The organism is Rhodovulum sulfidophilum DSM 1374, from assembly GCF_001633165.1.
Taxonomy (GTDB): domain Bacteria; phylum Pseudomonadota; class Alphaproteobacteria; order Rhodobacterales; family Rhodobacteraceae; genus Rhodovulum; species Rhodovulum sulfidophilum.
In genome coordinates this window covers 2,844,300-2,957,709 of record NZ_CP015418.1, presented here as the reverse complement: position 1 = coordinate 2,957,709, position 113,410 = coordinate 2,844,300, and the positions used below count along the sequence as shown (strand labels likewise).

Annotated in this window: 102 protein-coding genes (2 of these 102 only partly in view); 45 read left to right on the top strand and 57 right to left on the bottom strand. The window is 67.2% G+C overall.

Annotated features, from left to right (window positions below):
• From A6W98_RS13900 to A6W98_RS13850, 12 genes are all read right to left on the bottom strand, one after another.
• A protein-coding gene (locus A6W98_RS13900; protein WP_042462396.1) for a type II secretion system F family protein crosses the window boundary here: on the bottom strand, positions 1-646 show its 5' portion. Its footprint begins 344 nt before the window's first position; only the first 646 of its 990 coding nucleotides appear in the window; its start codon is at positions 644-646; its stop codon lies off the left edge, out of view.
• 11 nt (positions 647-657) lie between these two features.
• Positions 658-1,626: a type II secretion system F family protein gene (locus A6W98_RS13895; RefSeq protein ID WP_042462394.1), complete on the bottom strand. Its 969-nt coding sequence runs from the start codon at positions 1,624-1,626 to the stop codon at positions 658-660.
• Positions 1,627-1,629: 3 nt separating this feature from the next.
• Positions 1,630-3,060, bottom strand: coding sequence for a TadA family conjugal transfer-associated ATPase (locus A6W98_RS13890; protein WP_042465130.1), 1,431 nt, complete (start codon positions 3,058-3,060; stop codon positions 1,630-1,632).
• 10 nt (positions 3,061-3,070) lie between these two features.
• Entirely contained in the window at positions 3,071-4,312 is a 1,242-nt protein-coding gene (locus A6W98_RS13885; RefSeq protein WP_042462392.1) for a CpaE/TadZ family protein, read from the bottom strand.
• Positions 4,313-4,563: 251 nt separating this feature from the next.
• Positions 4,564-5,214 carry an OmpA family protein gene (locus A6W98_RS13880; RefSeq protein ID WP_042462390.1) on the bottom strand — a complete coding sequence of 217 codons (651 nt, stop codon included), beginning with the start codon at positions 5,212-5,214 and terminating at the stop codon, positions 4,564-4,566.
• A 4-nt stretch (positions 5,215-5,218) separates the two neighbouring features.
• Positions 5,219-6,649 (bottom strand): type II and III secretion system protein family protein, encoded by a 1,431-nt coding sequence (locus tag A6W98_RS13875; RefSeq protein ID WP_042465127.1) that lies wholly within the window; start codon positions 6,647-6,649, stop codon positions 5,219-5,221.
• A 207-nt stretch (positions 6,650-6,856) separates the two neighbouring features.
• The gene (gene cpaB / locus A6W98_RS13870; protein WP_042462388.1) at positions 6,857-7,684 is read right to left on the bottom strand and encodes a Flp pilus assembly protein CpaB; all 828 of its coding nucleotides are present in this window, start codon (positions 7,682-7,684) and stop codon (positions 6,857-6,859) included.
• Between the two features lie 222 nt (positions 7,685-7,906).
• A complete protein-coding gene (locus tag A6W98_RS13865) occupies positions 7,907-8,119 on the bottom strand; it encodes a hypothetical protein (protein WP_042462386.1) in 213 nt (70 codons plus the stop codon).
• A 364-nt stretch (positions 8,120-8,483) separates the two neighbouring features.
• The gene (locus A6W98_RS22145; RefSeq protein ID WP_264580103.1) at positions 8,484-8,609 is read right to left on the bottom strand and encodes a hypothetical protein; all 126 of its coding nucleotides are present in this window, start codon (positions 8,607-8,609) and stop codon (positions 8,484-8,486) included.
• Positions 8,610-8,663: 54 nt separating this feature from the next.
• Entirely contained in the window at positions 8,664-9,401 is a 738-nt protein-coding gene (locus A6W98_RS13860) for an SDR family NAD(P)-dependent oxidoreductase (RefSeq protein WP_042462384.1), read from the bottom strand.
• Entirely contained in the window at positions 9,401-10,711 is a 1,311-nt protein-coding gene (locus A6W98_RS13855; RefSeq protein ID WP_042462382.1) for an FAD-binding protein, read from the bottom strand. Before A6W98_RS13855 ends, A6W98_RS13860 begins: the two co-directional genes overlap by 1 nt.
• On the bottom strand, positions 10,692-11,693 hold the full coding sequence (locus tag A6W98_RS13850) for a lysylphosphatidylglycerol synthase transmembrane domain-containing protein (protein WP_042462380.1): 1,002 nt from the start codon (positions 11,691-11,693) through the stop codon (positions 10,692-10,694). The genes A6W98_RS13855 and A6W98_RS13850 overlap by 20 nt, the downstream gene beginning before the upstream one ends.
• A gap of 256 nt (positions 11,694-11,949) precedes the next feature.
• Between A6W98_RS13850 and A6W98_RS13845 the strand changes: the two genes are divergently transcribed.
• Complete coding sequence (locus A6W98_RS13845; RefSeq protein ID WP_042462378.1) at positions 11,950-12,324, top strand: hypothetical protein; 375 nt, start codon at positions 11,950-11,952, stop codon at positions 12,322-12,324.
• 112 nt (positions 12,325-12,436) lie between these two features.
• Here the strand turns inward: A6W98_RS13845 and A6W98_RS13840 are convergent, their stop codons facing one another.
• From A6W98_RS13840 to tldD, 6 genes are all read right to left on the bottom strand, one after another.
• Entirely contained in the window at positions 12,437-13,066 is a 630-nt protein-coding gene (locus A6W98_RS13840; RefSeq protein ID WP_042462376.1) for a 3-oxoacid CoA-transferase subunit B, read from the bottom strand.
• Between the two features lie 14 nt (positions 13,067-13,080).
• Positions 13,081-13,776: a CoA transferase subunit A gene (locus A6W98_RS13835; protein WP_042462374.1), complete on the bottom strand. Its 696-nt coding sequence runs from the start codon at positions 13,774-13,776 to the stop codon at positions 13,081-13,083.
• Between the two features lie 1,148 nt (positions 13,777-14,924).
• On the bottom strand, positions 14,925-15,494 hold the full coding sequence (locus A6W98_RS13815) for a L,D-transpeptidase (RefSeq protein WP_042462365.1): 570 nt from the start codon (positions 15,492-15,494) through the stop codon (positions 14,925-14,927).
• Positions 15,495-15,635: 141 nt separating this feature from the next.
• Positions 15,636-18,383, bottom strand: a complete 2,748-nt coding sequence (gene topA, locus A6W98_RS13810) for a type I DNA topoisomerase (protein WP_042462364.1) — start codon at positions 18,381-18,383, stop codon at positions 15,636-15,638.
• 158 nt (positions 18,384-18,541) lie between these two features.
• Positions 18,542-19,696 (bottom strand): DNA-processing protein DprA, encoded by a 1,155-nt coding sequence (gene dprA / locus A6W98_RS13805; RefSeq protein WP_042465124.1) that lies wholly within the window; start codon positions 19,694-19,696, stop codon positions 18,542-18,544.
• A 150-nt stretch (positions 19,697-19,846) separates the two neighbouring features.
• Positions 19,847-21,268, bottom strand: a complete 1,422-nt coding sequence (gene tldD / locus A6W98_RS13800) for a metalloprotease TldD (protein ID WP_042462362.1) — start codon at positions 21,266-21,268, stop codon at positions 19,847-19,849.
• Between the two features lie 446 nt (positions 21,269-21,714).
• Between tldD and thrC the strand changes: the two genes are divergently transcribed.
• From thrC to A6W98_RS13775, 5 genes are all read left to right on the top strand, one after another.
• The gene (thrC, locus tag A6W98_RS13795) at positions 21,715-23,106 is read left to right on the top strand and encodes a threonine synthase (protein WP_042462360.1); all 1,392 of its coding nucleotides are present in this window, start codon (positions 21,715-21,717) and stop codon (positions 23,104-23,106) included.
• Positions 23,103-24,365, top strand: a complete 1,263-nt coding sequence (locus tag A6W98_RS13790; RefSeq protein ID WP_042462359.1) for a M16 family metallopeptidase — start codon at positions 23,103-23,105, stop codon at positions 24,363-24,365. The genes thrC and A6W98_RS13790 overlap by 4 nt, the downstream gene beginning before the upstream one ends.
• A complete protein-coding gene (locus tag A6W98_RS13785) occupies positions 24,365-24,955 on the top strand; it encodes a GNAT family N-acetyltransferase (RefSeq protein ID WP_042462357.1) in 591 nt (196 codons plus the stop codon). The genes A6W98_RS13790 and A6W98_RS13785 overlap by 1 nt, the downstream gene beginning before the upstream one ends.
• A gap of 714 nt (positions 24,956-25,669) precedes the next feature.
• Positions 25,670-26,485, top strand: a complete 816-nt coding sequence (locus tag A6W98_RS13780; protein WP_042462355.1) for an MBL fold metallo-hydrolase — start codon at positions 25,670-25,672, stop codon at positions 26,483-26,485.
• A 63-nt stretch (positions 26,486-26,548) separates the two neighbouring features.
• Positions 26,549-27,964, top strand: a complete 1,416-nt coding sequence (locus A6W98_RS13775) for an FAD-binding oxidoreductase (RefSeq protein WP_042462353.1) — start codon at positions 26,549-26,551, stop codon at positions 27,962-27,964.
• 101 nt (positions 27,965-28,065) lie between these two features.
• Here A6W98_RS13775 and A6W98_RS13770 read toward each other — a convergent pair whose 3' ends face one another.
• The gene (locus tag A6W98_RS13770; protein WP_042462351.1) at positions 28,066-28,605 is read right to left on the bottom strand and encodes an adenine phosphoribosyltransferase; all 540 of its coding nucleotides are present in this window, start codon (positions 28,603-28,605) and stop codon (positions 28,066-28,068) included.
• Between the two features lie 316 nt (positions 28,606-28,921).
• Between A6W98_RS13770 and A6W98_RS13765 the strand changes: the two genes are divergently transcribed.
• On the top strand, positions 28,922-29,104 hold the full coding sequence (locus tag A6W98_RS13765; RefSeq protein WP_042462349.1) for a hypothetical protein: 183 nt from the start codon (positions 28,922-28,924) through the stop codon (positions 29,102-29,104).
• A 205-nt stretch (positions 29,105-29,309) separates the two neighbouring features.
• Here A6W98_RS13765 and A6W98_RS13760 read toward each other — a convergent pair whose 3' ends face one another.
• Positions 29,310-30,182: an S-methyl-5'-thioadenosine phosphorylase gene (locus A6W98_RS13760; RefSeq protein WP_042462347.1), complete on the bottom strand. Its 873-nt coding sequence runs from the start codon at positions 30,180-30,182 to the stop codon at positions 29,310-29,312.
• Between the two features lie 118 nt (positions 30,183-30,300).
• Complete coding sequence (locus A6W98_RS13755; RefSeq protein ID WP_042462345.1) at positions 30,301-30,900, bottom strand: flavin reductase family protein; 600 nt, start codon at positions 30,898-30,900, stop codon at positions 30,301-30,303.
• 72 nt (positions 30,901-30,972) lie between these two features.
• On the opposite strand from A6W98_RS13755, the gene A6W98_RS13750 reads away from it, so the two are divergent.
• Positions 30,973-31,479 carry a GNAT family N-acetyltransferase gene (locus A6W98_RS13750; protein WP_042462343.1) on the top strand — a complete coding sequence of 169 codons (507 nt, stop codon included), beginning with the start codon at positions 30,973-30,975 and terminating at the stop codon, positions 31,477-31,479.
• Between the two features lie 433 nt (positions 31,480-31,912).
• Here A6W98_RS13750 and A6W98_RS13745 read toward each other — a convergent pair whose 3' ends face one another.
• Together A6W98_RS13745 and A6W98_RS13740 are read right to left on the bottom strand one after the other, a co-directional pair.
• The gene (locus A6W98_RS13745) at positions 31,913-32,734 is read right to left on the bottom strand and encodes an IS3 family transposase (RefSeq protein WP_063490930.1); all 822 of its coding nucleotides are present in this window, start codon (positions 32,732-32,734) and stop codon (positions 31,913-31,915) included.
• Positions 32,731-33,048 (bottom strand): DUF1153 domain-containing protein, encoded by a 318-nt coding sequence (locus A6W98_RS13740; protein WP_063490929.1) that lies wholly within the window; start codon positions 33,046-33,048, stop codon positions 32,731-32,733. Before A6W98_RS13740 ends, A6W98_RS13745 begins: the two co-directional genes overlap by 4 nt.
• A gap of 21 nt (positions 33,049-33,069) precedes the next feature.
• Between A6W98_RS13740 and A6W98_RS13735 the strand changes: the two genes are divergently transcribed.
• Entirely contained in the window at positions 33,070-33,369 is a 300-nt protein-coding gene (locus A6W98_RS13735) for a CVNH domain-containing protein (protein ID WP_081251934.1), read from the top strand.
• Positions 33,370-33,538: 169 nt separating this feature from the next.
• On the opposite strand, the gene ptsP is transcribed toward A6W98_RS13735, so the two are convergent.
• The 3 genes from ptsP to A6W98_RS13720 form a co-directional block, all read right to left on the bottom strand.
• Positions 33,539-35,782 (bottom strand): phosphoenolpyruvate--protein phosphotransferase, encoded by a 2,244-nt coding sequence (gene ptsP / locus A6W98_RS13730; protein WP_042462339.1) that lies wholly within the window; start codon positions 35,780-35,782, stop codon positions 33,539-33,541.
• Positions 35,783-35,793: 11 nt separating this feature from the next.
• Entirely contained in the window at positions 35,794-37,032 is a 1,239-nt protein-coding gene (locus A6W98_RS13725) for an aspartate kinase (protein WP_042462338.1), read from the bottom strand.
• Positions 37,033-37,367: 335 nt separating this feature from the next.
• Positions 37,368-37,841 carry a DUF1178 family protein gene (locus A6W98_RS13720; protein ID WP_042462335.1) on the bottom strand — a complete coding sequence of 158 codons (474 nt, stop codon included), beginning with the start codon at positions 37,839-37,841 and terminating at the stop codon, positions 37,368-37,370.
• A gap of 129 nt (positions 37,842-37,970) precedes the next feature.
• Here A6W98_RS13720 and A6W98_RS13715 point away from each other — a divergent pair, with 129 nt between their 5' ends.
• The 3 genes from A6W98_RS13715 to A6W98_RS13705 all read left to right on the top strand — a co-directional run bounded on the left by A6W98_RS13715 (position 37,971) and on the right by A6W98_RS13705 (position 39,862).
• Positions 37,971-38,498, top strand: a complete 528-nt coding sequence (locus tag A6W98_RS13715; protein WP_042462333.1) for a glutathione peroxidase — start codon at positions 37,971-37,973, stop codon at positions 38,496-38,498.
• 239 nt (positions 38,499-38,737) lie between these two features.
• Positions 38,738-39,355 carry an RNA 2',3'-cyclic phosphodiesterase gene (thpR, locus tag A6W98_RS13710; protein WP_231098278.1) on the top strand — a complete coding sequence of 206 codons (618 nt, stop codon included), beginning with the start codon at positions 38,738-38,740 and terminating at the stop codon, positions 39,353-39,355.
• 21 nt (positions 39,356-39,376) lie between these two features.
• A complete protein-coding gene (locus A6W98_RS13705) occupies positions 39,377-39,862 on the top strand; it encodes a hypothetical protein (protein ID WP_042462329.1) in 486 nt (161 codons plus the stop codon).
• 27 nt (positions 39,863-39,889) lie between these two features.
• Here A6W98_RS13705 and A6W98_RS13700 read toward each other — a convergent pair whose 3' ends face one another.
• Together A6W98_RS13700 and A6W98_RS13695 are read right to left on the bottom strand one after the other, a co-directional pair.
• Complete coding sequence (locus A6W98_RS13700; protein ID WP_042462327.1) at positions 39,890-40,870, bottom strand: threonine dehydratase; 981 nt, start codon at positions 40,868-40,870, stop codon at positions 39,890-39,892.
• Positions 40,863-42,152 (bottom strand): 3-deoxy-D-manno-octulosonic acid transferase, encoded by a 1,290-nt coding sequence (locus A6W98_RS13695; RefSeq protein WP_042465123.1) that lies wholly within the window; start codon positions 42,150-42,152, stop codon positions 40,863-40,865. Before A6W98_RS13695 ends, A6W98_RS13700 begins: the two co-directional genes overlap by 8 nt.
• A gap of 223 nt (positions 42,153-42,375) precedes the next feature.
• Here A6W98_RS13695 and A6W98_RS13690 point away from each other — a divergent pair, with 223 nt between their 5' ends.
• The 3 genes from A6W98_RS13690 (at position 42,376) to A6W98_RS13680 (ending at position 45,170) form a co-directional block, all read left to right on the top strand.
• Positions 42,376-43,029 (top strand): protein-L-isoaspartate O-methyltransferase family protein, encoded by a 654-nt coding sequence (locus tag A6W98_RS13690; RefSeq protein ID WP_042462326.1) that lies wholly within the window; start codon positions 42,376-42,378, stop codon positions 43,027-43,029.
• A gap of 74 nt (positions 43,030-43,103) precedes the next feature.
• Positions 43,104-44,480: a TolC family outer membrane protein gene (locus A6W98_RS13685; RefSeq protein ID WP_042462324.1), complete on the top strand. Its 1,377-nt coding sequence runs from the start codon at positions 43,104-43,106 to the stop codon at positions 44,478-44,480.
• 84 nt (positions 44,481-44,564) lie between these two features.
• On the top strand, positions 44,565-45,170 hold the full coding sequence (locus A6W98_RS13680; protein WP_042462322.1) for a hypothetical protein: 606 nt from the start codon (positions 44,565-44,567) through the stop codon (positions 45,168-45,170).
• A 189-nt stretch (positions 45,171-45,359) separates the two neighbouring features.
• On the opposite strand, the gene A6W98_RS13675 is transcribed toward A6W98_RS13680, so the two are convergent.
• Positions 45,360-45,680: a DUF6280 family protein gene (locus tag A6W98_RS13675; RefSeq protein WP_042462321.1), complete on the bottom strand. Its 321-nt coding sequence runs from the start codon at positions 45,678-45,680 to the stop codon at positions 45,360-45,362.
• A gap of 214 nt (positions 45,681-45,894) precedes the next feature.
• Between A6W98_RS13675 and efp the strand changes: the two genes are divergently transcribed.
• Entirely contained in the window at positions 45,895-46,458 is a 564-nt protein-coding gene (gene efp, locus A6W98_RS13670; protein ID WP_042462320.1) for an elongation factor P, read from the top strand.
• A gap of 25 nt (positions 46,459-46,483) precedes the next feature.
• Here the strand turns inward: efp and A6W98_RS13665 are convergent, their stop codons facing one another.
• The 6 genes from A6W98_RS13665 to A6W98_RS13640 form a co-directional block, all read right to left on the bottom strand.
• Positions 46,484-47,284 carry a fructosamine kinase family protein gene (locus tag A6W98_RS13665; protein WP_042462319.1) on the bottom strand — a complete coding sequence of 267 codons (801 nt, stop codon included), beginning with the start codon at positions 47,282-47,284 and terminating at the stop codon, positions 46,484-46,486.
• Positions 47,277-48,035, bottom strand: coding sequence for a CAF17-like 4Fe-4S cluster assembly/insertion protein YgfZ (gene ygfZ / locus A6W98_RS13660; protein ID WP_042462318.1), 759 nt, complete (start codon positions 48,033-48,035; stop codon positions 47,277-47,279). Before ygfZ ends, A6W98_RS13665 begins: the two co-directional genes overlap by 8 nt.
• Before the next feature lie 38 nt (positions 48,036-48,073).
• Entirely contained in the window at positions 48,074-49,816 is a 1,743-nt protein-coding gene (locus A6W98_RS13655) for an ABC transporter ATP-binding protein (RefSeq protein ID WP_042462317.1), read from the bottom strand.
• Positions 49,817-49,821: 5 nt separating this feature from the next.
• Positions 49,822-50,505: a phosphatase domain-containing protein gene (locus A6W98_RS13650; RefSeq protein WP_042462316.1), complete on the bottom strand. Its 684-nt coding sequence runs from the start codon at positions 50,503-50,505 to the stop codon at positions 49,822-49,824.
• 369 nt (positions 50,506-50,874) lie between these two features.
• A complete protein-coding gene (locus tag A6W98_RS13645; RefSeq protein ID WP_052678049.1) occupies positions 50,875-51,783 on the bottom strand; it encodes an endonuclease/exonuclease/phosphatase family protein in 909 nt (302 codons plus the stop codon).
• A 108-nt stretch (positions 51,784-51,891) separates the two neighbouring features.
• The gene (locus A6W98_RS13640; protein ID WP_042462314.1) at positions 51,892-53,688 is read right to left on the bottom strand and encodes an SLC13 family permease; all 1,797 of its coding nucleotides are present in this window, start codon (positions 53,686-53,688) and stop codon (positions 51,892-51,894) included.
• Between the two features lie 136 nt (positions 53,689-53,824).
• Here A6W98_RS13640 and A6W98_RS13635 point away from each other — a divergent pair, with 136 nt between their 5' ends.
• The 5 genes from A6W98_RS13635 (at position 53,825) to A6W98_RS13615 (ending at position 58,239) form a co-directional block, all read left to right on the top strand.
• The gene (locus A6W98_RS13635; RefSeq protein WP_042462311.1) at positions 53,825-54,565 is read left to right on the top strand and encodes a YebC/PmpR family DNA-binding transcriptional regulator; all 741 of its coding nucleotides are present in this window, start codon (positions 53,825-53,827) and stop codon (positions 54,563-54,565) included.
• A gap of 483 nt (positions 54,566-55,048) precedes the next feature.
• Positions 55,049-56,290 (top strand): methyl-accepting chemotaxis protein, encoded by a 1,242-nt coding sequence (locus tag A6W98_RS13630; RefSeq protein ID WP_042462308.1) that lies wholly within the window; start codon positions 55,049-55,051, stop codon positions 56,288-56,290.
• Positions 56,291-56,365: 75 nt separating this feature from the next.
• Positions 56,366-57,283: a DMT family transporter gene (locus A6W98_RS13625; protein WP_042462306.1), complete on the top strand. Its 918-nt coding sequence runs from the start codon at positions 56,366-56,368 to the stop codon at positions 57,281-57,283.
• A gap of 48 nt (positions 57,284-57,331) precedes the next feature.
• Positions 57,332-57,910: a hemerythrin domain-containing protein gene (locus A6W98_RS13620; RefSeq protein ID WP_042462304.1), complete on the top strand. Its 579-nt coding sequence runs from the start codon at positions 57,332-57,334 to the stop codon at positions 57,908-57,910.
• An 83-nt stretch (positions 57,911-57,993) separates the two neighbouring features.
• Entirely contained in the window at positions 57,994-58,239 is a 246-nt protein-coding gene (locus A6W98_RS13615; protein ID WP_042462302.1) for an HP1242/YdcH family protein, read from the top strand.
• 58 nt (positions 58,240-58,297) lie between these two features.
• Here A6W98_RS13615 and A6W98_RS13610 read toward each other — a convergent pair whose 3' ends face one another.
• From A6W98_RS13610 to A6W98_RS13600, 3 genes are all read right to left on the bottom strand, one after another.
• Positions 58,298-59,701, bottom strand: coding sequence for a helix-turn-helix domain-containing protein (locus tag A6W98_RS13610; RefSeq protein WP_042462300.1), 1,404 nt, complete (start codon positions 59,699-59,701; stop codon positions 58,298-58,300).
• Between the two features lie 70 nt (positions 59,702-59,771).
• Positions 59,772-61,016: a multidrug effflux MFS transporter gene (locus A6W98_RS13605; RefSeq protein WP_042462298.1), complete on the bottom strand. Its 1,245-nt coding sequence runs from the start codon at positions 61,014-61,016 to the stop codon at positions 59,772-59,774.
• Between the two features lie 48 nt (positions 61,017-61,064).
• On the bottom strand, positions 61,065-61,415 hold the full coding sequence (locus A6W98_RS13600) for a DMT family protein (RefSeq protein WP_042462296.1): 351 nt from the start codon (positions 61,413-61,415) through the stop codon (positions 61,065-61,067).
• Positions 61,416-61,604: 189 nt separating this feature from the next.
• Between A6W98_RS13600 and A6W98_RS13595 the strand changes: the two genes are divergently transcribed.
• The 8 genes from A6W98_RS13595 (at position 61,605) to A6W98_RS13565 (ending at position 68,347) form a co-directional block, all read left to right on the top strand.
• A complete protein-coding gene (locus A6W98_RS13595; protein WP_042462294.1) occupies positions 61,605-63,137 on the top strand; it encodes an acyl-CoA carboxylase subunit beta in 1,533 nt (510 codons plus the stop codon).
• A gap of 40 nt (positions 63,138-63,177) precedes the next feature.
• Positions 63,178-63,528 carry a hypothetical protein gene (locus A6W98_RS13590; RefSeq protein WP_042462292.1) on the top strand — a complete coding sequence of 117 codons (351 nt, stop codon included), beginning with the start codon at positions 63,178-63,180 and terminating at the stop codon, positions 63,526-63,528.
• A complete protein-coding gene (locus A6W98_RS13585; RefSeq protein WP_042462289.1) occupies positions 63,525-63,920 on the top strand; it encodes a DUF6497 family protein in 396 nt (131 codons plus the stop codon). The genes A6W98_RS13590 and A6W98_RS13585 overlap by 4 nt, the downstream gene beginning before the upstream one ends.
• Positions 63,921-64,118: 198 nt before the next feature.
• Complete coding sequence (locus A6W98_RS22140) at positions 64,119-64,244, top strand: hypothetical protein (RefSeq protein WP_256714519.1); 126 nt, start codon at positions 64,119-64,121, stop codon at positions 64,242-64,244.
• Between the two features lie 66 nt (positions 64,245-64,310).
• Positions 64,311-64,670 (top strand): hypothetical protein, encoded by a 360-nt coding sequence (locus A6W98_RS13580; RefSeq protein ID WP_042462288.1) that lies wholly within the window; start codon positions 64,311-64,313, stop codon positions 64,668-64,670.
• 343 nt (positions 64,671-65,013) lie between these two features.
• Positions 65,014-65,217 carry a hypothetical protein gene (locus A6W98_RS13575; RefSeq protein ID WP_042462286.1) on the top strand — a complete coding sequence of 68 codons (204 nt, stop codon included), beginning with the start codon at positions 65,014-65,016 and terminating at the stop codon, positions 65,215-65,217.
• 132 nt (positions 65,218-65,349) lie between these two features.
• The gene (locus A6W98_RS13570) at positions 65,350-67,350 is read left to right on the top strand and encodes an acetyl-CoA carboxylase biotin carboxylase subunit (protein ID WP_042462284.1); all 2,001 of its coding nucleotides are present in this window, start codon (positions 65,350-65,352) and stop codon (positions 67,348-67,350) included.
• A gap of 4 nt (positions 67,351-67,354) precedes the next feature.
• Positions 67,355-68,347: a DUF6492 family protein gene (locus A6W98_RS13565; RefSeq protein WP_042462282.1), complete on the top strand. Its 993-nt coding sequence runs from the start codon at positions 67,355-67,357 to the stop codon at positions 68,345-68,347.
• A 45-nt stretch (positions 68,348-68,392) separates the two neighbouring features.
• Here A6W98_RS13565 and A6W98_RS13560 read toward each other — a convergent pair whose 3' ends face one another.
• The gene (locus A6W98_RS13560; protein ID WP_042462280.1) at positions 68,393-68,854 is read right to left on the bottom strand and encodes a DUF4174 domain-containing protein; all 462 of its coding nucleotides are present in this window, start codon (positions 68,852-68,854) and stop codon (positions 68,393-68,395) included.
• Positions 68,855-68,950: 96 nt separating this feature from the next.
• Here A6W98_RS13560 and scpA point away from each other — a divergent pair, with 96 nt between their 5' ends.
• On the top strand, positions 68,951-71,083 hold the full coding sequence (gene scpA, locus A6W98_RS13555; protein ID WP_042462278.1) for a methylmalonyl-CoA mutase: 2,133 nt from the start codon (positions 68,951-68,953) through the stop codon (positions 71,081-71,083).
• 96 nt (positions 71,084-71,179) lie between these two features.
• On the opposite strand, the gene nhaA is transcribed toward scpA, so the two are convergent.
• The gene (nhaA, locus tag A6W98_RS13550) at positions 71,180-72,367 is read right to left on the bottom strand and encodes a Na+/H+ antiporter NhaA (protein ID WP_042462276.1); all 1,188 of its coding nucleotides are present in this window, start codon (positions 72,365-72,367) and stop codon (positions 71,180-71,182) included.
• A 462-nt stretch (positions 72,368-72,829) separates the two neighbouring features.
• On the opposite strand from nhaA, the gene A6W98_RS13545 reads away from it, so the two are divergent.
• The 3 genes from A6W98_RS13545 to A6W98_RS13535 are packed head-to-tail and all read left to right on the top strand — an operon-like array spanning position 72,830 to position 74,945.
• Complete coding sequence (locus A6W98_RS13545) at positions 72,830-73,513, top strand: molecular chaperone DjiA (RefSeq protein ID WP_042462274.1); 684 nt, start codon at positions 72,830-72,832, stop codon at positions 73,511-73,513.
• On the top strand, positions 73,510-74,541 hold the full coding sequence (locus tag A6W98_RS13540) for an endonuclease/exonuclease/phosphatase family protein (protein ID WP_042462272.1): 1,032 nt from the start codon (positions 73,510-73,512) through the stop codon (positions 74,539-74,541). The genes A6W98_RS13545 and A6W98_RS13540 overlap by 4 nt, the downstream gene beginning before the upstream one ends.
• Before the next feature lie 44 nt (positions 74,542-74,585).
• Positions 74,586-74,945 (top strand): hypothetical protein, encoded by a 360-nt coding sequence (locus A6W98_RS13535; RefSeq protein WP_042462270.1) that lies wholly within the window; start codon positions 74,586-74,588, stop codon positions 74,943-74,945.
• A 100-nt stretch (positions 74,946-75,045) separates the two neighbouring features.
• Here A6W98_RS13535 and A6W98_RS13530 read toward each other — a convergent pair whose 3' ends face one another.
• Genes A6W98_RS13530 through A6W98_RS13515 form a run of 4 tightly spaced genes read right to left on the bottom strand, consistent with a single transcriptional unit; the run spans position 75,046 to position 80,656 of the window.
• Positions 75,046-76,593, bottom strand: coding sequence for a Ppx/GppA family phosphatase (locus tag A6W98_RS13530; RefSeq protein ID WP_042462268.1), 1,548 nt, complete (start codon positions 76,591-76,593; stop codon positions 75,046-75,048).
• A gap of 55 nt (positions 76,594-76,648) precedes the next feature.
• Entirely contained in the window at positions 76,649-78,817 is a 2,169-nt protein-coding gene (locus tag A6W98_RS13525; protein ID WP_042462266.1) for an RNA degradosome polyphosphate kinase, read from the bottom strand.
• Between the two features lie 41 nt (positions 78,818-78,858).
• Positions 78,859-79,545 (bottom strand): P-loop NTPase family protein, encoded by a 687-nt coding sequence (locus tag A6W98_RS13520; RefSeq protein ID WP_042462264.1) that lies wholly within the window; start codon positions 79,543-79,545, stop codon positions 78,859-78,861.
• A 1-nt stretch (position 79,546) separates the two neighbouring features.
• Complete coding sequence (locus A6W98_RS13515) at positions 79,547-80,656, bottom strand: AI-2E family transporter (RefSeq protein ID WP_042462262.1); 1,110 nt, start codon at positions 80,654-80,656, stop codon at positions 79,547-79,549.
• Between the two features lie 130 nt (positions 80,657-80,786).
• Between A6W98_RS13515 and proS the strand changes: the two genes are divergently transcribed.
• From proS to A6W98_RS13500, 3 genes are all read left to right on the top strand, one after another.
• Entirely contained in the window at positions 80,787-82,178 is a 1,392-nt protein-coding gene (gene proS / locus A6W98_RS13510) for a proline--tRNA ligase (RefSeq protein ID WP_042462261.1), read from the top strand.
• A 455-nt stretch (positions 82,179-82,633) separates the two neighbouring features.
• The gene (locus tag A6W98_RS13505; protein ID WP_042462259.1) at positions 82,634-83,914 is read left to right on the top strand and encodes a lipoprotein-releasing ABC transporter permease subunit; all 1,281 of its coding nucleotides are present in this window, start codon (positions 82,634-82,636) and stop codon (positions 83,912-83,914) included.
• Positions 83,907-84,584 carry an ABC transporter ATP-binding protein gene (locus tag A6W98_RS13500; RefSeq protein WP_042462257.1) on the top strand — a complete coding sequence of 226 codons (678 nt, stop codon included), beginning with the start codon at positions 83,907-83,909 and terminating at the stop codon, positions 84,582-84,584. Before A6W98_RS13505 ends, A6W98_RS13500 begins: the two co-directional genes overlap by 8 nt.
• A 191-nt stretch (positions 84,585-84,775) precedes the next feature.
• Here A6W98_RS13500 and A6W98_RS13495 read toward each other — a convergent pair whose 3' ends face one another.
• Positions 84,776-86,128, bottom strand: a complete 1,353-nt coding sequence (locus tag A6W98_RS13495) for a methyl-accepting chemotaxis protein (RefSeq protein ID WP_042462255.1) — start codon at positions 86,126-86,128, stop codon at positions 84,776-84,778.
• Positions 86,129-86,396: 268 nt separating this feature from the next.
• On the opposite strand from A6W98_RS13495, the gene dinB reads away from it, so the two are divergent.
• The gene (dinB, locus tag A6W98_RS13490) at positions 86,397-87,557 is read left to right on the top strand and encodes a DNA polymerase IV (RefSeq protein ID WP_081251932.1); all 1,161 of its coding nucleotides are present in this window, start codon (positions 86,397-86,399) and stop codon (positions 87,555-87,557) included.
• 288 nt (positions 87,558-87,845) lie between these two features.
• On the opposite strand, the gene A6W98_RS21155 is transcribed toward dinB, so the two are convergent.
• The 5 genes from A6W98_RS21155 to A6W98_RS13470 all read right to left on the bottom strand — a co-directional run bounded on the left by A6W98_RS21155 (position 87,846) and on the right by A6W98_RS13470 (position 93,067).
• Positions 87,846-88,004 carry a hypothetical protein gene (locus tag A6W98_RS21155; RefSeq protein ID WP_155734811.1) on the bottom strand — a complete coding sequence of 53 codons (159 nt, stop codon included), beginning with the start codon at positions 88,002-88,004 and terminating at the stop codon, positions 87,846-87,848.
• A gap of 101 nt (positions 88,005-88,105) precedes the next feature.
• Complete coding sequence (locus tag A6W98_RS13485; RefSeq protein WP_042456999.1) at positions 88,106-88,927, bottom strand: IS3 family transposase; 822 nt, start codon at positions 88,925-88,927, stop codon at positions 88,106-88,108.
• Positions 88,924-89,241: a DUF1153 domain-containing protein gene (locus A6W98_RS13480; protein ID WP_063490929.1), complete on the bottom strand. Its 318-nt coding sequence runs from the start codon at positions 89,239-89,241 to the stop codon at positions 88,924-88,926. Before A6W98_RS13480 ends, A6W98_RS13485 begins: the two co-directional genes overlap by 4 nt.
• Positions 89,242-89,508: 267 nt before the next feature.
• The gene (locus A6W98_RS13475) at positions 89,509-91,776 is read right to left on the bottom strand and encodes a hybrid sensor histidine kinase/response regulator (RefSeq protein ID WP_052678048.1); all 2,268 of its coding nucleotides are present in this window, start codon (positions 91,774-91,776) and stop codon (positions 89,509-89,511) included.
• Positions 91,777-92,044: 268 nt separating this feature from the next.
• Complete coding sequence (locus A6W98_RS13470) at positions 92,045-93,067, bottom strand: UDP-glucuronic acid decarboxylase family protein (RefSeq protein ID WP_063490928.1); 1,023 nt, start codon at positions 93,065-93,067, stop codon at positions 92,045-92,047.
• A 613-nt stretch (positions 93,068-93,680) separates the two neighbouring features.
• Here A6W98_RS13470 and A6W98_RS13465 point away from each other — a divergent pair.
• Genes A6W98_RS13465 through malQ form a run of 6 tightly spaced genes read left to right on the top strand, consistent with a single transcriptional unit; the run spans position 93,681 to position 105,004 of the window.
• Positions 93,681-96,074, top strand: coding sequence for a glycogen/starch/alpha-glucan phosphorylase (locus tag A6W98_RS13465; protein WP_042462253.1), 2,394 nt, complete (start codon positions 93,681-93,683; stop codon positions 96,072-96,074).
• Positions 96,075-96,117: 43 nt separating this feature from the next.
• A complete protein-coding gene (gene glgB, locus A6W98_RS13460; protein ID WP_072071696.1) occupies positions 96,118-98,340 on the top strand; it encodes a 1,4-alpha-glucan branching protein GlgB in 2,223 nt (740 codons plus the stop codon).
• 13 nt (positions 98,341-98,353) lie between these two features.
• Positions 98,354-99,616, top strand: coding sequence for a glucose-1-phosphate adenylyltransferase (gene glgC / locus A6W98_RS13455; protein WP_042462251.1), 1,263 nt, complete (start codon positions 98,354-98,356; stop codon positions 99,614-99,616).
• A complete protein-coding gene (glgA, locus tag A6W98_RS13450; RefSeq protein WP_042462249.1) occupies positions 99,613-101,043 on the top strand; it encodes a glycogen synthase GlgA in 1,431 nt (476 codons plus the stop codon). The genes glgC and glgA overlap by 4 nt, the downstream gene beginning before the upstream one ends.
• Positions 101,040-103,145, top strand: coding sequence for a glycogen debranching protein GlgX (gene glgX, locus A6W98_RS13445; protein WP_247904407.1), 2,106 nt, complete (start codon positions 101,040-101,042; stop codon positions 103,143-103,145). Before glgA ends, glgX begins: the two co-directional genes overlap by 4 nt.
• Positions 103,142-105,004 (top strand): 4-alpha-glucanotransferase, encoded by a 1,863-nt coding sequence (gene malQ, locus A6W98_RS13440; RefSeq protein ID WP_042462245.1) that lies wholly within the window; start codon positions 103,142-103,144, stop codon positions 105,002-105,004. The genes glgX and malQ overlap by 4 nt, the downstream gene beginning before the upstream one ends.
• Positions 105,005-105,117: 113 nt before the next feature.
• Here malQ and A6W98_RS13435 read toward each other — a convergent pair whose 3' ends face one another.
• The 5 genes from A6W98_RS13435 to A6W98_RS13415 form a co-directional block, all read right to left on the bottom strand.
• A complete protein-coding gene (locus A6W98_RS13435; RefSeq protein ID WP_042462243.1) occupies positions 105,118-105,756 on the bottom strand; it encodes an aspartate/glutamate racemase family protein in 639 nt (212 codons plus the stop codon).
• Positions 105,757-105,759: 3 nt separating this feature from the next.
• Positions 105,760-106,599, bottom strand: a complete 840-nt coding sequence (locus A6W98_RS13430; protein WP_042462241.1) for an ABC transporter permease — start codon at positions 106,597-106,599, stop codon at positions 105,760-105,762.
• A 1-nt stretch (position 106,600) separates the two neighbouring features.
• Positions 106,601-107,509: an ABC transporter permease gene (locus tag A6W98_RS13425; RefSeq protein WP_042462239.1), complete on the bottom strand. Its 909-nt coding sequence runs from the start codon at positions 107,507-107,509 to the stop codon at positions 106,601-106,603.
• A gap of 133 nt (positions 107,510-107,642) precedes the next feature.
• Positions 107,643-108,917 carry an ABC transporter substrate-binding protein gene (locus A6W98_RS13420; RefSeq protein WP_042462237.1) on the bottom strand — a complete coding sequence of 425 codons (1,275 nt, stop codon included), beginning with the start codon at positions 108,915-108,917 and terminating at the stop codon, positions 107,643-107,645.
• 28 nt (positions 108,918-108,945) lie between these two features.
• Positions 108,946-109,929 carry an ABC transporter ATP-binding protein gene (locus A6W98_RS13415; protein WP_042462235.1) on the bottom strand — a complete coding sequence of 328 codons (984 nt, stop codon included), beginning with the start codon at positions 109,927-109,929 and terminating at the stop codon, positions 108,946-108,948.
• Between the two features lie 299 nt (positions 109,930-110,228).
• Here A6W98_RS13415 and A6W98_RS13410 point away from each other — a divergent pair, with 299 nt between their 5' ends.
• On the top strand, positions 110,229-110,879 hold the full coding sequence (locus A6W98_RS13410; protein WP_231098448.1) for a GntR family transcriptional regulator: 651 nt from the start codon (positions 110,229-110,231) through the stop codon (positions 110,877-110,879).
• Positions 110,880-110,890: 11 nt separating this feature from the next.
• Positions 110,891-111,703 (top strand): GNAT family N-acetyltransferase, encoded by an 813-nt coding sequence (locus A6W98_RS13405; protein WP_247904406.1) that lies wholly within the window; start codon positions 110,891-110,893, stop codon positions 111,701-111,703.
• A 16-nt stretch (positions 111,704-111,719) separates the two neighbouring features.
• Here the strand turns inward: A6W98_RS13405 and A6W98_RS13400 are convergent, their stop codons facing one another.
• Both A6W98_RS13400 and A6W98_RS13395 read right to left on the bottom strand, forming a co-directional pair.
• Positions 111,720-112,808: a DUF1513 domain-containing protein gene (locus A6W98_RS13400; protein ID WP_042462229.1), complete on the bottom strand. Its 1,089-nt coding sequence runs from the start codon at positions 112,806-112,808 to the stop codon at positions 111,720-111,722.
• A 1-nt stretch (position 112,809) separates the two neighbouring features.
• On the bottom strand, positions 112,810-113,410 hold the 3' portion of the coding sequence (locus A6W98_RS13395; protein WP_081251931.1) for an imelysin family protein. The gene runs 422 nt beyond the window's last position; the window shows 601 of its 1,023 coding nt (coding positions 423-1,023); its start codon lies off the right edge, out of view; its stop codon occupies positions 112,810-112,812.

The window sequence follows — 113,410 nt, the reverse complement described above, 5'->3', positions numbered from 1 at the left end:
AGGCGGGGAATCCCGGCCGCAATTCGCGGGCGACGCGGAGGATCGACTGGTCGAGCGACTGCCCGGCCTCGACGCAGACCAGCATCATGTCGAGACTGTCGGGAAAGCCGTTGGTGAGGTCCTCCTGCCGGCTCTGCAGCCGCCGTTCGACCCAGTATTTGGGCAGGTAATATCCGACCGCGCCGGGCAGCAGCACCGAGAGGATGACCCCGGATGTGCCGATATTGCCGCCCGCATTCAGCACGAAGGCATGGACCAGCCCGGCGGCCAGAAACAGCAGCCCAAGCGCGAATTGCGCGAAATGGAACAGCCGCACCGATGATTTCGAGCGGTATCCGGCCCGTATCAGCCTGAGCCGCGCGGCCGAGAGCGCCTTTTCGTCCCGGGGTTCGAGAAGGGTCGAGAAGCGGTCGAGCCGGTCGGGTCCCGAGGCATGGCGCAGCGCTGCCTGCGGGTCGCGGGCGCCGGCGGTCTCGGCCGCGCGGACCTGGCGCCTGAGCTTGTCGAGCGGATCGCTCCGGCGCCGCAGGAAGACCGGCAGCGACAGCGCGACCAGCCCGAGCCCGAGCAGCCCCATCGCGATCAGCGGACCGAGCGGGCCGAGGCGGTCGGTGAGCCAGCCATTGACGAGATCGACGAAGGCCATGGGGTCTCTCCTCAGACCTTGATGTTGATCATGACGCGCATGAAGATCACGTTCACGACCAGAAAGACGGCAACGGCGATGGCGGCCGGAAGGAAGAAGGCGGTTTCCTTCACCGCGTCGTAATAATCGGGCTTCAGGATCGAGATCATCAGGATCGCGGCGACCGGGAAGCCCGACAGGAACATGCCCGACCATTTCGCCTCGGCGGTGATCGCCTTGACCCGCCGGAACAGCTTGAAGCGCGACCGGATCACCTTGGCGAGGCCCGCAAGCACCTCGGCGAGATTGCCGCCCGATTGCTGCTGGATCGTCACCGCCACCGCGAGAAAGCGCAGATCCTGCATCCCGACCCGCTCGGCCAGATCCTTCAGCGCCTCGCCGATATCCCGGCCATAGGCGACCTCGTCGGCGATCACCCCGAATTCCGAGCCCAGCGGGTCGGGCACCTCCTTGGCGACGATGTTGATGGCCGCGACGAAGGGATGGCCCACGCGCAGCGCGCGCACCATCAGTTCGACCGCGTCGGGCAACTGTTCCTCGATCAGCCCGAGCCGCTTGCTGGCCTTGCCGTTGACCCAGGTGCAGACGCCCCCGACGCCGATCGCGACCGAGGCCAGCGCGCGCACCGGCAGGGCCGCTTCGGTTCCGATCGTCAATCCCAGGAAGGCCAGGACCGACAGCGCGACCATCACCGCGATCAGCTGCAGCGGGGTGAAGGCGATATTGGCCTTCTGCGCCCGCTCGGCCAGAAGCGCGTAAAGCGGGATGCCGCGGGCGCGCATGTGCTGGGTCATCTCCTTGCGGAGCTGTTCCAGCACCTGGTCGCGGTCGAGGCCCCTTTCCAGCATCTCGAGCCGCCGGTTGACCCGGGCGTTCAGGCTGATCGACTTGCCGAAAAGCGTCAGGTACAGCCCCTCGACCAGCGCCAGCACCGAGAGGAAGATCAGGCCGTAGATCAGGAGTTCGGTGCCGATCTGCATGGGTTAGCCTCCCCGTCCGGGCTCGAAGATGGCGGTGGGAAGGTCGTAGCCCCATTGCCGGAACCGCTCCGAGAAATGGCTGCGCATGCCGGTCGCGGTGAACCGGCCGGCGATCCTGCCGCCGGGGTCGAGCCCGAGGCGTTCGTAGCGGAACACTTCCTGCATCGAGATCACCTCACCCTCCATCCCCGTCACCTCGGTGATCGAGACCAGACGGCGCGATCCGTCCTGCAGGCGGCTGGCCTGCACGATCAGGTTGACGGCCGAGGCGATCTGCGCCCGCACCGCCCTCAGCGGCATCTCGATCCCGGCCATGGCAATCATGTTTTCCAGCCGGCTGACCGCGTCGCGCGCGTTATTGGCATGGATCGTGGTCATCGAGCCGTCATGGCCGGTATTCATCGCCTGCAGCATGTCGATCACCTCGTTGCCGCGGGTCTCGCCGACGATGATGCGGTCGGGCCGCATCCGGAGCGCGTTCTTGAGACAGTCGCGCTGGCTGACCGCGCCTTTGCCCTCGACATTGGGGGGGCGGCTTTCCATCCGGCCGACATGGGTCTGCTGCAGCTGCAGCTCGGCGGTGTCCTCGATGGTGAGGATCCGTTCGGAATTGTCGATGAAGGAGGAGAGCGCGTTCAGCGTCGTGGTCTTGCCCGAGCCGGTGCCGCCCGAGACGATGATGTTGAGGCGCGTCGCCACCGCGGCCTGCAGATAGGCGGCCATCTCCTCGGTGAAGGCGCCGAATCTCACCAGGTCGTCGATGCCGAGCTTGTCCTTCCTGAATTTCCGGATCGAGACCAGGCTGCCATCGACGGCGACCGGCGGCACCATCGCGTTGAAGCGCGAGCCGTCGGCCAGCCGGGCATCGACATAGGGGGTCGATTCGTCGACCCGCCGCCCCACCGCCGAGACGATCCTGTCGATGATCCTAAGCAGGTGCTTTTCGTCCCGGAAGGCGATGTCGGTCAGCTGAAGCTTGCCGCCGCGCTCGACGAAGATCTGACGGGGGCCGTTGACCAGGATGTCGTTGACGCTGTCGTCCTTCAGCAGCGGTTCGAGCGGGCCGAGCCCGGTCACCTCGTCGAACAGCTCCTGGTAAAGCTGGTTGCGGTCGTCCTTGTTCAGAACGACGCCCATCTCCTCGAGCGTTTCCGAGGCGATGGCCTGGATCTCGGTGCGAAGCTCCTTCTCTTCGGCATGTTCAAGCGCGGCGAGGTTGAGGTTTTCCAGAAGCGTCTTGTGCAGCTCGGCTTTCAGCTCGCCCAGACGCTCCTTGCGCTTGCGGTCCTTCTCGTTGGGCGCTGCCTGGAGCGGCAGGGCGGGGAGGGCGGGCGCCGATGCCTCGGCCGGGGCCTCGGGCGGTGTCTTGGCCTGCGGTTGCGGCGGGGCGGGCGGCACCTTGCCGGGCGCGGGTTTCCTGTAGCGCGAAAACATGCAGGGCTTCCTATTGCGCGGCGGCGGCCGCAGCCGTTCCGACATCATGCAGCGACAGCGCCAGCTTGCGGATCTCCTTTCGCAGCGGCGACCGGGCGGCGGTTTCGGCCAGAAGCAGACCGTGATCGCCGGCTTCGGTCACCGATCTGCCGCCATCGGGCAACATAAGCCCGATCTCGATATCGAGACTGTCGGCCAGCCGTCGCACCCGGCCGCGGCCCGACAGATCCGTGAATTTGGGCGCCCGGTTCAGGGCAAAGCGCAGCCTTTCGCGCGGCAGACCTTCTGATTTCAGGGCCCGGATCACCCGGAGCGCATTCTGCGCCGAGCGCATGTCAAGCGCGAGCAGCGCGAAATAGAGATGCGACCGGTTGATCACCGCCTCGGTCCAGTTGACGATTGTCTTGGGCATGTCGATCACGACGAAATCGAATTGCGACCGGGCCATGTCGATCAGCGCATTGATCTCGTCGGGACCGACGATGTCGAGCGGCAGGATGTCGGTGGGCGCGGTCAGCACATGCAATTCGTTCCGGTAGACCTGCAGCGCCTGCAGAAACCCCTCGCCATCCATCGCGGCGATGTCGGAAAGCAGCTCGAACACGGCCTCCTTGCGCGGCAGGTCGAGATAGGTCGCGGCCGAGCCGAATTGCAGGTCGAGATCGAGAAGACAGACCCGGCCGCCGACCTCGCCCGCGATCAGGGAAAGCTCCCATGCGAGGTTCACCGCGAAGGTCGAGGCGCCGACGCCGCCCGCCAGTCCCTGCACCGGCAGCACCACCCCGTCGCGGTTCGGTCGCGAGAGCCTGGGGCAGGTCGGGTCGGGCGCCGGTGCGGGCGACCCGGCCCGGCGAAGGCGCTCGACCGCGTCATGCAGGGCACCTTCGGGCAGCGGATAGGGCACGAAATCGTCGGCCCCCTTCCGCATCAGCTGATGCAGCGCGATCGGGCTCAGCTCTTCGGCGATGACCAGAACCCGGAGGCCACGCCGTTTCGCGGCCTCCACGATCTCGCCGATCGCGGCGATATTGGCCGCGTCGGCATCGCCGACCGCGACCGCGATGAATTCGAGATGCCGTGCCTCGGGCTGTTCCAGGAAATCCTGCGCCTCCGCGAAGGCGATATCGCCCCATCCGCCGCCCAGCTCGGCCTCCATGTCCTCGATCAGAAGATCGAAATTCTGGATGTCCCGCGACACCGTGCAGGCGCGGATCGGAGCCTGATCCGGTATCGGCGCTGGCATGCTCGTCATCGTTTCCACGTCCTTCCACGCAGACCGGGCAGGGCGGCCGGGCAGCCGTTCTTCCGCACCGTTGGCGCGCGACTCGTCCGGCGCGCATATGTCCGTTATCGGGTGAGGATGAAGAACAACTTGGGCAACATTACGGCCCGAGCGGCGGAATTGTTCGGAAATACCCTCGGAATGGGCCGCCGCCGGAGGGATTGGTGCGCAAGAGGCTGCCGGGCCTCACCGGGCCTCGCCGGGGCGGCGTCGGCCAAATGCTATTCTTCGGCCTGCAGCGGTTCGGGGATGAGACCGGGCTTCGGCTGGGCGCTGTCCAGATAGGCCTTGTAGCTGCGCTCCATGTATTTGCCGTCGATCGCCATCGGACGGGGCCTGATGACCCCGGATACCTCCGTCACCGTGCGCCGGTTCTGCCGTTCGGGCCCCGCGCTCGGCACCAGCGGTCGGGTCTCGCCATGCGAGACGACCGCCTGCAGCCGCGCCCGCGACACGCCGCGCCCGGCCAGATAGCCGATCACGGCCTCTGCGCGCCTCAGACCCAGCGCCTTGTTATAGGCATCGCTGCCGACCTTGTCGGCATGGCCGTAGACCCGGAACACCACGAAGGGATGGCGCAGGATCCAGCCCGCCTGCCGGTCGAGCGCGCTTTGCGCGGTCCGGTCGAGCACCGCGCTGTCGAAGGCGAAGGCGACGGTGTTCGGTACCTCGGCGGCAAAGCGGCGGGTCATGTCGATGGCCATCGCGCGGTCGGCGGTCATCATCATCCGGTTGGTCGTCGTGGCCTTGCCGAAGCTGCCATCGTCAAGCGTCTCGCCCGCGGGCCGGTCGAACTCCTCGCGCTGTTGCGGGCTGCAGCCGGTCAGGGCCAGCGCGGTGCCGAGGGTCAGAAGGGCAAGGCGGGCGCGCATGGGCTCACTCCATCACATAGCCGTAGGAACCGCCGAAATCCTGCCGCGCGACCTCGCCCGCAGCCCCCGACCGCGGCGTGCGCGGCGATGACAGCCGACCGTACAGAAAGAGGTCGCGCTCGCTGGGCGGGGCGACGCGGTCGGTGGGCAGCGCCAGTGCCTCGCCCCGGATCGGCGAGACCAGATGCGCGGTGACGATGATCACCAGCTCGCTCTGGTCGCGCTGGTATTCCGAACTGCGGAAGAGCGCGCCGAGGACCGGCACATCGCCCAGCCAGGGGACCTGTCCCTTGAGACTGGCGAAATCGTCCTGCAGCAGCCCCGCGACCGCGAAGCTTTCGCCGTCATGCAGCTCGACCGTGGTGGCGGTCGAGCGGGTCGAGAAGCCGCTGATGATGATGCCGTTGTTGTTATACGTGACCGACGGGTCGATATTGCTGACTTGGGCGGTCATCTCGAGATTGATGTTGGTGCCCACGACATTGGGGATGAAGCCCAGCGAGATGCCGAAGGGCTTGAACTCGACCGTGACCTCGCCATCGCTGCCGACCACCGGGATCGGGTATTCGCCGCCGGCCAGGAAACTGGCCGACTGGCCCGAGAGCGCGGTCAGGTTGGGCTCGGCCAGGGTCCGCACGAAGCCCTTGGTTTCCAGCGCCTCCAGCAGGACCGCGAATTCGACATCGCCCGCGCCGATCCCGATCGAGAACACCCCGTTGCTGCCGCGCGAACGGGTCAGGCCGGTGGCCGGGTTGCCGTCGAAGAGATTGCCCAGATTGTTGCCTTCGGCGATGGTGTTGGTGCCGCCCGAAAAGCTGAGATCGCCGCCACTGGTCAGGCCCGAGACGCCGAGGCTGGTGCCGAGGCTTTTCGAGACCGAGCGGTTCATCTCGGCGAAACGGACCTTCAGCATTACCTGCTGGGTGCCGCCGACGGTCAGGAGGTTCGAGATCCGCTCGGGGGCGTAACGCGAGGCAAGGTCGAGCGCGCGGTCGATCACCAGCTTCGAGCTGACCGTGCCCGACAGCACCAGGCCGTCATTGGCTGCCCGGACCTCGATCGGCTCGCCCGGCAGGACGTCGCGCAGCCGCTCCTTGAGTTCGCTCATGTCGGGCGTGACCTGCACCTCGACATTGGCGATCAGGTCGCCATCGGGGCCGAGCAGGGTCAGCGTCGTGCGCCCGGGCGACTTGCCCAGCACGTAGATGGTCCGGTCGGACAGGGTCGAGATATCGGCGATCTGCGGGTTCGAGATCGACAATTCGGCGAAGACCTGCTCGCTTTCGACGACGACGGCGCGGTTCATCGGCACGGTGAGCTTTCCGGTCGCCAGACCTCCAAGCGTGCGAAGGGTCTGCGCCCCGGCGTCGCGGAGGGCGCCCGGAGTGGTGGCAAGACCCAGCAGCGCGACCGCGAGGATGATCCGAAAATTCATGCGATCCTGCCTTTCCGACCAAGCCGCGGAAGGGATCTTGCGCCCCTTGCGGCAATCAGGATGCGGCATGGCCCCGCTCTTTTCAATCTGGGGGCGGTGTTGCGGATCGTGGCCTGTGGATATCTCGCAACAATCAAAGGTGCCGGACGCGCGTTCAGATGCAATCAGAGGTCGCGCGGTCTGTCGGCTGTCGGCAGGCTGGGGGGATCAGTTGGTACAGGGAATGGCGATTTCCATCACCTCCGAGCCGCGGCGGGTCCGGATCGTGCAGATCCGTTTTTCCTCGGGCGGCGCGGCGGGCGCGTCCTCGATGCCCAGAAGCGTTTTGTGGTCGACTTCGACAGCCTCGGCCAGCACATCGTCATTGGCCCCGACCAGCGCCAGCGACAGCCGACCGATCGACTGCGCCTGTGCCAGAGCGGCGACCTGCTGCGGCGAGACCTCGACCGTCACCGTACGGGCGATCACCGGACGCGTGGTGTCGTCGTGGGCGATCTGGTCGACGGCGATCAGCCGGATGCCGGGTTCGATCAGCTTGGTGAACTGTTTCGAATGGCTCTCGCCGCTCCAGTAGATATCGACGCGGTCGCCGGGGCGCAGAAAGCCCGACACGCCCGAACTGACATCGACCCGGATGGCGAAGGCGCGCATGCCCTTGGTCAGGCGCGAGGTGATGCCGGCATCGGCGCCGGGATCGGTCACCTTGACCTGCAACAGGGGTTCGCCCGCCTCCATCGCCCGCAACACGGTACGGAATTGAGGCTGACCCTCTGGAAAAAGCTCTTCCTTGGTCCGGAAGACGCCATCTGGCATCGACTCCTCCGGCCAGAGCACCGGGCGCAAGTCTGCAAGGGTGATCTGCTGGCCATAGCGCAGCGGTTCCCTGGCGACGACCACGGTTTCCAGAGCGACCTGCTGGGCCCGCGCGGCGGCGAGGTCGCGCTTGGTCTGGTTGAAATAGCCCTGGGCCATATAGACGGCAAACCCCGCCAGGCCGAGCCCGACCAAAAGAACCAGTCCGAAGATCAGGCGCATGACATGTCCTTTCGCGGTCGATCCGGGGGGCCGTTCAGGCCGCGGAGCGTCGGTGGCTCTGCCGGCCGGGCCGCCCCTGGGCGGCAGGTTCGGGGCAATCCTGCATTTGCCTGATTGATATTCGTTTAAAGAGCGACCGATTGCCGGACGGAGGCCCGAAAGACAGGAAAGGCCGCACGCGATGTGCGGCCTTGGGGATTTCCGGGCGCAGGCTCGGGTGGATCAGTTGCTCCAGCCGAGTGTGCTCGGCGAGGCGACCGTGGCTTCCGACAGCGCATCCGAGATTTCACCGCCCAGGTCGTTCACGCCGCCGCGGACGGTGCTCAGCACGGCGATGCCAAGGCCGACGATGGCGGCGGTCAGCACCACCCAGTCGACGGTGACGGCGCCGGAGTCGGATTTGGCGAAGGTCTTGACGATATTGAAGAGTTTCATGTTTGCCCCTCCAGAAGGATGCTTGCTCGGTTCAGATGACAATGGATGAAGCGCCGGACCTCCCGAGGGACGAACTCTCAACCGCTTCGGCCTTGCCATCAGGCCTGTCAAATCAGGCGGGAGTGGGGCTTGGACTTGGCAATTTCCGTCAAGTCGGAAAGTGTCCCTAAAACCTTCTGGATTGAAATGTGTTTCGGTAATTCGCGCGAAATGATTTCGAAAGCGAATTTTAATCCTGGCGATGTCTGCAATGCGAATATGGGGAGGGACGGGGCCACCGACAGGATCATGGCCAGGCCCGGCGTCGCGGGGATGCCGGTCGTTTCCCTCGCCTACAGGTCCTGCTCCGGGCAGGGACGTGGTGTCAGATCCGCTTGCGGCTCTGGATGGTTGCGTTTCTGACGGCGGTCTGGCCGATCCGCATGGTCTGGGCTATCGAGGGCGACAGGATCACGACGCTGTCGGCCTTGCGCTGTCCGTCATGGTCCACGGCGCCGGGCTCTGTCGGCGCCGTCCGGCCCCGGACCGGACGGCGCGACAGGCCTCAGACCGAGAGTTTCTTGAACACCCGTTCCGGGATAAGCCGGATGATGCCCATGATGCCCATCCAGAAAAACGGCGTGTAGATCACGTTGCGCTGTTTCTCGAGTGCGGTAAGGATGTCATCGGCGACCTTGTCGGGCGAGGCCACGAGGAACATCCCCTCGATGCCCCAGGTCATCGCGGTATCGGTAAAGCCGGGCTTGACCGTCAGCACATGCCCGCCCGCGCGGCCCAGCCGGTTGCGCAGGCCCGACAGGTAGGTGGCGAAGGCCGCCTTGGCCGCGCCATAGACATAGTTGCCGATCCGTCCGCGATCGCCCGCGACCGAGCCCACGCCGATGACGGTTCCCGCGCCTCGAGCCTCGATGATCGGGGCCAGCCCCTGCAGCAGCCGGGCCGGACCGGTGAAGCTGTCGGTGACGACGCCCTCGATCAGGCCGGGATCGGCGTCGATCTCGGCCTGGGGCGGCATCGAGCCCACGAAGACCGCCGCCGAGACCGTGCCCTCGCAGGCCTCGGCCCGGGCGAGGATCGGCGCCAGGCAGGCGGGATCGCGCGCGTCGAAGCGGATGGTTTCGGCGAAGGCCGCGCCCCGGACGCGCGCATCGGCCGCGTCGCGCTCGAGATCGGCAAGCTCGCGCCCGGCGAGGATGAGGCCGTCGCCGCGCGCGGCAAGCCTGCGCGTCAGCGCCCGCGCCATCGAGGACGAGGCCCCGAGAATGATCCAGGTCTCTGCCATCACGCGCTCCTCAGTTGCAGCCGCCGCACCAGATCGGTGGCCAGGCGCCGCCCGGGATCGGCCTTGTCCGCCTCGGCGCGCCAGGCCTCCAGTTCGGGATACATCGCGGCCATGCTTTCGGGCCGCGCCAGCGCGTCCTTGGCCAGATAGATCCGCCCGCCCGCGGCCAGCACCTGATCCTCGAGCCGGGCGTAAAGCGCGGGCACCTTGGCGCGGGCGGGCAGGTCGACCGCCAGCGTGTAGCCGTCCATCGGGAAGGACAGATGCCCGGCGCGGCCCGGCCCCATCCGTTTCAGGACCGCCAGCGGCGAGGCGACGCCGCCCCGCGCGATGGTGTTCAGGATCTCCTTCAGCGCAGCCACCCGGTCCGCGGGCACGACGCATTGGAACTGGTGAAAGCCGCGCTTGCCATACAGCCGGTTCCAGTCGGTCAGCGCGTCGAGCGGGAAGAAGAACGCGTCCAGCGCGCGGGTCCGCTTGCGGCCGCTGTCGGGCACGCCCGATCCGTACCAGCGGTTGAAGATCTTCACCACCGGCCGGGACAACAGCGCCTTGGGCGCGTCGAAGGGCACGGGCTTCGCTTTGCGCTCGGGGCCGGGGCGGGTGCCCTCGACCAGCGTGCCCTCTTCGAGGATGCCGCGCCCGAGCCGCTTGCGTTTCGCCGTCGCGTCGATCCAGCCCACGGTGAATTCGGCCTCGGAGGCGTCGAGCGCGGCGATGAAGCTGTCGAAGTCCCGCATCCGGGTTTCCACGACCTTCATCCGCTGGCCGGGGATCGGCATCAGCTGCAGCCGTGCCGACAGGATGGCGCCGGTCTGGCCCTGACCGCCCATCGTGGCGCGAAACAGCGCGGGGTCCGCGCCCGGCGTGACCTCGCGCGGGCCTTCGGGCATCATCAGCGTGACCGCCAGCACATGCTGGCCGAAACTGCCCGCACCATGATGGTTCTTGCCATGCACGTCATTGGCGATACAGCCGCCGATCGTGGCAAAGCCGGTACCGGGCATTACCCTCGGCATCCAGCCCCGCGGCGCCAGCATCTTCAGAAGCGCGCCGATGGTGGCCCCGGCCTCGACCTCGATCACGCCGGTCTCGGGGTCGAAGGCCAGAAGCCTGTCCATCCGCGTCATCTCTGTCGCGGCGCCATCGCTGTTCAGCGCGCCGTCGCCATAGGACCGGCGATTGCCGATGGCGGGGCCGCCTTCCGCCAAGGCCCCGGTGAGGGCCGAAACCCGTTCCGGCCGTGCAATCCGGCCATGGGCCCGAAGCGCCCGGCCCCATCCAGCATAATCAGCGGTTTTCCACTGCATTCACTGTCCTTTTCGACATTCGTTCCGCCAGGGGAAAGACCAGAGCGCCGATCCCGATTGCGAACCATAATGTGGTGACCCGGATCACCGCCGTGGCCGCGACCGAAGTTTCGAGCGGCAGGCCCTCGAGCGCAAGAAGCGCAATCATCGCAGCCTCGGCGCCGCCCAGCCCCCCCGGCGCGCCGGTCAGCCCGCCGGCCAGCGTGGCGAAGACGAAGATGCCGATGGCCTTCCACAACCCGATATCGGCGCCGAGCCAGATCAGCAACTGGTGAAAGGCAAACCCCTCGGCCATCCAGCCCAGACCGCCCAGCAGGATCGAGACGACCAGCAGCCGGGCATCGGCGAAGCGGCCCAGCGTCCGCGCCATGCCGCGAAGCCGCCCGAAAAGCCGGGGCCAGCGGCCGAAGATCCGGTAGCCGCGGGTCACCAGCGCCGCCATCAGCCGGCCATTGGTCGCGACGGCAGCGGCGGCAAGGGCCAGAACCGCAACCGGGATCGCGCCCGCGATATGACCTGCGGACAGCGCCAGGGCCAGGCAGAGGATCAGGGCCATCGCCACAAGATCGGCGGCGCGGTCCATCACGAAAAGCGGCGCCGAGCGTTCAAGCGGCAGCCCGGTCTCGCGTCTTATCCAGCGCACCCGCACCAGTTCGCCAAGCCGTCCGGGGGTCGCGATCATCAGAAAGCCGCCGAGATAATGGCGGATGTCGCGCCAGAGCCCCGGCGGCAGGCCGATCTGCCGCCCGAAGGCATGCCATCGCAGCGCGCGCAAAAGGTAGTTGATCAGCGACAGACCCAGAAGCGCTGCGCCCTGGATCACACCCAGCCGGGACAGCTGGGCCATGGTGTGATCCCATCCGGAGGCCGCGGCGAGCCCTGCCAGGCCGACCACCACCAGCACCAGAAGTCCGGCCATCAGCAGAGTGTCGCGCATGCGGCGCGAGGCGGGCAGGGCGGTAGAGAGCGATGTTCCGGTCATGTATGCGTCACCCGTTTGCTGTCTCCGGCCAGATAGCACGGGAAGCTCTGCGAAATGCGAACCCTTTCCGCAAAAAAACGGCGATTGTTCCATTCGAGACGAGATCTGGCGAATTTTTGACGTCTATATGTGCGTATGCGAACCAAAAATATCAGTCAAGTAAGGTTATGTGCATTGAAAGTGGAGAGTTTTAGTAACATCTATGCCTCATGCGACGGCACCGAGCCGCCGAAACGCACATTAAAGGAACAAACCCATGAAAACCCTTGCCCTGACCGCAGCCGCTTTCGTTGCACTCTCTGCCCCCGTCTTCGCCCAGACCCAGCTGGAACAGGATCTCGGCGTCCAGCCCGGCACCTATAGCGCCAGCCAGCTGATCGAACTCAAGGCCGCCGCCGAGAAAGACGGCCCGCTGGCGCGGGTCTGGTTCAGCCCGGCCTCTTCGACCACGATGTCGTCCTCGGGCTATGCCGATGCCCGCGTGGCCAAGGTGGTGGCTTCGCTCGCCGCGGAAAGCGATAACGGCTACGTGGCCGCGCATGGCCACCGCGACAACGGGCCGGCGGCCCAGACCATCACCAACCCCCGGGTTGCGGCCATCGCGGCCTATAATGCGGCGAATGGCGACTGATCAGGTCTTCCGGCCGCGGTTGCGATACCGGGCCGGATGGGCTGCATGAAAAGGCCGCGTCGGTAAAACCGGCGCGGCCTTTCTTTTGTCGGGCGGTGTCGAGGCAGGGCGCTCAGTCGACGATGTGGGCCTCGGTCGCGGCCCGGATCTCGTCCTCGGTGACGCCCTCGGCGCATTCGACGATCTTCAACCCGCCCTCGACCACGTCGAGAACGCCCAGATTGGTGATGATCCGGTCAACCACCCCGGTGCCGGTCAGCGGCAGGGTGCATTCCTTCAGCAGCTTCGAGTCGCCATGCTTGTTGGTGTGGTCCATCACCACCACCACCCGGCCGACGCCCGCGACCAGATCCATCGCGCCGCCCATGCCCTTGACCAGCTTGCCGGGGATCATCCAGTTCGCCAGATCTCCGTTCCCGGCCACTTCCATCGCGCCGAGGATCGCCATCGCGATCTTGCCGCCCCGGATCATGCCAAAGCTGGTGGCGCTGTCGAAATAGGCCGAATGCGGCAGCTCGGTGATGGTCTGCTTGCCGGCATTGATGAGGTCGGGGTCCTCCTCGCCCTCGATCGGGAAGGGGCCGATGCCCAGCATCCCGTTTTCCGATTGCAGCGTGACGTTCACGCCCTCGGGGATGTAATTCGCCACCAGGGTCGGAATGCCGATGCCAAGATTGACATACATCCCGTCCTTGAGTTCCTCTGCGGCGCGCGCCGCCATCCGGTTGCGATCCCAGGCCATGCTTTTCCCCTCCCTTACGCCGCGCGCGTGGTGCGCTGTTCGATCCGCTTCTCGTGTTCGCCCTGGATCAGGCGGTGCACGTAGATCCCCGGCAGGTGGATCTGGTCGGGCTCGAGGCTGCCCACCGGCACGATCTCCTCGACCTCGCAGACACAGACCTTGCCGCACATCGCGGCGGGCGGGTTGAAGTTGCGGGCGGTCTTGCGGAACACGAGATTGCCGGTCTCGTCGGCCTTCCAGGCCTTGACGATGGACAGATCGGCCACGATCCCGCGTTCGAGAATATAGGTCTCGCCGTCGAACTCCTTGTGCTCCTTGCCTTCGGCGATGACGGTGCCGACGCCGGTCTTGGTATAGAAGCCCGGAATGCCGGCGCCGCCCGCCCGCATCCGTTCGGCCAGCGTGCCTTGCGGGTTGAATTCCAGCTCGAGCTCGCCCGACAGGTATTGCCGCATGAATTCGGCATTCTCGCCGACATAGGACGAGATCATCTTCCTGACCTGGCGGGTCTGCAGCAGCAGCCCGATGCCGAAATCATCGACACCGGCATTGTTCGAGGCGAAGGTCAGATCCTTGGTGCCTGCCTCGCGGATCGCCTGGATCAGAAGCTCCGGTATGCCGCAGAGCCCGAAGCCTCCGGCGGCGATGAGCATGCCGTCTGCCAGCAGGCCGTCCAGGGCCTCGGCGGCAGTGCCATAGATTTTCTTCATGAACCTCTCCCTCTGATCCTCTGGACAGAGTTGTGGCGAACGGTCACGGGGGAGTCAATCTGCTGGGATCCGTGGGCGCGACAGGTTGCCGGGCGTGCCCCTTGCCGCCCTTTGCCGGGACCGGGGATGCCGCGGCCACCTCCGGGACGGAGCTTGATTCAGACGGGTTATTTTCCGGGGCACCGGATCGGACCCCGCGGTCGAGAAGGCAAGGATGTTCGTGAGCCGGTCCCTGACGCAGATGACATTGCCGCCGTTTCAGCCGCCCTCGCCGCGGCCAACCGGCGAGGCGCACGCTTACAGAGTCCTTTCTGGGGCCTTCGGCAGCTCGCAGGGCGCGGGCATGAGCGGGGGCTACAGCGACCCGTCCCGCAGCGTTGCGTCGAAAGGCAGTCTGTCGCACTAGGCCCGGATGTACTGGAGGCCATCCGGCCCCTAATCTCCAGTGAACTGGCGGCCCTGCGGACGGCTGTGGATGAGATGTTCGCGGCCGATCTCGACCGGGATCTGGCCTCGGTCATTCGCCATGGCGCCCTGACCGAGGGTGAATGAGGCAGTGTCACGCGCGGGACCAGGGATGTCATGGCCGCCTGCAATCTGTTCGGGATCAACACGACGCTGGCCAGTCTTTCGGCAAGCGATCCGACGTCAAGGACTATCGTTGTAGATGGGGACCGGTTGGACATGACGGAAGAGGACCCGGTCGCGGGCAGTATCGACGCGTTGGTCGACAGGCGGATGACTGCCATTCGCACATCTCTCCAAATAGGCGCGACCTAAGGCTTGAGCGCCATGACCGGGTGCGCTCCGACAGTATTTCGCGAACTGACGGACGAGACCCTGGACAGCTTGCGCTTTGACCTGCCTGCAAGGCCGGGCGGATCATAGCCTCGGCGAAATCGGAATGGCGGTCGAGACCTGTGAAAGCGACGCCCCGGGCAGGTCGCGGATCGTCAAGACACCCGATATGGCCGCCGGCCCCCTCATCCTTCCTGCCGAAAACGATGCCTGGGTGAGGGCGCCCTGGAACGGCTTTCGCAGGAAATACCGGAACCTTCCCCCGCACGGGCGCGTCGGCTTGCGGAAGACAGGCCGCCCGATCGGCGCGCCGCCGTGACCCGGGAGGCCTCTCTGCGGCGCGGTCCAGATCAGATGATCCGGACCTGGGTGCCTACGGGGGTGATAGCGTAGAGCTCGGCGATCATTTCGTTGTAAAGCCCGATGCAGCCATCCGAAGACGGCCGGCCGATCTTGCGCGTGTCATGGGTGCCGTGAATGAGATAGGCGGGCCAGGACAGGTACATGGCATGGGTCCCCAGCGGATTGTCGGGGCCGGGCGGCATGTAGTGCAGATCGGGATTGCGCTCGACCATCGAGGCGGTGGGGGTCCAGTCGGGCCCGACCCGCTTGCGCACCACCTTTGTATAGCCGCGCTTGGTCAGATCCTCGCTGATCGGCACCGAGGTCGGATAGATCCTGTAGTCCTCGCCATCGCCGCTCCAGAAATGCAGGGCGCGCGAGGCGGTATCGGCCACGATCGCGGCCTTGCCCAGCTTATCGAAATGCTCGCGCCAGCTCTGCTGCGAAAAGCTCGAGATGTTGCGGCGGGTCATCGGCGCGGGCTCGGCGCGCAGAAGCGCGGGGGCGGCAAGGCCCGTTCCAAAGGTTGCGCCAAATGCCAAAAGTGCCTTTCGGCGTGACATGCTCCGGTCAGTCATGACTCTGCCCCTTTTCTTCTCGGGCCCGGAACCTGTCCGGACCCTTGCCTCCGGGGCGCAATCTGGAACAGCGGGCCCGCGCCGACCAATCAAATCCGCTCACCGCGTCGTGCATTCATGCGATCCGGCCAGGCGGGGCGGTTACCCGGCCGAGTCCGAGGTCTTCGCCTTGGTGGTCTTGGCCCTGGTCCCGGTGGTCTTGGCGGTCGTCTTCTTTGCGGCCGTCTTCCCGGTCTTGGCGGCGGCCGGTTTCGCCTTGGCCTTAGCCTTGGTCTTGCCGCCCTTGGCCGCCTTGGCATCGATCAGCTCGACCGCCTGTTCCAGCGTCACAGCCTCGGGTTCCACATCCTTGGGCAGGGTCGCGTTGACCTTCTCCCATTTGACATAGGGCCCGTAGCGTCCGGCCATGACATCGATGGCGCCGCCCTTCTCGGGATGCTCGCCAAGCTGGCGCAGCGGTTTCGCCGCCGTGCCGCCGCCGCGGGTCTTCTTCTGCGCCAGAACCTCGACCGCGCGGTTCATGCCGATGGTGAAGACCTCCTCGACATCGGGCAGGTTGGCGTATTTCCGGCCATGCTTGACGAAGGGGCCATAGCGTCCGATCCCGGCCTCGACGGTCTCGCCATCCTCGGGATGGGGCCCGATCTCGCGCGGCAGGCTCAACAGCATCAGCGCCTTCTCGAGGTCGATCTCCTCGGGCTTCCAGCCCTTGGGCAGGCTCGCCCGCGGCGGTTTCGGTTCCTCCTCGGTGGGCTCGCCGCGCTGCACATAGGGGCCGAAGCGGCCGATGCGCAGGCTGATCTCGTCCTCGCCGTCATGGCCCAGAACCTTGCCGTCGAGCTCCGAGCTGTCATCGCCGTTCACCGCCGAGAGAGAGCGGGTATAGCGGCATTCGGGGTAGTTGGTGCAGCCGATGAAGGCCCCGCCAGACCGCGCGGTCTTGAGGTTCAGCCGGCCGGCCCCGCATTTCGGGCAGACCCGCGGGTCGGACCCGTCCTCGCGCGGCGGATAGAGATGCGGCGCCAGCACGTCGTCGATCTTGTCGAGGACCTCGGAAATCCGCAGATCGGCGGTCTCGGCGATGGCGGCCGAGAAATCCTTCCAGAAGCGCTCGAGCACCTCGTGATAGTCGCGTGCACCGGCCGAGACGTCGTCAAGCTCGTCTTCCAGGTTGGCGGTGAACTCGTAGCCGACATAGCGGCTGAAATAATTCGACAGGAAGGCCGTCACCAGCCGCCCCTTGTCCTCGGGAACCAGCCGGTTCTTGTCCTTCAGCACATAGCCGCGATCCTGGATCGTGGTGACGATCGAGGCATAGGTCGAGGGCCGGCCGATGCCGAGCTCCTCCATGCGCTTGACCAGCGTGGCCTCGGTATAGCGCGGCGGCGGCTGGGTGAAATGCTGCTGGGCGAGGATCGCCTTGGTCGCATCGAGGATCGCCCGGTCGCAGCGCAGCACCGGTTCATCCCCGGGCGCCTCGATCGGCTGGCCGTCGCGGGCGGCGCTGCCGGTGCCCGCGAGCGTCGCGTAATCGGCGGCGAAGCGGTCGGCCGATGCGGGCCGGGCGGGGTCGCCCTGCGCGATCTGCGGCAGGCGGCGGTCATCGCCATCCTCGCTATCGTCGCGGCCCTCTTCATAGACCTTGAGGAACCCGTCGAAGAGCACGACCTGGCCGGTGGCGCGCAGCACGACCTCGCGATCCGCGCTTTCGACATCGACGGTGGTGCGTTCCAGCCGCGCGGCTTCCATCTGGCTGGCGATGGTGCGCTTCCAGACCAGATCGTAAAGCTTGCGCTGGTCCTCGTCGGTCACCCGCAGCTTGGACGGGTCGCGGGTCATGTCCGTCGGCCGGATGCATTCATGCGCTTCCTGCGCGTTCTTGGCCTTGTTCTTGTACATCCTGGGCGATTTCGGAACATATTCGGCGCCGTAGCGGTCCTTGATCGCGTCGCGCGCGGCCATCACCGCCTCGGGGGCCATGTCGATGCCGTCGGTCCGCATGTAGGTGATGATGCCCGCCTCATAAAGGCGCTGCGCCGCCTGCATGGTCTGGCGCGCGCCAAAGCCGAACTTGCGGCTGGCTTCCTGCTGCAGGGTCGAGGTCATGAAGGGCGGCGCGGGGTTGCGGGTGCCGGGCTTGGCCTCGACCGCGGCGACGGTGAACGCGCGGCTTTCGATGGCCCTGACCGCCAGCTCCGCATCGGTCGCGGTGCCGAGGTCGAATTTGTCGAGCTTCTGGCCGCCAAGCGTGATCAGCCGGGCCTCGTAGATCTGGCCGCGCGGCGTCGCGAACTGGGCCGAGACCGTCCAGTATTCGCGGGCGCGGAAGGCCTCGATCTCCATCTCGCGCTCGACGATGAGCCGCAGGCAGACCGACTGCACCCGGCCCGCCGATTTTGCGCCCGGCAGCTTGCGCCACAGGACCGGCGACAGGTTGAAGCCCACCAGATAGTCGAGCGCACGGCGCGCGAGATAGGCATGAACCAGCGGCTCGTCGATGTCGCGCGGGTTCTTCATCGCCTCGGTCACCGCCGATTTGGTGATGGCATTGAAGACGACCCGGCTGACGGCGGTGTCCTTCTTGATCGCGCGGCGTGCGCGCAACGTCTCTTCCAGATGCCAGGAAATCGCCTCGCCCTCGCGATCGGGGTCGGTGGCGAGGATCAGCGCATTGTCCTCTTTCAGCGCGTCGGCGATGGCCTTCACATGCTTCTTGCTGTCCGAGGCGACCTCCCAGGTCATCTCGAATCCCTGCTCGGTATCCACCGATCCGTCCTTCGGGGGCAGGTCGCGAACATGCCCGTAAGAGGCGAGAACCGTGTAGTCGGAGCCCAGATACTTGTTGATTGTCTTGGCTTTGGCCGGGGACTCGACAACGACGACGGGCATGGATTTCTCTCGACTATGGCGGCGGGTGGCTTGGCGGCGCAAGATGTGGGGGGGAGGGCGCGAATGTCAATGCACGGAAGGGCGCATGGCGAATTTCGCTTCATGGTTGAGGCGCTGCCGCGTCATGCCCGTAGGTTGCGGGTGCGGGGCAGAGCCGGTCAGACCGGGCGCGACAGAAGCCCGCCCGGCGCCCGGGCGATCCGGCCGTCGAGTTCCAGCGTCAGGAGTTCGGAGGTGACGGTGCCCGCCGGCAGGCCGAGGTCGCGGATCAACTGGTCCTCGGCCAAGGGAGAGGGGCCGAGACGGTCCAGGATGCGGGCATGAAGCGCGGCCGTATCGGGCGGCGCGGCGCGGCGGGCCTCGGCCGGGGTCTCGGGCACCTCGGTCATCCGCGGCGGCGGCTTGGCGGGGGCGGCCGCCGCCGGCCGGGGCGCGGGGCCGAGCGCGTCCAGCACATCCTCGGGGTGACGCACCAGCACGGCGCCGTCGCGGATCAGCATGTTGCAGCCGGAGGCCCGGGCATCGAAGGGATGGCCCGGCACGGCCAGCACCTCGCGGCCCTGATCGAGCGCGGCGCGGGCGGTGATCAGGCTGCCGGAGCGGCTGGCGGCCTCGACCACGACCACGGCCCGGGCGAGCCCCGAGACGATGCGGTTGCGCTGCGGGAAATGGCGCGCCTGCGGTTCGAGCCCGGGGGGCTGTTCGGACAGCCGCAGTCCTTTCTGCCCGATCTCTTCGGCAAGCCCTGAATTCTCGACCGGGTAGGGCACGTCGATCCCGCCCGCCTGCACCGCGACGGTCCCGGTCTCGATCGCGGCGATATGGGCGGCGCGGTCGATGCCGCGGGCAAGACCCGAGACGATCACATAGCCGGCCTCGGCCAGCCCCTCGGCCAGCCGCCGCGCCATGCGCATCCCCAGCGACGAGGCGTTGCGCGCCCCGACCAGCGCCACCATCGGGCGTCGGGTCAGATCGGTGCGGCCAAGGGCCCAGAGCACGGGGGGCGCATCTGCAAGGTCGTGGAGGGCAGGAGGGTAGGACGGGTCGCCATGCAGAAGTGCGACGGCGCCCAGCTTGCGGGCGCGGGCGATCTCGGCCTCGGCCAGATCCAGGGGGAAGGGGGTGTAATCGCGAACCCCCGCCTGCCTGGCGATCTCGGGCAGGGCCTCCAGCGCCGCCGCGGCGCTGCCATGATCTTCGAGCAGGCGGAAGAAGGTGGTTGCACCGACACGGCGTGACCGGATGAGACGAAGCCACGTAACCAGGGTGTCTTCCCGGGTGGGTGGTGCGAGGGGGTGGTAGGAAGAAACAATCTCCACGTTTCGCAGCTCCGCTCATCCGTGAACCCAATGTGCCGTGAAATGGGTTAACGTAAGGTGAACGAATTCCAGAATTTCGCCTTTTACGCGAAATGTCGGGATTGGCCCCGGCAAGCCATTGGAATATCGGGGACCGCCCGGGGCTCAGGCCCCGGCGCCGCCCACCGTCAGCCCCCCAATCAGCAGCGTCGGCTGACCCACGCCGACCGGCACCCACTGGCCGGCCTTGCCGCAATTGCCGATCCCGGGATCCAGCGCCATGTCGTTGCCGATGGCCCGGATCTGCTTCATCGCGGCCGGGCCGTCGCCGATCAGCGTGGCGCCCTTGACCGGCGCCCCGACCTTGCCGTTCTTCACCCGGTAGGCCTCGGTGCAGCTGAAGACGAACTTGCCATTGGTGATGTCGACCTGCCCGCCGCCGAAGCCCACGGCATAGATCCCGTCCTTCAGCCCGGCCAGGATGTCGGCAGGCGCGGTATCGCCGCCCAGCATGCAGGTATTGGTCATCCGCGGCATCGGCGGATGGGCATGGCTTTCGCGGCGGCCATTGCCGGTGGGGCTCAGCCCCATCAGCCGCGCGTTCTGACGATCCTGCATGTAGCCCACAAGCACGCCATCCTCGATCAGCACGGTGCGGTTCGAGGGCGTGCCCTCGTCGTCGAAGCTGATCGAGCCGCGGCGGTCGGGGATGGTGCCGTCATCGATCACCGTCACGCCCTTCGCCGCCACCTGCTGGTCCATCAGCCCGGCAAAGGCCGAGCTGCCCTTGCGGTTGAAATCGCCCTCGAGCCCGTGGCCGACCGCCTCATGCAGCAGGATGCCGGGCCAGCCCGGCCCCAGCACCACGTCCATCGTCCCGGCCGGGGCGGGCTCGGCCTCGAGATTGACCAGCGCGATGCGCAGCGCCTCGCGGGTCGAGGCCTCCCAGCTGCTGCGCTCGATCCGCCCGGCCAGCCCGGTGCGGCCGCCGCCACCATCGCTGCCCGATTCGCGATGGCCGTTCTCCTCGACGATCACCGAGACATTGAGCCGGGTCATCGGCCGGATGTCGGAAAGAAGCGTGCCGTCGGGCCGCAGGATGACCACCTCCTGCAGCGAGGCCGCGAGCGAGGCGGTCACCTGCACCACGCGGGGGTCGAGCTCCCGGGCGAAGGCGTCGATCTCGCGGAGCGTGTCGATCTTGAGCGCGAAGGGGGCCTCGGCCAGCGGGTCGGCATCGGTATAGAGCCGCCGGTTGGTCGGCTGCGGCCCCAGCGCCAGCGTGCCGCCGCCCTCGGCCACCGCCAGCCGTGCGGTCTCGACCGCGCGTTTCAGCGCCGCTTCCGAGATGTCGCTGGAATGGGCATAGCCCGAGGCCTCGCCGTGCACCGCGCGCAGGCCGAACCCTTCGGAGGCGTCATAGCTTGCCGTCCTGAGCCGCCCGTCATCGAAGCTCAGCATTTCCGAGCGGCGCCGTTCGAGAAACAGCTCGCCATCCTCGGCGCCCAGCGTGGCGGCCTGCAGCAGAAGCAGCGCCCGGTCGCGGTCGAGTGCGGTCTCGAAAGGGCGGAACGGGGGGTGTTGCATGGGGGCTCCTGACTTGGCGCGGATGGGCTTTGGAAAAAGCGGCGGAATGTCGCAGGTTTCGCTTGTGCCGCCCTGCTCAATATGTTTGTCTTGGGACAAGATGCAACGGTGCGACGCGATCCAGGCGCAGTGCACCGCAAGGATGCCGAAAGGCACCAAGCAGGGAACCGGGTAATCGGCTCATGTCGCTCCACATGAGCCGCCTAAGGGACGGCGAGTGCCGGGTCCGACCCATCAAGTGTCCGGTGCCGCGCGCTCCCGCGGTGCCGGACATTTTGTTTTCAGGCCCAACGCTCGTTTTCAGGACCGCCCCTTTTCGGGGCCGCCGCCCGGGCCGGGGCGCTCCGCCCCGTGATCCCGTCGTACCGCGCTTCCGTCGTTTGCCCCGGGGTGACATGGCCCGATCTGTGGCGTATCAGGCGGCAAGCTGAGGGGAAGAGCAGGCAATGCGCTATGTATCGACCCGGGGACAGGCCCCGGTTCTGAGTTTCGAAGAGGCAATGCTGACCGGGCTGGCCCGCGATGGAGGGCTTTACGTGCCCGAGACCATTCCGGCGATGTCGGCCGACGAGATCGCGGCGCTGGCGGGGCTGTCCTATGAGGAGGCCGCGTTCCGGGTGATGCGCTCCTTCATCGGCGAGGCCTTCACGGATGCCGAATTCGAGGCGATCATCGCCCGCGCCTATCGCGGCTTCAACCACGCCGCCCGCGCGCCCCTGGCCCAGATCGGCCCGAACCACTTCCTGCTGGAGCTGTTCCACGGGCCCACGCTGGCCTTCAAGGACTTCGCGATGCAGCTGATCGGCCAGCTGTTCCAGGCGGCGCTCGAGCGCTCGGGCCAGCGGGTGACCATCGTCGGGGCGACCTCGGGCGATACCGGCTCGGCCGCGATCGAGGCGTTCCGCGGCCTGCCCAATGTCGATGTCTTCATCCTCTTCCCCGAGGGCCGGGTCTCGGAGGTGCAGCGGCGCCAGATGACCACCCCCGCCGAGGACAATGTCCATGCGCTGGCCTTGAAGGGCGATTTCGACGATTGCCAGGCGCGGCTGAAGGACATGTTCAACCATTTCGAGTTCCGCGACGCGGTCGGGCTTGCGGGCGTCAACTCGATCAACTGGGCGCGGGTGCTGGCCCAGGTCGTCTATTACTTCACCTCGGCGGTCTCGCTTGGCGCGCCGCACCGGCCGGTGCGCTTCACCGTGCCGACCGGCAATTTCGGCGACATCTTCGCGGGTTACATCGCCGGGCGCATGGGGCTGCCGATCGAGAAGCTGGTGATCGCCACCAACCAGAACGACATCCTGCACCGGGCGTTGACCGGCGGGGCCTATGAAACGAAGGGCGTCTCGCCCTCGATCAGCCCGTCGATGGATATCCAGGTCTCCTCCAACTTCGAGCGCGCGCTGTTCGAGGCCTATGGCCGCGACGGCGCCGCCGTGGCCGGGCAGATGGAGGATCTGAAGGCGCAGGGCGGCTTTGCCATCAGCCAGGGTGCGCTGGAATTCCTGCGCGAAACCTTTGCCTCGGGTCGCGCGTCCGAGGCCGAGACCACCGAGACCATCCGCGCCACCTTCGCCGCGACCGGGCTGACGATCTGCCCGCATACGGCGGTCGGCGTGAAGGTCGCGGCCGAACAGCCCGCCTCGGCCGCGCCGATGGTGACGCTTGCCACCGCGCATCCGGCAAAATTCCCCGATGCGGTCGAGGCCGCCACCGGCCTGCGGCCCCCCCTTCCAAAATCGATGGCCGATCTGTATGACCGGCCGGAACGGGTGAGCCCGGTCGAGAACGACCTTGCCGCCCTCGAAGCCCTCATCAATGAAAGGCGCAAGCGTTGAGCGTCGAGCTGCACAGGCTGCCGAACGGATTTCGTATCGTCACCGAGCGGATGCCCGGTCTGAAATCGGCCGCCATCGGGATCTGGATCATGGCCGGCGGGCGCGACGAGCAGCCCGAGGAAAACGGCATCGCCCATTTCCTTGAACACATGGCCTTCAAGGGCACCGAGAAGCGCACGACGCTCGAAATCGCCGAGGCGATCGAGGATGTCGGCGGCTATATCAACGCCTATACCTCGCGCGAGATGACGGCCTATTACGCCCGCGTGCTCGAGGCCGACGTTCCGCTGGCGCTGGACGTGCTGGCCGACATCCTGATCAATCCGCTCTTTTCCGAGGACGAGATCGAGGTCGAGCGCGGCGTGATCCTGCAGGAAATCGGGCAGGTGCTGGACACGCCCGATGACGTGATATTCGACTGGCTGCAGGAGGTCGCCTATCCCGGTCAGGCGCTGGGCCGCTCGATCCTGGGGTCCGCCGAACGGGTGCGCGGCTTTACCCGCGAGGACCTGTTCCGCTTCATCGGCAAGCATTATTCGCCCGACCGGATGATCCTGTCGGCGGCGGGCGCCGTCGATCACGCCGAGATCGTGCGCCTGGCCGAGGCGCTGTTCTCGGACCGCGAACCGGTCGCGCGCGGCGCGCTGGAACCGGCGCGCTTCGCCAGCGGTGAGCGGCGCGAGATCAAGCCGCTCGAGCAGGCGCATATGGCGCTGGCTTTCGAATGCCCGGGCTATCGCACCCCCGGGATCTATACCGCGCAGGTCTTCTCGACCGCTCTGGGCGGCGGCATGTCCTCGCGGCTGTTCCAGGAACTGCGCGAGAAGCGCGGGCTTTGCTATACCGTCTTCGCCCAGACCGGCGCCTATGCCGATACCGGGATGATGACGCTTTATGCCGGCACCAGCGCCGAGCAGGTCGGGCCGATGGCCGAACTGACCATGGCCGAGCTGGCCCGTGCCGCCCGGGACATGAGCCCGGCCGAGATCGCGCGGGCCCAGGTCCAGATGAAGGCAGGCCTGCTGATGGGGCTGGAAAGCCCGTCGAACCGGGCCGAGCGGCTGGCGCGGCTGGTCTCGATCTGGGACCGCGTGCCCGGGGTCGAGGAGACCGTCGCCCAGATCGACGCGGTGACGACCGAGGCGGTGCGCGAGTTCGCCTCCCGGCTGACCCTCGACGGCCGTCCGGCGCTGGCCCTTTATGGCCCCGTCTCGGGGGCGCCGGCGCTTGACGCGCTGCAAGGCAGGCTTGCGGCCTGATGCTGGGCCTCAGGCGCAAGGTCCGGATCGAGACCGAGCGCATGACCCTGCGCCCGCCGGCACATGCCGATTTTCAGCCCTGGACGATGCTCCGGGCCGAAAGCATGGCCTTCCTCACGCCTTGGGAGCCGACCTGGTCGCCCGACCATCTGGCGCGCAAGGCCTTTACCAACCGGGTCTACTGGGCGCAGCGGGCGCTGGGGTCGGGCTCGGCGGTGCCGCTGTTCCTGTTCCGCCGCTCGGATGATGCGCTTCTGGGCGCGATCACGCTCGACAACATCCGCCGCGGGCCCTCGCAATCGGGCACGCTTGGCTACTGGGTCGGCGAATGCCATGCCCGCCGGGGCTATATGCGCGAGGCGATCGAGGCGGTGGTGCATTATGCCTTCACCCAGAAGGACCTGAGCCGGATCGAGGCCGCCTGCCTGCCCGAGAATGCCGCCTCGCGCGGGGTTCTGGAGAAATGCGGCTTCAAATACGAGGGCGTGGCCCAGAGCTATCTGCAGATCAACGGGCGCTGGCGCAATCACGTGCTTTACGCGAATCTGCGCCGCGACCGGCGCGGCCGGACCGAAACCGGGCTGGCCTGAGCCTGTCCTGCCCCTGATCTGTCGGCAGCGGCAAGACCCGGTCGGAACCGGTCGGTCGGACGATGCTGTCCCGGCCCCTGGCAAGCGCCGCGCCGACCCGGTTGAGTTCAACGCGCGGGATCGTCAGCGGCGCTTCGGAGATAGGGCCGCAGATGGCTCCCACGGTCGGATCGCCCGCCAACCGCGTCCTGCCCGCCGCATGAGGGGCGGGGCGGCAGTCGGGCCGCCGGATGGCTGGTCACATCCTCGACCGCGGGGCACGGTAGCGGCTGCATTGGGCGAGTCCGTCGTCACGCGGGACTGCATGATTGCTCGCGCGGACGAGGATGGAGCACCGCCACACCCTGGCCCACCTGATCATGTAGTCGCGCAGATTGCCCTGCCAGGCGGCATGCCGGACCACCCGTCGAGCATCGCGGTGGTGCCCCCCGGCCGGGGGAATTGATGGCGAGAGGCCCGTTGCTTGCCATCCGCGTGGCTTGCGCCCGGGCAAAGGCCGCGATCTCGCCGGCAGCAGTCCTGCTTCGGAAGGAAGACCTGCTGCGGGGCGGCTGAGCCTCGGCAATGGCATGAAGAGACCCTGACGCGGGCCGAAGCTCGGATCGCGCCCTTTGACGCCAATGTCCCCGTCTTTTTGACGCAAGGGAAAGTTTATTCCCCGGGCGTGACGGAGACCGTTGAAACGCTAGCTTTTCGTAAAAGGGGAGGCGCGCCATGTTGCGGTCCTGTCTGATCCTGCTTGCGGTCCTGACCGCCTTGCCGGCCTTTGCCGAGGGGCGGCGGCTCAGCCATTGCATCGCCATCGCCGATGCCGCCCCCGGCATGCGCTTTCTGCACCGCGCCGCCTTCGGGACGCCGCTCGATGAGAATACGGTGCGACTGACCTTCGTCGATCACGCGACCTTCCTGCTCGAAACCTCGGGCGGTCTGGTGGCGGCCACCGATTATACCGGCTATCTCGGGCCGAACCCGGTCACGCCCGACGTGGTGACCATGAACAATGCCCACGAGACCCATTTCACCGCCTTTCCCGACCCGGCGATCCCGCATGTGCTGGAGGGCTGGGCCAAAGGCGGCGAGGCGGCCGATCATCATCTCGATCTCGGCGAGATGCTGGTGCGCAACGTGCCGACCGACATTCGCGGCCGCGACGGCGCCTCGGTGCGTCAGAACGGCAATTCGATTTTCGTCTTCGAGGTCGCGGGGCTCTGCATCGGGCATCTGGGCCATCTGCACCATGTCCCGGATGAGTCGCAGTTCGCGGCGCTCGGGCGGCTCGACGTGGTGATGGCGCCGGTCGACGGGCGACTGACGCTGGATCTGCCCGCGATGATCGCGGTGCTGACGCGGCTGAAAAGTGCGGTCGTGATCCCGATGCACTGGTTCGGCCCGCGGACGCTCGACCGCTTTCTCGAAGGCATGGCGGGTGAGTTCGAGGCGAGCCGGCCGGGCGGTTCCTCGCTCGAGGTCTCGCTCCGGACGCTGCCCTCCCGTCCGACCGTCGTGGTGCTGGAGCCTCTCTCCGACTGAGTTGTCCGACCGGCTTGCCAGCGGGCGCCCCGGCATGCTTCACCGGAGACGAAAGGACCGCCCATGCTGAACCCCGTCACCGATGCCTTTGCCGCCGATCTGCGCGCGCGCCTGCCTGCCGCCGTCTTTCGCGAGCTGACGCCCGCCTATCTGGAAGAGCCGCGCGGCCGGTTCCGGGGGCAGGGCGCGCTGTTGCTGGCGCCGGGACGGGTCGATGAGGCCGCCGAGATCGTCCGCGCCTGTGCCGCTGCGCGGGTCGGGGTCGTGCCCTATGGCGGTGGCACCGGGCTGGTCGGCGGGCAGATCATGGAAACGGGGCCCGCTCCGGTCATCGTCACGCTGGAACGGATGCGGGCCATTCGCGCGGTCCATGCCGACGAGAATGTGCTGGTGGCCGAGGCGGGCTGCATCCTGGCCGAGGTCCAGGCGGCGGCCGAGGCGGCGGGACGGCTGTTTCCGCTGTCGCTGGCCTCGGAGGGCTCGGCCCGCATCGGCGGGCTGCTGTCGACCAATGCGGGCGGGCTCAACGTGTTGCGCTATGGCAATGCGCGCGATCTGTGCCTCGGTATCGAGGCGGTGCTGCCCGACGGCTCGATCCTGAAGGGGCTCAAACGGCTCCGGAAGGACAATACCGGCTATGACCTGCGGCATCTGCTGATCGGGGCCGAGGGCACGTTGGGGCTGATCACCGCGGCGACGCTGAAGCTGGCGCCCCGGCCCGCGGCCACGGGGGCGGCGCTTCTGGCGGTGCGCGATCCGGCGGCGGCGCTGGCGCTTCTGGCCATGGCGCGGGACCGGGTGGGCGAGGGGGTCTCGGCCTTCGAACTGATTCATCGCGCGGGGCTGGACTTCCTCGCCGAGACCATGCCCGATCTGCGTCGGCCCTTCGCCGATCCGCCCGATTGGATGGTGCTGATCGAGCTCGGTCTCGGCGCGGGGCAGGACCCGGGCGCGGCGCTGGAAGATCTCTTTGCCGGGGCCTTCGAGGCGGGGCTGGTCGCGGACGGGCTGGTGGCGCAATCCGAGGCGCAGCGGCAGGATTTCTGGACAATGCGCGAAACGATCCCGCTCGCCAATCGGCGGATCGGCGCGATCGCCTCGCATGACATCTCGCTGCCGCTTTCGGCGATCCCCGATTTCATTGCCGCGGCCGGGCCCGCGCTTGCCCGGATCGGCCGCTTCCGGATCAACTGTTTCGGCCATCTGGGCGACGGCAACCTGCATTACAACGTCTTCCCGTTGCCCGGAGAGACCCGCGCCGATCACGAGGCGCAGCGCGATGCCATCACGCGATGCGTTCATGATCTGGTGGCCGGGTTCGAAGGCTCGATCAGTGCCGAGCACGGGATCGGACGGCTCAAGGTTGCAGAGCTCGGGCGCTATGGCGATCCGGCGCGGCTGGCGGCGATACGGGCGATCAAGGCCGCGCTCGATCCGGCAGGCATCCTAAACCCCGGCGCGGTCATCCCGCCGCCCTGACCAGGCGCCGCGGCAAGGACGGAGGGCGTGTCATGGGTATTTTCGCCAAGAAGAAGAGACACTCCCGCTTCTTCTTGGCTTAAATACCCAATTCGGGAACCTCAGGCGCCCGCGTATTCGCAGAGCGTGTGCACGTCCATACCCATCTCTTCAAGCCGCTTGCGGCCGCCGAGTTCGGGCAGGTCGACGATGAAGGCACAACCGATAACCTCGGCCCCGAGCCGTTCGCAAAGCTTGATCCCCGCCTCGCAGGTCCCGCCGGTGGCCAGCAGGTCGTCGACGATCAGCACCTTCTCGCCCGGGGCGAGCGCGTCGTCATGGATCTCGACCACGGCCTCGCCATATTCGAGCTTGTATTCCTCGGCGATGGTCGCGGCGGGCAGCTTGCCCTTCTTGCGGATCGGCACGAAGCCCTTCGAGAGCTGGTGCGCGATGGCGCCGCCCAGGATGAAGCCGCGCGCCTCGAGGCCCACGACCTTGTCGATCTGCGCCCCGGCATAGGGGTTCAGCAGCTGGTCGATCGCCATCCGGAAGCCGCGCGGATCGGCGAAAAGCGTGGTCACGTCGCGGAACATGATCCCCTCATGGGGGAAGTCGACGATGGTGCGGATATAGTCCTTGACGCTGCTGCTGGCGATCATCCCGGGGCCCTCTGCTTCAGATCCTTCGGGGCCCGCTTCTGGCGCAAGGTTTTGCCCCCCGCAAGGGCGTGGTTTGACGCAAGGGGTGCGCGCTCAGCCGCGTGAGGTCATGAAATAGCGGTAGAACCGGTCGGAGATCCAGTTGAGATGCGGCTTGCGCCAGTCCATCCGGTCCCGTCTCAGCAGGCATTGTGCGACATGAAGATTCATTTTCGGACTCCCTTCCGTTTTCTTGTTGCGAACCCATCCCGGGTTCAGGTTAATGCACATGTATATACATCGCATAGACAAAAGGCAACGGTGGGACGCGTGGGCCATGGGCAAGAAGGGTGGAAAGAAGGACAGCCAGCTGGTGCTTCGGCTCGACAAGGAGCAGCGCGACGAGTTCGTGGCGCTCTGCAAGACGCTCGATACCAGCGCGGCGCGCGAGATCCGCGCCTTCATCCGGACATTCGTCAAGCAGCATGGCGGCGAGGCCGGGAGCGGAAAGAAGAAATAGGATCGCGCGCGTGCCGGGCCGGTGCGGCAGCGTTCCCGGCTTGGGCTGTCCGTGCTGCGGGGGCGGACAGGGCAGGGTGCCCGCGGGGATGTCCTGAACCGGTTCCGAGCGGTGCCGCGCCTGGCCGAGAGGCCTGAAACGGGCCGGGCAGATCGCTGCCGTCGGAACCGGCCGCGTGGGCCGGATCCGCGCTTTCGGAGGCGGCTCAGCGGCCGAGGACGCGCCCCGCGACCGCGTCGAGCCGGGCGATCAGGGCCGGGTCGCGTTTTTCGGGGGCGGTGATCAGCGCATGTTCAAGCGCGGCCTCGCAGCCCTTGTCGCAGGGTTTGTGGGCGCCCAGAAGCCGGGGCAGGCGGCTGACCATGCCACGGGCCTTTTCGGCATTGCCGATCAGGGTTTTGACGATGTCGGCCACCTCGACCGCATCGTGATCGGGATGCCAGCAGTCATAATCGGTGACCATGGCGATCGAGGCATAGCAAAGCTCGGCCTCGCGGGCCAGCTTGGCCTCGGGCATGTTGGTCATCCCGATCACGTCGCAGCCCCAGTTCTCGCGATAGAGCTTCGATTCGGCCAGCGTCGAGAATTGCGGCCCCTCCATCGCCAGATAGGTGCCGCCGTCATGCACGGTGATGCCCTCGTCGCGGGCGGCCTGCAGGCAGGCGGCCGAGAGCCGGCCGCAGGTCGGATGGGCCATGCTGACATGCGCCACGCAGCCCTCGCCGAAGAAGCTCTTCTCGCGGGCGAAGGTGCGGTCGATGAACTGGTCGACCACCACGAATTCGCCGGGCGCGAAATCCTCGCGGAACGAGCCGCAGGCCGAGACCGAGACGACATCGGTGGCGCCGATCCGCTTCAGCGCGTCGATATTGGCGCGGTAGGGCACGGAGGTCGGCGAATGCACATGGCCGCGGCCATGGCGCGGCAGGAAGGCCATCTTCATCCCGTCGAGCGTGCCGGTCAGGATCTCGTCGGAGGGCGTGCCCCAGGGGGTCTCCACTGCCTGCCAGCGCGCGTCTTCCAGCCCGTCAATGTCGTAGACGCCCGAGCCGCCGATCACCGCGATCATTCGTTCCATGTCATCCGTCCCTCTTGTTGGTTCTGGCATGCCGGCGCTCCTTTTAGGCGCCTCATCCGGGAATGGAAACGGCACCAAGGCGCGCAGGGCGGCAAAAATGCCGCTGCCTGACGCAGCTTCAGGGGCGCTGCAGCTCGAAAATCTCGCCCACCACGGCGTAATCGCGATAGCCCAGCCGGGCGAGCGGCCGGAACCGGGTGACGTCGAACCGCCCCTCGATCAGGCAGTCCTCGCGCAGATGGAGGCCCGTCACCGCGCCGAAAACCACGAGATTGGTCGCGCCCGGCAGCCGCAGGATCCGGGTCAGCCGGCATTCGAGCGCGGCCGGGGCATCGGCGACCCGCGAACAGGCGATGGTCTCGCAGGGGGTGCGGTCGATCCCGGCCAGCGCGAATTCGTCCTCGCCGCAAGGGACGGGGGCCGAGGTCGCGTTCATCGCGTTCGTCGCGGCCTCCTCGACGATGTTCACGCAGAAGACACCGGTTTCGCGGATATTGGCGACGCTGTCCTTGGTGCCGTCGCGGTCTGGCTTGGTCGAGGTCGAGGCGAACATCACCTGCGGCGGCTCATAGGCCACCGCATTGAAGAAGGAATAGGGGGCAAGGTTGTCGCGGCCCGCGCCGTCGCGGGTCGAGATCCAGCCGATCGGACGCGGCGCGACGATGGCGCCGAACGGGTTATGCGGCAGGCCGTGGCCGTCTTCGGGACGATAGAACATGACATTCCTTTCTGCCATTTCCCCCGACATTACCTCGTGCTAGGGGCGGGTCCAGCAGGTAGGGAGAGCGGCGTGATCCGGGTTGCGGAAGAAACGGCCGGGGACTGGTGGGAAGTCGAGGCGCTTTACGACCTTTGCTTTGCGCCGGGGCGCACCGCGCTGTCATCCTACCGTCTCAGGGACGGGGTGCCGCCGGTTGCCGAGCTCTGTCTGACCGCCCGCGATGCAGAGGGCATCCTGGCCGCCGCGATCCGCTACTGGCCGATCCGGGTCGGAGAGGCCGAGGCGCTGCTGTTGGGGCCGGTCGCGGTCCACCCGACGCGGCAGGGCGAAGGGCTGGGCGGGCTCCTGATCCGCAATTCGCTGGCCCGGGCCGAGGCACTGGGCGTGGCGCGGGTGATGCTGGTGGGGGACGCGCCCTATTATGCGCGTTTCGGGTTCTCGCGGCTGACCGGCGTCGAGATGCCACCGCCGACCAACCCCGACCGCGTGCTGGGGATCGAGCTGCGTCCCGGTGCCTGGGCGGGCATCGCGGGCGCGGTAACCCGCGCGCGACCGGATCGAGCGCACACCGCATGAACGAAGACCGACTGGGCGCACCCCTCTCTACCCGGCATCTGTTCCGCCCATGTGGCGACGCCCGGCGGTTCGCAGTGGTCTTTTTTCGGAATTGGGCGAGATCGTTCGGGACGATTCTCCGCACGCTTCGGGGAGAGGGGGCTGACTGCGAAGGGGGGGGAATTTGTAAGTGCAGTGTATTTTCAGGGCGGTACGAATTCAGATTTTTCCAGTAAAAGGCCATGTTCTGTATTAATCATAGGTTGTTATTTATTTCGTTAATGCATTTTATAGGTGTGTGTTGATGAGGGGTTTTCTCGTTTCTTCTGCGCTGGTTATTTCTGCGACGGCTGCATTTTCCGCCGATCCGAGCAGCTTCCAGAACACCTGTTCCAATATCGCGTTTCACTATACCGATGATGCCACTGTATCGACCCAGCTGAATCTGCTCAGGTTAAGCCGCTAATGTGAATGCCTCGGCAGGCGTGCGCATGGCAAGGGCCTGATGAGGGCGGCGTTTGTTGTTGAAGCTGATCCAGTCACCGATGACGCGCATCGCGTGCTGGATGGTCTCAAAACGGTGGCGATGCACGCATTGCTCCTTCAGCGTCCGGATGAAGCGTTCGACCATGCCGTTCTGGTGGGGACAGTGTGGGGTGATGAACTCCTGCTTCAGACCGTAGCTGCGGGCGATCTTGGTGAAGTGGTGGCTGGTGAAGACCAGACCGTTGTCCGACCTCAGCAGGAACTCTTTCTCGACCTTGCCCAAAGTGCCGAACCTGGCGATCAGGGCGTGCTCGAGGGCGGCGCTGGCGGTCGTGGCTTTGCCGGACTTCGACAGATGCCAGCCCAGCAACTCTCGGTTGTGGCAGTCGATCACCAACGCCAAGGAAGCCCAGCCGTCCTTGCCCGTCCAGATACGGGCGAGATCCGTCGACCAGCGCTCGTTCGGCGCAGCCGCAACCGACGGCACGGCCTGGATGCGAGGCCGCATGCCCACGGCACGCTTGCGCACCTGCCAGCCCTTGATCTGGAAGATCCGCTGCACGGTGTTCTTGTTGAACCCCAGGAGCCAAGCCACGGTCCGATAGCCAAAGGACGGCTCTTCCTCGATCAGCTTCTTGATCGGCTCGGAAAAGCGGGCCTCGACCTTAGGCGCAGCCTTCACCGGCTTGTAGTAGACCGTCCGCCTCGGGATGCCGAACCAGGCACACAGCTTGGCGACGGACACAACGACGCCCTCGGCAATGAGGCCCTGCTGGGTGCGACGGATCAATTCCCGTCCTGCGCATCCAGCAGGGCCTGCAGCTTTTTTCGCGCCCGCAGCTCCAGCATCGCCTCTCCATAGGCTTCCTGCAGGTCCCGGAGCTGCTTCTCGTATTGCTCGCGGATGTCGAGCGGGTTGGCGCGCAGCGAGTTCTCCATGCCGCGCTTGGCATCCTCGACCCAGCCCTCGATCTCGGAGGGCGTCAGGTCGAAGGACCGGCTTGCCTCCGACGCGGTCGTCTTGCCTTGGATGATCTCGATGACGAGCGCCGTTTTACGCTTCGCCGTCCACCGCTTGATGCTGTCGTCCATCGTCTTACTCATGGCTACGTTCTCCCTTGTAGCATGAGCAGGTTTTCAGTGGGTCGATACAGCGGCGCCGAAATCGCCGCGACCTGTCTGACCTCGGATGGCATGCCGAACGATACCTCGATCGCCATGCCGGGGATCGGCAATGACAACGGCTCGCTAGTCATGGAGGGGAGCAGCGCGAGCTTCCGGAAAAGCTGCTGCAGTATCATGCTTCACCCGTCCATCGACAGGGTGGAACTGACTGCGAGCTGCCGCAAGACCGACGGCTCCTTCGAGGATGCGTCGATTTCCATCGACGGGATCAGCAACGAAGACGGGACATTGTCCGACTGAGATCGGGTGCGGATTTCGAAGGCGGGCAGTCCAGGGCGCTGCCCGTTTTTCGTGAGCCGGTTTGCCATGGGCCGATTTCCGTTCCCGGAGCTGGGGCGCGCATGCTGGACGGCACCATCTGCCCCGAACATGGCGCTGCCGAAGGCGGCTGGACGAAAGGGTATCGTCGTCAGTCGCGGCGCCGCAGCCAGTCGATGATGGCCGGACGAACCGACTGGGCGCCGCTGGCTCGGGCGGTATCGATCACGGCGCGCGCCTCGGCGAGATTGCTGCGCCGCAGCATGTGCTTGACCGGCCCGATCGAGGCCGGACGCATCGACAGGCAGCGCAGGCCGATGGCCGCAAAGCACAGCGCCTCGACCGGGCGGCCCGCATCCTCGCCGCAAAAGGACAGATGCGTGCCGGTATCCTCGCAGCGCTTCACGATCTGTTCGAGGAAGCTGAGAAAGCTGACATTCAGCGTGTCATAGCGCCGCCGCACCCGTTCATTCTCGCGGTCGGCCGCGAAGAAGAACTGTTTCAGGTCGTTGCCGCCGATCGAAATGAAATCGGCTTCCTCATAGAATTGCCGGGGCGAGAAGGCCATCGAGGGGGTTTCCAGCATCGCGCCGATCTCGACCTTCTCGGGCAGGGCCCGGCCCAGCCGCCCTTCGCGGTCGATCTCGCGCATCAGGTGGTCGCGCGCGGTGCGGAATTCGTCGAGCTGCGCCACGAAGGGGAACATCACCGAAAGCGGTCGGCCATTGGCCGCCCGGATCAGCGCCTGAAGCTGCATCCGCAACACGCCGGGACGGTCGAGTCCGACCCGGATCGCGCGCCAGCCCAAGGCGGGATTCGGCTCGTCCTGCCGCTTCATGTAGGACAGCACCTTGTCCGAGCCGATATCGAGCGTGCGGAAGACGACGCGCCGGCCATCGGCCGCATCCATCACCCGGGCGTAAAGCGCCGCGACCTCGCTGCGCTTGGGCACCTTCGATCGGATGAGGAATTGCAGCTCGGTGCGAAACAGCCCCACACCTTCGGCGCCCGAGCTTTCCAGCGACGGCAGATCGGCCATCAGCCCCGCATTCATGTGCAGCGCGACGCGCTGGCCGCACAGCGTCAGCGCCGGTTCCTTGCGGATCGTGGCATAGCGCTGCTGCGCCTTGGCCTGCATCGCGATCTTGTCATTGAAGGCGACGGCCACGGTCTCTTCGGGGCGCAGATGCACGATGCCCTGTTCGCCATCGACCAGGATCGGGTCGCCGTTCAGCGCCTCGGTCGTGATCCGCTGGGCATTGACGATCAGCGGGATCGCCAGCGCCCTGGCGACGACCGCGGCATGGCTGCCGACCGAGCCCTCCTCCAGCACGATGCCGCGCAGCGACCGGCCGTAATCCAGAAGCTCGCCGGGTCCGATATTGCGCGCGATCAGGATCGGGTCCGAGGGGCGCTCGGCCCCGGTATGCTCGCCCTGGCCGGTCAGGATGCGCAATAGCCGGTTCGACAGGTCGTCAAGATCGTGCAGCCGCTCGCGCAGATAGGGGTCGGGCACGGTCTGCATGCGCGCGCGCGCCGCCGACTGTTCCTTTTCCACCGCCGCCTCGGCCGACAGGCCGCGGGCGATGTCCTCTTCCATCCGCCGCTTCCAGCCGCGCGAATTGGCGAACATGCGGTAGGCTTCCAGCACCTGAAGCTGATCCTTGTCGCCGCCCGGCGCCGCGCTCAGCATCTCGTCGACGGTGACGCGCAGCCGGTCGACCGCCTCATGCAGCCGCCGCATCTCGGTCTCGTAATCGTCGGCGATGGGATTTGTCACCACCACGCGCGGTTCGTGCAGCCAGACATGGCCGACCGCCACCCCCTCCTGGCCGACGGTGCCCTGAAACATCACCGGCCGCTGGTGCAGCGCGGCCAGCGCCTCGCCTTCGCCGACGAAGGCGCCGAGCTCGGTCATCTCGGCCAGCACCATCGCCACGACCTCGAGCGCATAAAGCTCGTCATCGGAATATTGCCGCGCGTCCTTGGACTGGACGACCAGCACCCCCAGGCGTTCGCCCAGCCGCTGGATCGGCACGCCGAGGAAGGCCGAGAAGATCTCCTCGCCGGTCTCGGGCATGTAGCGGAAGCCGCGTTCCTGCGGGGCGTTGCCGGAATTGATCGGATGCGCGGTCTTGGCGACGCGGCCGACCAGCCCCTCGCCGACCCGCAGCCGGGTCTTGTGCACCGAGTCGGGGTTCAGGCCCTCGGTGGCACAAAGCTCCAGCGTATCGGCATCGCGAAACAGGTAGATCGAGCAGACATGGGTCCCCATCTGCTCGGCGATCAGGCTCGTGATACGATCCAGCCGCTCCTGACCCGCTGCCGGTTCGGCGAGGGTCTCGCGCAGGCTGACAAGCAGCCTGCGGCTTGAACTTTCAGTCGGGTCGGGCATTTGCCCCCGTATCAGGCTGCGTTTTCCAATCCGAACGCATCATGGAGGGCTTGCACGGCAAGTTCCATATATTTCCGGTCGATCAGAACGGAAATTTTGATCTCGGAAGTTGTAATGACGCGGATGTTGATACCCTCTGCGGCGAGCGCGTCGAACATGGTCGAGGCGACGCCGGCATGGCTGCGCATGCCGATCCCCACCACCGAGACCTTGGCCACGTCGGTATCGGCCACGACCTCGCGGAAATTGACCTCGCCCGCATCCATGGCCGTCTCCATCGCCTCGCGGGCGCGCGGCACCTGATTGACCGGACAGGAGAATGTCATGTCGGTGCGACCCTCTTCCGAGATGTTCTGCACGATCATGTCGACATTGACCCCGGCCTTGGCCAGCGGTCCGAAAATGGCGGCGGCAATGCCGGGGCGGTCGGCCACCGATATCAGCGTGACCTTGGCTTCGTCGCGCGAATAGGCGACGCCGGAGACGACGTTCTGTTCCACAATATCCTCCTCGTCGCAGACGAGCGTGCCAGAGGTCTCGTCGGTGTCTTCGAAACTCGACAGGACCCGCAATTTCACCTTGTAGCGCATCGCCAGCTCGACCGAGCGGGTCTGCAGCACCTTGGCGCCGAGGCTGGCAAGCTCCAGCATCTCCTCGAAGGCGATCCGGTCGAGCTTGCGCGCCTTGTCCTCGATCCGCGGGTCGGTGGTATAGACCCCGTCCACATCGGTATAGATGTCGCAGCGCTCGGCCCCGAAGGCGGCGGCGAAGGCGACGGCGGTGGTGTCCGATCCGCCCCGGCCCAGCGTGGTGATCCGGCCCTCATGGCTGATGCCCTGAAAGCCCGCGACCACGGCGACGCGCATGCCCTCGGCGAATTTCTGGTCGATATTGGCGCGCGGGATTTCCTCGATTCTCGCCGTCGAATGCGCCGAGCTGGTCCTGAGCGGCACCTGCCAGCCCTGCCAGCTGCGCGCGGGCACGTCCATTTCCTGCAGCGTCAGCGCCATCAGCCCGGCGGTCACATTCTCGCCCGAGCTGACCACGGCGTCATATTCGCGTGCATCGAACAGCGGCGAGGTCTGCTCGACCCAGCCCACCAGTTCGTTCGTCTTGCCGGACATCGCCGAGACCACGACGATGACGTCATAGCCGCGCTCGACCTCGCGCCTGATCTTTTCGGCGGCATTCCTGATGCGCGCCAGATCGGCCACCGAGGTGCCCCCGAATTTCATTACCAGAACCGGCATCGTTGCCCGTCTCGTCCCCGCGCTTGCATTTCGGGGATGCCTTATGGGATGGCGCGGCAGAGGGCAAGATCAATGGACGCGCCTGACCGTTCCTTGTTTCGAAGCTGTGGCAGGTTTCGAGGCCCGGCGGCTCGATATGCCGGGCGGGCGTGGCCGTGGCCTCGGCCATGTCCAGCTCGGATCCCTCTGGATCGGCGCTGTCGCCGCCCATGCCGCTGCGCATCCGGCAGGGTTGGCAGATGCCGCGCGATCGCGATCCGGGCAAGGCTGGCACTGCTGCAGGGCTTGGGTGATCCCGGGCGTTCCCTGGCTGGCGACGGCGATCGGAAGCGCCGTCAGTTCCGCTTGCGCCCAGGCAGGAAGGGCAGGGGGGCGACGGGGATGCCATCCTCGATCAGCCGGATCGCCTCGTCGGGGCGGGCTTCGCCATGGATCGGGCGGTCGGGGCGGAGCCCAGCATGGATGTCGCGGGCCTCCTGCGCGAATCGGAGGCCGACATGTTCGGAATTCTCTTCGATCCGCTTGCGCAGCGCCGTCAGCGCCTGTTCGGCCGGGCCCGTGGGGGTCGAAAGCGGCCGCCCGGCCGGGGCGGCGGCGTTTTCGGAACCTTCATCCGGGGCGGGCGCGCCAGATCTCTCGGGCCGGTCGGTTGCGACGCTGGGAGCCATCAGCGCCTTCGAGACGTCGCGGCTGCCGCAGAGGCTGCAGCTCACATGGCCGCTCTTGAGGAGCGTGTCGAAGGCAGAGGCCGACTGGAACCAGCTTTCGAAGCGGTGCCCGTCGGCGCAGGTAAGCGCATAGCGGATCATTCGAAAATCCTGTCGTCAGGACGTGCTGATACTTAAGGGCCCGCGCGGCGAATGCAACGCCGGGCTTGACCCTCTCACGTCGCGGAATAGGTTCAATTTCACACCAATACAGCATATGGATGTCTGCGCATGCGCCCTGCCACTCTTCCGGTTGTTGCCGCCCTGTTGCTTGGCGCCGGGTCCGCCGCGGCCGCCGAGAGCTTCCGTTTTCCCTCCATCGACGGGGGCGAGATCGACCTCGCGGCGTTTCGCGGCCGGCCGGTGCTGGTGGTCAACACCGCCTCGCAATGCGGCTTCACGCCGCAATATGACGGGTTGCAGGCCCTGCAGGACAGCTACGGCCCCCGCGGGCTGGTGGTGCTGGCCATCCCCTCGGACGATTTCAACCAGGAACTGGCTGACGAGACCGCGGTGAAGGATTTCTGCGAGGTCAATTTCGGGCTGACGCTGCCGATGACCGAGATCACCCATGTGAAGGGGGCCGAGGCGCATCCCTTCTATCGCTGGATGGATGCGGAACATGATTTTTCGCCAAGTTGGAATTTTAATAAGGTCCTGCTTGACGGCTCGGGAAATCCGGTTGCCACCTTTGGGTCTTTCACCAAGCCGCAATCGGCGAAATTGACTGCAAAGATCGAAACGCTTCTGCCGCAATAGCGACAGGACCCGAGCGCGCGGGTATGGCCTGCCCGGGGATCGTCGGAACGGCGTTCTGCCGTGCTCTTCCGCGATGGATGTAATTCCGTATTTTCCCTGAAAGCGGGAAAGCTATCTGCCGCACGGAATTGCGCCTGGCGTGAATTCCGTATTCCAGGTCGCGTTTTCGCATTTGCAGCATTGAGTTGCGGCATTGCGGCAAAAGGCGCTGCGGGCATGCCGCATCTTGAAACGCGCGATTGCGGTCCCATCTGCCAAACAGCTTTAGCCGCCGTCACCGGAGCTTTCGCATGATCCGCGCCTTCGCTGCCATCGCCCTGCCGCCGGAGATCCGCGAGCGTCTGGTTCAGGTACAGGCAGGCCTGCCCGAGGGCCGTCCGGTCCCGCCCGAGAACCTTCACCTCACCCTTGTTTTCCTGGGCGAATTGCCCGAGCCGCGGCTCGATGACGTGCATCTGGCCTTTGCCGGGATCCGGGCCGGACGCTTCCAGCTGACAGTGTCCGGCCTCGGTCTGTTCGGGTCCGACCGGCCACATAACCTGCATGCGGCACTGGCCGAAAGCGCGCCGCTCCGGCATCTGCAGACCAAGCTTGAAACCGCCGCCCGGCGGGCCGGGGTTGTGCTCGACCGCCGCCGCTTTGTTCCGCATGTGACGCTGGCCAGATTGGGGCGCGATCGCTCTGCGCGGCGGCGCGTCGAATTGGCCGTGGCGCAGGCGGCCGATTTTCGCGCAGGCCCGTTCGAGGTCGGCTTTTTCGGACTTTTCCGTTCTGAAATAGGAAGAAATGCTGCGCGTTATACCGAATTGATGCGATATACGTTATTCGCTTCGCAGGATGCCTCTCCTGGGGCATAATACCGTAAAAAGGGAGGAGACATGATCTGGACCGTTCATCCCGGGCGCGGGCTCGGGGCATTGTCCTTTGGGATGACTCCCGAAGACGTGCAGTCGCATCCCGATCTCGGGCGCCCGGGGCATGTCTATCGCGGCAGCCGCGGCCGGGTGATGGAATATCGCGGCCTTTCCGTGCCGATTTGCGAATATGGCCCGAATGGGCTCAATTGCATCATCGCCTGCCGGAAGGTGATGGGGGTGCGCTATCAGGGCGCCGCGCTGTTCGAGGCCGATCCGAAGGCCGTCGTCAAACTGATGGAAACGCAGCTCGGTCCGGCGCGGCTCTGCCAGGAACAGCTCTGCTTTCCCGGCGCGGGCCTGTTGCTGGGCGGGTTCTTCGATCCGCATGAGCAGTGCTTCTTCCATCCCGAGGCCGATTATCAGGACGAGCGCAGCATCACGGTCTGCATTCCCGGCGCCTGCGGCACGGCCTGCGTCGAGGAGCTTGAAATGGTGAGCTTCCTCTAGCCTTTCGCGACCAGCAGGGGGCGGGGCTCAGGGATCTGGCACGCCGCCCCCGAGCACGGTGGCAAAACGTGCGCTGTCGATATTGCCTCCGCAGAGGATGACGCCGACGCGGCGGCCCGCCATCATCTCGCTTTCCTGCATCAGGGCGGCCAGAGGCGCAGCGCCCGCGCCCTCGGCCACGTTATGGGTGGCGCTGAAATACAGCCGGATCGCCTCGGCGATTTCGGCATCCGAGACCGAGACGATGCGTTCGGCCCCGGCCGAGTAGATCGCCAGGGCCTCGGCCACCGGCACCCGCACCGCCAGCCCGTCGGCGAAGGTCTGCGCCGTCGGGGTCTCGACCAGATCTCCGGCCGCCATCGAGCGCAGGACGCAATCGGCCCGTTCCGAGACCACGCCGACGATCCGGGTCGACAGCCCCAGCGCATCGCGTGCCGCGATGGTGCCGCAGATGCCCGAGCCGCAGCCGATCGGCACATAGACGCTGTGCAGGTCGGGCTGGGCGGTGAACAGCTCCAGCGCATAGCTCGCGACGCCCCGCACCAGCTCGCGGTGGAAGGGCGGCACGAGATAAAGCCCCTCGGCCTCGGCGACCCGGACCGCCTCTTCGCGGGCGCTGTCGAAATCGGCGCCGAAGATGCGCAGATCGGCGCCGAAGGCCCGCATCGCGGCGTTCTTCTCGGCCGAATTGCCCTCGGGGGCGTAGATCCGGGCGGTCATCCCGGCGGCGCGGGCGGCCAGCGCCTGACCCTGGCCGTGATTGCCGCGGGTCGCGGTGACGATGCCGGGGCAGTCGGGATGGGTGCGGGTCAGCCAGTCGATGAAGGTGAGGGCGCCGCGCAGCTTGAAGGCGCCGGTGGGGCCGTGGTTCTCGTGCTTGACCCAGACCTCGGTGCCGATCGCCTCGGCCAGGAGCGGCCAGGCATATTGCGGCGTCGGCGGCATCCGGGCATGGACGAGCCGCGCGGCCTCTTCCAGCTCGTCGAGCGAAAACTGCGTCTCAGCCATTGCCGGGCTCCTTTTCTGCGGGTGCGGGCGCGCCCATGAGGCCTTCGAGCGCGTCGATCAGGGTGTCGGGGCCGGGGGTCTCGGCGCGAAGCCCGGCCAGAACCTCTCTGGCGCAGGCTGCCCGGCGGGTCTGTTCGGCACCGTCGAGAGCGGCCAGCGCGGCAGAAAGCCCGCCGGCCCCGGCGACGCCTTCGGCCGCCCCGGCGCGGTCGAGCGCGCCATATGCGGCGGCGAAATTCGCCACATGCGGACCATGCAGGATCGCGGATCCCGCGGCGGCAGGCTCGAACGGGGTATGGCCGCCCTTGTCGACCAGCGAACCGCCGATGAAGCTGACCCCGGCCAGCGCGTACCAGAGCGCCATTTCTCCCATCGTATCGGCCAGCAGCACCGGCCGCTCGGGCCCCGGAAGACCGCCGTTCGAGCGGGTGGCATGGCCGAGCCCGGCCCGCTCGATCAGCGCGGCGATCTGGGCGGCGCGCCGGGGGTGGCGCGGGGCGAGGACAAGGCGCGCTTGGGGATCGGCACGCCACCGCCGGGCGAAGGCCTCCAGGATCGGCGCCTCCTCGCCCTCATGGGTCGAGGCCGCCAGCAGCGTTCTGGCGCGGGGCAGGAGGGGCGCGAGGGCGTTCAGATCGTCCGCATCGGGCCGGGCCGCGGGGGCGAAGGCCTTCAGGTCGATCACCGGGCCGCGCCGTTCCGGGGCCAGGCCGAGGGTCGCGAAGCGGTCCCTTGATGCCGGGTCCTGGGCCGAAAGATAGGCGATGGCACCGGTCAGGCGCCGCGCCAGCGCCGGCATCCGCTGCCAGCGCGCGGCGCTCCTCGCCGAGAGCCTCGCGCCCAGCAAAAGCACCGGGCGGTCCCGACGCGCCATCTCGAAGATCCGGTTGGGCCAGAGCTCGCTTTCGATCAGGATCAGGGCCCGGGGCTGCCAGCGCCCGATGAACAGGCGCAGCGCCCAGCGGTAATCGTAAGGCGCAAGCCGCGCCGAGACCCGGGGCAGGGCCCAGCTTTCGACCAGCGCGCGCCCGGTCCGGGAATTGCTGGTCGCGACGATGCAAAGATCGGGGCGACGCTCGAGCAGCCGCTCGATCAGCGGTCGCGCCGAGGCCAGCTCGCCATTCGAGGCGCCATGCAGCCAGATCGTCGGCTGCTGCACCCGGCCCGGCCCGTTCGATGTCCCGTTCAGGCCCAGCCGCTCGCGCGCGAAAGGGCGGTCGCGCAGCAGGAGCAGCGCGAGGCCGGGGGCGGCCAGGGAAAGAAGGATCCGGTAGCTCAGCACGGCAAATCGGGGCGGCGGGACAGGAAGGGCATGACACAGCCGGAACACCGGATCTGCGCCGAAAGGGTTACGCGCCCGATGCCGGACTGGCAAGCGGGCACCGCCTGCGTCCTGTTTCCCTCTTGCCATACCTCGCCCGACATGGGGTGTCAGGCCATTGCCGTGCCCGGACTTCTGTGGCATCACCGAAGCTGGTAATTTCCGAACTGGAGAATTCAGCCGCATGGCCGATTACGCCGCCCGCCGCGAAGCGATGGTCGATACCCAGGTCCGCCCCTCGGACGTGACGCGTCTGCCGATCATCGAAGCGCTGCTTTCCGTCCCCCGCGAAGCCTTCGTTCCCGCGCGCCTGCGCGAGGCCGCCTATATCGGCGAGAACCTCCCGCTGGCGCATGACCGCGTCCTGCTCGAGCCGCGCAGCTTCTCCAAGATGCTCGAGGCGCTCGATTTGGGGCCGGGCGACATGGTGCTCGATCTGGGCGCCGGGCTCGGCTATTCGGCCGCGGTGATGGCGCGGATGGCCGATGCGGTGGTGGCGCTGGAAGAGGATGGCAGCATGGCGCGCGAGGCCGAGGCCACCTTCGGCGAGCATGACGTCGACAATGTCGCGGTCGAGGTCGGCGCGCTGACCGAGGGCGCACCCAGGCACGGCCCCTATGACGCGATCATGGTCGAGGGCGCCATCGAAGAGTTGCCGCAGGCCATCGCCGATCAGCTCAAGGAAGGCGGCCGGATCGTCGCGCTCTTCATGGAAGGCACGCTGGGCGTGGCCCGCATCGGCTGGAAGGTCGAGGGGGTGCTGAACTGGCGTTTCCTGTTCAATGCAAGTGCCCCGGTTCTGCCGGGATTTGCGCGCGCGACAGAATTCGAATTCTGACACGTGGAAGACATACAAGAGCCGCATCGAAGAAACGCGGTCTTACAAAGGCAAAAGCCAGACGAGGCACGGATATGAGTGGTTTCCTACGTTATTTCGCCGGCACGGCCCTGTCGGCGACGCTTGCCCTCGGGGCGGTCGGGGCAGCGCAGGCGGAGACCCTGACCGATGCCCTGATCGCGGCCTACAAGAACTCTCATCTGCTGGATCAGAACCGGGCGCTGCTGCGCGCGGCAGACGAGGATGTGGCCCAGGCGCTGGCGACTTTGCGCCCGGTGATCGCCTTCGCCATGACCGGGAACTATACCGACCCGGCCTCGGCGGCGAATGGGCTGGAGAATACCAGCGCCCTGGCCGAACTGACCGCAAGCCTCACGGTCTATGATGGCGGCCAGAACCGGATGGCGCTGGATGCGACCAAGGAAACCGTGCTCGCGACCCGGGCCGCGCTGATCGGGGTCGAGCAGGATGTGCTGCTTTCGGCGGTTCAGGCCTATATGGACGTCTTCGCCGCGCTGCAGACCGTCAGCCTTGCCCAGAACAACAACCGGCTGATCGCGGAAGAGCTGCGGGCCACCGAGGACCGTTTCGAGGTCGGCGAGGTGACCCGGACCGACGTGTCGCTGGCGCAATCGGCGCTGGCCGAGGCACGCTCGAACCTCGTCGCGGCCAATGGCCAGCTGGCGACGGCGCGCGAATCCTACAAGCTGGCGGTCGGGCATTATCCGGACACGCTCAGCGGCATTCCCAACCTGCCCAGCATTCCGACATCGCCCGAGGGCGCGCGGTCGGTCGCGGTGAAGACCCATCCCGACATCGTCCAGGCGCAGCACAATGTCACCGTGTCCGAGCTGAACCTCGCCCGGGCCAAGGCTGCGCAGGGCCCCAGCCTGACCGCCTCGGTCGGCTACCAGCGCGACGACAATTCCGAGGAGGGCTACCAGGCCCAGCTCAAGCTGTCGCAGACGATCTATGCCGGCGGCAAGCTCTATGCCGCCGAGCGTCAGGCGATGGCCAATATGCAGGCCACCCGCGCGGGGCTTTTGCAGACCGTGCGGCTGGTCGAGCTCGATGTCGGCAATGCCTGGTCGAGCCTTGCGGTGGCGCGGGCCCAGGTCTCTGCCAGCGACCAGCGGATCCGGGCGGCGCAGCTTGCCTTCGACGGCACCAAGGAAGAGGCCCGGCTGGGCGCGCGCACCACGCTTGACGTGCTCGATGCCGAACAGGACCTGCTCGATGCCCGCACGGCGCGGGTAGAGGCCGAGGCGACGCAATATACCGCGATCTACAGCGTGCTGGCCTCGATGGGGCTGCTGACGGCCGAACATCTCGGTCTGGGCATTCCGACCTATGACCCCAATGCCTATTACAACGCGGTCAGCTCGGCCCCGCCCAAAAGCCTTCAGGGCGGCAAGCTCGACCGTGTGCTGCAGAGCATCGGGCGCAACTGACGCCTCTGTCCAGTTGTGTCCGCGGGGCCGAGGGGCTAGGATTCGGTCCTGTCGTTAACTGTCTTTTCGGTTCGGAGCCGTGCCATGGTTGAAATGCGCAGCATCGTCGATACCGCCGGGGTCCGGTCGGCCGGCCCCGCGCCGGAGCCCGTGCCGTCCCGGACCGAGCCCCGTATGGCGCGACTGGTGCTGACCCCCAACCTGCGTGTCCGCCCCGACCCCGAGACCCGGTCCGCACCAGCGCGGGCGATGCCGGTGCTGCTGCGCGGGCCCTTGCCGCAGGAACCCGGCGCTCCGGCTCTGCCGGTGGCCCGCGAGGTGGCGCCGTCCGGCCGCCGGACCGCGTCGGTCGCCGATCTGGCCGAGGCGAACCGGCGCGATGCGGTGACGCTTGAACGGCGCATCGCCGAGCTCGAGGCCGCGATGGCCGGGGTCGATGCCGATTGGGACCCTGAATGCGAAGAGGGGTTTCCCGCGGCGCCCTGGGTCGGGAAGGCGCAAGCCATGTCCGTCGGCCCGGCAGCGGGGCTTGGCGACGAGGCCGCGCTTCGCCTGATGGTGTCCGATATCGTGCGCGAGGTCGTGCGGCAGGAGCTGCGCGGGACGCTGGGCGAGGGCATCGGTCGCAATCTGCGCAAGATGGTCCGTCGCGAGCTCGGCCGTGCTCTTGCCGAACGCGATCTCGACTGATCCTTTCCGGACACCTCTTTCTGGACGGTTCTTTCCGGGCAGCCCTCTGCGCCGCTGATCAGATGCGCCCGCAGGACCGATACCGGATCTCGCGGGGCGCTGATCTCGCCGGGACCGTCATCCTTTCCCTAAACGCGAAAAGCGCGCCCTTTTGGGCGCGCCATTCGCATGGAGAAGCTGGCAGGCGGTTCAGGCGGCTTCGGCCTGTTCCTGACTGTGGCGTCGTTCGCTTTCTTCGCGCGACAGGGCAACGGAGGTCCGGACGCCGCGACCGACGAATTCCATCAAGCCGCGCACGACCCGTTCGTTCGGATCGATACCGGCACAGGAGAGAACCTCGCGGCCGTCACGAGACCGCGCCCAGCGCGCGATCTGTTCGGGGCCGTTGCCATATTTCTTGTCGTCCGCGATCGCGTCGTCCAACGCGGCGAGCACCACAGCAGCGAACAATTTTCGGGCACGATGCCCCTGTTCGTGATTGAACGCCGTGCCATCAACGAAATCGACCATCTCGTCGTCCTTTTATTCTTGCTCTTGCATTTCGGGCGTGCGGCCGAATATGACGCTTTTATCGCGATTCGGTATTCTCCATTTTGCAAGTCTGCCATGCGCTTGGTGCATGGCTTGCAAAAAACAGACCCCGATCTAGTCGTCTTGCCAGCCCAGCTCCCGCAAGATATAGGGTCGGCATAATCCCTATCAACCTTCTCTCAAGGGTTTCCGTATGGCGAAGATCAACGGCAACGAAATTCGGCCGGGCTATATCCTCGACCATGACGGCGGGCTCTGGGCGGCGGTGAAGGTGGATCACGTCAAGCCCGGCAAGGGTGGGGCCTTCGCCCAGGTCGAGCTGCGCAACCTGCGCAGCGGCAGCAAGCTGAACGAGCGTTTCCGCAGCGCCGACAAGGTCGACCGCGTCGAGCTTGAGCGCCGCGACCAGCAATTCCTTTACGAAACCGACGGCATGCTGGTGGTGATGGATACCGACAGCTACGAACAGACCGAACTGCCCGCCGATCTGCTGGGCGAGCGTCGCCCTTTTCTGCAGGACGGCATGACCGTCGTCGTCGAATATTACGAGGCCGAGGCGCTGAATGCGACGCTGCCGGCCAAGGTCACCTGCAGGATCGCCGAGACCGAGCCGGTGGTGAACGGGCAGACCGCCGCCAAGAGCTTCAAGCCCGCAATGCTGGAAAACGGCATCCGGGTGATGGTGCCTCCCTTCATCGGTCCGGGCGAGGACATCGTCATCAACACCGAGACGCTGGACTATTCGGCCCGCGCCTGAGGCCGCATCCGAACCGGGTTGCGGATCAGGCCCCGAGCGTTGCCAGACAGCGCTCGACCAGACCGCGATAGCCGCCTCCGAACAGCCGCAGATGAACGAGCGCGGGCCAGAGCTGGTAGACCGCGCGCCGCGCGGGCCAGCCCGGGGCGGGCGCGCCGTAGCGTTCGCGGAAGGCCGGGCCGGGCGTGCCGAACAGCTCGAGCATCGCCAGATCGACCTCGGCATCGCCATGATAGCAGGCGGGATCGATCAGCGCGGCCCCCCCGGGCGTGAACAGCACATTCCCCGTCCACAGATCGCCATGCAGGAGCGCCGCCGGAGGATGGCGCGGGATCAGCCCGTCAAGCCGCGCGGCCAGTGTTTCGAGCCTTCGGGCGATCTCGGCGGGCAGCGCCTCGGGCCAGGCCAGAAGCCGCCGCGCCGCCCAGAAGTCCGGCCAGTCGGCGCAGGCGGCATTCGGGATCGCGGCCGGGCCGAAGCCATGATCCTCGTCCCAGCCATAGGCCCCGCCCGTCGTTGCGTGCAGCCGCAGCAGCGCGGTACCGAGCGCGGCCCAGCCCGGGCCCGAGGCCGCACGCTCGTCGAGATGTTCGATGAGAAGCCAGCCGCCGCCTTCGGCGATGACCGCGGGCGCGGGCACGCCCGCCCCGGCGATGGCCCGAAGCATCCGCGCCTCTGCCGCGACCCGCGGCCCGGCCTTGGCCACCATCCGACGGCCATCCTCAAGATCGACCCGGATCACCTCCGACAGATCGCCGCCCCTAAGCGGCTGGCTCCGGGCGATGGCGGCGCCGGCCAGCGCCTCCAGCGCCGCCCGCTCAGCCATCCGGCCAGAGCACCGTCGCCGCGCCCGCCGTCATCCGGGGCAGGACCCGGTCGAAGCGCAGATAGGCAATGGCCAGATCGCCGGCCTGGGTGAAGAGCCGTCCGGCCTCCTTGCTTCCGGCCGCGATCGGCGTGCCGGTGGGGGCGGCGCCCTCGACGCCCACCGTGGCGAGGCCCTTGCGCAGCTCGGTCTTGTGCTTCATCCGCGCGGTAACCTCCTGGCCGACATAGCAGCCCTTGCGGAAATCGACGCCGTGCAGCCTCTCGAACCCGGCCTCGAGGATGTAGCTGTCTTCGGGGATCAGCTCGATCCCGGTCTCGGGAATGCACTCGGCGACCCGGATCCTGTCCCAGTCGATGGCGGGGGCGGTGCCGGGCGTTTCGGCATAGGCGCGCCAGCCAAGCGCCGCATGGCGCGGGTCGGGCAGGGCGCCCTCGGGCGGCTCGCCAAGACCCCGGTGCACATGCAGCCCGGCGGGAGCGATCCGGACATCGGCCCGGAGCTTGTAAAGCGAAAGCCGCCGCGCCAGCGCCTCGGCGATATCGGCCTTGACGTCGAGCAGGATCGTGTCGTCGCGTTCGGTCAGCAGGAAATCGGCCAGATACTTGCCCTGCGGCGTCAGCATCGCGGCATAGACCAGCCGCCCCTCCAGCGCCTTGACGTCGTTGGTCACGAGCCCCTGCAGGAATTTCTCGCGATCCGCGCCGGTGATCGCAAGCACCGTCCTGTCCGCTGCCTCTTCGCCTGTCATGGCTCTTCTCTCCCCGTGCCGTTCCGGGCCCGAAGGTGTCAGGACTCGACCGTGAATTGCAACCGGTAGAGCCCGGCATAAAGCCCGTCCCGGGCCAGAAGCTGGTCATGGCGGCCGTCTTCGCGCACCCGGCCTTCTTCCATCACCACGATCCGGTCGGCGTCGCGAACGGTGGCCAGCCGGTGCGCGATCACCAGCGTGGTGCGGCCCTTCGCCAGATGGCTCAGCGCCTCCTGCACCGCGCGTTCGGATTGCGCGTCGAGCGCCGAGGTGGCCTCGTCCATCAGCAGGATCGGGGCGTCGCGCAGAAGCGCGCGGGCGATGGCCACGCGCTGGCGCTGCCCGCCCGAGAGGTTCGAGCCGCGCGGCCCGGCGGGGCTGTCGAGCCCGGCAGGCAGCCCGGGCAGGAATTCGTCGATATGGGCCGCCTCGATCACCTCGCGCAGATGCGCCTCGGGCACGTCGCGGCCGAGGCAGATATTGTCGCGCAGGCTGTCATCGAACATCGGCGCGTCCTGGGTCACGACCGAAAACAGATCGCGCAGCTCGGTCAGTGCCAGATCGGCGACCGCGACCCCGCCGATGGCGACGCGGCCCGATTGCGGCTCGACCAGCCGGGTCAGCAGGTTGAAGACCGTTGATTTTCCCGCCCCCGAGGGGCCGACCAGCGCGGTCATCTCTCCGGCCTTCGCGCTCAGGCTGAGCCCGCGAAGCACAGGCGTCTCGCCATAGGCCAGATGCACGTCCTCCAGCGCCAGATCGCAGCGCTCGGCCGGGGCGGGAAGCTGGGCCGGCCGGGCCGGGGCCAGGATGGTGGCGCGTTCCTCGAAGACGCCGTGGATGCGTTCGAGACTGGCCAGCGCGGCCTGCCAGGCGCCCGAGACATTGCCCAGCCGCCGGAGCGGTTCGAAGACCAGCGCGATGGCGGTGAAGAAGGCCATGAAGTCACCGACGGTCTTGTCGCCCTCGATGATCTGCAACCCGCCGAAGACCAGCACCGCGGCAAAGCCCAGACCGCCCACGATATCGACCAGCGCGGGCATGCCCGCCTGACCGGCCCGGGCGCGCAGCTGCGAGGTGACGAAGGACGCGACGGTTTCTCCGAAGCGGCCCTTCTCGCGTTGTTCCATGCGGTTGAGCTTGATGGTGACGATGCCGTGGAACATCTCGTCGAGCCGACCCGAGATCTCGGCTGCCTGCACCCGGGCCAGCCGCGCGGTGCGCCGGATCCAGCGTTGCAGCACCATGATCGGCACGACCAGAAGCGGGATGCCCGCCATCGCGATCAGGGTCCAGGCCCAGTCGATGGACAGCGCAACCGCGATCAGCGAGACCAGCGAGACGAAGTCGCGCCCCGAGGCGGTCAGGACCGTGTTCCAGACATTGGCGGCGGCGGTGGTGTCGCCCCGCACCCGCTCGATCAGCCCGCCGGGGGGCGTGCGCTGGAAATAGGACCCGTCGAGCCCCAGCAGGTGGTCGACCATGTCCTTCTGCAATTCGCCGGTGATCGACAGCCCGGCCCGCGCCATCAGCACCCTCTGGCCGAAACCGCTGAGCGCACGGGCAAGGAAGATCGCCAGCACGCCGCCCGCCACCAGCGGAATGGCGCTGCGCTCGCCCGCGACGAAGATCCGGTCGAACATCGGCTTGAAGCTGTAGCTGAGCAGCCCCAGCGAGGCGCCCTCGATGGTCATCAGCGTCAGCGCGATGCCGATGGTCAGGGAATGGCGGCGCAGATATCCGCGCCAGAGCCAGCCGAAGATCTGGGCGCCGCCCGCCATGGTGTCTAGCTCCGTCCCGCCTTGAATTCGGTTTCGATGGCGGCCGGATCGTAGCGGGTCGAGATCCAGTCGCGCAGCGTCATCGGGCTATCGGCCGTGTCGGTCTCGTAGCGGTCGAGCACCAGATCGAGCACGCCCGCCTTCGAGCGGCGGCTGTGCAGAAAGCGCCAGCTCAGCATCTTGCGCGCCTGCGCGACAGGTGTGCCCTCGGCATGGATGAGATAGAGCGCGGCGGCAAAACCCGCCCGGTCCGAGCCCGACTTGCAATGCATCACCATCGGTCGTTCGGCCGTATCGAAGATGTCGAGCAGCGCCAGCAGCGTTTCGCGCGGGACCAGATGCCGGGCCCTGACCGGCACCGCCTCGAGCCGGAGCCCGAGCGCGGCGCAGGCCTCTTCTTCCAGCAGCCAGTGCGAATGCGGCCGGTTGCCGCCGCGCAGCGAGATCACGGTGCGGATGCCCATGTCGCGATAGCGCCGCAGCCGTGCGGGCGAGGGCTGGTTCGAGCGCCAGACCCCGGGCGCGATCTCGACGAGATTGGTCCAGAGCACGCGCAGGAAGGCATGGTCCATCAGATGGAAATGCCAAAGCGCGGCACGGCGTGCGCCCGGGGCGCTCAGATCGGCGCCGTGGCGCTCGGTCATCCGACGTTCGATCGCCGCTAACCGGGTTTTCAGCTGGTCGAACATCACAGGCCTTTGGTGCGGGGGCGCAAGGCCGCGAGATAGCCCGAAACCATGGCCCTGACAAGCAACTGCCGGCGGTCTCCGGATCGCTCGGGAAGCTTTCATGCGCCGGATCGGCGGCTTCTGGAGGCAGCATGACCGGGCTCGGCCCCGCCGTAGGGGGCCTTCGGTAGGTCTTTCCGGGCCCCACAGCGTTCCGCGGGCGAATTTCCATGGCCCCGCGGCGCCCGCGTCTCTCGAATGTTTCTTGAGATATCGAGGCGGGGGCGGCCCGTGCGCCGGCGGTCCCGCCATGCCCGGTTGGCCGTACGCGCGGCATGCGGGGGGCCAAAAAAACGGGCCGCATTGCCACGCACTGACGGGGGAGGCCGGTCAGGGCAGGGCGATCTCTGCCAGCAGGCCGCGATGATTCGACCCGAGCTCCGCGCCGAACGGGCAGAGGCGGACCAGCCGCGCGCCGCCGCCGACCAGCACCTGATCGATGGGCACCCCGAACCGGCCCGCGCCCACGGGCCAGGTGGCCGTGGGCAGGCGGGCGGTGGCCATGCCGGTGTCGCGATGGATCTGCGACAGCGTCCGGCTCCAGGGCGCGGCGTTGAAATCGCCGATGGCGACGGCCGGACCGGGCAGCCAGCCGAGCTGGGCGGTCAGTCGCTCGAGCTCGGTGTCCGCCAGCCCTGACATCCAGGGCTTGAGAAGCTGGAGACCCGCCAGAAAGACCTGCTTGCCACCGGTCGTCTCGATTTCGGCCACGGCATAGCGGTCGGGCCAGGCCGGGTTCAGCGACATCCTCCAGAACCGCTTGGGCCGGCTGCGCGCGGCCAGCACGATCTGGCAGGCCCCGGGACGGCAGGGCGAGACGAAGTCGTAGCGGTCTTTCAGGAGCGGCAGGCCCCCGGCGACGGCCTCGGCCTCGGCAAAGACGATGATATCCGGGTCCTGCCGGAGGACGGCCCGGACGATGGTCTCGGCGGGCAGGTCGTTCTCGATACAGACGTTGAAGAAGAGAATGCGCAGATCGGGGGCGCGGCCGGGCTGGGCGGGCAGGCTCTGACGCAGATGGAGCGCCCCGAGCCCGGCCAGCGCGACCAGCGCGGCCGCCACCAGCCCCGGGCCGAGACGGCACAGCCCCATCACCGTGGCGCCGAGCGCGAGGATCAGGGCCCCGGCCAGCAGCCAGGGCGCAAGCGCATCGAGGATGCGGGCAAGCGGCCCGGCCGCGCTGCTGCCGGGGACGAAACGCGCCCCGGCGCCCGCGACCAGCGCCAAGGTCGCCGCCATCGCAAATGCCCCCGAAGCCTGTGGCTGCCAGATCAAGACCCGTCTCCCATCAATGGCCCTTCTCCCGCAGCCGCCTGTCATCCGGACTGGCCGAGCGCGGCCCCTGCGTCAAGCCGCTCCGGCCTGGAACGGCCAGACCAGGAGGATCATCGGCACCGAGACCGCGATCACGATGATCTCGAGCGGCAGGCCCATCCGCCAGTAATCGCCGAAGCGATAGCCGCCGGGCCCGAGGATCAGCGTGTTGTTCTTGTGCCCGATGGGGGTGAGAAAGGCGCAGGAGGCCGCGACCGCCACCGCCATCAGGAACGGATCGGGGCTGACCCCCAGCGCCTGGGCCATCTGGATGCCGACGGGGGCCGCGACCACCGTCGTCGCGGTATTGTTCAGCACATCCGACAGGCACATGGTCGCCACCATCAGCGCGGTCAGGATCACCCAGGGCGGCATGTCGCCGGTCAGCCCCAGCAAGGTCTCGGCGATCAGCCGCGTGCCGCCGCTTTCCTCCAGCGCCACGCCAAGCGGGATCATCGAGCCGAGCAGCACCACGACCGGCCATTCGACATGGGAATAGACCTCGTTGATGGGGATGATCCGGGCCGCGACATAGCCCACCACGACCAGCCCGATGGCGATGGTCAGATCGACCAGCCCGACGCTTGCCGCCGCCACCGCCGCCGCGAACAGCCCGATGGCGATCCAGGTCTTGCGGGTATCGGTCACCGCCAGCCCGCGATCGGCCAGGGTCAGGCAGCCCAGCCAGTCGACCACGTCCTGGGCCACGTCCTGCGGGGTCAGAAGCAGCAGGATGTCGCCGGGCCTGACCTTGGTCTTGCGGATCTGCTGGCGGACCGGGCGGCCCTGGCGCGAGATCCCCAGAAGCACCGTGCGCCGCCGCCAGGCCAGCCCCACAAGCTGGGCCGAGCGTCCGGCGATCCGGGCCTGTTCGGGCACCACCACCTCGATCACGGTCAGCCCCGCGCCCTCGGCCTTGAGCCGCTCCTGGTTGGCGCCCTCGGCGAAATCGAGCGACAGCGCGGCGCGGAATTCGTCCAGCGCCTCGGGGCTGGCCTCGATCACCAGCGAGTCGCCCGCGGCCAGCGCCGTGCCGCGCTGCAGCCCGTAAAGCCGCTTGCCGCCCCGGACCAGTCCCAGCAGGGCGACGTCATTGGCCTCGGCCTCGGGGTCGAGATCGGCAAGCCGCCGGCCGATCAGCTTCGAACCCTCGGGCACGGTCAGCTCGGCGATATAGGAGGAATAGTCCGACATCGGGTCGGCCGATGCGTCGAGCCCCGCGCTTTTCGGGATCAGCCGCCAGCCGACCAGCGCCACGAAGACGATACCGGCCAGCGCCGCCACCCCGCCCACGGGCGCGAAGTCGAACATCCGGAAGGACTGGCCGGTCGCGTCCTGGCGGAAGGCGGCGATGATGATGTTGGGCGGCGTGCCGATCAGCGTGACCATGCCGCCCAGAATGGTGGCGAATGACAGCGGCATCAGGCTCAGCCCCGGCGCGCGGCCCGCCTTGCGCGCGGTCTGGATGTCGACCGGCATCAGCAGGGCCAGCGCGGCCACATTGTTCATGAAGGCCGACAACAGCCCGCCGATCCCCCCCATGATCGCGATATGCGCGCCCAGCCCGCGGGCGCTGTTCACCAGCGTCCGGGTGATCAGATAGACCGCGCCCGAGCGCACCAGCCCGGCCGAGACCACCAGCACCAGCGCCACCACCAGCGTTGCCGGGTGGCCGAAGCCCTCGAAGGCGCGGTCCGGATCGACGACGCCCAGCAGCACCGCGGCCATCAAGGCCCCGAAGGCCACCAGATCGTAGCGCCACCGGCCCCAGATCAGGGCGACGAAGACGGTGGCGAAAAGGGCGAACAGAATGAACTGGTCCTCGGTCAATCAGGGGTCTCCCGGCTGTCCGGCGCCCGCGCGCCGGAGGGTTTCACCCGACCCAACGCCCCGAGCAGGCTTGCAGGTCCGCCTCGGCCTGACATATAGAGGGCTCCGTCAATTTCAAAAAGCCAAGTGGGGATCAATGGCAGGCCATTCCAAATGGGCGAACATCCAGCACCGCAAGGGGCGGCAGGATGCGGCGCGCTCCAAGCTGTTCTCCAAGTTCAGCAAGGAGATCACCGTTGCCGCCAAGATGGGCGACCCGGACCCTGACAAGAACCCGCGCCTGCGCCTGGCGATCAAGGAAGCCAAGGCGCAATCCATGCCCAAGGACAATATCGAGCGCGCGATCAAGAAGGCGATGGGCGGCGAGGGCGACAATTACGAGGAAATCCGCTACGAGGGCTACGGTCCCGGCGGGGTCGCGGTGATCGTCGAGGCGATGACCGACAACCGCAACCGCACCGCCTCGAGCGTGCGCTCGACCTTCACCAAGTTCGGCGGCAATCTCGGCGAGACCGGCTCGGTCGCCTTCATGTTCGAGCGGGTGGGCGAGATCGTCTATCCGGCCTCGGCGGGCGATGCCGACACGGTGATGATGGCCGCGATCGAGGCCGGGGCGCAGGATGTGGAAAGCTCGGATGACGAGCATGTCATCTATACCGCCGATACCGATCTGAACGAGGTCGCCACCAAGATGGAGGCCGATCTGGGCGAGAGCGACTCCACCAAGCTGATCTGGAAACCCTCGAACACGACCGAGATGGATCTCGAAGCCATGCAGAAGCTGATGAAGCTGATCGATGCGCTCGAGGATGACGACGACGTGCAGCACGTCACCAGCAATTTCTCGGCCAGCGACGAGGTGCTCGAGCAGCTCTGAGCCTGACGGCTTGGCAAGATCATGCCGCGCGGGTCCGGAAACGGGCCCGCGCGGTTGTCGTCTCGGCATCGGCAAGATCGGTTCCGACGCATCGCCCGTCAGTAGGCGATCCGCTCGATCCTCGCCGCCAGGCCCCGGGATGCAGGAAAAATCCCCGGCGTCAGGCAGGGGCGCGGCCAGACCGGCGCTGCGGCGGGGTCCGGCCTGCCCAAGCAGGGGATGGCCCGGGATCGGCCGCGCCATGCCGATCGCCTGACCCGGAAGGACCCGGGGAGGGATCGCCCGGATCTTCACCTTCCGATCTCGCGCCATGAACGGCGGCCGTTCGCTGGTCCCGGCATGGCGCAACCGACGCCGCGGTCCGGAAGGCCGCCATGATCCCGGGCCGCCCCGGCGAGGCGCGGCGAAATTCCCGCTTGGCGTGTTCCGCCGAGGCTGCCTACACTGAACGGGGGATCGGGCCGGGCAGGGGAGGCAGGGTCGATGGGCGAGCGCACCAGCCACGCGATCGGACGTTTCGACAAATCGTTCCTGATCCATATGATCAAGGATTTCTTCCTGGTCCTGCTGGCGGTGACCGTGCTCGAATTCGCGCTGAAGGCGGCGCTGGTCTATTACAAGTTCGAGACAAGCGGTGCCGAGGAGGCCCAGGGCGTGGCCGAGGACCTGGCCGAAAGCGTCCGTGCCATCATGCGCAACGAGGGCGGGCCGGTCGCGGCGCGCACGATGTATCCGATCCTCAAGCGCAACTGGGACGATCTGGGCTACAAGATCGCGATCGAGCCCGCGCCGGTGACGGTGCGCTCGATCGAGGCGCTGTTCGGCTTCACCCCCGCCGGCATTCCGGCCGGGACCTGGCCCGAGGGCCGGTTCCGCGAGGCGGAGGTCGAGATCGCGGCCGAGACCTTCTGCCTGACCTGTCATGCCGAGGCCGAGGTCGGGCAGGTGCTGGGCCGGGTGACGGTCCGGGATTACCTGTCGCGCGACATCGCCGCCTGGCTTGACGAGATGACGCTGAGCGCGGGGCTCGCCTTGGGCAAGATCGTGCTGCATTCGGTGTTGCTGTTCCTGATCCTCAGGGTGCGGATGGAGCCGCTTTTGCGGCTGCGCGGCACGGTGGCGGGGCTTGCCCGCGCCTTCGGCACGCTCAGCGAGCGGGCCGAGGTGCGCAGCGCCGACGAATTCGGCGCGCTCGCGCATGACCTCAATCTCTTTCTCGACCGCATCAACCGCCTGATCAACGAGCTGAACGCGGTTCTGGGCAAGGTGGTGCGGGTCAATGACGACATCGTCTCGGTGCAGGGCGATCTGCGCGGTCAGGTCGACCGGCTGATCCGCGGCATGCGGCGGCTTGAACGCGAGGCGATGCTGAGCGCCAAGCGCGAGCCCCTGCTGTCGCAAGCCTGGTTCGAGGCGGTGCGGGGCGCGGTCGCCGAGCTCGACGCCGCGCTCGAGCGCGCGGGCGAAGCGCCGCAGGCCTCCGGGCTGGTCGAGCATCTCTCGGCGGTGATCGCCAATGCCGAGGCGCAGATAGCGGCGAGCCAGCGGCTGTTCGAGGGGCTCGCGGCGCTTGGCGACGAGACCGAGGCCCTGAAGGGCGCCATTGCCGAGATGGTGCGGATGGAAGAGCGCATGAAGCTGATCGTCGAGGCCGGCGGCACGCTGGTCCAGCGCCTGCGCCCGGATCTGGCCGACCCGCCGCAGCCCGCAGCCGAGACCGCCTGAGCGGACGCCAGCCTTGCCGGGGGGCCTTCATGTGGCGGGTCTTGCGCGGTGGGGCGCGGCATGGCAAGCCGGGGCATGGCTGTTCAGTCGGTGCCCGAAGCGGGCCAGAACCCGGTCGCGGGTATCCTCTGGATGCTGGCGACGGGGATCAGTTTCGTCGCGGTGACCGCGCTGGTGAAGCTCTCGGCGCAGGGCCTTCCGGCGGCGCAATCGGCCTTTCTGCGCTATCTGCTGGGGCTTGTCTTCCTGCTGCCGATACTGGGCCAGCTTTCGCGTGCGCGGATCGGTCGCAGGCGGCTCGCGCTATATGGCGGGCGCGGCCTTGCCCATGCGCTGGGCGTGATCTGCTGGTTCTTCGCGATGACGCGGATCCCGGTCGCCGAAGTGACCGCGATGAACTATCTCAACCCGATCTATGTGACCCTCGGGGCGGCGCTCCTGTTCGGCGAGCGGCTGGCCGCGCGCCGCATCCTGGCCATCGCGGCCGCGTTCCTGGGGGTCCTGGTGATCCTGCGCCCGGGCTTTCGCGAGATCTCCGAGGGCCATGTCGCGATGCTGTTCACCGCGGCCCTGTTCGGGATCTCCTATCTCACCGCCAAGCTGCTGAGCGAACGCGACGAGGCCTCGGTGGTGGTGGCGATGATGTCGGTTACGGTCACCATCGTGCTGGCGCCGCTGGCACTTGCGGTCTGGGTGCCGCCAAGCTGGCAGCAGGTGGTCGGGCTGTTCTTCGTGGCGTTTTTCGCGACCGCCGGGCATTACGGCATGACCCGCGCCTTCCGCGCCGCGCCGCTGACGGTGACCCAGCCGATCACCTTCCTGCAACTGGTCTGGGCGACGCTGATCGGCTGGCTGGCCTTCGGCGAGGCGGTCGATGGCTGGGTGCTGCTGGGCGGCGGCCTGATCGTCGGATCGGTCGTGTTCATCACCTGGCGCGAGGCGGTCATCAAGCGCCGCGTCGTCACGCCGCCTGCCGGAGCGCCCGAAACGTAGGGTCACGAGGGCTTGCGATGCGCGGGGCCGGTGCTAGCATTCATTCAAATGCACGATATTTACGCTCTTGATCCCCGCGGCGACCTGCCCGATGCGCTGCGCGACCTGCTTGACGACTGCCCGCGCGAGGTCTGGGCCGGTCGGCTGCCCGAAGACGAGTCCACCCGGTTCTGGCTCGACCGGCACCGGATGTTCCGCATGCTTCTGGCCCGGATGGAGGAAGATGTCCGGGTCATGGCGGATTTCGGGACCCTGGCCGAGGCGCCGGCAGAGGCCGCGATCCGGGCCGTCCGGCGCGATGCCGCCATGCTGCTGAACGAGGTTCACGGCCATCGCAAGATCGAGGATCTTCATTACTTCCCGCGCCTTGCGGCCTTCGAGCCGGGCCTCTGGGCGGCCTTCGAAATGCTGGATGCCGATCATCAGGCGCTCGGTCTTCACCTGAGGGAACTTGCCGATACGGTGTCCGAACTGGTCCGGGGCGAGCCCGCGGGCCGGGACGCCTGCATCGGGCGGCTGGAGCTCAGGCTTCAGCGCTTCGGCTCCTGTCTCGACCGCCATCTGATCGACGAGGAGGATATCGTCTTGCCGATCCTGCTGCGCCATGGCGCGACGCTGACGGACTGAGCGTCCGGTTGATCGGTGTCATGGACAGCGCCGATTTGCGGCTCCTAGGCTTTGTTTCGAGCCATGGGGGACAGGAGGAGATCATGACCCACACGCCGCACGAGCTTGCAGAGGATTTGCCCGAGCGGGCCGCGCTGATTCACGCGTTGCGGGAGAGCGACGCGCATTTTGCCCGGCTGGTTGACGAGTATCACGACATCAATGCCGCGGTGCACAGGGCAGAGACCGATGTCGAGCCGACCGAGGATCTGCACCTGAACGACATGCGCAAGACCCGGATGCATCTGAAGGACGAGATCGCCCGCATTCTCGATCAAGCCTCGGCCTGAGGCGCGGGTCGGTGCCGGGCCTGTGTCCGGGCCTGTCATCAGGGCCCGGTCCGGGCGGTCAGTCGGCGACCTCATAGGGCAGCAGGCCGCGCCGGTTCGCGTCGACCGTGAGCCGGCGTTCCAGCGGCGGCACGGCGCGCTGGTGACAGTCGCGGCGCTCGCAGATCCGGCAGGAGATCCCGATCGGCTCGTAGGCGGCGGCGTTGTCGATATCCAGATCGTCGGCATAGATGATCTGGTCGGCATGGCGCACCTCGCAGCCCAGCCCGATGGCATAGCGCCGGACCGGCGCGCGCCAGGCGCCGCCCGGCTTCGAGACGTCGCGCGCCAGCGAGATATAGCGCAGCCCGTCCGGCGTTTCGGCAAGCTGGCGCAGGAACCGGCCCGGGGTCTCGAAGGCGCGATGCACGTTCCAGAGCGGGCAGGCCCCGCCGAAGCGCGCGAATTGCAGCCTTGTGGTGGAATGGCGCTTGGTGATGGTGCCGGCCTGATCGACCCGCACGAAATAGAAGGGCAGCCCCTTGGCGCCGGGACGCTGCAAGGTCGAGAGCCGATGCGCCACCTGCTCGATCGAGGCGCCGAACCGGTCGGCCAGCAATTCCAGATCGTGCCGGGTCTCCTGTGCCGCCTCGAGGAAGCGGTTATAGGGCAGAAGCGCCGCCCCGGCGAAATAGTTCGCCATGCCGATCCGGGCGATGGCGCGGGCGGCGGGGCTCTGGAACCGGGCAAGGTCGAGCGTGGCCTCGAGCAGTTGCGACTGGGTCAGAAGCGCCAGCTGGTGCAGCAGTTGAAACCGCCGGGTCGGGCCGCGAAGATGGCTGGAGAGGGTCAGCGTGCGGGTGTCCTCGTCATATTCCCTCAGCCCGGGCATGTCCTTGAAGGACAGGGAGATGCCCTGTGCCTCGAGGGCGGCCAGGGCCCGCTGCTCGGGGTCGGCCGCGGTATCGGAGGCGCGCGCGAAGCGTTCGGCGGCGCGGTCGACCGCGTCGATATAGTTGTCGCAATAATGAAAGAAGTCGCGCACGTCTTCCCAGGGCGAGGGGCCCAGCGGCGCATCCTCCCGTCCCAGCGCCTCGTCGAGCGAGGCCAGCCGTTCGTGGCTTTGCCGGTAGGCGCGGTGCAGTTCCAGAAAGGCGCGGGCCAGCGCCGGGGCGTTCGAGGCGGCCAGCCGCAGATCGGCCAGCGGCGGCGCCAGATCGCCGAAGACCGGGTCGGCCAGCGCCTCGCGCATGTCGCCGACCAGCCGCTCGGCATCGCCCTCCGACAGCTCGGTCACGTCGAAGCCGAATTCGGAGACCAGCGCCAGCAGCACCGTCGAGGAGACCGGACGGTTGTTGTTCTCCATCTGGTTCAGATAGGGCAGCGAAATCCCCAGCCGGATCGCGAAATCCTTCTGGGTCAGCCCCAGCCGCGAGCGGGTCTCGCGCAGCTTGACGCCTGCATAGAGTTTGCGCGTCGCCATCGCGGGCCCTCGCTTTGCCGATTAGCTGGGATCTGTCCTAGCTTTTGCAAAGCCGTCGCGCAAGCGCGGCTCAGGGCCCGTCCTTGGGCGGCATTGCAAGGATCGGTCCGGCGCGGCGGTCGACCCAGCGCACGTAAAGCACGGCGACCACCGCCAGTGCCGAGGTCGTGGCCATGATGAGCAGAAGCGGCCAGGCTCCGGTACCGGGTTTCAGAAGCGCGCCCGCGAGCGCCGAAAAGGCCGCGCCGCCGCCGATCATGATCGCGCCGCCAAGACCGCTGGCGGTGCCCGCCAGATGCGGCCGGACCGACAGCGTGCCCGCGATGGCGTTGGGCAGGACCATGCCATTGCCGACCCCGAGCAGGGCCATCGCGCCGAAGAAGGCGATGGGCTGGGTCGCACCCGCCGCGAAGAAGGCCATCGACAGCAGGGGCGCGGCCAGCGTGATCAGCGCGCCCCAGTAGATCATGCCATTGATGCCGACCCGGACCGAATAGCGCCCCGAGATGAAATTCCCGGTCATGTAGCCGACCGCGACGATGCCGAAATAGAGGCCCAGCACCGAGGGCGACAGGGCGAAGACATGGCTGCCGACGAAGGGCGCGCCGCCGAGATAGGCGAAGAAGGCGCCCGAGGACAGCGCCGCGGTCAGCGCATAGCCCCAGAAGCGGCGCGAGCGGAACAGCTCGGGATATTGGCGGAACTGGTCCATCAGGCTGACGTCGCGGGGCGTCGAGGTCTCGCCCAGATCGGCCCAGGTCAGTACCAGCACGCCCAGCCCTGCCAGCAGCAGCGCGAGGAAGGTGGCCTGCCAGCCCCAGATCTCGTCCAGCACCCCGCCGATGCTGGGCCCGATCATCGGCACCAGCGCCATGCCCATGGTAACATAGCCGATCATCGAGGCGGCCTGGGTATCGGCCACCATGTCGCGCACCACCGCGCGGCTCAGCACCATGGCGGTGACCACGACCGCCTGCGCCATGCGGAAGCCCAGAAAGGCCTCGGCCGAAGGGGCGAAGATGCAGCCCAGCGTCGCCAGCAGGAACAGCACGGTCGAGATCAGCAGCACCGGGCGGCGGCCATAGCGGTCGGAAATCGGACCGACGAACAGCTGCATCACCGCATTCGCGGCCAGGTATGTCGCGACCGACAGCTGCATCACCGCGTAATCGGTGTCGAAATGCACGGCCATGTTCGGCAGCGAGGGCAGGAAGATGTTGATGGTCAGCGCCGGCAGGCCTGCCAGCGCGACCAGGGTCATGACATGGGGGGGTGTTGTGCGGTCCAGGAAACGGACCCGGGGGTGCGTCGACATGTCTTGGGGTTAGGCGCTGACCGGGGGCTTGTCCAGCGCCATCGGGGCCTACCAGCGGTGGAAGATGAAAAACGCGCCGAGCGCGATGAATCCGAAGCCGAGCGCATGGTTCCAATGCAGCGGTTCCTTGAGGTAAAGTACCGAAAATGCGCAAAATACCGTCAGGGTGATGACTTCCTGAATGGTCTTCAGCTGGGCCGCCGAGAAGTGACCATAGCCGATCCGGTTCGCGGGCACCTGCAGCAGGTATTCGAAGAAGGCGATGCCCCAGCTGACGAGGATGACGGCGACCAGCGGCGTGGCCTTGTACTTGAGATGACCGTACCAGGCGAAGGTCATGAAGAGGTTGGACAGGACGAGAAGGCCGATCGTGACGACCGGCACCGGCAGGGCGGGCATGGTTGGGCTCCGGGACGAAGGGGCGGGCATCTGCCGATATGGCATGCCGGGCGACCTCGTCTACCGGATTTGCCGATTTGCAATATGCAGCCTGATGCTGGGAAATAATTTGCAAATTTACCGTTTAACACTTTGATGAAGCGCATTGCATGGGTAGGTTGCCGAAAATTTCCGCAAGGGGCATCGCCGATGAAAGATATCCTCAACGAACTCGAGCGCCGCCGCAGTATCGCCCGTCTGGGCGGGGGTCAGCGACGCATCGACAGCCAGCATGCCAAGGGCAAGCTGACGGCGCGCGAGCGGATCGAGCTGCTGCTGGATGAGGGCTCGTTCGAGGAATTCGACATGTTCGTCGCCCATCGCTGCACCGATTTCGGCATGGAGGACAGCCGTCCCTATGGCGACGGGGTGGTGACCGGCTGGGGCACGATCAATGGCCGCATGGTCTATGTCTTCAGCCAGGACTTTACCGTCTTCGGCGGCTCGCTGTCCGAAACCCATGCCCAGAAGATCTGCAAGATCATGGATATGGCGGTGCAGAACGGCGCCCCGGTGATCGGGCTGAACGATTCGGGCGGGGCCCGGATCCAGGAGGGCGTCGCCTCGCTTGCCGGCTATGCCGAGGTGTTCCAGCGCAATATCGAGGCCTCGGGCGTGATCCCGCAGATCTCGGTCATCATGGGGCCCTGCGCGGGCGGGGCGGTCTACAGCCCGGCGATGACCGATTTCATCTTCATGGTGCGCGATTCCTCCTACATGTTCGTGACCGGCCCCGATGTGGTGAAGACCGTCACCAACGAGGTCGTCACCGCCGAGGAACTGGGCGGCGCCTCGACCCATACGAAAAAATCCTCGGTTGCCGACGGCGCCTTCGAGAATGATGTCGAGGCGCTTTACGAGGTGCGCCGGCTGGTCGATTTCCTGCCGCTGAACAACCGCGAGAAACCGCCGGTGCGGCCCTTCTTCGACAAGCCCGGCCGGGTCGATGCCAGCCTCGACACCCTGATCCCCGACAATCCGAACACGCCCTATGACATGAAGGAGCTGATCCTGAAGGTCGCGGATGAGGGCGATTTCTACGAGATCCAGGCCGATTTCGCCAAGAACATCATCACCGGCTTCGTCCGGCTCGAAGGGCAGACCGTGGGCGTCGTGGCGAACCAGCCGATGGTTCTGGCCGGCTGCCTCGACATCGACAGCTCGCGCAAGGCCGCGCGCTTCGTGCGCTTCTGCGACTGTTTCGAGATCCCGATCCTGACCTTCGTCGACGTGCCGGGCTTCCTGCCCGGGACCGGCCAGGAATATGGCGGGGTCATCAAGCATGGCGCCAAGCTGCTGTTCGCCTATGGCGAGGCGACGGTGCCGAAGGTGACGGTCATCACCCGCAAGGCCTATGGCGGCGCCTATGACGTGATGGCCTCGAAACACCTGCGCGGCGATTTCAACTATGCCTGGCCCACCGCCGAGATCGCGGTGATGGGGGCCAAGGGCGCGACCGAGATCCTCTACCGCTCGGAACTGGGCGATGCCGAGAAGATCGCGGGCCGCACCAAGGATTACGAGGATCGCTTTGCCAATCCCTTCGTGGCGGCCGAGCGCGGTTTCATCGACGAGGTGATCCAGCCGCATTCGACCCGTCGCCGCGTCAGCCGCGCTTTCGCCTCGCTTCGGGGCAAGCGCCGCGAGACGCCTTGGAAGAAGCACGGCAACATTCCGCTTTGAGGCGGAGGTCGAGGCACGGGTCCGAGATACGGGAGCATCCATGAAACGCGGGGGCTGGCATATGCTGCGGGAGAAGGGCGCGCTGACGATGGCGCGGCAGCTTCCCGTGCGCTTCGACCTTTGCGCGAGCGCGGCCTTCCCGCCCGCCAGCAAGGGGCGGCTGGCCCTGCAGATCCGTCAGGATCTGTGGCGGATGCTGCAGGATCTGCGCGGGTTTTCGCCCGTGGTCACGGTTGAGGAGGAGGGGCAGGGGCTGCGGGTCCGCGCTGGAGGTCGCGCCGCAGCCCCTTTCCCGCGATCCGATTGCGAACGCAAGATCGCCGCCCTGCTGACCAGCCCGTCCCATCGGGCGCGCTGGCTGGCCCAGGCAGGGTCGGAGCCCCGGACATGATCCTGCGCGCGGTTCTTCTGGCCGGGGCGGCACTGGTGCTGGGCGCCTCGGGCGAGGTCATCGACGTGCCCTCGGGCCAGTCGGTGACCCATCTCGACACCATCACCGGCGAGCCGGGCCCCGCCGGGCTGACGGTGCGGTTCCGCTTTCTCGCCCCCGATATCGCGCAGGACGAGGGCTCCATGCCCGCCACGCTGGCGCAGGGCGACATGGATTATCTCTGCGCCGAATTCGCGCTGCCGCGGCTGGCCGGAACCGGCCCCGAACCGGCGCAGGTCGTCATCACGCTCATGGACCGCCCGGTGCCCTTCGGTCAGTCCGATCCCGAGGCCACGCAGTTCTTCGAGGCCTACCGTCCCGAGGCGGGGCGCTGCATCTGGGAAGGGTTCTGAGACGATGCCGCATTCCGTTCGTCCGGCCGCCGCCGCGCCCGGTCCTGCGCCGGTTTTGCCACAACTTTCGCGGGTTGCTGCGGTGGCATGTGCAAAGCCGGAAGATTGGGCTATTCTCCCGGGAGGTCGCGGCAAGGCGGCCTTTACACAGGCAGGTGCCGGGCTCGGTCCCGCGCCAGAAACAGACGGGAGTGTTCCATGTCCAAGAGTGTCAAAACCCTTTTCGCCCTCTCGCTCGTCGCCTTCGTCGCGGCCTGCGCGCAGAAGGAAGAAGTGGTCTATGTCGAGCCGGTCCAGCCGGAGCCGACCTACAACAAATACTGATCGGGGCGAGGGGCGGGCGCGTCCCGCCCCGGCTTCGCCGCGCCCCGGTCCTAACGGAGGCGCGTCATGCTGAAACACAAGGGGTTCCCCTCCCGTCTGCCGGGGACCGATTTCCAGTTCACCATCCGCCGCGCGAACAAGGACGGAGCCACCCGGCTGGTCCCGCGCGAGCGTTATGCCGACCGGCGCCCGGCCGATCGCCGCGCCGATGCGGGCTTTCTGGCCGCGCTGATCGACCAGTTCGGCGATGCGCCGTTCGAGCGCGGCAATCTCGATGCGGGCCGGTTGTCCTGGCTTCTGGGGCGCGAGGTGCTGCCCGCCGAAGAGCCGTTCGATCCGGAAAGCTATGAAGCGCTGCTGCGGGTCGATATCGACTGCGCCAGAACCGCCTTCCCCGAGCTTTTCGCAGGGGGGCCGTTGGCGTGAAGCTGCTGGGCCACCTTTCATATAGGCGAGATCTTGCTCAAAGCCGCTCTCCCTTGCGTTGTGGTCTTTTCTTTTGTTCGGGTTACGGCGACAGTCATCAGCGACAGGACGGTCTTTCACCCCTAGACCGAATTGTCTATTTTCAAAACTATCATTCCCCAACCCCTAGGCCTGACCCATTTTTTCGGGTCAGGCCGACCCTCCCCCCTGGTCGCGCTCCGGTTCGTGCCGCATGGCGGATCGTTGCCCGCCGGGGCAGGGCCGCTGCGTATTTCCGTTTCGCGATCCGACGCTTGCAGGTATCTTATGCGCGTAACGACAAGATCCGTGGAGGCGGAGTAGAATGCCCAGTCCAAAGTTTCTCGCCGTCCTGGCCGCAGCTGTCCTGCTGGCCGGATGCAACATGTCCAATGACAGCCAGCGCGCCGTCGCGGGCGGTCTCGGCGGTGCGCTCGTCGCCGACGTGCTGGACACCAACGTCGCGGCAGGTGCGGCGATCGGCGCCCTTGGCGGCGCCCTTTGCGACGACGCGGGCGCCTGCCGCTGATCTGAACCGGTCGGCCTCGGGCCCGTCCGGACGCCAATCTGTGAGGGTCATCGGGGCTGTGCGCCCCGGTGGCCCTTTGCTTTGTAAGCGCCGGGGCGGGCTCGTCCGGGCGGAATGCTGGAAGGGACAGAGATGTTCGACAAGATCCTGATCGCGAACCGGGGGGAGATCGCCTGCCGGGTCATCAAGAGCGCCCGCAAGATGGGCATCAAGACGGTGGCCGTCTATTCCGACGCCGACCGTCATGCGCTGCATGTGCAGATGGCCGACGAGGCGATCCATATCGGTCCCCCGCCCGCGAACCAGTCCTATATCGTGATCGACAAGATCATGGCCGCGATCGAGCAAAGCGGCGCCCAGGCGGTGCATCCGGGCTATGGGTTCCTGTCCGAGAACAAGCTCTTTGCCGAGGCGCTGGAGAAGGCCGGGGTCGCCTTCATCGGCCCGCCCGCCAGCGCCATCGAGGCGATGGGCGACAAGATCACCTCGAAGAAGCTTGCCGCCGAGGCGGGCGTCTCGACCGTGCCGGGCTATATGGGCCTGATCGAGGATGCCGCCGAGGCGGTGAAGATCAGCCGCGAGATCGGCTATCCGGTGATGATCAAGGCCTCTGCCGGCGGTGGCGGCAAGGGCATGCGGATCGCCTGGAACGACCAGGAGGCGCGCGAGGGCTTCCAGGCCTCGAAGAACGAGGCCGCCAACAGCTTCGGCGACGACCGCATCTTCATCGAGAAATTCGTCACCCAGCCGCGCCATATCGAGATCCAGGTGCTGGCCGACCGGCATGGCAACTGCGTCTACCTGCATGAGCGCGAATGCTCGATCCAGCGCCGGAACCAGAAGGTCATCGAAGAGGCGCCCTCGCCCTTCCTCGACGAGGCGACGCGGCGCGCCATGGGCGAGCAGGCGGTCGCGCTGTCGCGTGCCGTCGGCTATTGCAGTGCGGGCACGGTCGAGTTCATCGTCGATGGCGACAGGAACTTCTATTTCCTCGAGATGAACACCCGGCTGCAGGTGGAACATCCGGTGACCGAACTGATCACCGGGGTCGATCTGGTCGAGCAGATGATCAACATTGCCGCCGGCCAGAAGCTGCCCTTCGAACAGAAGGATCTGAAGATCAACGGCTGGGCGCTGGAAAGCCGGCTTTATGCCGAGGATCCGTACCGCAATTTCCTGCCCTCGATCGGGCGGCTGACCCGCTATCGTCCGCCGGCGGAATCGGCGCATGATGCGGCGGTGGTGCGCAACGATACCGGCGTCTTCGAGGGCGGCGAGATCTCGATGTATTACGACCCGATGATCGCCAAGCTCTGTACCTGGGCGCCGACCCGGGCGCAGGCCATCGACGAGATGCGGACCGCGCTCGACGCCTTCGAGGTCGAGGGCATCGGGCACAACCTGCCGTTCCTCTCGGCGGTGATGGATCATCCCAAGTTCTGCGCGGGCGATATCACGACCGCCTTCATCGCCGAGGAATATCCCGACGGCTTCGCGGGCGTCAGCCTGCCCGAGCCCGAATTGCGCAAGGTGGCGGCGGCGGCCGCCGCGATGTTCCGCGTGGTCGAGATCCGGCGCGCCCGCATCTCGGGACGGATGGACAATCACGAGCGCATGGTGGGCGGCGACTGGGTCGTGGTGGCCCAGCGCGAGAGCTTTGCGCTCTCGGTGAGCGCCGACCGTGAGGGGGCCACGATCCAGTTCCAGGGCGGCGATCATCACCGCGTGACCTCGGACTGGACCCCGGGCCAGCCGCTGGCGGTCCTGCATATCGACGGCGAGCCGCTTGTGCTCAAGGTGGCGCAGAGCTCGCATGGCTTCGTGATCCGCCATCGCGGCGCCGAGATGAAGGTTCAGGTCTTCACCCCGCGCCAGGCCGAGCTTGCCGCGCTGATGCCCGAAAAGCTGCCGCCCGACACCTCGAAATTCCTGCTCTGCCCGATGCCCGGTCTGATCGTGACCATCGATGTCGAGGAGGGCCAGGAGGTTCAGGAGGGCCAGGCGCTGTGCGTCGTCGAGGCGATGAAGATGCAGAACACGCTGCGCGCCGAGAAGAAGGGCATCGTCGCCAAGATCAATGCCGGTCCCGGCGAAAGCCTGGCCGTCGATGAAGTGATCATGGAGTTCGAATGATCCCATGACGCAGCTCCCGTCGAAGAAGCTGGACATCGTGACCGTCGTGTTCTCGGGTGAACTCGCGCTGCTGCGCTTGCAGGCGCGTTCGATTGCCCGCGAGTTTCACGCCTCCGCGCTGGGTGATATATTCGTGATCATCAACGATCATGAAGAAGCGGCCTGCGCGGAGGCGGTCGAGGCAATGCGTGGCGATTACGGCCCCTTCGCCGGGAAGTTGAAGGTCGTGCGGCCAGACGAGTTGCTTTCGGACTGCCCGACCCTCCGCGCCCGTCTCGAGAGGTTTTACCTGACCCATCTTCGCGGGGTGGGCCGAAAACTGCGCGGCGCGGGCGGTGGCTGGCGTGGGAATGGCGGATGGGGGATGCAGCAGGCGTTGAAGCTGATGGCTGCAAGGCTGGGCGCGTCCCCCTATCTTCTGGTTCTCGATGCAAAGAACCAGTTCGTCGCGCCTGTTACCGGCTCGGATTTCGTGGCCGGGGATGGACGGCCGCGGAGCCGCGTGGTCGAGACCGAAGAAAAGCAACAAGGCTGGATCAGGGCGTCTTTTGCCAAACTGGCTTTGCCAGAACCAACGTCTCTGGCCACGGCCCCGCCGACGGTCACGCCGGTGGTCTTCGCCCGCGATGATCTGAGGTCCGCATTGGCCCTGATCGAGGAAAAGCTGGGACCGATCGAGCTGTTCTTCGCCCGACGCCGGGGGAAGGCGACCGAGTTCATGCTTGTCTACGCCGCACTCGATCAGGGCAGGGGGCTGTGGTGGGAGCTTCACGCCGAGGGTCTGCCCGCTTCTTTCTCGCTGTTCTCCGGTCGCAGTGTCGGCAGGCTGCCAGAGCTTGTGGCAGCGGCGCGGTGCGGCGATTGCAAGATGATCGGAACCCATAGCCGCCTTCTTGCGGCTATGACCGAGACCGTTCGAAAGGACCTTGTCGAGTTCTGGCGCGAGCGTGGTCTCATACGGTCCGACAGCGAGATCGAGGCATTGTTTCATGCCTAGAGCGTCTGTCCCTGGCCCGTCTGTAGCTGGAGCGGCCTCGTTCGCTCAGCGCCGGTCGCGGACTTCCTGCTGGCGCAGCGGGATCTTGTCGATCGAGCGCGAGATCTCGCGGACGTTCCAGGGCATCGGCTTGCGGAACTTGATCTCGCCATCCTTGCCGACCAGCACCAGCATGAAGCCGCGCGGGCGCAGTTTCATGCGCAGCTCGGAGCGGGCGTCGGGGTCGGTATCGACGATCACCACCACGTCGCGTTCGGCCAGCTCGTCGATGCGCTCGGTCAGAAGCTGCATCTGGGTCCGGTATTGCGGATTGGCCGGGCTGTCGGCGAAGACCACGACCGGCCGCGCCATCCAGTGGAAGTCGGACAGGCTTACGCCCTCGGCCTCGAGCACCACGGTTCGGTCGGCCTCCCAGCGCGCCAGCGGCTCGGGTTCGCTGACTGCGTCGGCGGTTCCGGCCAGCGGCATGAGCGCGACCCATGCCATGATCGTCAGGTGTTTTTTCATGAGCCCTCCTGTCGGCCCAGATATAGGCGCAGGTGGGCGGAAAGCGAAGTCTGAACCCGCGCCCGGCGCGGGGCATGCAGAAGAAGGACGGATCCGATGACGGACAAGACCACACGCTGGGCCGCGCTGGCCGAGAAGGAACTGCGCGGCAAGCCGCTCGACGGCCTGACCTGGGAGACGCCCGAGGGCATTCCGGTCAAGCCGCTTTACACCGAGGCCGATACCGAGGGCCTGGCGCATATGGGCTCGGTCCCGGGCGAGGCGCCCTTCACCCGCGGCCCCAAGGCCACGATGTATGCCGGCCGCCCCTGGACGATCCGGCAATATGCGGGCTTCTCGACGGCCGAGGAATCGAACGCCTTCTACCGCAAGGCGCTGGCCGCCGGTCAGCAGGGCGTGTCGGTGGCCTTCGATCTGGCCACCCATAGGGGCTATGACAGCGACCACCCGCGCGTCGTCGGCGATGTCGGCAAGGCAGGCGTCGCCATCGACAGCGTCGAGGACATGAAGATCCTGTTCGACGGCATCCCGCTGGGCGAGATCTCGGTCTCGATGACGATGAACGGCGCGGTGATCCCGATCCTCGCGAACTTCATCGTCGCGGGCGAGGAGCAGGGCGTCGAGCGCAAGCAGCTTTCCGGCACCATCCAGAACGACGTCCTGAAGGAGTTCATGGTCCGGAACACCTATATCTATCCGCCCGAACCCTCGATGCGGATCATCGCCGACATCATCGAGTTCACCTCGACCGACATGCCGCGCTTCAACTCGATCTCGATCTCAGGCTATCACATGCAGGAGGCGGGCGCGAACCTGGTGCAGGAGCTTGCCTTCACGCTGGCCGACGGCAAGGAATACGTGAAGACGGCGCTGGCGCGCGGGCTCGATGTCGATGCCTTCGCCGGGCGGCTGTCCTTCTTCTTCGCGATCGGCACCAACTTCTTCATGGAGATCGCCAAGCTGCGCGCCGCGCGGTTCCTGTGGCACCGGATCATGTCCGAGTTCGGTCCGAAGAACCCCAAATCGCTGATGCTGCGCACCCACTGCCAGACCTCGGGGGTGAGCCTCGCCGAGCAGGACCCCTATAACAACGTGGTCCGCACCGCCTATGAGGCGATGAGCGCGGTTCTTGGCGGCACCCAGTCGCTGCATACCAACGCCTTCGACGAGGCGATCGCGCTGCCCACCGAATTCTCGGCCCGGATCGCGCGGAACACCCAGCTGATCCTGCAGAACGAGACCAAGGTGACCAAGGTCGTCGATCCGCTGGCTGGGTCCTACTATGTCGAGAAGCTGACCGCGGATCTGGCCGATGCGGCCTGGGAGATCATCTGCGAGATCGACGAGATGGGCGGCATGACCAAGGCGGTGGCCTCGGGCATGCCCAAGCTCCGGATCGAGGAGGCCGCCGCGCGCTGGCAGGCCCGGGTCGACCGCGGCGAGGAGGTGATCGTCGGCGTCAACAAGTTCCGGCTCGAGAAGGAAGACGAGATCGACATTCTCGATGTCGACAACGTCAAGGTCCGCCAGAGCCAGGTGGCCCGCATCGAGAAGATCCGGGCAAGCCGCGATCAGGCCGCCTGCGATCACGCGCTGGCGGCTCTGGAGGAGGCCGCGCGAAGCGGCGAAGGGAACCTCTTGCGGCTGGCGGTCGAGGCCGCCCGCGCGCGCGCCACGGTGGGAGAAATCAGCATGGCGATGGAAAAGGTGTTCGGGAGACACCGGGCCGAGGTCAAGACGCTCTCGGGGGTCTATGGCGCGGCCTATGAGGGCGACGAGGGCTTCGCCGCGATCCAGCAATCGGTGGAGGATTTCGCCGAGGAAGAAGGGCGGCGGCCGCGGATGCTGGTCGTGAAGATGGGGCAGGACGGGCATGACCGCGGCGCCAAGGTGATCGCGACGGCCTTTGCCGATATCGGCTTCGACGTTGATGTGGGCACGCTGTTCCAGACCCCCGAGGAGGCGGCGCAGGACGCGGTCGACAATGACGTCCACGTGATCGGGATCTCGTCGCTGGCGGCGGGGCACAAGACCCTGGCGCCGAAGCTGATCGAGGCGCTGAGGGCGCAGGGGGCCGATGATATCATCGTGATCTGCGGCGGGGTGATCCCGCATCAGGATTACGATTTCCTCCGGCAGGCGGGCGTCAAGGCGATCTTCGGGCCCGGCACCAACATTCCGGCGGCGGCCAACGACATCCTGCGCCTGATCCGCGAAGCCCGCGGCTGATCGGGGGCGAGGCCCGTGCCGACCCTTGGGACGGCACGGGCCAAAAGTTTTCGCCGAAAACTTTCTCAGGACTTTTCGTCGAAAAGTCCTGCGGTCCTATTCCGCGGCTGTCGCGCGCTTGCTGCCTTTCGGGGTTGCCAGCAGCCTGAGCGCGGCATAGCCCAGCAGTGCCGAGATCGCCGAGCCGCTGAGGACCCCGAGCCGGACATCGTTCATCAGGACCGGATCGGCATAGCTCAGCGAGCCGATGAAAAGCGACATGGTGAAGCCGATCCCCGCGAGGCAGGACAACCCGTAGATATGGCCCCAGCCGACGCCGTCGGGCAACCGGGCGAGGCCGGATTTGACCATCGCGAAGGTGATCGCGAAGACCCCGACCTGCTTGCCGAGCACAAGACCCAGCGCCACGCCCAGCGGCAGCGGTTGCAGCAGGTCCGAGAACGAGATGCCGGTCAGAACCACCCCTGCATTGCCGAAGGCGAAGATCGGCAGGATCAGGTACAGCACATAGGGCGAGAGCGCATGCTCGAGCGCGTGAAGCGGCGATTTCCCCCATTTGTCGCGCAGCGGAATGCAGAAGGCGGTCGCCACGCCCGCGATGGTCGCATGCACCCCCGATTTCAGCACGAAGAACCACATGATCGTTCCCAAGAGCACCATCGGCGCCACCCGGTGCGCGCCCTTGAGGTTCAGCCAGATCAGCCCGGCCAGCGGCAGCAGCGCCATCAGCAGGTAGTCGACCTTCAGATCCGCCGTGTAGAACAGCGCGATGATGACGATGGCCCCGAGATCGTCGAGGATCGCCAGGGTCAGAAGAAACACCTTCAGCGACGCCGGCACCCGGTCGCCCAGAAGCGCCAGCACCCCAAGCGCGAAGGCGATGTCGGTCGCGGCCGGGATTGCCCATCCCGACAGCGTCTCGGGGCTGCCCCAGTTGAAGGCCGCGAAGATCAGCGCAGGCACCACCATGCCGCCCACTGCCGCCATGCCCGGCAACACCACATCGGCTGGTTTCTTGAGCTTGCCTTCCATCATCTCGCGCTTAAGTTCCAGCCCGATGAGGAAGAAGAACACGGCCATCAGGCCGTCATTGATCCACAGGATCAGCGGCTTCTCGAGCCCGCCGCCATTGAGCAGGACCGAGAAGGTCGCGCCGAGTGTCTCGTCGTAAAAGGGTTGCAGGGGCGAATTTGCGACGATCAGGGCGGCGAGGGCCGCAAGCATCAGCAGGATACCGCCGGAGGCTTCGTGGCCGAAAAACTTGTCGAGCGCGCGGAGCAGCATTGAATTTCCCGATTTTATTGGATTCTACGTTTGCGAAATGGGGTCTCGCCTGTGGATGTCAATTGCGCCCGGCGATCCTGCCGCGAAACTCGGACCATGCCGTCGCTCGGTGCGATGGCCCGGCCGCGATGATGACGCCGAGTCGGAGGCACAGGGACTGCCCTTGAAAACCGCCTTGCCGCGGCCGCTCGACAGGTGTTCGGACGGGCGGGCGGTTGCATCGGAGACAGAGAGCGCCCGAACCGGCTGTCACCCGCAGGGCGCTTTCGTCCTGCGCACCGCCCCGCTGCCGGGGGCCTGCCCCTTGGTGCCGGTTCCGGTGCCCGGAACGACGGCCATTCCCCGCTCCGGTCGCCGAATTTTCGAATGACGGCGGATATTTGCCGGAAAGACGCCGGGTGGGGCGCAGGGCGGCCGAATGACCGACCTGACTCTGCCGCCATCGCGGGCTAATCTCGGTCCATGTCGCTCTGGTCCCGCATCGCTGACGCCGTTTCCGCCCTGGCCAAGGGCGAAAGTCTTGCGGCCGTTTTCGACCGGCTTCGCACGCCGCCCGAACGCAGCGTCGCCTTCACCATCGCGGTGATCGCGCTGGGGGCGAAGATGGCCAAGGCCGATGGCCGGGTCACCCGCGACGAGGTCGCGGCCTTCCGCGAGGTCTTCTCGATCCCGCCTGGCGAAGAGGCCAACGCGGCCCGGGTCTTCGATCTGGCGCGGCAGGACGTGGCCGGCTTCGAGGATTACGCCCGCCGCATCCGCCGCATGTTCCGCGAGACCCGGGGGCCGCTCAGCGACCTGATGGAGGGGCTGTTCTTCATCGCCCTGGCCGATGGCGACTACCACCCCGACGAGGACGCCTTCCTTGCCCGGGTGGCCGAGATCTTCGGGCTGAGCGAGCGCCAGTTCCGCACGCTTCGCGCCCGTTTCGTGCCCGAGGCCGTGCCCGATCCCTATACCGTTCTTGGCGTCGATCCGACCGACGATCTGGACACCATCCGCAAGGTCTGGCGGGCCGAGGTGCGCGAGACCCATCCCGACCGGATGCAGGCGCGGGGCGTGCCCGAAGAGGCGATCAAGCTGGCCGAGCGGCGGCTGGTCGCGATCAACCAGGCCTGGGAGACCATCGTCGCGGACCACGCGGCGTGAGGATCGCCACCTATAATGTCGAATGGTTCAATGCGCTTTTCGACGACGAGGGCCAGCTTCTCGAGGGCGAAGGCCCGTCGGGCCGTCACGGCATCGCGCGGCAGGCCCGCATCGCGGCTTTGGGCATCGTCTTTTCCGCGCTCGATGCCGATGCGGTGCTGGTGGTCGAGGCACCCGACGAGAACGGGCGGCGTAGCACCGTCCGGGCGCTCGAAAGCTTTGCCTGCGTCTTCGGGTTGCGGGCGCGGCGGGCGCTGATCGGCTTTGGCAACGATACCCAGCAGGAAATCGCGCTGCTTTACGACCCCGACCGGCTCAGGGCCCGTCACGACCCGCAAGGCGCGCCGACCGGCCGCAAGGGGGCGCCGGACGCGCCGCGCTTCGACGGCGTCTTTCGCTGGGATATCGATGTCGATGCGGCGCCCGACCTGATCCGCTTCTCCAAGCCGCCGCTCGAACTGGCGGTCGAGACGGCGGCGGGGCTCCGGTTCCGGATGATCGGGGTGCATGCCAAGTCGAAGGCCCCGCATGGCGCGCGCAGTCCCGACGAAGCGATCCGGATCTCGATCCAGAACCGGCGCAAGCAGCTGGCGCAATGCATCTGGCTCCGGCAGCGGATCGAGACCCATCTCGACGCCGGCGAACCATTGATCGTGCTGGGCGATTTCAATGACGGGCCGGGGCTCGACGAATACGAGAAACTCTTCGGCCGGTCGGGCGTCGAGATCGTCCTGGGGCAGGAGGCCCCGCCCGAGCGGCGGCTGTTCGACCCGCATGCGCGCGAGGCACTGCAGGGGCTGTTGGCGGCGCAACCCGCCTCGGCGCGGTTCTTCATTCCGGCAACGGGGCGGTATCTGTCGGCGCTGCTCGACTATGTCATGATTTCGGCCGAGCTTCGCGCGCGCGGGCCGCGCTGGCGGATCTGGCATCCCTTCGACGATCCGGATCTCTACCGCATCCCCGAGCTGCGCGAGGCCTTGCTGACGGCCTCGGACCATTTTCCGGTCAGCCTCGATATCGCGATCTGAACGCTGCGCTTCATTTTCCCGCGTCGCGGGCCTATACTCGCCGGATGAGACATCGGCTTGCCCTGGTTCCGCTTCTGGCGCTGCTGCTGACCGCTGCCCCGGCTTCGGCCCAGGACAGGGGCGGGCCCGGCGATGATGGCGGCATGAGCGAGGGGCTCGGGCTGCTCGGCGAGGGGATGCAGATGTTTCTCAAGGGGCTCGGCGACGAGCTCGAGCCGCATATGCGCGACTTCGCCGAGGCGGCCGAACCCGCGCTGGCCCGGCTGATGGAGCTGATCGACGATCTCGACGCCTATCAGCTGCCCGAGCGGTTGCCCAATGGCGACATCATCATCCGCCGCAAGCCCGATGCGCCGCCGCTGCCCGATCCCGAGGCGCGGCCCGAGGGCGAAATCGATATCTGACCGGCCGTCTCGGGTGAAAGACGGGCGCGGGCGACAATCGACGCGCGGCATCTGACGAACAGCCCTGACGAACTGGCGGCCGGTCTGGGGCCTCGCGCGCTCAGCGGCGGCGGACCCGCACGCTGGTCTCGACCCCCAGCGCCTTGGCAAGCGAGGCGAAGCGGGCCGCCGCGACCTCGCCGAAAAGCGGCACGGCGGCCTCGGCGAGGATCAGTTCAAGCTGCTTTTTCTTCGGGTAATGGCGCAGCTCGGCCAGGCTGTCGGGGGCATGCAGCGAGAACATCGCGCCGAAGCGCATCGCCTTGCCCAGGACTTCGGCCTGGCGCATCCGGTCGGCGTCGAGCAGCGAGAACAGCGGCTCGAACCGGCTGCCCGAGCGGCTGTTCTTGTAGCGGTGCAGCAGCGACACGCCGAGGAAAACCCGTTCCCAGTGTTCGAGCCCGCCCAGATTGGCCTGGGTGGCGCTGTCGAAACAGATCTCGTGGCGGTAATCGGGATGGGCGCGCCAGGCGGTGTCGTGCAGCAGGCAGGCCGCGCGGATCAGCCGCCGCTTGTCGGGCCCGGCGGCGCCGAACAGCGGCAGGATGAAATTGTAAAGCCGGTTGCCGAAGCCGGGCTGGCGGGCCGCTCGCTGCTCGGCGAAACGGCAGGCCTCGATCAGCGGGTCGCGGGCACGCAGGTCGGCGGGCATCTGCTCGTAAAGAAGCCCTTCGCGAATGCCGTAGCTCGAGACCGCGATCTCATGCGGGCGCAGATGCGCGACCAGCTTCCTGAGTACCTGCGCGGCATAGGGCACCAGCGCCATGCGGTCGGGCGAGGTGCCGGTCTTCTGCCGCAGCGCATCGGGGTCCGAGCCGGCGATCCAGTCGATGGTTTCCAACAGCGCGGCCCGGGTCATCCGGTATTCATGCAGCACCGTCAGCGGATAGCCGCGCCGTTCCATGTCGAGCCGGGCGATGGCGCGCCAGGAGCCTCCAACCAGATAAAGCCGGGGCGGCGCGATCGGCATCGGCGCGACCAGCCGCCCGATCTCCTGGGCAATGTAGCGATCGAGGCCCTTCTTGCCGCCAGAGACCTCGCGCAGCTTGAGCGGCCCCAGCGGCGAGGTACCGCGCAGGCCCACCATGCCGCCCTTGAGTTCGGCCAGCTCCATCGAGGAGCCGCCGATATCGCAGACGATGCCCTCGGCACCGGGCCAGCCCAGAAGCACCCCCTGGGCCGACAGGCGCGCCTCTTCGGTGCCGTCGATCACCCAGGGTTTCAGCCCGGTCTCGCGCTCGATCTCGGCGCGGAATTCGGGCCCGTCCTCGGCATCGCGCATCGCCGCGGTGGCGACCACGCTGATCGGCGTGGCGTCCATCGCCTCGGCCAGGATCGCGAATCGACGAAGCGCGGCCAGCGCCCGGCTGCGCCCCTCGGGCGACAGGCGGTTGGTTTCGCTCAGTCCGGCGCCGAGCGCGCACATGACCTTTTCGTTGAAGAAATAGGCCGGGCTGCGCGCCGCGCCGTCGAAGACCACCATCCTGACCGAGTTCGATCCGATATCGACCACGCCGACGCGCGAAAGCGCGCGCGCTTCCGGACCGCCGAACAGAGGCCTCCCGAAAGGATCCCATGCATTGGGGCGATCCTCGGCCTGTCCGTCCATGAAGTGCCTTTCCTGGGGCCTGCGCCGGGACAATGCCAAAACTCCCGAGCCGTGGTCAATCCTTGACCTTGGCAAGCTGGCGCACATCTCCCGCCCCGGCCGAGCCCCGGCCCGAAAGCGAGGCGTTCTCCATGAAGAAATGGTGGCAGTTGAAGGCGTTCGGCCCGGCCTTGGCGCGCAGGAAGCTGCCATCGGGCTGCATCACCCAGCTTTGCGCCTCGTCGGCCAGATTGGCGGTCATGATCTGGTCGGTGATCTGCGCCTTGACCGTGGGGTTGGTGCATTCGACCAGCGTCTCGACCCGGCGGTTGAGGTTGCGGCCCATCCAGTCCGCCGACGAGATGTAGACGCGGGCATCGGGCGAGGGCAGGCCGTGGCCATTGCCGAAGCAGACGATGCGCGAATGTTCGAGGAAACGCCCGATGATCGACTTGACCCGGATATTCTCGGACAGGCCCTTGATGCCGGGCCGGATGCCGCAGATGCCGCGCACCACGAGCTCGATCTTCACGCCCGCATTCGAGGCCGCGTAAAGCGCGTCGATCACGTCGGATTCGATCAGCGAATTCATCTTCGCCCAGATATGCGCGGGGCGGCCGTTGCGGGCATGCTCGGCCTCCTCGGCGATCCGCTGCATCAGCGTCGATTTCAGCGACAGCGGCGAGATCGACAGGTTCTCCAGATGCGCGGGCTCGGCATAGCCGCCGACATAGTTGAAGACCTTGGTCGCGTCGCGCCCAAGCGCCTCGTCGCAGGTGAACAGCGACAGGTCGGTATAGATCCGGGCGGTGATCGGGTGGTAGTTGCCGGTGCCGTAATGGGTATAGGTCACCAGCCGGTCGCCCTCGCGCCGGACGACGGTGCTGATCTTGGCATGGGTCTTGTAGTTGATGAAGCCGTAGATCACATGCGCGCCCGAGCGTTCCAGCCGGCGCGACTGGCGGATGTTCGCGGCCTCGTCGAAGCGGGCCTTCAGCTCGACCAGCGCGGTGACCGACTTGCCGTCCTCGGCCGCCTCGCACAGCGCCTCGACGATGGGCGAATTCTTCGAGGTCCGGTAGAGCGTCTGCTTGATCGCCACCACATCCGGGTCGCGCGCGGCCTGCTGCAGGAAGCGCACCACCATGTCGAAGGTCTCGTAGGGGTGGTGCAGCAGCATGTCCTTCTGCCGGATCGCGGCGAACATGTCGCCGTCATGGTCCTGGACGCGTTCCGGCACCCGCGGCGTGAAGGGCACCCAGAGCAGGTCGGGCCGCTCGTCGATCACGAGTTCCTTCAGATCGGCCACGCCGATGATGCCGCGCACCTCGATCACCTCTTCCTCGGTGATGTGCAGCTCGCGGATGATGACCGAGCGGAGCTCCTCGGGGGCGCCCGCCGACATCTTCATCCGCACCACCTCGCCGCGGCGGCGGCGTTTCAGCGCCACCTCGAATTCGCGCACCAGGTCTTCGGCCTCGTCCTCGACCTCGAGATCGCTGTCGCGCAGCACCCGGAAGGTGCAGCTTCCGACCTCGCGATAGCCCGGGAAGAGCGAGTTCAGATGCACCAGCAGCAATTCCTCCATCGGCAGGAAGCGCTGCTGGCCGTCCTCGGCAGGCAGCCGCGCGAAACGCTGGATCTGGTGCGGGATCGGCAACAGCGCCTGCAGCGGATGACCGTCGCGCTCGCGTTCAAGCTGCAGCGCCAAGCAGAAGCCGGTATTGGGGATGAAGGGGAAGGGATGCGCCGGGTCGATCGCCAGAGGCGAGAGCACCGGAAACACCTTCTGCAGGAAATATTCTTCAAGATGCGCACGGTCGGCCGCGGTCAGCCGGGCGCGGGTGAGGATATGGATGCCGGCATCCTCCATCTCGCGCTTGAGCTTGTTCCAGGCGGTCTGTTGCGATTGCAGCAGCTTGCGCGCGTTGCGGTCGATCTGCACCAGCTGCTCGGCCGGGGTGAGACCGTCGGCGGCCGGCACGATGCTGCCCTTCTTGGCCAGCTCGCGCAGGCCTGCCACCCGCACCGTGTAGAATTCGTCCAGATTGGTGGCCGAGATCGACAGGAAGCGCACCCGTTCGAGCAGCGGCACCCGCGGATTGGAGGCTTCTTCGAGAACCCGCCAGTTGAATCCGAGCCAGGACAGCTCGCGGTTATAGAACCGCTTCGGTCCGAGCCGTTGCGGTTCGGGGATCTCGACGGCGTCCGGAAACGGGGCAACCAGAAAATCGGCTTGGGTCATGGCGGCGCTTATGGGCAATCACTGTGAAGGATCAGTGACACTTAATCGCCCCGCCCGGGGTCTTTGTCCAGCACTTCGCGGGCCAGGCGCAGGCCGGGCTTGCGGCCGCTGGCCAGCGCCTCGCGGTCGATCGCGGCCACGGTCTCGGCGGCGGCCGAGAAAGAGCGTTCCATGCGCCCGACGAGATAGCCGATGAGGTCGGGGCCGACGGCGATCTGGCGGTCGGCGAACAGCTTGACCAGTACCGCGGCCAGCAGCGCGTCGTCGGGCGGCGCGAGATGGGCGGTCGCGGCGGCCTGCACCCGGCTGGCCAGGTCGGGCAGCTGCAGGCCCCATTCCAGCGGCGCGCGGCGCGCGGTCATCAGCAGCGTGCCGCCCTCCGCGGCCAGCAGGTTGTGCAGGTGGAACAGCGCGTCCTCGGCCTGCATCCGCCCGGCGATGCGGTCGGCATCCTCGACCGCGATCGCGCCATGGGCGGCCAGCGCCGGCAGTTCGGCCTGGGGCAGGTCGCGGGCATGGATCACCTCGGCCGCGGCGAGATCGGCCCAGACATGCACCAGATGGGTCTTGCCCGAGCCCTCGGAGCCGATCAGCACCAGCTTGCGCGCGGGCCAGTCCTGCCAGCCCTCGATCTGCTGCACCGCCAGCGCATTGGCGGGGGCGACGAAAAAGGCGGCGCGGCCGCGGGCGGGGCGCACGGGAAGGTCGAAGGCGAGCTGCCGGGCCATCTCAGTCCCGGTCCTCATTGGAGGCGCGCTCTCCGGAGGCCGCCTCCGGTCCGGTCTGGCCCGATGTGCCGCGATAGAGCCGGCTGTCCTTGTATTGCGCGATGGAAAAGCGGGTGAGAACCCCCAGCGAGGCCGCCACCGGCACCGCCGCCAGAAGGCCGACGAAGCCGAACAGCGAGCCGAAGGCCGACAGCGCGAAGATCAGCCAGACCGGATGCAGCCCGACCGAGCCGCCGACCAGTTTCGGCGTCAGGACATGGCCCTCGACCTGCTGGCCCGCGATGAAGATGCCGCCCGCGATCGCGATCATCCACCATTCGCCCCAGAACTGGAACAGCGCCAGCCCCAGCGCCAGCGTGCCGCCCACGACCGCGCCGACATAGGGAACGAACGAGATCATCCCGGCGACAAAGCCCACGATCAGCCCGTAATTCAGGCCCAGAAGCCCCAGCGCCACGGCATAGAAGACTCCCAGGATCAGGCAGACCGTGCCCTGTCCGCGGATGAAGCCCGCCAGCGTCCGGTCGACCTCGCCCGCGAGACGGCGGATCACCGGTGCATGGTCGAGCGGCAACAGCTTGTCAACCTCGGCCACCATCCGGTCCCAGTCCATCAGCAGGTAGAAGGTCACGACCGGCACCAGCACGATCAGCACGACCAGATCGACGATGCCCACGACCGAGGTCAGCAGCCCGTTCAGAAGCTCGCCGCCCTTGGCCTGCACCGCCTCGCCGATACCGGTCAGGGTCTTGCGGATGGTCGAGCCGTTATCGGCCAGCGACGGGAAGCGTTCGGTCAGGAAGGCGTGGAAATGGCCCGCGATGTCGGGCGCGGCATTGGCCAGGGCCACCGCCTGGTCGATCAGCGTCGGCAAGACCAGAAGCGCGCCCAGCACGAAGATCACCAGCGCGCAAAGCGTGATCGTCACCGTCGCGCCCACCCGCGACAGGCCCACCCGTTCCAGCCGGTCGGCGACCGGGTCGAGGAAATAGGCCACCGCCATGCCCACCAGGAACGGCATCATCACATCGCCCAGCAGCATCAGGATCAGAACGATCACCGCTGCCGCGATACCCCAGTATTTTGCCTGCGCCCGGACCGGCAAGCCCATGCGTCCTCTCCCGTATCGGTTGCATTCCGTATTGACCCAGACCGGGGCGCCGCGCAAGTGCGGCGCTTGTCTGGTCGCCCGCGATGACATAGGAGGGCAGGGACGTCAATTCACGAGGCCCGATCCGAAAATGCGCCTGTCCCGCTATTTCCTGCCCGTCCTGAAGGAGACCCCTTCCGAAGCCCAGATCGCCAGCCACCGCTACATGCTGCGCGCGGGCATGATCCGCCAGCAGGCGGCGGGGATCTATTCCTGGCTGCCGCTGGGCTTCAAGGTGCTCAAGAAGATCGAGGCCATCGTCCACGAGGAACAGATCCGCGCGGGCCATATCCCGATGCTGATGCCGACCCTGCAATCGGCCGATCTGTGGCGCGAAAGCGGTCGCTACGACGCCTATGGCCCCGAGATGCTGCGGATCACCGACCGGCACGGCCGCGACATGCTGTATGGCCCCACCAACGAGGAGATGATCACCGACATCTTCCGGACCCATGTGGCCAGCTACAAGGACCTGCCGCTGACGCTCTACCACATCCAGTGGAAGTTCCGCGACGAGGTCCGTCCGCGCTTCGGGGTGATGCGGGGCCGCGAATTCTACATGAAGGACGGCTACAATTTCGACATCGACCGTGACAGCGCGATCCATGCCTATAACCGGCACATGGTCAGCTATCTGCGCACCTATGAACGGATGGGCCTGAAGGCGCTGCCGATGCGGGCCGATAGCGGGCCGATCGGCGGCGACGACACCCATGAATTCCTGGTGCTCGCCGAGACCGGCGAATCCGAGGTCTTCTATGACAAGGCCATTCTTGATCTGACCTTCGGCGACCGCCAGGTCGATTACGACGACCGTGCCGAATGCGCGCAGATCGTGACGGAATGGACCACGCCCTATGCCCGCACCGACGAGACCCATGACGAGGCGCTTTACAGCGCCATCCCCGAGGACCGCCGCAAGACCTCGCGCGGGATCGAGGTCGGCCAGATCTTCTATTTCGGCACCAAGTATTCCGAGGCGATGGGCGCCACCGTCGTCAATGACAAGGGCGAGCGGGTGCCGGTCCACATGGGCAGCCACGGCATCGGCGTGTCGCGTCTGGTCGGCGCGCTGATCGAGGCCAATCACGATGACCGGGGCATCATCTGGCCCGAGGGGGTCACGCCCTTCCATTGCGGCATCGTCAATCTCAAGCAGGGCGATGCCGAGGCCGACGCGGCCTGCAAGGGGCTTTACCAGGCGCTGAGCGACAAGGGGCTCGAGCCGCTTTACGACGATCGCGAGGAACGCGCCGGGGCCAAATTCGCCACCATGGACCTGATCGGCCTGCCCTGGCGGATCACCGTCGGCCCGCGCGGGCTCAAGACCGGCGTGGTCGAGCTGACCTCGCGCCGGACCGGCGAAAGCGAGGAGATGAGCCCCGAAGCCGCCGTCGCCCGGGTCGCCGAGATCTACGCGCCCCACCGCACCGGCTCGCATTGGGAACCGATGGCGAAATCGAGCTTCCATACTTGGCTTTGAACGGCGGGTCCCGAGGGCAACGCCCGGAGCGTCAAGATGAAAGCCGGCGCGGACAATGGTCGCGCCGGCTTTTTTGTGTCCCCGGCCGGTCCTGTCGTCTCGGGGCGTCGAAGCCAGGCCTGGCTGGCCGTGCTGCGGCGCGCCTGAAGCTGACGAGGGTCTGCCGGCATTGGAGGAGCGGCAGTCCCGCCCGGTCGAGCCCAAGAACCCTGCGCCGATGACGGCCGCGCAGGCCGGAAACGTCTGCCGAAGCCGGAGCCGGGCCAAGACCCAGCCGGTCTGGCGCTGTTTCCGCCCGTCGAGGGTGCCGCCGGACCGAAGCCCGGGACGCGGGCAGAGCCGGCAACACGATCCGGCGCCTTCCTGAAATCACGAAGCCGAGGGAGACCGGACGCTCTCTTGACCCTGACCGCCAAATCCTGCTTGGTGCGCCCGGCACAGCGACCGGAGAGCCCATGACCGCCGTCCCCTTCGCCCGTTTCGAATGGATGATCGCCTGGCGCTATCTGCGCGCCCGCAAGGCCGAGGGCGGGGTCAGTACCATGACCTGGATCAGCCTCGCGGGCATCACGCTTGCGGTCTTCGCGCTGATCGCGACGCTGGCCGTGCGGTCGGGCTTTCGCGAGGAATTCGTCGATACCATCCTCGGCGCCAATGCCCATGTCACGGTCTATGCCGCGAGCGAGGTCAACGCCTCCGGTGTGCGGAGCCGCACCATTGCCGATTACGAGCCCATCGCCGAGAGGCTGCGCGCCGTGAACGGCGTGACCCGGGTAGCGCCGCTGATCAAGGGCCAGGTGATGGCGGCCGCGCCCGGCGGCACCGCGGGGGTCGAGGTCTTCGGCATCGCGCCCGCCGATCTGGCCACGATCCCGCGCATCGCCCATCCCGAGGCACATGCGGGCACGCTCCAGCGGTTCGGCGAGGGCATCGCCATCGGTTCGGGCGTGGCGCGCGAGCTGGGGGTCGGCATCGGCGACCGGGTCCGGCTGATCTCGCCCGACGGGGTCAAGACGCCCTTCGGCACCTCGCCCCGGGTGAAGGCCTATGAGGTCACCTATATCTTCACCGCCGGGCGCTACGATATCGACCGCACCCGGGTCTACATGCCCTTCGCCGAGGCCCAGAGCTATTTCAACCGCGAGGGCGTTGCCGACGAGTTCGAGGTGATGGTCGAGGATCCCGAACATGTCGACGATCTGACGCCCGCGCTCTTGCGCGCGGCGGGCGAGCGGGCGCTGATCTGGAGCTGGCGGGACGCTTCGGGGTCGTTCCTGCGCGCGCTCGATGTCGAGGATAACGTGATGTTCATCATCCTCTCGATCCTCGTGCTGATCGCGACCATGAACATCGTCTCGGGGCTGATCATGCTGGTCAAGAACAAGGGCCGCGACATCGGCATCCTGCGCACCATGGGATTGTCGGAAGGCTCGATCCTCCGGGTCTTCTTCATCTGCGGCTCTTCGGTCGGGCTGATCGGCACCGCCTTCGGGGTGGCGCTTGGCTGCCTCTTCGCGATCTATATCGACCCGATCTTCTCCTTCGTGAACTACGTGGCGGGCGGGGGCGTCTGGGACCCTTCGATCCGGGGCATCTACAACCTGCCCGCCAAGCTGGAACTGAAGGATGTGCTGTCGGCGGTGATCCTGTCGCTGGGCCTGTCCTTTGTCGTCACCCTGTTTCCGGCCCGCCGTGCGGCCCGGATGAACCCGGTCGAGGCGCTGCGTTATGAGTGAGCCCGTGCTGAGCCTCGAGGCGATCGAGAAATGCTACAATCGCGGCCTGCCCGGAGAGGTCACGGTGTTGCGGGGCGCCACGCTGAGGGTCGTGCCCGGCGAGGTGGTGGCGCTGGTTGCGCCATCGGGCGCGGGCAAATCGACGCTTCTGCACATCGCCGGGCTGCTCGACACGCCCGATAGCGGCGCGGTGCGGATCGCCGGGGCCGACATGACCGGTCAGAGCGACCGCCGCAGGACGGCGGCGCGCCGGGCCGATATCGGCTTCGTCTACCAGTTTCACCACCTGCTGCCCGAATTCACCGCGCTGGAAAATATCGTGTTGCCGCAACTCGCCGCGGGCATGCCGCATGGGGCGGCCGAGGCGCGGGCGATGGATCTTCTGACCCGTGTCGGCATCGCGCCCCGCGCCGGGCACCGGCCCGCAGCGCTGTCGGGGGGCGAACAGCAGCGCGTCGCCTTCTGCCGGGCCCTGGCCAACCGGCCGCGGCTTTTGCTGGCGGACGAGCCCACCGGCAATCTCGACCCGGGCACATCCGATACGGTCTTCGGGGCGCTGATGGAGCTGGTGCGCGAGACCGGGCTGGCCGCGCTGATCGCGACCCACAACCTCGATCTTGCCGCGCGCATGGACCGGACCCTGCATCTGGAGGCCGGGCGGCTGGTCTGACACGGACGCTCCTCCGCAAGGGAGCGGATGGGAAAGGCCGCTCGCACCGCGCCGCCGGGCATGCCTTGAGCCTTTCCCCCCTGTGCCGCATCTGTCTGCCGAGGCGCAGGGGCTTGCGACAGCAGCAAGGCTGCGTCGGGCGGCAGGCTACGCGCGCATACCGAGCCCGCGCGCGACCGGGCGTTCCGCGGTCAGGCGGCGTTCCGGTTCGAACGATGGCCGGAGGCGTTGAAACGCGGGCCCTCTTCGGTCTGGAAAAGCGAGACCTGACGGCCGAGATCCTGGGCGTCGCTGGCGAGGACCTGACTGGCCGCCGTTGATTCCTCGACCATGGCTGCGTTCTGTTGGGTGACCGTGTCGAGCTGCGAGACACCGGTATTGATCTCGCTCAGGGTGAAGGACTGATCGGTGGCGCCTGTTGCGATCTGGCCGATATGGCTGTTGATGCCGGCCACGGCCGCGATGATCTTCTTCAACTGCTCGCCCGCGCTGCTGACCTGTCCGACCCCCTGCTTGACGCTTTCCGAGCTTTCATGGACCAGCCCCTTGATCTCACCGGCCGCATCGCTGGCACGCTGGGCCAGGGCGCGGACCTCGGAAGCGACCACGGCGAAGCCCCGGCCGGCATCGCCGGCGCGGGCCGCCTCGACCCCTGCGTTCAGGGCCAGAAGATTGGTCTGGAAGGCGATATCGTCGATGACGCCCAGAATCTGGCTGATCTTGCGCGAGGAGGTTTCGATATTCGACATCGCGCCGACCGCGTCCTCGACGATCTTGCCGCCGGCTTCTGCGGTGTTCTGGGCACTGCTGGCCGATGCCTCGACTTCCTTGGCCAATGCGGCGGTCGAGCGGGCATTAGAGGTCAGTTCCTCGATCGCGGCGGCCGTCTGTTCCAGCGTGGCCGCCTGGGTTTCGGTACGCTGGGACAGGTGCGAGGAGGCATCGCCCACCTCGCGGGCCGTGCGTTCGACCTTGTCGGAGAGGTGCTTGACCGCCGACAATGCAGAGGCAAGCTGGGCGACGGCGGTGTTGTAGGCCTTGCCGAGGATCTCGATGTCGGGGAGGTTGGAATGGGGAACGCGATGGGACAGATCGCGTTCCTGCAATCGTTCGAGCCCTTTGGCAATGGCATCGACCCCGTGCTGACGCTCGGTGACGTCGGTGGCGATCTTGATCACCCGGGAAGCGCGGCCGCTTTCGTCGACACATGGCCCATAGGTGGCCTGGATCCAGATCACCTGCCCATTCTTGTGGACGCGCGGAAACTGGTCGGTGAATGCCTTGCCGCTGGCGAGTGCCTTCCAGAAATTCCGATAGGCTTCAGTCTTGACATAGGCCGGGTCGACGAACATCGAATGGTGCTTGCCCACGACTTCGTCCAGCGTATAGCCGAGCGCTTTGAGGAAATTGGTATTCGCGGTTAGGATTGTGCCGTCCGGTGAGAACTGGATCGTCGCCTGGGTCTGGTCGATCACCGCCATGAAGGCCTCTGCGAGCGCATGAGCCTCTTTCTCCTGTGCAGATTTCCTGGGCCTTCCGAACATGGCGATCACTTCTCTCCGGGGAATGAGGAACAGCGGGACATTACTTGGTTTTGCATCTATAGCGAGAACTTCTTCAAAATCCGGTTAAGGGGATTGCCCCCGCGGAAGGCTTGCCGTCAGGGAGCTGTCCGGGCCTGGTCGGGCGGAGCCGAGGCGGCGTTGAGGCCGGTCCTGTATCCCGCTATGATCGGCGCGGTCTGCACGGGCGGGCAGGCGTGGCGCATCTTGCCCCCTGCGCCGATGGGACGGGCTCCGGGAGGGTTGCGCGATGTGTGGCGGCGAGAGCCGGGAGAACGCGGCGGGGCCGGGACGGGGTCCGGCCGATGCCAAGAGCGACCCGCCGCGGCGCATCATCCATGTCGACATGGATGCCTTTTTCGCCTCGGTCGAACAGCGCGATCGGCCCGAGCTTCGCGATCGGCCGGTCGCGGTCGGGCATGGCCGGGCCCGCGGCGTGGTGGCGGCGGCGAGTTACGAGGCGCGGGAATTCGGGGTGCGCTCGGCGATGCCGTCGGTGACGGCGCTGCGCAAATGTCCCGAGCTGATTTTCGTGCCGCCCCGGTTCGAGGTCTATCGCGGGGTCTCGGCCGATATTCACGCCATCTTTGCGGAGTATACGGATCTCGTCGAGCCGCTGTCGCTGGACGAGGCCTATCTCGACGTCAGCCAGGCTTGCGCCGACGGTCGGCCGGCCAGCGAGATCGCAGAGGAGATCCGGGCCAGGATCCGCGCGGCGACCGGGCTGACCGCCTCCGCCGGGGTCAGCTACAACAAGTTTCTCGCCAAGCTTGCCTCGGACCAGAACAAGCCCGACGGTCTGACGGTGATCCCGCCGCATCGCGCCGCGGCCTTCGTGGCGGGGCTGCCGGTCGGACGGTTCCATGGTGTCGGGCCGGTGACCGAGGCGAAGATGCTGAGGCTCGGCATTCGCAGCGGGGCCGATCTGAGAGCAAAGAGCCTCGCTTTTCTGCAGGCGCATTTCGGATCGTCGGCCGCGCATTACCATGCGATCTCGCGGGGGATCGACCTGCGTCCAGTCCGGCCCGACCGGCCGCGCAAGTCGATCGGGGCCGAGACCACGCTGTCGGAGGACCTGAGCGCCTTCGAGGCCGCGACCGAGGTGCTGGCGCGGCTGGCGGCCAAGCTGTCCCGGCCCTGCGCCGAGAAGGGGCTGGCGGGGCGGACGGTGACGGTAAAGGTCCGGTTCACCGATTTCGAGCAGGTCACCCGGCGGCGCACCTTGTCGCGGCCGCTGACCGAGACCGCCGAGATGCTGGAGGTCGCGCGGCAGCTTCTGGCCGGTCTTCATCCCTTCCCGCGGCCGGTGCGGCTGCTGGGGATCACGCTGTCAGGTCTCGAGCCCAGGGCGGAGGCGGCTGCGGAAAAACAGCTCGACCTCTTCGACGAGGGCAGTCGGAACAGCGGCTGAGCCGCCAGTCGGGGCGGTCACGGCGGCGGGCCGGGGTGGTATATGTCCCGCGCCGCCCCATCGCGGGCAGGGCGGTTCCGACCCTGTAGAGGCGGCGCAGTGCCGGGGCGGGCGCAGCTCGTGATGCGGAACGCTTGCGTAGCCAGGGCCAGCTGTGCCGATCGGAACGCCAATATCGCAATCGGGTCCTGATGCTCAGGGCGCTCGGGGCGACAAATTAAATCGCAGATGAGATCACGGCGGGGGCGCTGTCTCCCGACGGTCCCATCCGCTGCAAGGCGGAGGCCGTCAGGCAAGCCCCGCCCGATTTTGTGCAATGACGTCATCGAGCAGGCTGATCGGGTTCATCTGTCCGCGGCTCAGGCTTAGGCGGTCGGCCTTCCTGTCCTGGAGCGCGCTGCGCTCGGCAGAGCATGCGCGGAGCCGGGCGGAGAGCTCGTCTTTCACGGTCTTGCTTTTGACCTCCGTTCCAGCCGGGGGAGCGGTGTCTTCGACATATTCGGTGGATGCGGCCAGAGATTGTATCGACCCAGCTGAATCTGCTCAGGTTAAGCCGCTAATGTGAATGCCTCGGCAGGCGTGCGCATGGCAAGGGCCTGATGAGGGCGGCGTTTGTTGTAGAAGCTGATCCAGTCACCGATGACGCGCATCGCGTGCTGGATGGTCTCAAAACGGTGGCGATGCACGCATTGCTCCTTCAGCGTCCGGATGAAGCGTTCGACCATGCCGTTCTGGTGGGGACAGTGTGGGGTGATGAACTCCTGCTTCAGACCGTAGCTGCGGGCGATCTTGGTGAAGTGGTGGCTGGTGAAGACCAGACCGTTGTCCGACCTCAGCAGGAACTCTTTCTCGACCTTGCCCAAAGTGCCGAACCTGGCGATCAGGGCGTGCTCGAGGGCGGCGCTGGCGGTCGTGGCTTTGCCGGACTTCGACAGATGCCAGCCCAGCAACTCTCGGTTGTGGCAGTCGATCACCAACGCCAAGGAAGCCCAGCCGTCCTTGCCCGTCCAGATACGGGCGAGATCCGTCGACCAGCGCTCGTTCGGCGCAGCCGCAACCGACGGCACGGCCTGGATGCGAGGCCGCATGCCCACGGCACGCTTGCGCACCTGCCAGCCCTTGATCTGGAAGATCCGCTGCACGGTGTTCTTGTTGAACCCCAGGAGCCAAGCCACGGTCCGATAGCCAAAGGACGGCTCTTCCTCGATCAGCTTCTTGATCGGCTCGGAAAAGCGGGCCTCGACCTTAGGCGCAGCCTTCACCGGCTTGTAGTAGACCGTCCGCCTCGGGATGCCGAACCAGGCACACAGCTTGGCGACGGACACAACGACGCCCTCGGCAATGAGGCCCTGCTGGGTGCGACGGATCAATTCCCGTCCTGCGCATCCAGCAGGGCCTGCAGCTTTTTTCGCGCCCGCAGCTCCAGCATCGCCTCTCCATAGGCTTCCTGCAGGTCCCGGAGCTGCTTCTCGTATTGCTCGCGGATGTCGAGCGGGTTGGCGCGCAGCGAGTTCTCCATGCCGCGCTTGGCATCCTCGACCCAGCCCTCGATCTCGGAGGGCGTCAGGTCGAAGGACCGGCTTGCCTCCGACGCGGTCGTCTTGCCTTGGATGATCTCGATGACGAGCGCCGTTTTACGCTTCGCCGTCCACCGCTTGATGCTGTCGTCCATCGTCTTACTCATGGCTACGTTCTCCCTTGTAGCATGAGCAGGTTTTCAGTGGGTCGATACAGAGATGCCCTCCCGCGCCGAGCGGACCTGAGGCGTCGGCCGCCGGAGGTTCGCGCCGACTCTGCTCCGGACGCATGGCGCCCGAATTGGTCGGCGGCAGTCCGTCTGGCCGCCATGGCGCCGCTTAGTCCATACACTGCTGGACCGGCCCCGGCGCTGTTTCGGCGCGCTCCGGTCCCGTCCGGCCCGGGGCACACGCTGCCTGCCGGATCCGAGGTGTCAGCTTGCGGCGCGGTGGGGCTTGTCTGCCGGCGCGTCGCGCCCGGGCTCTGGCACCATGGCGGCAGGGGCCGTCTTGCACTGTGTCGCCGCCCCCGGCACCTCGCCCAGAAGCTCGCTCAGCCGCCCGCGCGAGACCGGCTTCAGCGCCACATCCTCCATCCCGGCAGCATGGAAACGGGCCAGATCCTCGGGCAGGGCATGGGCGGTCATCGCCACGATCCGGGGCGGCGGGCCTTCGGCCGCGCGGATGCGCCGGGCCGCCTCGATGCCGTCGAGCCGCGGCATGCTGATATCCATCAGGATCACGTCGAACTGCCGCGCGGCTGCGGTCTCGACCCCGTCGAGCCCGTCGATGGCCTCAGTGACGCGGTGCCCGAGCCCCTCGAGCAGGCGGCGCGCGATGAAGCGGTTGACGCGGTTGTCCTCGACCACCAGCACGTCGAGCGGCCGGGCCGGGCAGGGGGCGGCCGGGTGCGGTGCGGCGGGCTCGGCCGCGGCGGTGGCCTCGGGAAGCGGGAGCGTCACGGTGAAGGTGCTGCCCTGGCCCGGTTGGCTGGAGACCTCGATCCGCCCGCCGAGCAATCCGACCTGACGGGCGACGATGGCCAGTCCCAGCCCGGTGCCGCCTTCCTCGCGCCTGTAGGTGGCATCGGCGGTGAAGAACTCGTCGAAGATCCGCGGCTGGTCCTCGGGGGCGATGCCGATGCCGGTATCGGCAACGCGGATCTCGATCATCTCGCGCGAGCGGCGCCTGGCCGAGACCGTGACCCGGCCGCCGCGGGTGAACTTGACCGCGTTCGAGATCAGGTTGATCACGATCTGACGCAGCCGCTGCGCGTCGCCCCGCACCATGCCACGACCGGCGCCAAGGCCGGCGTCGATCTCGAGCGCGAGCCGGGTGTCGCGCTCGGCCGCCAGCGGCTGATGCAGCGCCACCAGACGCCCGAGCTTCGCAGTCAGGTCGAAATCGGTGATCCGGGTTTTCGAGCGCCCGGCATCGATCCGAGAGACTTCCAGCACATCCTCGACATGGTGCAGCAGGATTTCGCCCGAACAGGACATGATGTCGAGATACTGGCGCTGGGCATCGTCCAGAGGGCTGCGCTGCAAAAGCTCCATCGTGCCGAGCAGACCGTTCAGGGGCGTGCGCATCTCGTGGCTCATCACCGCCAGCAGCCGCGCCTTGGCCTTCTCGCCCGCCAGCGCCCGGTCGCGGGCGGCGGTCAGTTCGGTTTCGACGCGCTTGCGCTCGGAGATGTCGCGCAGGAAGATGACGAAGACCGTCCCGTCATCGGTCACCGCGCGGCCGAACGAGATCTCTGCGGGGAAACCGGTGCCCGACTTGCGTTGCGCGGGCAGTTCGATGCGGCCGGTCGCCTCTCCGCCCCGCCTGATAGCGGCGCTCAGCGCCAGGGTCTGTTCCAGCGGGCGGCCGAGCACCTCGTCGCGCGCATGGCCGAAGATGGCTTCGGCGGCGGCGTTGAATTCCAGCACGGTTCCGGCTTCGTCGGTCACGATCACGGCGTCGAGCGCGGTGGTGACGACGGCATTCAGCCGCGAGCCGGTCGCGTGCAGTTCGCGGCTGCGGCTCCGCATCCGTTGGTTCAGCCGGCCCAGCGCCGCCATCCCCGCCAGGAGCAGCACGATCAGGGCCAGACCGATCAGCGCCAGCAGGGTTTCGAGCCGCTCGACATGGGCATGCTCGCTCAGATGCGAACTGACCAGAAGTCCCGATCCGGCGGCCGAATAACGCCGCACATCGGTGTCGATCGCGTCGATGGTCCGCGACAGGTCGGGCAGCCGCGCCCGCAGGTCGGCGTCGTTTCCGGCAAAGGCATCGGTCATCTGGCGCAACGCATCGGCGATCCGGTCGGCCTGTCCTCCGAGCCCGGACCGCCGCAGCGGCTCGGCGAAGGAGGCGGTCTCGGTCACCAGTTTCGCCTGCGCGCGGAAATTGGCGAAATCGAGCCGGAGCCGGTCAAGCGGCATCACCCCCCGATCCGCCATGTAAATCGCGGTATGCAGCTCGGCATGCTCCATCTCGAGACGGGTCAATTCCGACTGCGCCGTTTCGGCCGTGATATCGTGCAGGTGGGCCTCGCGGTCGCGGATGTCGAAGGCGATGACGGCGATGGCGCCCAGCATCACCACCAGCGCGGCCGCCGCGGCGAGCGCCTCGATCCGGCTGCGCGGCAGCAGCCGTCTTGCCCGCAGCAGCCGGGCGGTGGACAGGGTGGATCGGCGGATCGGCGGGTCGGCAGGCATGCGGTCTTCCTCGGCGGGGCGGCGAGGCCGCAGGAGGCGGCCCCGGCCCGGCCGAGATCATCGCAAGTTTGTGTCAATTATAAGGAGTTCGGGGCGAAATCCGGCGATCCCTGACAGCAGGCGGCGGCCTCGCTTCTTTCCGCCGAAGGCCTGCCGCTTCGCCATCGGCCGTGTTTCGCATCACGTCGGAGCCCCCGGTCCCGTCCGCGCGCCGCAGGGGGCGACGACGCGCGGTGGGGGCAGGGGCCGCGTCACATCGCGGCTGCACTCAGCCCAGGGCCAGGCCGATGTCCAGAGGAGCGGCGGGGATGGCGGGCAAGACGGGGCATGCCTCCGGCGCCGGGGGCAGGCTTTCGGCCGCGAAGCGGTCGAGCGTGGCGCGCAGCCCGGTCTCGAGCCCGACCGCGGGCGACCAGCCCAGCACCGCCCGGGCCCGGGCGATATCGGGCCTGCGCTGCACCGGGTCGTCGCAGGGCAGCGGGCGAAAGACCAGCGGCGCCCGCGCGCCGGTCAGCCGCAACACGGTCCGGGCGAGGTCGATCACCCGCATCTCGGCGGGATTGCCCAGATTGATCGGCCCGGTCACGGCGGGCGGTGTCGCCATCAGCCTGACCAGCGCCTCGACCATGTCCGAGACATAGCAGAAGGAGCGGGTCTGGCTGCCATCGCCATAGACGGTGAGCGGCGCGCCGGTCAGCGCCTGCATCGCGAAATTCGACACCACCCGGCCGTCATCCGGGCGCATGCCGGGGCCGTAGACGTTGAACAGCCGCGCCACCTTGACCGGGAGATCGTAGCGCCGCCGGAAATCGAAGATCAGCGTTTCGGCACAGCGCTTGCCTTCGTCATAGCAGGCCCGCGGTCCGATCGGATTGACATGGCCCCAATAGTCCTCGGTCTGAGGATGGACCAGCGGATCGCCATAGACCTCGGAGGTCGAACATTGCAGCAGCCGCGCGCCGCTGCGCCGGGCAAGCTCGAGCAGGTTCAACGTGCCGATCACGGAGGTCTTGGCGGTCTGTACCGGATCGCGGCTGTAATGGGCGGGCGAAGCCGGGCAGGCGAGGTTGTAGATCTCGTCGACATCGAGATCCAGCGGCTGCGTCACGTCATGGCGCAGCAGCGTGAAACCGGGCCTGCCGCGCAGGGGGGCGATATTGGCCTCGCGCCCGGTCGAGAAATTGTCGAGGCAGGTCACCGCATGGCCCATGGCCAGAAGTGCCCTGCACAGATGCGAGCCGATGAACCCGGCGCCGCCGGTGACGAGAATGCGTTTCGGGAACTGCGTCAAGGGAATGCTGCCTGTCCTGTGGTTGCTGCTATGCGGCCTGCCGGTGGCAATGCCGCGGGCGTCGGTTTCGGGGCCGGCGGGCGAAGGGCCTGCCGACGGAACCAAACACGGGAACGAAACACGGAACCAAACTTGGCGGAGCGCGGAAAACGCGGCATACCGCAGATCGGGCGCGCGGCTTGAACCTCTCTGCCCGGTCCGAACCTGGATGCGGTCCGGAAGGGAACGGGTCTCAGTTGCGCCTTGACGACCAGTGTGGCACAGGATTGCACAATCTTAAATAAAAAAGTATCGACTAAAAACAACCTATAAGTGTTTTATCGAAACCGCCCCCCTCCATCCGGCCGCCGGCGCGGGCCCTTGCGGGCGCAGTCCCGATCCGGCGGGGCGCCGCGCGCCGGGAGCGACGCCTCGTCCGTTCGCAGCCTCCCGTGCGGCGGCGATGCGAAAGGGCGGTGCGAAAGGGCGTTTCGGACAGTGCCCGGAAAAGGGACGCAGACCGGCCGCTTCGGCGCGGAAGTCGGCATTTCTCGGTTCCGAACGAACTCGCGCTTGAAGCGGAGGGCCTTTTCCTTCCATATCGCGACAACATCGCATTCCGACATTTCCAAAGATGGAGGCCTATTCCTTGACCGCCGCCGACATGCGCGATTCCATCCTGCGCCATCTCGCCTACGAGCTTGGCACCGATCCCGGCCATGCCACATTGCACGACTGGCGCATCGCGCTGTCCCTGGCGGTACGCGACCGGCTGGTCGACCGATGGTTCGCGGCCAATCGTGCGACGCGGGCCGCGCAGCCCAAGCGCGTCTATTACCTGTCGATGGAATTCCTGATCGGCCGCCTGCTGGAAGACGCCATCGTCAACCTGCGCCTCGAAGAGCAGGCGGGGACCGCGCTGGCCGATCTGGGGCTGGACTTCGACGCGGTGATCCAGAACGAACCCGATGCCGCGCTTGGCAATGGCGGCCTCGGCCGCTTGGCCGCCTGTTTCATGGAATCGCTCGCGACCATCGGCTGCCCGGCCTTCGGCTATGGCATCCGCTACGAGAACGGGCTGTTCCGCCAGTCCTTCCAGGACGGCCGCCAGATCGAGGAGCCCGAGGACTGGCTGAGCCAGTTCCATGCCTGGGAATTCGAGCGCCGCGATGTCGCCCAGGAGATCCGCTTCGGCGGCGAGGTCACCCAGAAGGACGGCCGCGCGGTCTGGACCGGTGCCGAGGCGGTGATCGCCGCCGCCTTCGACACGCCGATCATCGGCTGGAAGGGGCGCTGGGCCAATACGCTGAGGCTGTGGTCGGCGCAGCCGCTCCACGGCTTCGATTTGGCGCGGTTCAATCGCGGCGAATATGCCGCCGCGGCCGAGCCCGAGGCGCTGGCCCGTACCATCAGCCGCGTGCTCTATCCCGACGACACCACCGGGCAGGGCAAGGAATTGCGGCTGAAGCAGGAATATTTCTTCACTGCCGCCTCGCTTCGCGACATCCTGCGCCGGTTCGAGGCCGAGGGCGGCGCGCTTGCCGATCTGCCGAAGAAGGCCGCGATCCAGCTCAACGACACCCATCCGGCGATTGCCGGGCCGGAACTGGTGCGGCTTCTGCATGACGAACGCGGCATGGCGCTCGATCAGGCCATCGCCACCGCGCGCGGCTGCCTCAGCTATACCAACCACACGCTGATGCCCGAGGCGCTGGAGCGCTGGTCCGAGGACCTGATGAGCCAGCTCTTGCCGCGCCACATGCAGCTGATCGAGCGGATCGACGAGGCCCATGCCGCCGAGATGCCGGGCCGCCGGGTCACGCTGCGCGAGAATGGCGAGGTCAAGATGGGCGAGATCGCCTTCACCATGGCGCACAAGGTCAACGGGGTCTCGGCGCTGCATACCGATCTGATGAAGGAAACCGTCTTCGCCGATCTGCACCGGCTGCATCCCGACCGGATCGTCAACGAGACCAACGGGGTCACGCCGCGCCGCTGGCTTCTGTCGGCCAATCCGCGGCTCAGCCGACTGATCACCGAGACCATCGGCGAGGGCTGGGTCGACGATCTCGAACAGCTCGACCGGCTCGAGGCGTCGATCTCGGATCCGGGCTTTCTCGACGCCTATGCGAAGGCCAAGCGCGAGAACAAGCAGGACTTCGCCGAGTGGCTGGCGGCCGAGCAGGGGGTGCGGGTCGATCCCGAGGCGCTGTTCGACGTGCAGATCAAGCGCATCCACGAATACAAGCGCCAGCATCTGAACATTCTCGAAACCGTCGCGCTCTGGCGCGAGATCAAGGCCAATCCCGGCGCGGGCTGGGTGCCGCGGGTCAAGATCTTCGCGGGCAAGGCCGCGCCCGGCTATGTCTTCGCCAAGGAGATTATCCATCTGATCAATGACGTGGCCGAGGTGCTGAATGCCGATCCGGTCACCAGCCCCTATCTCAAGGTGCTGTTCCTGCCCAATTACAATGTCAGCCTTGCCGAGCGGCTGATCCCGGCCGCGGATCTGTCGGAACAGATCTCGACCGCGGGCAAGGAGGCCTCGGGTACCGGCAACATGAAATTCGCGCTGAACGGGGCGCCGACCATCGGCACGCTCGACGGCGCCAATGTCGAGATCCGCGACCGGGTGGGGGCGCGCAACTTCTTCCTGTTCGGGATGACCGCCCAGGAGGTCGAGGCCCGCCGCGCCGTGCCCGATCACGCCCGTCAGGCGATCCAGGCCGATCCCCGGCTGGGCGGCGCGCTGAAGGCGATAAGCCAGGGCGCGTTCTCGCCTTCGGACAAGCACCGCTATCGCGGGGTGGTCGCCAACCTGACCGGGCAGGACTATTTCCTGGTCTGCTCCGACTTCACCGCCTATTGGGACGCCCAGCGCCGGGCCGAGGCGGCCTTCGCCGATCCGGCGGTCTGGCACCGGATCGCGGCCTGCAACACCGCGCGCGCGGGCTGGTTCTCGTCGGATCGGACGATCCGCGGCTATATGACCGACATCTGGGGCACCGTTCCGCTGGCTGCGGAGTGACATCGCCTTTGCAACCCGGGCGGGACGGCATAGGCTCGCGGACATGACGACGACAAGATCCGCCTCCGCCTCTCTCAGCGCCGCGTTTCCGGCCAGGGAAGACGCGCTTCGCCTGCAGGCGGGGTTGCATGACGATCCGTTCGGGGTGCTCGGCCCCCATGGGCAGGGCCGCCGCCGCATCGTCGCGGCGTTCCTGCCCGGCGCGGCGAGGCTCGAGGCGGTCTCGGGCGGCAAGACCCATCCGCTGGCCCGCAATCCCGAGGCGCCCGATCTCTTCGCGGGGCCGGTTCCGGGCAAGGCGCCCTATGTCCTGCGGGCGCATGACGGCAGCGGCAATTGCTGGGAGTTCGAGGACCCCTATCGCTTTGGCCCCGTGATCGGCGAGCTGGACGAGTACCTGCTGGGCGAGGGCACCCATCAGCGGCTCTGGCAGGTGCTGGGCGCCCATGTCCGGACCCATGAGGGCATCGCGGGAACCCATTTCGCGGTCTGGGCGCCGAATGCGCGGCGGGTCTCGGTGGTGGGCCCGTTCAATGCCTGGGACGGGCGTCGGCACCCGATGCGGCGGCGCGGCGCCACCGGGGTATGGGAGATCTTCCTGCCCGGCATCGGCGAGGGCGAATGCTACAAATACGAGATCCTCGGCGCCGATGGCAGCGTGCAGCCGCTCAAGGCCGACCCGGTGGGGTTCGGGGCCGAGCATCCGCCGAAGACCGCAAGCGTGGTGCGCGACATCCGCGGCTATGGCTGGCACGACGATGCCTGGATGACCTACCGCGCCGGCAACAACGCCCGGACCGCGCCGATTTCCATCTACGAGGTGCATCTGGGGTCCTGGCGGCGCCGGGCCGGGGAGGGCAACCGGCCGCTTTCCTACCGCGAGGCCGCCGAGGAGCTGGTCGATTACGTCGCCGATATGGGCTTCACCCATCTCGAATTCCTGCCGCTGTCGGAACATCCCTTCGACGGGTCCTGGGGCTATCAGCCGGTCGGGCTGTTCGCGCCCACCGTACGGCACGGGCCGCCGCATGAATTCCGCGACCTGGTCGATGCGGCGCATCGCAAGGGGCTGGGGGTGATCCTCGACTGGGTGCCGGGCCATTTCCCGACCGATGCGCATGGGCTCGCGCGGTTCGACGGCACCGCGCTTTACGAACATGCCGACCCGCGCGAGGGCTTCCATCACGACTGGAATACCCTGATCTACAATTTCGGCCGCACCGAGGTCGCCAATTTCCTCTATTCCAACGCGCTCTACTGGCTGGAGGAATACCATGTCGACGGGCTGCGCGTGGATGCGGTGGCCTCGATGCTTTATCGCGACTATTCCCGCAAGGAAGGCGAGTGGGTTCCCAATGTCCATGGCGGGCGCGAGAATCTCGAAGCCATCGCGATGATGCGGAAGATGAACGCGCTCTGCTATGGCGAGGTGCCGGGGATCATGACCGCGGCCGAGGAAAGCACCTCTTTCCCCGGCGTGTCGCGCCCGGTCGATGCGGGGGGGCTGGGCTTCGGCTACAAGTGGAACATGGGCTGGATGAACGACACCCTGTCCTATATCGCCCACGACCCCGTGCACCGGAAGTTCCACCATCACCAGATGACCTTCGGGCTGGTCTATGCCTTCTCCGAGAATTTCATCCTGCCGATCAGCCATGACGAGGTGGTGCATGGCAAGGGCTCGATGCTGGCGAAGATGCCCGGGCCCGACTGGGAGAAATTCGCCAACCTGCGGGCCTATTACGGTTTCATGTGGGGCCATCCCGGCAAGAAGCTGTTGTTCATGGGGCAGGAATTCGCGCAGCGCGCCGAATGGGACCGGGCGGCCGAGCTGGACTGGGGCGTTCTGGAGGCCGAGCCGCATCGCGGCATGCAGCGGCTGGTGCGCGATCTGAACACGCTCTACCGGGCCACGCCCGCGCTGCATGTCAGGGATTGCGAGCCCGAGGGCTTCCGCTGGGTCGAGGCCAATGCCGCCGACATCTCGGTCTATGCCTGGCTCCGGCAGGGGCAGGCGGGCGATCCGCCGGTGGCGGTGGTCGCGAACCTGACCCCGGTGGAACGGAGGGGCGTCCGGCTGGGCCTGCCGCAGGCGGGGCGCTGGCGCGAAGTTCTGAATACGGATGCCGCGCTTTACGGCGGCGGCAATCGTGGCAATCTCGGCGGCGTTGTCGCAGGCGGGGTCGCGCATCACGGGCTTCCGGCCTCGGCCGAACTGACGCTGCCGCCGCTGTCGGTGCTGTATCTGATGCCGGGTGAGGATTGACGAGGAGGGGACGATGGAGACGCGCTACAGCAGGCTCGCAAACCGAAGCATGGCCTTCGTGCTGGCGGGCGGGCGGGGCAGCCGGCTGAAGGAGCTGACCGACATGCGGGCCAAGCCCGCGGTCTATTTCGGCGGCAAGACCCGGATCATCGACTTCGCGCTGTCGAACGCGCTGAATTCGGGCATCCGCAAGATGGCGATCGCGACCCAGTACAAGGCGCATTCGCTGATCCGCCATTGTCAGCGCGGCTGGAATTTCTTCCGCGCCGAGCGCAATGAATATCTCGATATCCTGCCCGCCAGCCAGCGGGTGTCGGAAAGCCAGTGGTATCAGGGCACGGCCGATGCGGTGACCCAGAATATCGACATCGTCGACAGCTATGGCGTCGATTATGTCCTGATCCTCGCGGGCGACCACATCTACAAGATGGATTACGAGATCATGCTGCGCCGCCATGTCGAAAGCGGCGCCGAGGTGACGGTGGGCTGCCTGACCGTGCCGCGCGAGGAGGGCTCGGCCTTCGGGGTGATGAAGGTGGACGAGACCGACCGGATCGTCGAGTTCATCGAGAAGCCGCAGGACCCGCCGGGGATGCCGGACGATCCCGATCAATGCCTCGTCTCGATGGGGATCTATGTCTTCGACTGGAAATTCCTGCGCGCGCTGCTGATCGAGGATGCCGCCAATCCCGCATCCAGCCATGATTTCGGCTCGGACCTGATCCCCGACATCGTCAGGGGCGGCAAGGCGATGGCGCATCGCTTCACCTCGTCCTGCGTCAAGGACCGCGCGGATTCGCCCGCCTACTGGCGCGATGTCGGTACCATCGACGCCTTCTGGAAGGCCAATATCGACCTGACCGATTTCACCCCCGACCTGAACCTCTGGGACAAGAGCTGGCCGATCTGGACCTATTCGGAATCGGTGCCGCCCGCCAAGTTCGTCCATGACGAGGAGGACCGGCGCGGCTCGGCGGTGTCCTCGATGATTTCGGGCGGCTGCATCATCTCGGGCACCGAGGTGCGCAATTCGCTGCTCTTCACCATGGTGCGTACCAATTCCTACGCGGTGCTCGACCATGCGGTGGTGCTGCCCTATGTCGATGTCGGCCGGCACGCGCGGCTCAGCAATGTGGTGATCGACCGGGGCGTCGTGATCCCGCCCGGGCTGGTCGTCGGCGAGGACCCTGAAGAGGACGCGAAATGGTTCCGCGTGAGCGAGGGCGGGATCACCCTCATCACCCAGTCGATGCTGGACCGGAGGGCGGAGGCATGAGCCTGAACGTCCTGTCGGTCGCCTCCGAATGCGTGCCGCTGGTCAAGACCGGCGGGCTGGCGGATGTGGCCGGGGCGCTGCCCGGGGCGCTGAAGGCCGAAGGCGTCGAGATGCGGGTGCTGATCCCGGGCTATCCGGCGGTGCTGGCCAAGGTCGGGACCGGCGAGACGCTGTGGGAAAGCGATGATTTCTTCGGCGGCCCGGCGCGGCTTTGCTTCGCGACCCATGGCGGGCTCAGGCTTTACGTGCTGGAGGCCGCGCATCTTTTCGACCGGCCCGGCGGGCCCTATCTCGACGGCGGCGGCTGCGACTGGCCCGATAACGACATCCGTTTCGGCGCGCTGTCCTGGATGGGGGCGCAGATCGGCGCCGAGGGCGCGGGCGGCTGGCGCCCCGACCTGATCCAGTGCCATGACTGGCAGGCCGGGCTGGTGCCGCTCTATCTCAAGGCGCGCAGCGTCGATCTGCCGACGGTGATGACCGTGCACAACATCGCCTTTCACGGGCTGATGCCGGCGGGCAGGATGGCTGCGCTGGGTCTGCCGGGCTGGGCCTTCCATCCCGGCGGCATGGAGTTCTACGGACAGGTTTCGGCGCTGAAGGCGGGGCTGGTCTATGCCTGGAAGGTGACGACCGTCAGCCCGACCTATGCGCGCGAGCTCCGAACCCCCGAATTCGGCGGCGGGCTCGACGGCGTGATCCGGGCGCGGGCGGGCGACGTGCTGGGCATCCTGAACGGCATCGACGAGGCCGACTGGGACCCGGCGACCGATCCCCATGCGCTGCGCTTCAAGCAGCCCCGCGGCAAGGCCAAGGCCCGCGCCGCGCTGCTCGAGGAAATGGGCCTGACCGAGGGGCCGGGGCCGCTTTGCGTCGTGGTCTCGCGGCTGACCGGGCAGAAGGGGCTCGATCTGCTGTTGCAGGCGCTGCCCGATCTGGTGGCGCGGGGCGGGCGGCTGGCGCTGCTGGGCTCGGGCGAGCCGCCGCTGGAACAGGCATGGCGCTCGGCCGCCCAGCGCCATGAGGGCGTCGCGGTCCGGATCGGTTATGACGAGGCGCTGGCCCACCGGCTGATCGCGGGGGGCGACGCGATCCTGCTGCCCTCGCGCTTCGAGCCCTGCGGCCTGACCCAGCTTTACGGGCTGCGCTATGGCACCATTCCGGTCGTCGCCCGCACCGGCGGGCTTGCCGATACCGTGATCGACGCCAATCCGGCGGCGCTGGCCGCGGGCGTGGCCACCGGCATCCAGTTCGCGCCGGTCAATGCCGAGGCGCTGTCGGTCGCGCTTGACCGGCTCTGCGATCTGCATGCCGACCCCGAGCTGTTCGCGAAACTCCAGCGCAACGCAATGCGCGCCCCGGTCGGCTGGCAGGGCTCTGCCGCCGCCTATGCGCGCCTCTTCCGAGAGATATCACCCCCCTCATGACGTCATCGCACATGCTGCCCACGACCATTGCCGCCGGTTGCCCGAATACGCTCGGGGCCCGATATGATGGGGAGGGGGTCAATTTCGCGATCTTCTCGGAACATGCCAGCCGGGTGTCGCTGTGCCTGTTCGACGAGACCGGCCATACCGAGCTTGCCAATATCGATCTTCCCGAGCGCACGCATCATGTCTGGCATGGCCGGATCGACGGGCTGGAGCCGGGCCAGCATTACGGCTACCGGATCTCGGGCCCCTACAATCCCGACCAGGGCCACCGCTTCAATCCCAACAAGCTCCTGCTCGATCCCTATGCCCGGCAGATCTCGGGCCAGCCGCGCTGGCACGATGCGCTGATGGGCTACGAGGTGGGGGCGGCCCAGGGCGATCTCAGCTTCGACAAGCGCGACAGCGCCCCCTATGTGCCGCGCTCGGTCGTGGTGGCCCCCGACATCGACTGGGGCGACGATGCCCCGCCCGCCACGCCGATGGCCGAGACCGTGATCTACGAGGCCCATGTCAAGGGCCTGACCTGCCGCCATCCGCGGCTGCACGCGCCGGGCCATTTCCGGGCGCTGGCCTCGGACCCGATGCTGGAGCATCTGCAAAGGCTCGGCATCACCGCGATCGAGCTTCTGCCGGTGCAGGCCTTCCTCAACGACAGTTTCCTGGTCGAGAAGGGGCTGACCAATTACTGGGGCTATCAGACCCTGGCCTTCTTCGCCCCCGATCCGCGCTACATGGAGACCGGCGACATCTCGGAATTCCAGCGCATGGTGGCGCGGCTGCATTCGGCGGGCATCGAGGTGCTTCTGGACGTCGTCTACAACCATACCTGCGAAGGCAACGAGATGGGGCCGACGCTGTCGTTTCGCGGCATCGACAATGCCAGCTATTACCGGCTGTCCGAGGACCGGCGCTATTACGTCAACGATACCGGCTGCGGCAATACCCTGAATACCGGCCATCCGATGGTGCTCCGGATGGTGATGGACAGCCTGCGCTACTGGGTCGAGACCATGCATGTCGACGGCTTCCGCTTCGATCTGGCGGCGACGCTGGGGCGGGGCGCGGACGGCTTCCACCCCAATGCCGCGATCTTCCAGGCGATGCGGCAGGATCCGGTGCTGTCCCGGGTCAAGCTGATCGCCGAACCCTGGGATATCGGCCCGGGCGGCTATCAGCTGGGGGCCTTCCCGCCGCCCTTCTCGGAATGGAACGACAAGTTCCGCGACGGCGTGCGCCGGTTCTGGCGGGGCGATCCGGGGCGGGTGCCGGATCTGGCGGCGCGGCTGGTTGGCTCTTCGCCGCAATTCGACCATTCCGGGCGGCCCGCGACCTCGAGCGTGAACCTGCTGACCGCCCATGACGGGTTCACGCTCCTGGATGTGGTCAGCTACAACGACAAGCATAACGAGGCCAATGGCGAGGATAATCGCGACGGCCATTCGGCGAATTTCTCGGACAACATGGGCGCCGAGGGGCCCAGCCCCGAGCCTGCCATCATCGCGGCAAGGGCACAGCGGCGGCGCAGCATGATGGCGACGCTTCTGCTCAGCCAGGGCGTGCCGATGATCCTCGCGGGCGACGAGATCGGCCATACCCAGCATGGCAACAACAACGCCTATTGCCAGGACAATGCCACCGCTTGGGTCGACTGGCAGGGCGCCGACGAGGCCTTTCTCGACTTCACCGCGAAATGCATCGCCTTTCGCAAGGCGCATCCGATCCTGCGCCAGAAGCTGTTCCTGCACTCGCGCGAGCGTGCGCTCGACGGTATCGAGGATCTGTTCTGGCGCCGGGCCGATGGCCAGCCGATGTGCCGCTCGGACTGGGAAGATCCCGACCTGCGGCTGCTGGCGGTCGAGATCCGCACCGCCTCGGGCACGCCGCGCTATGCCGCGCTCGAATACGCGATCTTCGCGGTTTTCAATGCTGGTGGCGCGGTCGAGGTGACGGTGCCCGACGCGCCCGAGGGCCAGCACTGGGCCCTGCATCTGGACAGCTCGCGCCCCGAGCTCGTGCCCGAGCCGGTCGAGGGCATATTCGGGATGCCGGCCGAGGCGGTGGCGGTCTTCGTGCTGGAAGAGGAGCCGCCGGTTTGAGCAGCCTTGCCGCCCTTGCCCGGGCCTCGGGGATCCTGCCCGGCTATCGCGACCTGACCGGCACCGAGCGGCCGACCGCGCCCGAGACGGCGCAGGCGCTGCTGGCGGCGATGGGGCTGGCGGCCGCGACCGAGGCCGAGGCGGCGGCGTCGCTGGACGCGCTCGAGGCCGCCCGGGCCGCGCGCCATCTTCCCGACTGGCTGGTCCTGGACGAGGGCCGCGCGCCCGCGCTGGACGTTCCGGCCGCCTGGCGGATCGAGCTTGAAACCGGCGGCGTGATCGAGGGGCGCGCGGAGGATCCGCTGCCCGCCCTGCCTCTGGGGTTCCACCGGCTGCGCGTCGGCGCGGAAGAGACGGCGTTGCTTTCCGCGCCGCCCGCGCTGGCTTTGCCCCGGCGTGGCTGGGGCGTCGTCCTGCCGCTTTACGGATTGCGCGATGCCGGGCGCGGCGGGCTGGGCGATTACGCCGATCTGCGTCAGGCGCTGGAGGGCTTTGCCGGGCGCGGCGCGGGCTTTGTCGGCGTCAATCCGATCCATGCGGGCTTTCCCGCCGATCCGCACGCGATCAGCCCCTATTCGCCCTCGCACCGGCGCCGGTTCAACGTCGCGCATCTGGCGGTGCCCGGCGAGGCCGCCTCGCCCGGGGGCGAGCTGGTCGATTACCCGCCCGCCATCGCCGCGCGTCTCGCGGCGCTGAAGGCCGCCTTCGCCGGGCTTGACGCCGCAGCCCTGTCCGAACTGGCCGCGTTCCGCGCCGCCCGCGGCCCGGAGCTGGAGCTTTTCGCCATCCATCAGGCGCTTTCCGACCGCTTCGGCCCCTACTGGCCCGACTGGCCCGCCGAGTACCGCACCTGCACCGCCCCGGCAGTCGCGGATTTCGCCGCGGCCAATGGCGATGCCGTGGCGTTCCATGCCTGGCTGCAGTTCCTGGCCGAGACCCAGCTGGCCGCGATCCGCGAGGCGGGCGCCGCGGCGGGGATGGCGCAGGGGCTGTATCTCGACCTTGCCGTCGGCACCCATCCGGCCGGGGCCGAGACCTGGGCCGATCCGGGGCTGTTCGCGCAGGGCGTCTCGCTCGGTGCGCCGCCCGATGCCTTCGCGCCGCAGGGGCAAAGCTGGGGGCTGGCGCCGATGCTGCCGGGGGTGCTGGCCGCGCGCGGCTTCCGCCCGCTGGCCGAGACCCTGCGCGCCCAGCTGCGCTTTGCCGGGCTCTTGCGGATCGACCATATCCTCGGCTTCGAGCGCACCTTCTGGGTGCCCGAGGGCGGCGCGCCGGGCGGTTATGTGAAGATGCCGCGCGCCGCATTGCTGGCGGTGGCGCGGATCGAGGCGGCGCGGGAGGGCGCAGTGATCGTGGGCGAGGATCTGGGCAATGTGCCCGAGGGCTTGCGCGAGGATCTGGCGGCCTCCGGGCTTCTGGGCTGTCGTCTGGCGATGTTCGATCCCGAGATCGCCAGCTGGCCCGAGCCGGTTCTGGGCAGTTTCGGCAGCCACGATCTGCCGCCCTTTGCCGCCTGGGGCGCGGGGCGCGACATCGACTGGCATCGGAGGCTTGGCCATATTCCGCCCGAACGTGCCGAGGCGCTTGCGGCCGAACGCACGGGTCAGGCCCAGGCGCTCGGCGTCCGGATCGGCGGGGCCGGGGTGGATGCGCTGCATGCCGCGCTCGCGGCCAGTCCGGCCCGGCTGATCGCGCTGCAGACCGAGGACATGCTGGGCGCGACCGAGCAGGCGAACCTGCCCGGCACCGTCGACAGCCATCCCAACTGGCGCCGCCGGATCGGTCCGGCCGCCGCCGATCTGGCCGACAGCGAGCCGGTCCGGCGCGCGGCCCGGATCATGGTCCGCGCCGGGCGCTGACGCCCGGCCTCGACAGCGCTGACGCCCGGCTTCCGAAACGGCCTTCGGGCGCCGACGCCCGGTCTCGAAACGGCCCTCCGTTGCCGGGACCATCCCGGCGCCGGGCCGCTGCCTCAGAGCACCGAGACGAAGCGGGCGGCGGTCTCGACCCCGTCGATCACCGGTACCGGAAGCCGGGTGCGCAGATGGCCTGTGACCTTGGCCATGCCGGCGCAGCCGAGGATCACCGCCTCGATATCGTCCTCGGCCACGGCGCGTTCGGCCTCTTCGGCGATCCGGGCGCAGGCGGCCTCGGTGTCGTCCTCGAGGGCCAGCACCGGCACGTCGCTGGCCCGGACCCGGGCCAGATGCTGCGACAGCCCGTAATTCCTGATATTGGCCTCGATCGCCGGGATGGCGGCGGGCAGGGTGGTCACCACCGAAAACCGCCAGCCCCTCAGCGCGGCATGGTGAAAGGCCGCCTGTCCCACGCCGATCACCGGGCAGGGCGCGCAGGCCCGCGCCTCGGCCAGCGCCGGATCGTCGAAACAGGCGAGGATGACGCCCCCGGCACCGCGCCGGGCGGCCTGGGCGACCAGTTCCAGCAGGGGCGGCGTCGCGGCCGCGACATCCTCGGGGCCCTGGATCGCGGGCGGGGCCAGGGTCGAGGTCCAGCCCTCGAAGGCCACGCCCGGGGCCGCCGTCTCGGCCATGGCGAGGATCGAACCGGTCATGGCGGCGGTGGAATTGGGGTTGATGACGATGACGGTCATGGCTCAGACCATCCCCTGACCGGCATCCGAGCCCCGCCGCGCGCGGCGGCGGTTCATGGTCCAGACCGTGGCGAGGAAGACGCCGATCACCGCCAGCGAAAAGGCCGTGGTCAGCGTGCCGAGCGCGAAGATGACCGGGGTCGTGACATTGGTGGTCATGCCGTAGATCTCCAGCGGCAGGGTGTTGTGGCTGCCCGCGGTCAGCAGGGTGCGGGCGAATTCGTCATAGCTGAGGGTGAAGCCGAACAGCGCCACCCCGATCAGCGAGGGCGCGATGATCGGCAGCACCACATGGCGGATCGTCTGCCAGGCGGTGGCTCCCTGGTCGCGCGCGGCCTCCTCATAGCTTTTGTCGAAGCGGTTGAAGACCGCGAACATGATCAGAAGCCCGAAGGGCAGGGTCCAGGTCAGCTGCGCCCCGAAGCCCGATGTCGCCCAGTGCACGTCAAGCCCCGACTGGCTGAAGATCAGCCCGACCCCCAGCGAGACAAGGATAGAGGGAATCACGAGCGAGGTCACCACCATGTAGAACAGGACCCCCGACCCGGCAAAGCGCTTGCGGAAGGCAAGCCCGCCCATCACCGAGACGATGACCGTCGTCACCATCACCATCAGCCCCAGCGTGAAGGACCGCCCGAAGCTGCCCCAGATGTCGCCGACGGCCTGTTGTTCGAACAGATCGCGGAACCAGTGCAGCGAGACGCCCCGCATCGGGAAGGTCAGCCCGCCTTCGGGGCCCTGGAAGCTGAGAATGGCGATGGTGAAGGTCGGGCCGTAGAGAAACAGCAGGAACAGCGCGAAGAAGGCGGCCAGCAGGTAGAAGGAACGGGGGCGGCGGTCCATGTCAAAGCTCCTTCCGGATGTCGACGAAACGCAGCAGGATGCCGATCACCATCAGCACCGTGATCAGCAGGATGACGGCGGTGGCGGCGGCCGAGGGGTATTGCAGAAGCGCGATGTCATTCGAGATCAGCCTGCCCACATTGGCCGATTGCGAGCCCGACATGAAGCGCACGGTGATGAAATCGCCCATCACCAGCGTCACCACGAAGATCGAGCCGATCATGATGCCGGGCTTGCAGAGCGGGATGATGACATTGGTCAGCGTCTGGAATCCGGTCGCGCCGGCATCATAGGCGGCCTCGATCAGCGCGCGGTCGATCCGCATCATGCTGTTGAAGATCGGCACCACCATGAACAACGTGTAAAGGTGGACGAAGGCAAGGATCACCGAGAAATCGGAATACAACAGCCAGTCCAGAGGGGCGTCGATCACGCCCATCGACATCAGCGTCGAATTGGCGATGCCGTTGCGCCCCAGAAACGGGATCCAGGAAATCATCCGGATGATGTTCGAGGTCCAGAACGGAATGGTGCACAGCAGGAACAGCGCGATCTGCCAGGTCAGGCTGCGGATATGGAAGGCCAGGAAATAGGCCACCGTGAAACCGATGCCCAGCGTGAAGATCCAGGTCAGGACCGCGTATTTGAAGGTGTTGAGAAAGACCTTGTAGGTCACGGGCGAGCTCAGCAGGAACGCGTAATTGTCCCACTGGAAATCCGGATAGATCGAGAATTCGGTCGCGCCCCAGAAGCTGACGACCGCGATCATCGCGATCGGCAGCAGCAGGAAGACCGCAAGCACCAGCCCCAGCGGCGAGGCCAGCAACCAGCCCGAGACATGGCGGTTCTTCAAAAGCGCGCCGGGCAGCGAGCCCGGGGCGGCGGGGGAGGTCGTCGGATGGGCGGACATGCGCGCTCTCTTCTTTTCCGGAACGGAGCCCTTCCCCCGGGGGTCCGGGGGAAGGGCAGGGACCGGGCGCCACGGAAGGCGTGAAACCCGCGCCGGTCCCGTCAGTGTCGGGCTCGGGGCGCCGCCCTGGGGGTCAGGCGGCGATGAACTCGTTCCACTTGCGGATCATGTAGCGGTTCTCGTCCATGACCGCGTTCCAGCAGGCGATATGGCCCATGCGTTCCTCGAAGGACCCGCCGTCGCGGGTCTCGCCGGGCTGCGCCATCGCGTCGCCATAGGGGTTGGTGATGACCTCGGTCGCGGGCTTGCCCTCGAACCAGTAGCCCCATTCGTTCTCGGTCATGTAATTCTTCGAGGTTTCCGGCACCGCCGAATAGTATCCCTGCCGCATCAGGAAGCCGCCGACCCAGCCCTCGAGATACCAGTTGATATAGTCATAGGCCGCGTCGAGCTCGATCCCCGAGAGGTTCTTCGACAGCCCGATCCCGCCGCCCCAGGCCCGGTAGCCCTCTTTCAGCGGCTGGTAGACGCAGGGGATGCCGCGTGACTTGACCGCGGTGATGGCGGGCGACCACATCGACTGGATCACCACCTCGCCCGAGGCCATCAGGTTGACGCTTTCGTCGAAGGTCTTCCAGAAGGCGCGGAACTGGCCCGCCTTCTTGGCCTCGGTCATGATCGCGAGGGTCCTGTCGATCTCGTCGCGGGTCATGTTGCCCTTGTCGCCATACTGGATCTCGCCCATCGCCTCGCAGACCATGGCCGCATCCATGATGCCGATGGCCGAGATGTCGAGGATCGAGGCCTTGCCCCGGAAGGCGGGGTTCAGAAGCTCGGCCCAGCTCTCGACCGGATGGTCGATGAGATCGGGGCGGATGCCCAGCGTGTCGGCATTGTAGATCGTCGGGATCAGGGTCATCCAGCCGGTTTCATGGTCGGCAAAGCTGGTCCCGTCCGGGCCGTCGGTGAAGCCCACGCTGTTGGGCGAGGTGCCCTGGGCGATGGTCGATCCGGGCGTCAGCCGGCCATCCTTGAAGATGCCGACGATCTTGTCGTAATTCTTGATCCTGCCGACATCCATCCCCTGCAGGTTGCCGGTCGGCCAGACCTTCTTGCAGATCCAGTATTCGATATCGGCGATGTCGAAGGATTTGGGCTGGGTCGCGGCGCGCTGGGTGACGGCGTCGCTGTCCAGCGCGGTCATCTCGAGCGTGAAGCCCAGATCCTCCTTCACCTTCTGCGCCACTTCGTTGATGTTCGAGACCCCGGTGCCGAACTGGCGCAGGGTCACGTCCTTGATGTTCTGCGCCCAGATCATCGGCGCCGGAAAGGCGCTGGCCGCGACGCCCGCGGCGGCGCCCTTCAGCAGGCGGCGTCGGCTCAGGCCGGTCCTGGTGGCTTTGGTCATCTCTGTCTCCATGCTGGACTTGAGGGGATTACGCGTTAAGCGCGTGGAGGTGGTCTTCGTCCCAGTTCAGTCCCACGCCGTCTCCGGGCTGGATCGGGCGGGCGAAATACCGGTCTTCGGGAATGATCGCGGTAAGCTCCTGATCGCCCGCGGTCATCAGCGTCAGCGCGACGCTGGTGCCCTGGTACTCGATCCCGGTGACATGGCCGTCGAGCTTGCCGGTCTCGGCCTCGGTCACGGCGATCTGGTCCGCGCGGATCGCGAAATGGCCGCGCGGCAGGGCGATGACATTATGCCCGCCCATGAAGCGGGCGACGAATTCGGTGCGCGGGCTGTTGAACACCTCGCGGGCGGGGCCGGCCTGCTCGATCACCGCATCGTTCATCACCACGATCTCGTCAGCCAGCGCCAGCGCCTCGTCCTGGCCATGGGTGACATGGACGAAGGTGATGCCCAGCTCGCGCTGCAGCTTCTTCAGCTCGGACCGCATCCGGATGCGCAGGAACGGGTCGAGCGCCGAGAGCGGCTCGTCCAGAAGCAAGACCTGCGGATCGGTGATCAGCGCGCGCGCCAGCGCCACCCGCTGCTGCTGGCCGCCCGAAAGCTGGGCGGGCAGGCGTTCGGCGTAATCGGTCATGTGCACGAGTTCCAGCAGCGCCATCGCGCGGCGGCGCCGGGTCTCGCGCTCGACCCGCTTCATCTTCAGGCTGAAGGCGACATTGTCGACGACCGACAGATGCGGAAACAGCGCATAGTTCTGGAACATCATCGCGGTGCCGCGCCGGGCGGGCGGCAGATGCGAGATATCCTGGCCTGCCAGCACGATGGCCCCGTCCGAGACCTCTTCATGCCCGGCGATCATCCTGAGCGTCGAGGACTTGCCGCAGCCCGACGGGCCCAGCAGGCAGGCATAGGTGCCGCCCCTGAACAGGTGTTGGATGCCATCGACCGCGACGGTTTCGCCATAGCGTTTCGTCAGGGCCACGAGTTCCAGATCGAGTTCAGTGCGCATGCCGCTCCCCAGAAGCCATTGCCTCACCTTTCCGGGTCGGATCCGCCCACGAAAAGTCCCGGATGCGCGATCCGCCCCCGTCTTTCGCGGGGCGCCGGTATTTTGGGCGGATGTGGACAATATTGTCCGAGAGGTGATCGAAGATTGTATACGATCCGCTTGCCGATCCCTCACAACCCAAGGGATTCTTGTCCGGCTGTCCGGGACGCGCCAAGACAGGGGAAGACGAGGAGAACGCCGTGACCGACCGGTCCCCGACACCGCGCCATGAAAGCAGGCGGGCCAGCCGTGCCCGCGACCTGGCCGAGCATCTGACCCGGGCGATCCACGAGCGCCGGCTGGGCCCGGGGATGAAGCTGTCCGAGGATGAGGTGGGCGAGATCTTCGGGGTCAGCCGCACCATCGTGCGGGCGGCGCTGCAGCAGCTTGCGCATGACAACCTGGTCGCCATCGAGCCCCATCGCGGCGCCTTCGTGGCCCAGCCGACCGTGCGCGAGGCGCGCGAGGTGTTCGAGGCGCGCGCCCTTGTCGAACCCCGCACCGCGCGCTCGGCCGCCCTGCGCGCGACGCCGCAGGATATCGGGCTGCTCAGCCACCATATCGCGCAGGAGCACGCGGCGCTGGCGGCGGGCCGGAGCGGGCAGGCGCTGCGCCTGTCGGGGCAGTTCCATATAGAGATCGCGCGGATCGCCGATCAGGCCATCATCGCGGGCTTCATCGCGCAGCTGATCTCGCGCTCGTCGCTGGTGATCGCGCTCTACTGGCGGCGACCGCAGGCGATGTGCGAGAGCCATGCCCATCACGCGCTGATGCGCGCGATGGAGGATCGCGACGGCGACCGGGCCGAAGAGGTGATGAAGGGCCATCTGCTGGACCTGTTGTCGCTGCTCGATCTGCACGAGCCCGTGCCGGTGCCGCTGACGCTGAGGGAGGCTCTGACAGGCGAATGAAACTGCGCAGGATGACGGCCGGGGAACTGCCCGCGGTGCTGGACTGGGCCGCGGAGGAGGGCTGGAACCCCGGGCTCGACGATGCCGCGGCCTTCTACGCGACCGATCCCGGCGGCTTCTTCGTGGCCGAGGTCGAGGGCCGGATCGTGGCCGCGATCTCGGTTGTGAACCATACCGATGCGCTGGCCTTCCTGGGGCTTTACCTCTGCCGGCCGGACTGGCGCGGGCAGGGCATCGGCCATGCGCTCTGGACCCATGCGCTGGCCCATGCGGGGGCGCGGACGGTGGGGCTCGACGGGGTCGAGGCGCAGCAGGGCAATTACCGCAAGAGCGGGTTCGAACCGGCCGGGCGGACGGTGCGCTATGCCGGAGTGCTGCCGGGCCGCGCCCATCCCGGCATCGGGCCGGTGCTGCGCGACGATCTCGGGACGCTGATCGCGATGGAGGCCGGGGCCACCGGCTTCGAGAAGCGCGCCTTCCTGTCGGCCTGGGCGAGCGATACCAAGACCCGGCGCACGCTGGTCTGCCGCGCCGCCGGAGAGATCGCGGGTTTTGCCACGATCCGGGCCTGTCGCGAGGGCTGGAAGATCGGCCCGCTTGTGACCGGGGACACGGCGGTCGCGGCGGCCTTGCTCGAGACCTGCGGCCGCGTCGCCCATGGCGCGCCGGTGATGATCGACGTGCCCGAGCCGAGCCGCTGGCTTGCCGGGCATTGTGCGGGGCTGGGGCTGGCCCCGGTCTTCGGCACGGCCCGGATGTATCGCGGCCCGGCCCCGCAGCCGGGTCCCGTCATCGCGGCGGTGGCGACGCTGGAACTCGGCTGAGCCGGGGGGCGGGCCGTCAGGCGGCGCCCACCGTCACCAGGTGGTTGTCGAAGGCGCGGGCCTGCTGCGTCGTCCAGACCGGATGCAGGTCGCGCAGCCCCATCACCGCCCCGGTCCCGGTCGTGGCGACGAAGCCGCCACCCGCGGCAGGGGCGAGGCCGCAGACATCGCGCGCCTCGATCGCGCCCGCAAACCGCGCCCCGGCAATGTCGAAGACATGCACCCGGCCGCCGCGCGGCGACGAGATCGCGGCCTCGGCCCCGTCCTCCGAGATCGCGACCGAGCCGGCATAGCCCTGCATCGCGGCATGTTCCGCCTCCGGCGCGTCCAGCCAGACCGGCGCGGTTCCCCGCCGGTGCAGCCCCAGAAGCGGCGGCATCTCGGCCCTCGGGCCCTGCCATTGCATGGCGAAGGCGACGGTTCCGCCCGGTCCCAGCGCCAGATGCCGGATCGAGCTCATGTGCCAGTCGGCGGGCGGCGCGATGGTTTCAAGCAGCGTCCCCTCGGTGCTGACATAGGCGAGGTTCGGTTCCATGAACGGGATGTTGAGCTTGGTCCGGCCGCTGTCGGGATGGGTCTCGATGCCGCCATTGGCGATGACCAGGCTCTTCCCGTCGGGCATGAGCTTGATGTCATGCGGGCCGATGCCGTGGCTCTCGAATTCGCCGACCCGAAGATAGCCTGCCTCGGTATCCCAGACCCCGATCACGCCGCGCGCCGTGTCGTAGTCGTTTTCGGCGGTGTACATGTAGCGCCCGTCGGCGGAATAGGCGCCATGGCCGTAGAAATGCCGCCCCTCGGGCGCGTCGAGCACGGCATTCACCCGGCCCTCGCGGCAATCGATCACCAGCGCGAAGGTGCCGGGGCGGCGGGCGAAGGCGGTGGCTTCGGGGCGGATCGGATGGGCGGCGGCGGCATGGCCGCGCTGGGGCAAGGGAAGGCGGAACCGTTCGGCCCCCGCCGCGTCCAGCCCGACCAGCATCTGCCGCCCGTCGCTTTCCTGCGCGGCGCTCAGAAAGGCCGGGCTGCCGGCATCGGCCCAGCCGACCCGGGGGCAGAGCGAGGCGGCAAGCGCCCCGGTCAGGAAGCTTCGGCGATCGGCCATGTCAGTCTCCGTCTCTCGAATTGAACCCGGCGGCGACGCCAAGCGCGGGGCCGAGGCTGGCCCGGCTTTCCTCGGCGATCTCGTGGATCGCCTGTTGCAGGATCTCGACCCTCAGCCGCCCCTGCGGCGTCGTCACCCCGGCAAAGACCGGATCGTCCAGATCGGCCGCGACCCGGTCGGCCCGGTCGAAATCGGCGGTCAGCGCGGCGGCGCTGGCCGGGTCTTCCGAGGCCATCAGCATCGCCAGCTCGCGCATCGCCGCCAGCGTCACCGTCACATTATGCAGCGACCGGCCCGAGCGCCGGCTTTCGGCCCTGCTCGGGCGCGGCCGCTCGAAGGTGCCGAGCGGACGGCCGAGCCTCAGATCGACATCGACCTGCAGCCCCTCATGAAGCGCGGTGAAGAAGGCCTTGAGCACCTCCTTGTCGGTCTTGTAGGGCGTGCCGGGGCCGGGGTTGCGCATCAGATCGGCATAGCCGTTCTGCCAGTCGGCCAGGATCGCGGACGCGAGGGCATGGATGTCGCGCGCCTCGGCCCGGATCAGGGCACAGCCATAGGGCGAGGCCTCGGCGAAATCCGGATCGTAAAGCAGGTATTCGAGC

Bases quoted from the DNA above. Each gene is read 5' to 3' on its own strand.
- A6W98_RS13895 (WP_042462394.1), bottom strand. From the start codon at position 1,626: ATGCAGATCGGCACCGAACTCCTGATCTACGGCCTGATCTTCCTCTCG.
- A6W98_RS13890 (WP_042465130.1), bottom strand. From the start codon at position 3,060: ATGTTTTCGCGCTACAGGAAACCCGCGCCCGGCAAGGTGCCGCCCGCC.
- A6W98_RS13885 (WP_042462392.1), bottom strand. From the start codon at position 4,312: ATGACGAGCATGCCAGCGCCGATACCGGATCAGGCTCCGATCCGCGCC.
- A6W98_RS13880 (WP_042462390.1), bottom strand. From the start codon at position 5,214: ATGCGCGCCCGCCTTGCCCTTCTGACCCTCGGCACCGCGCTGGCCCTG.
- A6W98_RS13875 (WP_042465127.1), bottom strand. From the start codon at position 6,649: ATGAATTTTCGGATCATCCTCGCGGTCGCGCTGCTGGGTCTTGCCACC.
- cpaB (WP_042462388.1), bottom strand. From the start codon at position 7,684: ATGCGCCTGATCTTCGGACTGGTTCTTTTGGTCGGGCTCGGCCTGGCG.
- A6W98_RS13865 (WP_042462386.1), bottom strand. From the start codon at position 8,119: ATGAAACTCTTCAATATCGTCAAGACCTTCGCCAAATCCGACTCCGGC.
- A6W98_RS13860 (WP_042462384.1), bottom strand. From the start codon at position 9,401: ATGGCAGAGACCTGGATCATTCTCGGGGCCTCGTCCTCGATGGCGCGG.
- A6W98_RS13855 (WP_042462382.1), bottom strand. From the start codon at position 10,711: ATGCAGTGGAAAACCGCTGATTATGCTGGATGGGGCCGGGCGCTTCGG.
- A6W98_RS13850 (WP_042462380.1), bottom strand. From the start codon at position 11,693: ATGACCGGAACATCGCTCTCTACCGCCCTGCCCGCCTCGCGCCGCATG.
- A6W98_RS13845 (WP_042462378.1), top strand. From the start codon at position 11,950: ATGAAAACCCTTGCCCTGACCGCAGCCGCTTTCGTTGCACTCTCTGCC.
- A6W98_RS13840 (WP_042462376.1), bottom strand. From the start codon at position 13,066: ATGGCCTGGGATCGCAACCGGATGGCGGCGCGCGCCGCAGAGGAACTC.
- A6W98_RS13835 (WP_042462374.1), bottom strand. From the start codon at position 13,776: ATGAAGAAAATCTATGGCACTGCCGCCGAGGCCCTGGACGGCCTGCTG.
- A6W98_RS13815 (WP_042462365.1), bottom strand. From the start codon at position 15,494: ATGACTGACCGGAGCATGTCACGCCGAAAGGCACTTTTGGCATTTGGC.
- topA (WP_042462364.1), bottom strand. From the start codon at position 18,383: ATGCCCGTCGTCGTTGTCGAGTCCCCGGCCAAAGCCAAGACAATCAAC.
- tldD (WP_042462362.1), bottom strand. From the start codon at position 21,268: ATGCAACACCCCCCGTTCCGCCCTTTCGAGACCGCACTCGACCGCGAC.
- thrC (WP_042462360.1), top strand. From the start codon at position 21,715: ATGCGCTATGTATCGACCCGGGGACAGGCCCCGGTTCTGAGTTTCGAA.
- A6W98_RS13785 (WP_042462357.1), top strand. From the start codon at position 24,365: ATGCTGGGCCTCAGGCGCAAGGTCCGGATCGAGACCGAGCGCATGACC.
- A6W98_RS13780 (WP_042462355.1), top strand. From the start codon at position 25,670: ATGTTGCGGTCCTGTCTGATCCTGCTTGCGGTCCTGACCGCCTTGCCG.
- A6W98_RS13775 (WP_042462353.1), top strand. From the start codon at position 26,549: ATGCTGAACCCCGTCACCGATGCCTTTGCCGCCGATCTGCGCGCGCGC.
- A6W98_RS13770 (WP_042462351.1), bottom strand. From the start codon at position 28,605: ATGATCGCCAGCAGCAGCGTCAAGGACTATATCCGCACCATCGTCGAC.
- A6W98_RS13765 (WP_042462349.1), top strand. From the start codon at position 28,922: ATGGGCAAGAAGGGTGGAAAGAAGGACAGCCAGCTGGTGCTTCGGCTC.
- A6W98_RS13760 (WP_042462347.1), bottom strand. From the start codon at position 30,182: ATGGAACGAATGATCGCGGTGATCGGCGGCTCGGGCGTCTACGACATT.
- A6W98_RS13755 (WP_042462345.1), bottom strand. From the start codon at position 30,900: ATGTTCTATCGTCCCGAAGACGGCCACGGCCTGCCGCATAACCCGTTC.
- A6W98_RS13740 (WP_063490929.1), bottom strand. From the start codon at position 33,048: ATGAGTAAGACGATGGACGACAGCATCAAGCGGTGGACGGCGAAGCGT.
- A6W98_RS13735 (WP_081251934.1), top strand. From the start codon at position 33,070: ATGAGCAGGTTTTCAGTGGGTCGATACAGCGGCGCCGAAATCGCCGCG.
- ptsP (WP_042462339.1), bottom strand. From the start codon at position 35,782: ATGCCCGACCCGACTGAAAGTTCAAGCCGCAGGCTGCTTGTCAGCCTG.
- A6W98_RS13725 (WP_042462338.1), bottom strand. From the start codon at position 37,032: ATGCCGGTTCTGGTAATGAAATTCGGGGGCACCTCGGTGGCCGATCTG.
- A6W98_RS13720 (WP_042462335.1), bottom strand. From the start codon at position 37,841: ATGATCCGCTATGCGCTTACCTGCGCCGACGGGCACCGCTTCGAAAGC.
- A6W98_RS13715 (WP_042462333.1), top strand. From the start codon at position 37,971: ATGCGCCCTGCCACTCTTCCGGTTGTTGCCGCCCTGTTGCTTGGCGCC.
- A6W98_RS13705 (WP_042462329.1), top strand. From the start codon at position 39,377: ATGATCTGGACCGTTCATCCCGGGCGCGGGCTCGGGGCATTGTCCTTT.
- A6W98_RS13700 (WP_042462327.1), bottom strand. From the start codon at position 40,870: ATGGCTGAGACGCAGTTTTCGCTCGACGAGCTGGAAGAGGCCGCGCGG.
- A6W98_RS13690 (WP_042462326.1), top strand. From the start codon at position 42,376: ATGGCCGATTACGCCGCCCGCCGCGAAGCGATGGTCGATACCCAGGTC.
- A6W98_RS13685 (WP_042462324.1), top strand. From the start codon at position 43,104: ATGAGTGGTTTCCTACGTTATTTCGCCGGCACGGCCCTGTCGGCGACG.
- A6W98_RS13680 (WP_042462322.1), top strand. From the start codon at position 44,565: ATGGTTGAAATGCGCAGCATCGTCGATACCGCCGGGGTCCGGTCGGCC.
- A6W98_RS13675 (WP_042462321.1), bottom strand. From the start codon at position 45,680: ATGGTCGATTTCGTTGATGGCACGGCGTTCAATCACGAACAGGGGCAT.
- efp (WP_042462320.1), top strand. From the start codon at position 45,895: ATGGCGAAGATCAACGGCAACGAAATTCGGCCGGGCTATATCCTCGAC.
- A6W98_RS13665 (WP_042462319.1), bottom strand. From the start codon at position 47,284: ATGGCTGAGCGGGCGGCGCTGGAGGCGCTGGCCGGCGCCGCCATCGCC.
- ygfZ (WP_042462318.1), bottom strand. From the start codon at position 48,035: ATGACAGGCGAAGAGGCAGCGGACAGGACGGTGCTTGCGATCACCGGC.
- A6W98_RS13655 (WP_042462317.1), bottom strand. From the start codon at position 49,816: ATGGCGGGCGGCGCCCAGATCTTCGGCTGGCTCTGGCGCGGATATCTG.
- A6W98_RS13650 (WP_042462316.1), bottom strand. From the start codon at position 50,505: ATGTTCGACCAGCTGAAAACCCGGTTAGCGGCGATCGAACGTCGGATG.
- A6W98_RS13645 (WP_052678049.1), bottom strand. From the start codon at position 51,783: ATGGCGGCGACCTTGGCGCTGGTCGCGGGCGCCGGGGCGCGTTTCGTC.
- A6W98_RS13635 (WP_042462311.1), top strand. From the start codon at position 53,825: ATGGCAGGCCATTCCAAATGGGCGAACATCCAGCACCGCAAGGGGCGG.
- A6W98_RS13630 (WP_042462308.1), top strand. From the start codon at position 55,049: ATGGGCGAGCGCACCAGCCACGCGATCGGACGTTTCGACAAATCGTTC.
- A6W98_RS13625 (WP_042462306.1), top strand. From the start codon at position 56,366: ATGGCTGTTCAGTCGGTGCCCGAAGCGGGCCAGAACCCGGTCGCGGGT.
- A6W98_RS13620 (WP_042462304.1), top strand. From the start codon at position 57,332: ATGCACGATATTTACGCTCTTGATCCCCGCGGCGACCTGCCCGATGCG.
- A6W98_RS13615 (WP_042462302.1), top strand. From the start codon at position 57,994: ATGACCCACACGCCGCACGAGCTTGCAGAGGATTTGCCCGAGCGGGCC.
- A6W98_RS13610 (WP_042462300.1), bottom strand. From the start codon at position 59,701: ATGGCGACGCGCAAACTCTATGCAGGCGTCAAGCTGCGCGAGACCCGC.
- A6W98_RS13605 (WP_042462298.1), bottom strand. From the start codon at position 61,016: ATGTCGACGCACCCCCGGGTCCGTTTCCTGGACCGCACAACACCCCCC.
- A6W98_RS13600 (WP_042462296.1), bottom strand. From the start codon at position 61,415: ATGCCCGCCCTGCCGGTGCCGGTCGTCACGATCGGCCTTCTCGTCCTG.
- A6W98_RS13595 (WP_042462294.1), top strand. From the start codon at position 61,605: ATGAAAGATATCCTCAACGAACTCGAGCGCCGCCGCAGTATCGCCCGT.
- A6W98_RS13590 (WP_042462292.1), top strand. From the start codon at position 63,178: ATGAAACGCGGGGGCTGGCATATGCTGCGGGAGAAGGGCGCGCTGACG.
- A6W98_RS13585 (WP_042462289.1), top strand. From the start codon at position 63,525: ATGATCCTGCGCGCGGTTCTTCTGGCCGGGGCGGCACTGGTGCTGGGC.
- A6W98_RS22140 (WP_256714519.1), top strand. From the start codon at position 64,119: ATGTCCAAGAGTGTCAAAACCCTTTTCGCCCTCTCGCTCGTCGCCTTC.
- A6W98_RS13580 (WP_042462288.1), top strand. From the start codon at position 64,311: ATGCTGAAACACAAGGGGTTCCCCTCCCGTCTGCCGGGGACCGATTTC.
- A6W98_RS13575 (WP_042462286.1), top strand. From the start codon at position 65,014: ATGCCCAGTCCAAAGTTTCTCGCCGTCCTGGCCGCAGCTGTCCTGCTG.
- A6W98_RS13570 (WP_042462284.1), top strand. From the start codon at position 65,350: ATGTTCGACAAGATCCTGATCGCGAACCGGGGGGAGATCGCCTGCCGG.
- A6W98_RS13565 (WP_042462282.1), top strand. From the start codon at position 67,355: ATGACGCAGCTCCCGTCGAAGAAGCTGGACATCGTGACCGTCGTGTTC.
- A6W98_RS13560 (WP_042462280.1), bottom strand. From the start codon at position 68,854: ATGAAAAAACACCTGACGATCATGGCATGGGTCGCGCTCATGCCGCTG.
- scpA (WP_042462278.1), top strand. From the start codon at position 68,951: ATGACGGACAAGACCACACGCTGGGCCGCGCTGGCCGAGAAGGAACTG.
- nhaA (WP_042462276.1), bottom strand. From the start codon at position 72,367: ATGCTGCTCCGCGCGCTCGACAAGTTTTTCGGCCACGAAGCCTCCGGC.
- A6W98_RS13545 (WP_042462274.1), top strand. From the start codon at position 72,830: ATGTCGCTCTGGTCCCGCATCGCTGACGCCGTTTCCGCCCTGGCCAAG.
- A6W98_RS13535 (WP_042462270.1), top strand. From the start codon at position 74,586: ATGAGACATCGGCTTGCCCTGGTTCCGCTTCTGGCGCTGCTGCTGACC.
- A6W98_RS13530 (WP_042462268.1), bottom strand. From the start codon at position 76,593: ATGGACGGACAGGCCGAGGATCGCCCCAATGCATGGGATCCTTTCGGG.
- A6W98_RS13525 (WP_042462266.1), bottom strand. From the start codon at position 78,817: ATGACCCAAGCCGATTTTCTGGTTGCCCCGTTTCCGGACGCCGTCGAG.
- A6W98_RS13520 (WP_042462264.1), bottom strand. From the start codon at position 79,545: ATGGCCCGGCAGCTCGCCTTCGACCTTCCCGTGCGCCCCGCCCGCGGC.
- A6W98_RS13515 (WP_042462262.1), bottom strand. From the start codon at position 80,656: ATGGGCTTGCCGGTCCGGGCGCAGGCAAAATACTGGGGTATCGCGGCA.
- proS (WP_042462261.1), top strand. From the start codon at position 80,787: ATGCGCCTGTCCCGCTATTTCCTGCCCGTCCTGAAGGAGACCCCTTCC.
- A6W98_RS13505 (WP_042462259.1), top strand. From the start codon at position 82,634: ATGACCGCCGTCCCCTTCGCCCGTTTCGAATGGATGATCGCCTGGCGC.
- A6W98_RS13500 (WP_042462257.1), top strand. From the start codon at position 83,907: ATGAGTGAGCCCGTGCTGAGCCTCGAGGCGATCGAGAAATGCTACAAT.
- A6W98_RS13495 (WP_042462255.1), bottom strand. From the start codon at position 86,128: ATGTTCGGAAGGCCCAGGAAATCTGCACAGGAGAAAGAGGCTCATGCG.
- dinB (WP_081251932.1), top strand. From the start codon at position 86,397: ATGTGTGGCGGCGAGAGCCGGGAGAACGCGGCGGGGCCGGGACGGGGT.
- A6W98_RS13480 (WP_063490929.1), bottom strand. From the start codon at position 89,241: ATGAGTAAGACGATGGACGACAGCATCAAGCGGTGGACGGCGAAGCGT.
- A6W98_RS13475 (WP_052678048.1), bottom strand. From the start codon at position 91,776: ATGCCTGCCGACCCGCCGATCCGCCGATCCACCCTGTCCACCGCCCGG.
- A6W98_RS13465 (WP_042462253.1), top strand. From the start codon at position 93,681: ATGGAGGCCTATTCCTTGACCGCCGCCGACATGCGCGATTCCATCCTG.
- glgB (WP_072071696.1), top strand. From the start codon at position 96,118: ATGACGACGACAAGATCCGCCTCCGCCTCTCTCAGCGCCGCGTTTCCG.
- glgC (WP_042462251.1), top strand. From the start codon at position 98,354: ATGGAGACGCGCTACAGCAGGCTCGCAAACCGAAGCATGGCCTTCGTG.
- glgA (WP_042462249.1), top strand. From the start codon at position 99,613: ATGAGCCTGAACGTCCTGTCGGTCGCCTCCGAATGCGTGCCGCTGGTC.
- glgX (WP_247904407.1), top strand. From the start codon at position 101,040: ATGACGTCATCGCACATGCTGCCCACGACCATTGCCGCCGGTTGCCCG.
- A6W98_RS13435 (WP_042462243.1), bottom strand. From the start codon at position 105,756: ATGACCGTCATCGTCATCAACCCCAATTCCACCGCCGCCATGACCGGT.
- A6W98_RS13430 (WP_042462241.1), bottom strand. From the start codon at position 106,599: ATGGACCGCCGCCCCCGTTCCTTCTACCTGCTGGCCGCCTTCTTCGCG.
- A6W98_RS13425 (WP_042462239.1), bottom strand. From the start codon at position 107,509: ATGTCCGCCCATCCGACGACCTCCCCCGCCGCCCCGGGCTCGCTGCCC.
- A6W98_RS13420 (WP_042462237.1), bottom strand. From the start codon at position 108,917: ATGACCAAAGCCACCAGGACCGGCCTGAGCCGACGCCGCCTGCTGAAG.
- A6W98_RS13415 (WP_042462235.1), bottom strand. From the start codon at position 109,929: ATGCGCACTGAACTCGATCTGGAACTCGTGGCCCTGACGAAACGCTAT.
- A6W98_RS13405 (WP_247904406.1), top strand. From the start codon at position 110,891: ATGACGGCCGGGGAACTGCCCGCGGTGCTGGACTGGGCCGCGGAGGAG.
- A6W98_RS13400 (WP_042462229.1), bottom strand. From the start codon at position 112,808: ATGGCCGATCGCCGAAGCTTCCTGACCGGGGCGCTTGCCGCCTCGCTC.